This window comes from Streptococcus sp. 23.2, assembly GCF_016648665.1.
Taxonomy (GTDB): domain Bacteria; phylum Bacillota; class Bacilli; order Lactobacillales; family Streptococcaceae; genus Streptococcus; species Streptococcus salivarius_E.
On sequence record NZ_JACLQJ010000009.1, the window covers coordinates 1 to 95856 of the forward strand.

Consider the following 95856-nt stretch of genomic DNA (forward strand, 5'->3'; position numbering starts at 1 on the left):
ACTTTTAGAATTGTCATTAAAAAGAAACTTATGATTTCATTTTTTTCAAAAATCGATTTTCAGAATTAATAATTCATTAGAACTTTTAAATTAGTAAGTCATTATTGAAATAAAAATGGTTGGTTATCAACTCAGTCCTTCTAAAAAAGATAGCTTATAACCATCTTAACTATAGTTTAGAAGCCTATTTAACGACATTTTTTATCCTGTTGTTTTCAAGAAAAGCAAAATTTCTTTGAAAAGATAATTTCCCACTTCGCTAAATACTTTCTAAGTCATATGACACTTAGAACTAAATCTGTTGAAAATACAAACCAAATCAGCCATCTTGCTTTAAACCATTTGGAATAAGTATGATATTCTTCACTTTTTCACTTGTTATTATTATCCAATTGATTTAGCTACCTACGAAAAAAGCTCTATAATCTCTTCAATAGTTTAACCTACTAAATCGATTATAGAGCCAAAAAAAGAAGATCCAAAGACCTTCTTTCTATTTAAGTACTACTTAAATTATTTTACTGTGCGGATACGCATAGTGTTTGTACCACCTGTACCTACTGGAACACCAGCAACGATAACAATGTTGTCACCAGATTCTACAAGACCTGATTCCAATGCAACTTTTTCAGCAACATCAAACATATCATCAGTTGAGCTTGGTTTTTCAGTAACTACTGGAATAACACCCCAGTTAAGCATCAATGATTTTTGAGTAATTTCATCGAATGTTACAGCCAAGATATCAGCTTCTGGACGGTATTTAGAAATCAAACGAGCAGTGTTACCTGATTCAGTAAGAGCAACAATAAGTTTGATATCCATTGAGTTAGTAGCATCTTTAACTGCAGATGCAACTACTTCAGTCTTAGTTGAACGGTCAAATGTTGATGAATCAAGACGACCATACTCTTTAAGAAGAGTTTGAGCGTTTTTATCAATTGTAGCCATTGTACGAACTGATTCAACTGGGTATTTACCATTTGCAGACTCACCAGAAAGCATTGTAGCATCTGTACCATCGATAACTGCGTTAAATACGTCAGATACTTCAGAACGAGTTGCACGTGGTTTTTCTGTCATTGTTTCAAGCATGTTAGTAGCTGTAACAACAACTTTACCAGCAGCGTTTACTTTAGTGATGATCATTTTTTGGTAAACTGGAACCATTTCGAATGGTACTTCGATACCCATGTCACCACGAGCGATCATGATACCGTCAGCAGCTTCGATGATTTCATCGATGTTATCGATACCTTGTTGGTTTTCGATTTTAGCCAACAATTGAACATGACCGTTACCAGTTTCTTCACAGATAGCACGAACTTCTTGTACGTCTTTTGCAGTACGTACGAATGAGATAGCGATAAAGTTAAGACCTTGTTCAAGACCAAAACGGATATCAGCGTTATCACGTTCAGCAAGTGCTGGGAAAGGAATTTTAGTGTAAGGGATGTTTACACCTTTTTGTTTAGCGATGATACCATCATTTTCAACTTCAACGATGAATTCACGTTTTTCAGCATCTTTGTCTACAACACGAAGACCAAGTTTACCATCATCGATAAGAACTTGTTTACCAACTTCTACATCGTCAAAAACGTCAAGTGCACCTGCAACGTTCAAAGCGATAACGTCGCGAGTTGATTTGATACCTTGTTTAGTAGCAACACGAATTTGTTCACCAGTTTTGTATGCATACTCTTTAGCATCACCTTCGAACAATTCAGTACGCATTTCAGGTCCTTTTGTATCAAGAAGGAAACCTACTTTTTGACCAGCAAGGTCTTCTGCCATACGAACGACATCCATACGTTCACCTTGTTCAGCGTGGTCACCATGTGAGAAGTTGAAACGGAAAACGTTGGCACCTTCCTTGATCAATTGAGCAATGTTTTTAGCAGATGCTTCACGGTCAAGTTTTTCACCCCAGTAACCATCTTCACCAAATTTTTTGCCGCCACGGATTTCAACCGCAGGACCAAGTGTTGCAACGATTTTTACGCGTTTATTCATGATAAATAAAAACTCCCTTATATTTTTTGTCGCCCTAGCGACGGATTAACAATAATTTAAATAACCGAGATTAGCTCAAGTTAGCCAATGAACGGTTAAGGTCTGCAAAGTCAAGACGAGCTTTGTGTGGATTGTTAACGATAATTTTACCGTCTTCAGTAAGACTGAACAAAGCGCCTTCTTCTGCTGTACCAAGGATTGGGCTTTCAACAAGCTCTTCATTGTGGATACCAACAGCTACACCACCAATACCTTGTTTAAGGAGGTCAACCGCATGAGCACCCATCCATGAAGCAAGAACACGGTCACGCGGAGTTGGCGAACCACCACGAACCACGTGTCCAATGTTTGTTGCACGAAGATCTGAAGTATCTCCAGCTTCTTTCATTTTAGCTGCAAATTCTTCAGCACCCATAACACCTTCAGCAAGTACGATTACGTGGTGAGTTTTAACACCTGATTCGTAACCTTCTTTAACTTTACGGACAACTTCGTTGATGTCGTACTCTTCTTCAGGTACGATAATTTGGTCTGCACCAGAAGCGATACCAGCCCAAAGAGCGATATCACCAGCGTGACGTCCCATAACTTCAACGACAAAAGTACGTCCGTGACTGAAAGCAGTGTCTTGAATTTTATCGATAGCTTCTGTTGCAGTTGCAACAGCAGTATCAAAACCAATTGTATAGTCTGTACCAACGATATCGTTATCGATAGTTCCTGGAAGACCAACAGCTGGGAAACCATGTTCAGTCAAACGCATAGCACCATGGTAAGAACCATCTCCACCAATAACTACTACACCTTCGATTCCATGTTTTTTAAGTTGCTCAATACCTTTAAGTTGACCCTCAAGTTGGGCAAACTCAGGATAGCGAGCAGACTGAAGGAAAGTACCACCACGGCTGAGGATGTTGTCTACGCCTTTGGCATCAAGTTGGAAGATATCTCCTTCAACCATACCAGCGTATCCACGGTTAATGCCGAATACTTCAATTCCTTCAGAAATTGCTTTGAGAACAACTGCGCGAGCGGCAGCGTTCATACCAGGGGCATCTCCACCACTAGTCAAAACAGCAATACGTTTCATTATTCCTGATACTCCTTTTATATATTTAACATTTTCATTATAACATAAAGAATTCTAAATGGCTTTAAATTTGAAAAGATTTATTGTTTTTTTTTATCGTAAAACCGTTTTCAACACATAAGGTGCTAATTCCTGATTAAGTTCCTCGTTCTTAGCTACTTTATATCTTTGACTAACAATAGTTTCCTTACTTCCTTGATAACGAATAATGACAGGAATGTTTCCGGGATACTTAGCTAAGATTTGAGAAACTTCTAAGTCCTTATCATGATTCTCAAGTAGAATCCAGAAACGCTCCGTACTAGCTTCCTCCATATTGGACAAAATTAATTGAATGCGTCCATCACGCTCCTGGGTCCGTCCATCAAGATAGAAGAGACCACCTTCACTCAACTTATCCTTATGATAGAAATAAGTTTCTGGGAATAGGGTAACATCAAGTTTATTGATCCCATCAGTTACGTTCAGAAAGGCCATCTGATCACCTTTTTTAGTTCTGATAATTCGAACGGACTCTAGCTGAACCAAAACCGTCGCCTTAGTATTAACCGTCAAATCAGAAATTGGTTGATAGGGACGAGAGGCCATTTTTTGAGCTAGGTGTAAAGGATGAGGACTAAGCCCAACTCCTAGTAACTCCTGTTCTAAATTATAACGATCCGTCTGGCTATAGTCTTCATAATCAACCCAAGAATAAGAGGACTCTGCAAACAAACTTCCTAACTCATTGACAAAAGTAAAGAGGTTGTTTAAATTGCCAATGATTTTCTGACGGTTTGGTTCAAAAATATCAAACAAACCAATCTGGATGAGAGGTGTCAAAATATCGACTTTCTGATATTTGCTAGGAATACGTGTCAAAAAGTCTTCTATAGAAATGTACTTGCCATTTTGTTTGCGATCCTCAATAATCCAAAGGGCAAAATCTCTTGGCAAGCCTTTGATAGTCTTAAGACCTAATACGATCTTGCCATCTGAAATCTTGTCCAGATAGGGAATCCTATTAATATCGAGACTAGCTAGGGAGAAGCCATTTTCAATTGCATCCTTAATGTAATCACTAGACGAATAATTCAACATGACGTCATAAAATATCTGTGGGTAGTGCGTTTTGAAATAGGCTAACTGAAAGGCTAAAGCTGAGTAGGCATAGGCATGACTTCTATTAAAGCCATAACCTGCAAACTTAGCCATCATACTAAAGAGGCGTTCAGCAATCTGTGGGTCACGTCCTAACTGACGACTTCCTTCCATGAATTGTTCGGACATCTTAGACATTTCATTGGCATCTTTTTTAGACATCGCTCGACGAAGCAAATCGGCTTTTCCGAGTGTAAAGCCCGCAAATACTTGGGCAATCTGCATAACCTGCTCCTGATAGAGCATGATGCCATAAGTAGGCTCAAGGATTGGTGCAACTACTGGATCAATGAGATCTACTTTTTCCTTACCGTATTTACGAGCAATGAAATTATCTGTATAATCGCTAGCTCCGGGACGGTTAAGAGAGGTTGTCGCTACGACTTCTTCGAACTTAGCCGGTTTAATCCGTTTAAGGAGGTTTATGGCACCTGCCTGCTCAAACTGAAAAATTCCCTTTGTCTTACCACTGGCAAAAAGTGCTAGGGTCTGTGGATCTTCCAAGTCAATGGATTTGATATCAATAGTGATGCCCTGCTCTTCTTCTAGCTTCTCCTTCATTTTTTGAACAAAAGTCAAATTACGGAGGCCCAAGAAATCCATCTTAAGCAAGCCATTGGCCTCAACCGCGGAGGCATCGTACTGAGTAACCATCATATCCTCACCAGCTTTTAGTGGAATATGGTTGGTCAGATCGTCATCACTCATCACTATACCAGCAGCATGGATTGAGGTCTGTCTTGGCTGGCCTTCAATAGCCTTAGCAATCTCAAAAGCCCTCTGAAATTCCTGTCTCTGATTAATCAACTGTCTGAATGACATATTCTTCTCATAGACAGAGGTCAAGTTATCACGAAAAGAAATCTTTTTACTTAGTTGGGACAGTTCAAATTCCTTAGCACCAAAACGTTTAAAAACATCTCGAATAGCCTGCTTGGCTCCAAAGGTTGAAAAGGTAACAATCTGAGCAGAGTGCTTACTACCATAACGGTCCCTAACATAATGAAGAAACTCGCTTCGATAGATATCAGGCAAGTCGATATCAATATCAGGCATGCTATAACGCTCTTCATTTAGGAAACGCTCGAAAAGCAAGTCATTTTTAACGGGATCAATTCCAGTAATGTCAAGAACATAGGCCACCAAGCTTCCTGCAGCAGATCCACGTCCCATTCCCATATAATAACCACGGCTACGCCCAAAGCGTAACAAATCCCAGACAATCAAGAAATAATCATCAAAGCCCATCTGATGAATGATAGACAATTCTTTGTCTAAACGTTCCTGATAAACTGCTGAGGTTAACTTTTTAGACTCCAATCCAGATTGAGCTAATTGACTTAATTGGTCAACTGCTGGCATATCTCGATTAAAACGGGGAAGCTTCAAATCCGTATCAAATTGATAAGTAATGTCTGAAACAAGTTGCTCCAAATTGTTCAAAGCCTCTGGGATATCACTATAAGCACTTTCCATTTCTTGAGGCGAGAAAAGAAGCTGATTCATAGGACAAATAGAGGCCTCTGACAAGGAAACGTTTTGCGAGATGGCATGCAACATCTGAATCGTCGAGCGGTCTGCATTCTCAAAGTAACGCACTGTATGTAAGGGAACTACAGGATAATCAAACTCTTTACCCGCATCTTCTGGCCTTACCCCAATGAAAACCTCTGAACCAAGTGTCATCCCTGACTCCCAGTCTTCACTCGGAAGGATGAGGGCAATAGCATTCAGATAGTCCGAAAAAGCTGTAAGTTCACGTTGTCCTGAGGAAAGCTCTGTTGCCAACTTCATCAAATTTTTATAGCCCTGATTATTTTTTGCTAATAGACGAAAAGGAATTTTTCTTCCCTCGTAAAATAGATTAGCTTCCATACCAATCAAAGGACGTAAACCGTTTCTACTTGCAAGCTGGGCAAAATGATAAGCAGCATAGAGATTGTCACGATCCATCAAACCAAGGGCTTGATAGCCAAGCTCTTTGGCACGCGCAACGTAGCTGTTCAAATCTACGACACTATCCATGAAACTATAGACGGATTTTGTATCCAATTGTGCAAACATGAAGGCCTCCTTTCTATCTTTCTATTATAGCATACGCTACTAGTAAAAACGCCTCTACCATATTAACTGTTTCAAACAAAAAGAATGAGATAGAACAACATTTTAGACATTGTCCTTATCCCATTCTTTTAAGTGATCATTATTTTTTTACTAACACATCATTGCTTTTGATAGCAAGATTGAATATCAAAGTTTAGAAAAACAACTTAGTCCCTTATTGCCAATATGATGGGCGTTGTTTTTCATAGGCAGCAATCAAATCTTCATATTGAAGAGTGATTCCAATATCATCAAGCCCTTCAACCAATTTACGTTTCCACTCATGATCGATATCAAATGGAAACTCTCCTGCTGAAGATTTAATGACTTGGTTTGGAAGGTCAATCGTGATTTCCTCACCTGCAGGAAGAGCAGCCAATTTTTGACGTACTTCCAAGGGTTGAACGATTGGCAACATACCATTCTTCAATTCGTTGTTATAGTGGATATCTGAAAATGATCCAGCGATAACACAGCGGAAACCATAGTCTTCCAATGCCCACGCAGCGTGTTCACGAGATGATCCTGAACCAAAGTTATCACCAGTAACCAAAATAGTCGCATCGCGATACTCAGGTTTATTGAAGACGAAATCAGGATTTTCTTCGTAGTCATCATTAAGATAACGCCATTCAAACATCAAATTCTTACCGAAGCCTTTTTTATCAACAGCTTTCAAGAATTGTTTGGGAATGAGTTGGTCCGTATCGATGTTATCATTCATCAAAGGTACTGATTTCCCTGTATAGACGGTAAATTTTTCCATTATCTTCTCCCTTATGCTTGAACTTCTGGCATATAGCGTACATCTACAAATTTACCAGCGATTGCCGCAGCTGCTGCCATTGCTGGACTACAAAGGTGAGTACGAGCTCCATATCCTTGACGTCCCTCAAAGTTACGGTTACTTGTAGATGCACAGTGAACGCCTTCTGGAACATGGTCTGGGTTCATACCAAGACACATTGAGCAACCTGGATCACGCCATTCAAATCCTGCATCCAAGAAAATTTTATCCAAACCAAGACGTTCAGCTTCTTTCTTAACTGGACGTGAACCTGGAACAACAATAGCTGTCAATGTTGGTGCGATATGTTTTCCTTTAACGAATTTAGCAGCTAACTCAAGGTCGCTAAGACGTGCGTTAGTACAAGAACCAATAAAGACATAGCCAAGATCGATATCTTTAGCATATTCGCCAGGCTTAACATCCATATACTCGTAAGCACGTTCATCATTAAAGTCTTTGATTTCTGGGAATGGTTGATCAAACTCAACACCCATTTCAGGGTTAGTTCCCCATGTAACCATAGGTGCCAATTCTGAAACATCAATAGTGATTACTTTATCGTATTCAGCATCTGGATCTGAGACCAAGGTTTTCCAGTCAGCTACTGCTTCTTCAAACTTCTCACCCTTAGGTGCGCAAGGACGCCCTTCAACATAATCATAAGTTTTTTGGTCTGGATTCATAAGACCCATCTTAGCACCAAATTCAATAGACATGTTACAGATAGTCATGCGTTCATCCATTGAAAGAGCATCGATAGCTTCACCACAATATTCAACTGCGTATCCTACACCAGCATCAACGCCATAGCGTGCAATGAGTGCAAGAATAAAGTCTTTTGAATAAACACCTGGCTGTGGTTTACCAACAAATTCAACCTTCATTTTCTTCGGTTTCACTTGCCACAAACATTGTGTCGCAAAGACATGTTCTACCTCAGATGTACCAATACCAAAGGCAATAGCACCAAAGGCACCATGAGTAGCCGTATGACTATCTCCACAAACGACAAATTTTCCGGGTTGACTACGACCTGTTTCAGGACCAACCATGTGGACAATCCCCTGACGAGCAGTACCGTGGGTAGCCGCATCAATACCAAATTCCTCAACGTTTTTCGCCAAAGTATCAATTTGGTTTTTAGAAATAAGGTCACGAATGTTAAAAATATCAACCGTAGGAACGTTGTGGTCTGTCGTACCAAAAGTTAAATCTGGGCGACGAACTTTACGTCCAGCATCACGAAGTCCTTGAAAGGCCTGTGGACTTGTAACCTCGTGAATATAATGCTGATCCACATACATCAATTGTGGTTCGCCCTCATTTCCAGTAACGACGTGGCGTTCCCAAAGTTTATCAAAAATTGATTTTCCGCTCATAAAATACTCCAATTATAATCTAAGGATTAGCTAATCCGAAAGTCTTGTTAGAATAAGGTATAAAAGAAAGACATCTATAACAATTCCTATAAGCCAGCAAAGCTTAAAGTACCATTTGTTAATTTTATGTCTAAAAAGTCTTCCACCTAGAAAGGCACCAATACCACCAAAGATCAGTGTCTGTAATAATAATGCCTTCTCAGAAATCCGTCTCTTATGTCGGATAGCCTTATGTTTATCAAGGCCATAAACCAATAAGACGACAATATTCCATACCAACAAAACACTTAGTAACACTAGTTTTAGTGTCATGAGTTTAGAGATTGCCAATAATAGCTGCTGTCATTTCAGCAGTCGAAGCCTGACCACCCAAATCACGTGTCAAGATGCCTTGATTCAAGGTCTTATCAACAGCATTTTCAATCAATTCTGCCCCTTCAGTTTCATTGAAACTTTCACGTAACATCATAGCTACTGACAAAATCATTGAAATTGGATTGGCAATACCTTGACCAGCGATATCTGGTGCTGAACCATGAATAGGTTCATAAAGACTTGGACCATTTTCAGAATGACTGGCAGATGGCATAACACCTAAAGTTCCTGGAAGGACACTTGATTCATCAGACAAGATATCACCAAAAAGGTTTTCTGTCACAACCACATCAAAACGAGCTGGGTTGGTAATCATAATCATTGCAGCACTATCAACGAGCTGATGTTCAAGAGTTACATCTGGAAACTCCAAAGAAACTTCATCGGCAATCTTACGCCACAATTTAGAAGTTGCCAAAACATTTTGTTTATCAATGCTAGTGACCTTTTTGCCACGACCTTGGGCAATCTTGAAAGCACGACGAATGATACGACGAATCTCATCTGCTGAATAATCATTGATATCACGAGCCTTATCTTCTTCGAGAATATGCTCACCAAAGTAAATCCCGCCTGTAAGCTCACGAACAACGACAAAATCTACGCCCTCGATACGCTCTGGTTTAAGAGGTGACAAGTGTTTCAAAGCATCAAAGATGCGGACAGGACGGATATTAGCAAAGAGATTTAGCTCTTTACGAATGGCCAAAAGCCCTTGTTCAGGACGAACTGGCGCATTGTCATATTTTGGTCCACCAATTGCAGCCAAGAGGATAGCATCTGCTGATTTAGCAGCATCCAAAGTTGACTTAGGAAGTGGATGACCTTCAGCATCAATACCAGCACCACCAAATGGTTTAGCATCGATGTCATAATCAAATCCAATTTTTGAAGCTACTTTTTCAAGAACTTCAAGACCCGCTGCCATAATCTCAGGTCCAATTCCATCACCTGAAAGTGTTACGATTTTCTTTGTCATGTTTAACTCCTCTTTGGCTTATGGAAGGTCACGATAAGAAACCTTACGTGCCATCTCACCAGCATTTTCTTTTTGAACCAATGTATTAGCATTGATATAGGCAATTGCTGATGCTTTCAAAACATCAAAGTCCAAACCAGATGCATTGAAAATAGTATCTGTATCTACATTTTCGACAGTTACAAGTACACGTGCTTGCGCATCAATACCATCAGTTACAGCGTCAATATTATAAGAAGTCAAGCGAACTGTTTGGTTGAAGAATTTGTCAATAGCATTGAAAATAGCTTCAACTGACCCTTGGCCATTGGCCAAAAATTCTACAGATTCACCGTCTTCATTAGCCAAGCTTACTGTAGCAGTGATTGTTTCATCAGCATTAGTAGTCAAGCGAAGATCTTCGAAGTGGAAACCTTCTGGATTATCTACACTAGTACCAGCAACAAGTGCACGAATGTCTGCATCGGTAATATCATGTTTTTTCCCAGCCAAGACTTTAAATTTGGCAAAGAGTGGTTTGATATCTTCTTCAACAAAGTCAAGCTCAAGTTCTTTCAATTTTTCAACAAAGGCATGGCGTCCTGACAATTTACCAAGAGGAAGACTGTTACTCTTGACACCTACCAATTCTGGTGTGAAGATTTCATAAGTTTGAGGGTTCTTAAGAACACCATCTTGGTGGATACCTGATTCATGAGAGAAAGCATTTCCACCAACAACAGCTTTATTTTTAGGAACTGGAATACCTGAGAAGCGAGAAACAAGCTCTGATGTATTCATAGTTTCATTCAAAACAATATCACAACTTGCTTGGAAGAAGTCTTCACGAATTTTCAAAGCAACAGCTACTTCTTCAAGAGCAACATTACCCGCACGCTCACCAATACCATTGACTGTTCCCTGAACACGTCCAGCACCATGTTTAATTGCTGTCAAAGTATTTGCAGTTGCCATACCAAGGTCGTCGTGGCAGTGAACACCAAAGACAACTTTATGATCTGATTTAATATTTTCAGTCAAGTGATCAAAAATACGTGCAAACTCTTCTGGAGTCGTAAAGCCAACTGTATCAGGAATATTAATATATGAGGCACCAGCATCAACTGCTGTTTGAACAACTTCAGTCAAGAAATCAAGCTCAGTACGAGTAGCATCTTCAGGAGAAAACTCAACAACTTCAAATTTTGAACGTGCATATGACACATGTTCTTTTACAGCTTCAAGAATTTCTTCTTTTGATTTCTTCAATTTAAACTCACGATGAATCGGACTTGTTGCGATAAAGACATGAATTTGTGGATACTTAGCATCTTTCAAAGCCTCATAACAAGCATCAATATCAGATTTTACTGAACGAGCCAAACCAGTAACAGAAGTTGTTGTCATAGCTTCTGCAATTTGTTTTACTGCTTCAAATGAATCTGGGCTAGCTGCAGGGAAACCAGCTTCAATTACAGAAATTCCCCATTTTTCAAGTTGCTTAGCAATGGCAACTTTTTCTTTGATTGAAAAGTTAACACCTGGTGTTTGTTCCCCATCACGAAGACTTGTATCAAAAAATTCAACTTTACGCATAGACAATCCTCTTTCTAAAAGTAAAAACGATAGTAGTAAAAAAACATCTCACTCGGAAACCCAAGCGAGATGTTTTTACCTCCCGCTTGGTAAGCCAAACAGGACTAATGCTTTTGCACTAGCCCTCATTACGCAATAGCAAAACAGTTGTAGTTGCGAATGTCATTTGACTCATTTCCTTTCGATGTATCTTGGTTAATATGATACATCTTTCCAACTTGAAAGTCAAGGAAAAATTACTGAATTGACTGACTTTTCTGACCATAATTTACATTTATTTTCAGTAAAAAAAAAAGCTGACCGAAGTCAACTTTTTTTATTGTTAATGATAACTACTTATCTCAGCTTATTTTCCGAGGTAGTATTCGTTAACAACGTTCAATTTTTCGTCAAATTCGAATACCAATGGTGGGAAGTTTGGAATTTCAACATCCATGATTTCGTCGTCTGACAATTGTTTGATGTGTTTAACAAGGGCACGGATTGAGTTACCGTGTGCACCTACGAATACGTTTTTACCATCTTTAAGAGCTAGAGCGATTTTATCTTCCCAGAATGGAAGGACACGTTCCAAAGTAACTTTCAAGTTTTCAGCATCTGGAATTACTGAGTCAACAAGTGAAGCGTAACGACGGTCGGTGTGTGCTGAGTGCTCATCATCACGATCCATAAATCAAATTTCATTTCAGATTATAGATTAATTTACTGTCTAACCCCAGAAAGCATCTTCTACTGCTTGATCTGATGAAAAGAGCCAAACTTCCTTGATCTTTCCATCATCCATGCGAAAAAGATCAATACCATTCATGTTGAGTTCCTCGCCGTCTGGGCGAGTTCCAACAAAGGTCACATTGGCTGCTACAAGGTCAATATTTTCAGACACCCAGTTAGTCAATACTTTGAAGGTACCGTTTGTTTTTTCTGAAAATTGAGCCAAGTGTGCTCCAAGTGCTTCTTTTCCAACAACTGTACCGGAATTACTATGCTGACCTGGCTGGTGCCAGATGATATCATCTGCCATAGTCTCAAAAACAGCTGGAAGATCACCTGTTACAAGACCATTGTTATATGCATTGAAAATTTCTAAATTTACTGACATGAGTTACTCCTCGTTTCTTTTATTTATGATATAATTTTATCACTTACTAACAAAAAGAAAAGTAGGCACTTTATTGTTATATAGTATCAAATACGATACTATTATTGTCAAATAAGAGAATAATTTTAAAAAATTTGGAGGAATTATGGTAACCAAAGTCAGTGAATACGGAATTTGTCCTTTTGCCACGACGCAGCGTGTACTAACAGGCAAATGGGCTCTAGTCATCATCTATCAACTCAGTACGGGGACTAAGCGTTTTAATGAACTACAACGTCTAATTCCTGGCATTACCCAAACCATTCTAACACGACACCTCAGACAGCTCGAGAATGATAAAATCGTGGAGCGTAAAGTCTATGCTGAAGTTCCCCCACGGGTCGAATACAGTCTAACTGAAATGGGTAGAAAATTTCAAGGTGTCCTAGATGCCATTGAAAGTTGGGGACTGGAGTATATCGAAACTCTAGACTAATTATCTCCTTGGTTCATCTCACCTTACAAAGTGAGACGAACCGAGAGTCACTTCTCAAAAAAAAGGTGGAATAAATCCCGCCTTTTATCTTTTATAATTATTTTCCGAGGTAGTATTCAGAAACAACGTTCAATTTTTCGTCAAATTCGAATACCAATGGTGGGAAGTTTGGAATTTCAACATCCATGATTTCGTCATCTGACAATTGTTTGATGTGTTTTACAAGGGCACGAATTGAGTTACCGTGTGCACCTACGAATACGTTTTTACCATCTTTAAGAGCTGGAGCGATTTTATCTTCCCAGAATGGAAGGGCACGTTCCAAAGTCACTTTCAAGTTTTCAGCATCTGGAATTACTGAGTCATCAAGTGAAGCGTAACGACGGTCAGTGTGTGCTGAGTGCTCATCATCACGATCCATTGCTGGAGGCAATACATCGTATGAACGACGCCAGATGTGAACTTGCTCATCACCAAATTGCTCAGCAGCTTCTGCTTTGTTTTTACCAGTCAAACCACCGTAGTGACGTTCGTTCAAGCGCCATGATTTTTCAACTGGAACCCAAAGTTGGTCAGATGCTTCAAGAGCCAAGTTAGTTGTTTTGATCGCACGTTTCAATACTGAAGTGTATGCTTGGTCAAATTCGATACCAGCTTCTTTAATCAATTTACCAGCGTCGATAGCTTGTTGAGTACCTTTTTCAGAAAGATCTACGTCAGCCCAACCTGTGAAAAGGTTAGCTTTGTTCCATTCAGACTCACCGTGGCGAGCGAAAACCAATTTTACCATTAGTTATGTCTCCTTTTTATTTTGGGTTAAACCCATTTACTGTATCTATTCTACCCAAAAAACCTTGAAAAAGCTAGCAAAATCCAAAAAATTCTGTAAAATTCTATTGCCTCTTGTCTTGGCAAAAAGAGACGATATCAGAATTTCGTTTTAGAGGCTTTAGCCCGTCCAATATTTCCTTGTTTTAGGCCCCTTTTCATGCTAAAATGAGATGAAATAGTAACATTTTACTTTGTGATCTTTAAGGAGGATCTTATGGTTTCTACTGCTACAAAAGTTGGTCAGTTTACATTTGATAACTGTCTTATGAATGCCGCTGGTGTTCATTGTATGACTAAGGAAGAATTGGCAGAGGTTGAGGCTTCAGCTGCAGGTTCATTTGTCACAAAAACCGGAACACTTGAGGCCCGTCCCGGTAATCCTGAACCACGTTATGTGAATGTTCCTCTTGGGTCAATCAACTCAATGGGATTGCCAAATAACGGTTTCGAATACTACCTTGACTATGTCATTGAATTACAAAAGCAACCCAATACAAAAAATCATTTTCTTTCTCTCGTTGGTCTTTCACCTGAGGAAACACACACCATTCTTAAAAAAGTTCAAGAAAGTGACTATGAAGGGCTGGTTGAACTCAACCTTTCATGTCCTAACGTTCCGGGTAAACCTCAAATCGCTTACGATTTTGAAACAACAACAGAGATCCTAACTGAAGTCTTTTCTTACTTTACGAAACCTCTTGGTGTGAAATTACCACCATACTTTGATATTGTGCACTTTGATCAAGCTGCTGCCGTTTTCAACCAATTCCCACTTGTCTTTGTTAACTGTGTGAACTCAATTGGTAATGGCCTTTACATTGAAGATGAGTCTGTTGTCATCAAACCTAAGAATGGTTTTGGTGGTATAGGTGGTGACTACATCAAACCTACTGCCTTGGCAAACGTTCATGCTTTCTACCAACGTTTGAAACCTGAAATCCAAATTATTGGTACTGGTGGTGTAAAATCTGGTCGTGATGCTTTTGAACACATCCTTTGTGGCGCAAGTATGGTACAAGTTGGTACTGCCCTTCAAAAAGAAGGTGTCGCTATTTTTGACCGTATTACTAAAGAACTTAAAGAAATCATGGAAGAAAAAGGTTACGAAACTCTTGAAGACTTCCGAGGAAAACTTCACTACATCGACTAGTCTATAAAAAAAGTTTGGAAAATCTTCCAAACTTTTTTTGTTATTTGATGAGGATTCTCTTATTAGACAAGACCATCATCATCGCGTTCATCCCAGTCTTCAAAAGGGTCCTTGCCCTCTTTTTCAGCTTGAAGACGTTTCTGACGCGCTTCTTCAATTTGTTCTTCACTTGGCTTCATCAGTTTGCTAATAGCAACAATACCTGATAGTTTAATAACAGTAAAAACCAAAAGAAAAATCAATACCACTGTTATGGTTTTCATAGATTCCCTTAACTTATTTCGTATAAATCAAAACCCCTAAAATCTTAGGGGTTTTTACATTATTTAACTGCGTCTTTAAGAGCTTTACCAGCTTTAAATGCAGGAACTTTAGAAGCTGCGATTGAGATAGCTTCACCAGTTTGTGGGTTACGACCTTGACGAGCAGCACGTTCGCGTACTTCAAAGTTACCGAAACCAATCAATTGTACTTTTTCACCTGCAGCAAGAAATTCTTCGATAGAAGCGAAAACTGCATCTACAGCTGCTGCTGAATCTTTTTTAGTAAGCTCAGTTGCTTCTGCAACTTTAGCGATCAAATCTTGTTTGTTAGCCATTGTAACAATCCTCCAATTTATTTCTAAGCGAATAGTTTTTTTAGCGCTTGAACAAGTATTATCTTATCCTAAAAGACCTATGAGGTCAAGTAATAAACGCTAATTTAATCGCTTTTTTGCAAAAAGTAAAGGCTTTTTAATTTATTGTCTTATAGATGTCAAATTCGATACGGTCATTAACCAAATCTAGGCTTTGAGCACGTGCTGTTATCCCCTTCTCATTCTTCATAGACTGAATATTTAGGGTAACCTTTCCCTTCTTACTATCGATTGCGATGTAATCAGGAAGGTTAGTCGAACGTTTAATCATCTTAAGGACATCCGAAACAGGCAGTTTCAAGGTTCCAGCTGAAAGCTCAGAAACATGCAGTACAATTGCTCCTGATTCACTAACAACCGGCGTAAAATAGACATATAGAGGAACAGGATGACCTAAAACCTTATAGCTACTTTCAAAAACAATTTTAGAATTGGTAACCTTGACCTTGAAACGCATCTTATCAGTCGAATAATCCTGGGCAAAGCCTGTAAGAGCAGCGTCAAGCTCATCCTTAGTCATACTATATTTTCCAATTTTAGTTGCTCCCTTGGATAGAGATACAGAACTTGTCGTCTCCACTGGAGTCATGATTCTATAGGTCACAACACTTACTAAGGCTAGATTTAAGGCCAAGAGTCCTAAAAATAGCCATTTCCATATCTTACTCACCTGACCACTCCTTTTTTGTTTGGTTAATACGTTTCAAAATGGCATCTGACATAATTTGATAACCTGTATTATTTGGATGAAAATGATCATCCTCAAAAAGAGCATCGTTCAGACTATCTTGAGAAGATTTACTAGACTGAGAGGTATCATCAGAACTTGTAACACCGCCCTTACCATCAATTCCCTTATAAAGCAAATCATTTACAGGAACAAAATACACATTATCGTACTCTTTGCACACCTCTTCAGTAGACTGGTTCCAATTATCTACAATCGTTTGCATTTCTGTCATCTCTGGAAAATTAAGATAAAAAGGATTGTAAATACCAACAATATAAATTGGCAATGTTTTATTTTCCTTGCGGGCTAGCTCAATAATCTGTTCTAATCTCTTTTGATAGGCCTGAGCAGGCTTAGTGAAGGTAGCTACATTAAGATTCGTGATATTGTCCTTAATGACATGGATTACATCATTACCACCAACTGTCAGAGTCATCACTTTAGCCTTTTTGAGATCTCTTTGAATATCCTTCTTTTCTTGCATTCTTTTGAGAATTTGATTACTCGTATTCCCCGCAATACCGTAGTTACGAGAAGTCACTTGCCAGTCAAAATCTGACTCTAATGCCTGTGATAGCACAGGAACGAATCCTCCTTGATTACTACTATCACCTACCCCTTGAGTAAGGGAATCACCAATAGCAACATAGGTCACATTTTCATTTTTGATAGATTTAATCTTTTCTGCAATTTTTGATGACTGATGCGTACTAGGAACGATAAAAATGAAGAGGCCTACAAATAAGAGAAAAAGCAAGAAGAAGCCTACGAGGCTTCTAACTAATTCTGATTCTTTCCACTTATTCATAACGAACCATTACGGCAAAGGCGCCTTCACCAGTGTGCGTTTGAATGATGGAACCAGTCTCAAGGATTGAAATTGGAGCACCCAAAACCTCAAGTTTTTCAGCCAGTTCATGTGCTAAATCAGGTGTCCCTGCATAAGAAATACCAATCTCTGCCACTTTTAGGTCCTTATCCTTGATACCATTAATATAAGAATCTAACCATTTCGTGAAAGTCTTAGCTCCTCGCCCCTTAGCAACCGTATTCAACTGATAGTCTTTCAACTCCATGATGACACGGATATTGAGTAATGAAGACAGAAGACCTGTTACACGTCCAATACGACCACCTTTGACCAGATTCTCAAGGGTAGAAACACCAATATGAAGTTCTGATTTATTTTTCACTTCTTCAACATGGGCTACAATCTCATCAAGACTAGCTCCTGCTTCAGCTAATTTAGCTGCCTCAACAACTTGAAACTTGAGGCATTGATCCGTAAAGCCTGAATCGATGACAGTTACATCTGCTCCTGAAAGACTAGCTCCTTGACGTGAGGCTTCACATGTCCCAGAGAGTGTGTGCATAATGTGGATTGCCACAATTTGTTCTGCACCTTCTTTGACAAGATTTTCATATGTCTCAGCAAACAAACCTACAGGTGGTTGGCTTGTCTTTGGTAACTCTTTACTATGCTTCATCATTTCCAAGAAACGGCCTTCTTCTCGAAGGTCACTATCTGAATAGATGACACCGTCCACCATTACCGACAATGGGACAACAGTGATATTATATTTTTTAACCAATTCTGGTTCAATCGTGATTGACGAATCGGTTACAATTCTGATTTTACTCATAATTTTCTCGCTTAACACAAATTTTTATTCTATTATAGCATGACTGGAAAGTTTTTCCCAAGTCTTTTCCTAAAGAGAGTCATCCACCTTTAACAAAGCTCTTGCTTGGCTCAAGGCAGCCTCCGTCACGTTATCACCTGCTAACATCTTAGCGATTTCTTGCACCCTTTCCTCAGGTGTCAAAAGACGAACACGAGAGACAGTTGTCTCATTATCGCTTTCCTTAGAAATAAAGAACTGATAATCAGCAATAGCAATAACTTGCGGAAGGTGACTGATGGCCAAGACCTGACCATGACTCCCAATCTTATGAATCTTCTGAGCGATGGCTTGGGCAACACGTCCTGAAACGCCAGTGTCAACCTCATCAAAGACGATACTTGTTTTATCTTCTTTGCGGGCAAAGGCTGACTTAATTGCTAACATGAGTCGAGATAATTCACCACCTGAAGCTACCTTAACAAGCGGTTTAAAGCCTTCACCTGGATTGGTTGAGATGTAAAACTCAACCTGCTCATTACCATCACGATTAAATTTCCCCTTAGTAAAGGTGACTTTAAAATCAGCCTTATCCATATAGAGGTCGCATAACTCGTTCTTAATCTCAGCTTCAAGAGCCGTAGCAATTTGATGGCGTGCTGTTTGTAGGGTCTCCGCAGACGCAAGCAGGTCCTTTTCAAGTTGCTTAAGCTCTTGTTCCATAGCATCTGACGAGCTAGAGTTTCCTGTCAGAAGATTGTATTCTTTACTTGAATTTTCCAGATAATCCAAGACGTCATCGACAGTCCCACCATATTTACGAGTAATGGCATTAATGGTATCTAAGCGGTGTTCAATCTCTTGTAAACGCCCAGCATCAAAGTCCAGATTATCCAAAAAATCACCTAGTTGCTTAGTGACATCTTCCAGAACATAATAGGCTTCTGATAGATTTCCAGAGAGTTCTTTGTAATCAGAGTCATACTCTTCAAGAGACTGGAGGTCATTCATGGCAGAACGAACATTTGAAAGGCTTGAAAAATCCTCATTATCCAGCATGACATAGGCATTTGTTAAGGTATCAGCAATCTGCTTATGATTAAGAAGCTTGTCTCGCTCCTGCATTAAAGCCAAATCTTCTCCTGATTTTAGAGAGACTGCTTCAATTTCTGCAATCTGAAAAGCTAGCATTTCAATTCGAGCCTTATGCTCCTGCTCATTTTTCTGCTTTTCAAGAACAGCTTTTCTTAACTCACGATAGCGGTCAAAATACTCCTGGTACTCTTTCTTAGTCTGGAAAAATTCCTTGTCACCAAAGGCATCAAGCATGGTAATATGCAGAGCAGGTTTCATAAGCTCTTCCTGGTCATGTTGTCCATGGATATCTACCAAGAAGTGCCCAACAGCTTTAAGTGTCGTTAAATTGACCATCTGCCCATTGATGCGACTAACACTTCTACCATTTTGGAAGATTTCACGACGGATAATCAATTCATCCTCAACAGGAATCCCATTATCTTCCAAGATACTAACCAAGGCAGGATTTTGTTCGATTGAAAAGAAGCCCTGAATTTCAGCCTTAGATGCTGAATGACGGACGACCTCACTAGAAGCCCTAGCACCCAACATAAGATTCATAGCATCTATAATAATGGACTTACCAGCACCTGTTTCACCAGTAAGGACGGTCATACCATTCTCAAAGTTTAGAGAAATCTCTTCAATAATTGCGAAATTCTTTATCGTAATTTCGAGAAGCATAGGCCCTCCTATTCTTCAACCCACTTAATGATTTGCCCCTGTAGTTCAATAGCTGCTAACTCTGACTGAGCCACTAAAAAGAGGGTATCATCATCAGCAATAACACTAAAAATCAAATGCCTGTACTCATCTAAAAGAATCTTCTTGATGAGGCGGCTTGTCCCAGGTTGAACAACGATATTCATAAAGGCATGTTGACGATCAACGCGCAACAAGCGACGAGTCGCAACAGAGGTTCCACCTACTCGTCTAGGAGCAGTTGAGAGCCCATAGATGTAAGAACCGTCTTCAGTCGGTACTTTGGTAATACCAATTTCATTGATATCACGCGATACAGTCGCTTGAGTAGCCTTTAATCCCTCATTTTGGAGTAATTTTACCAATTCTCCTTGAGTCGTAATTTTATTTTCTTGGACAATCTTTCGGATTAACTCCAAACGATCATTCTTCTTCATTCTTTTTAAACTCCTTGTGTGCTTGTGCTACAACTTCCTTAATAGAGGTTTGAGCATCATTTTGAGGAGAATTTGTCTTCTCCAAGTGTGCGAGAAACTCAATGTTACCATGACCACCTTGGATAGGTGAAAAGTCCAGCCCCTTAACTGAAAAGCCATAGTCAACCGCAAAAGCAGTCACTGTTTCTAACACTTTTTCATGGACACTGCTCTCACGGACAATCCCGTTTTTCCCAATTTGTTCACGGCCCGCCTCAAATTGTGGTTTCACAAGAGCAACAACTTGCCCCCCATCAACCAATATCTTAGCCAAAGCCGGTAGAATCAGATTAAGAGAGATGAAGCTGACATCGATTGATGCAAAAGACGGTAGTCCTTCTGTAAAATCAACAGGTTCAGCATAACGGAAATTATATTGCTCCATGGAACGAACACGCTCATCTTGACGCAATTTCCAAACCAACTGATTGGTACCGACATCAACAGCATAAACCAGTTTGGCCCCATTTTGAAGCATAACATCAGTAAACCCACCTGTTGAGGCTCCGATATCAATGGTCGTCATACCTTCAACTGACAGATTGAAAACTTCCAAAGCTTTTTCAAGTTTGAGTCCTCCACGACTCACATACTTAAGTTTTTCACCTTTAAGCTTCAACTCTGTACCGTCGTCGATTTTTTCACCAGGTTTATCGTAACGCTCACCATTGATAACATTAACAACTAAACCTGCCATTACGCCACGTTTTGCTTGTTCTCGTGTTTCAAAAAGGCCTTGTTTATAAGCCAAGACGTCTACTCTTTCCTTAGGCATGGAGTCGTAACCTTTCTATGATTTCTATAATACTGTCTTTCTTGAAACCTTGAGTCTCAGCTAGATTTTGGAAAATAGCCTCCGCTTTATTGAGTGATTCCTCGAGGATAGCATGTGATTTTTCCAGACCAAGAAGAGCCGGATAGGTTGATTTCCCAGCTACTACATCTTTTCCAGGTGTCTTTCCAAGTTCTTCGAAATCAGCAGTCACATCCAAAATATCATCACGTACTTGAAAGGCAAGACCAATCAGGCGACCAGCTTCTTTCAGATTTTCCAAAACCTCTAGATTTTTTTGAGCAACAATACCAGCCGCCACAAAAGGAAAGGTTAAAAGCTTACCTGTCTTATGCTCATGAATTTTAGACAGTTGCGATAAATCAAGTTCCTGACCTTCCCCCTTCATATCCAACATCTGGCCACCAACCATACCGAAGGTGCCTGAGGAATGAGACAATGCTTGAATCAATTGAACTCGAATTTCTGCTGATAGCTCTGTTTGGGACAGGAGATCAAAGGGATCCAAAAAGAGAGAATCGCCAGCCAATATCGCCGTTGCTTCATCAAATTTCTTATGGTTGGTTAAACGTCCTCGACGGTAATCATCATCATCCATAGCCGGCAGATCATCGTGAATCAGACTTCCAGTATGAATCATTTCAAGACTCGCTGCAACATCGAAATGACTAGGAGTTAGCTCTAAACCAAATCCTTCAAGTAAATCTAAGAAAATCAGTGGACGAATACGCTTACCGCCACTATCAACTGAATAAAGAATAGCAGTGATTAAATCACTTGATACAGGAAGATTATTTTTTTGGTAGTAATCACGGATAGCCGCATCAATTTTATTTAGCTTGCTCATTAGGCATCCATTTCCGTTTCTGTACCATCTGCTTGCATAACCTTAACTAGTGTTTTTTCAGCATCTTCCAAGGTCTTCTGCAAATCCTTAGACAAGGCCATACCTTTTTGGAACTCAGCAATAGCATCCTCAAGAGCAACATCTCCTGTTTCGAGCTTAGTGACAATGGCTTCTAAGTCCTGTAAATTTTCCTCAAATGTTTTTTTAGTTGACATTTTTTACCTCTACTTCTAGTTCTCCATCTCTCATTTGGACGGTTAATTGATCACCTTCGGTAATATTCTTGGTACTGGTTAAAGGTTTATCATCTTTTTTGACAATGGCATAGCCCCTTGCAACAATACGGCTAGTATCTAGAGACAATAAAGCATCCTGTGCCTTTTCTAATCTCACACGGTTACCATTAATGGTGTTCTTGGTTGTGGTCACCAATAAACGTTGCAAAGACTCTCGACGGTCTTGATAGTTCTGAACACTGCTCAGAAGATTTAAGCCTTGTAACCGTTGTTTCAAAAGTTCCGCTTTTTTTTGCTTTCGCTCGAAATCTTGACTCACGAAGGTTTCAAGCCTTGTTGTTAGTCGATCCAACTTTTGTAAATAACCATCATATAGGCGCTCAGGTTGCCTAAAGACAACAGATTGTGACAGTTTAGCTAAACGTTCTTGATTGTACTGTATACGTCTCAAACAGGCTTGATAAGCTCTATTTTGTCTTTCACGAATCCAAACCAAGGTATCGGCCTTTGATACTGGAGTAGCAAGTTCTGCCGCTGCTGTAGGTGTAGCAGCCCTACGATCTGCAACAAAGTCAGCCAAAGTCGTATCTGTTTCGTGACCAACACTTGAAATCACAGGTAGACGACTCTCAAAAATGGACTGAACAACAATTTCCTCGTTAAAAGCCCAAAGGTCTTCAATAGAACCTCCACCACGACCAACGATAAGTAAATCTAAGTCATCCCTTTGATTGGCTTTTTGAATATTTTCAGCAATTTCCTGTGCAGCTCCTTCACCCTGAACCTTGGTAGGGAAAAGTAAGATTTCTACCCCTGGAAAACGACGACTAACGGTCGTAATAATATCTCGAATAACCGCACCACTAGGACTTGTGACAACCCCGATTTTTTTGACAAAATTAGGCAGCGCTTGCTTATGACGATCATCAAAGTAGCCTTCTGCAGTCAATTTTTTACGAAGCTGTTCAAACTGGATAGCCAAAGCTCCAATACCATCCGGCTCAGCCTTCTCGATAATAATGGAATAAGAGCCACTAGGCTCATAAATCTGGACACGACCTACGACATTGATCTTCATACCTTCTTCGAGTTCAAAACCAAGTTTTTTGAAAACTCCAGCCCAAATCGTCGCCTGAATAACAGCTCCTTCATCCTTAAGCGAAAAATATTGGTGACTCGGGCGGCGACGAAAATTGGAAACCTGTCCCGTCAAATATACCCTCTCTAAATAAGGATCACGGTCAAATTTCATTTTCAAATATTTTGTTAAGGATGTGACCGATAAATAGTCTGACACGACAACTCTCCTTTATTTAACCTATCCTCGAAAACCTGAAGACATTAAAAAAGTTCTGTAGAACCATCATCCCCAAATCTTCTCAGTCAGCTTTTTAATTGTATACACGATTACCTTAAATTATACCAAAAAAGACTGTCAAAAGACAGTCTCAACCACCATAGTCAGGTGTTTTATATAGTTTCATTAATCGGTTGTATAAGTTTTTGAAACGACGTCCCAAGAATCGCTTGAACCGTCAATACCACCATAGGCTTCGAGTTGTCCCTTCTTATCTACACGGAAAAGAAGAACATCATTACCATAGGCATCATAAAGTTGAGCATAAACTATGTTATCATCATCATCCGTCCATGAATAAACATTCCAACCTAGATTTTTATAATTTTCTCCAGTTGAACCTTGTTCTTTAGCATAGGTAGAAACAACCCAGTCTTCTAACTGTTGATCAGACAAAGATGAGGTATCAACTTGAGAGGATTGATTATCAGATGATGCTGCAGCTGCTTCCTTACTTTTTGCCAACTGACCATTTTTCCATGGATTTGTTTCACTCTCTTTTTGGTTATTACTATACCACATCAAGGTAACAACAGGAATAACCACTGCAAGTACTGCAACAACTCCAATTACCCATCTAATGTTTTTAGGATCTTTGAGTTTGTCAAAACTCGAAACTTTTCTTCCCTTTGTAGTTTCATTTTTACGATGTCTAAATTCGCTCACAGCTTTTTCCTCTTTTTCTTGAAAGTAGTCCCTTTTTTTCTTTTCCTCTTGTTCCAAGAGCTTTTGCACTTCCCTACGACCCTGTGGATCACTCGTTTGAGCCAATGAAATCTGCAACTGAAAAATACGATTATCCAAAGCTTGCTCATATTCTTTGGCTGCTTCTCTATCACCATTATCAGCTAAGGCTCTCAGATACTCTTCATTACTGAATTCAGCCATTCACTAAAACGCTCCTGCTTCTAAATCGTTTCTTCTATTTTCTTAAAGCCTGAGACTTTTGTCAAGTTACTAGTTTGTAACAAATTCTTACAGTTGTAAAAAGCCGAAGAAAATCACATTCTTCAGCTTATTTCTTAGTTGTTTCTTTATAATACTTACAATAACTTTGAAGAGGACAGGTCTGGCATTTAGGATTCTTAGCTAAGCAATGATAGCGTCCAAAGAAAATCATACGGTGATGGCTGATAATCCAATCCTTCTTTGGGATTTTCTTCATCAATTCTGCTTCGATTTCCTCTACACTAGCATCCTCTGGGGCGATATTTAGCCTTTTGGAAACACGTGAGACGTGCGTATCTACTGCAATCGAAGGAATGCCATAAACCTCAGCTAAAACCACATTAGCCGTTTTTCGTCCCACACCAGGTAGACTTTCCAATTCCTTATGCGTTTTCGGAACCTGTCCATCAAAATTCATTAAAACAGCTCTAGCAGTCTTAATGATGTTCTTTGCTTTATTCTTGTAAAGACCAATCGTTCGCAAACACATCTCAACATCATCGAGGTTGGCAGAAGCCAAATCCTCAATTTCTGGATAACGCGCCCACAAGCCTGGTGTAATCTTATTAACAGCCTTGTCTGTTGTCTGGGCTGATAAAATAACAGCAACTAATAGTTGGAAAGGCGTTTCCCACTCCAACTCTCCATGAGCATTGGGAAACATCTCTCCCATGAGAGCTAAAGCCTCATTAAAACGTTTTCTTCCTAACATTATTGGGCACCCCATAATTGACGGGCGGCATCCATTCCTGTTTTGAAGTCATCGGAAACCTGATGATGGTGCTTCTTACCTTGATGCTCCAAACGACGCTCTTCAACTTGAATTTTAGTTGTAATACCACTTAATTTCCAGTTACGAAGAACTCCTTTTATATAATTCCAATTTGTCTTGCGGTTAAATACTGCTTCTTTCAAAGCCTCACGGATAAGTTCGGGATCAGTATGTTCTTCTTGGATTTCCTTGTTTAAATCTTCGACAACCATTGGATTCAAGATTCCCAAAGCTTGTTCCAATTCATCTGTTAATTGCTTGATGAGCTGGGTATTGGTTGGCTGACCAACGACAGGCCTTGCCGTTGTCTTTTCATTGCTCACTAACTTGTCCAACACTGCCAAGGCAGGTGAGGCATCTACAACCATCTCAATTTCATTGTTAATCTTAATAGTCGTGAAATCAAGAAGTCCAGCCTCAGTCAATGTCGTAATACTTTTATTAACTTCAGTTGGCGTCTTCCCAGTTACTTGCGCGATCTGACTAGAAGCCACTTCTCCAATCTGAGTTGTCGTTTGTAGATAGAGAAACTGCCAAACCAGAAAGTCATCCGCAGATGGGAAAATATCCTTAAAGTGGAAAAATAAAGCATTAGGAAGGACCAGATTACCTGATCGATACTGTTCAAAAAAACTCATATTTACCTTTCAAAGTAGCTAGACACCCCAAAAAGTCAAATGCTCTCACATAAGTCCTTTGAGACTGTCTACTACAAATAACCGTAGAATGAAAAATCGTCTTCCAACTCTTCTAAACGATAAGGTGTTTCTTGATATACCGCATAGTTAATCCAATTACTAAAGAAGGCAGATGCCGCAAGATTCCAACGTAGTTTAGGCTCCTGACTTGGATCATCCTCTGGGAAATAGTTTGCCGGTACATCTGGATTAATGCCTGCATCCAAATCTCTTCGGTATTCTCTTGCCAGAGTATCACGGTCATATTCAAAATGACCAAAACTATATACTTCACGAAGATTCTTACTTGCTAGAATGGATAAGCCAACCTCTGGTCCTGACACAACAATATCTAAATCCGTCTTGTTTTTAATATCCTCGAGCCTAACCTCTGTATAGCGTGAGTGCGGTGACATAAAGCTATCATCAAAGCCATTCATAAGGAAGTTTTCAGGCATGTCAACAGTTTGTTTATAGATTCCAGATAATTTCTCTGACAATGGAACCTTGTCGACTCCATGCTTATAATAGAGACCTGCTTGAGCTCCCCAACACAGATGAAGGGTTGAATAAACATGCTTTTTAGACCAATCAAAAACTTGTGTTAATTCTTGCCAATAATCCACTTCCTCAAATGGCATTTGCTCAACAGGTGCACCTGTTACAATGAGACCATCATAATACTTATGCTTAATTTCATCAAAAGTCTTATAGAAAGTTTCCATATGTTCGGCATGTGTATTTTTTGACTTATGACTAGCCATATAAAGAAACTCGACGTTAATTTGAAGTGGCGTATTAGCTAAAAGACGCAGTAACTGAGTTTCTGTAACTTCTTTAGTTGGCATAAGATTTAGGATTAAGACCTCCATTGGTCGAATATCCTGACTACTAGCTCTGTTCTCATCCATGATGAAGACATTTTCCGAACGCAATACATCAAGAGCTGGTAACTTATTATCAAGTTTTATAGGCATAACAATATCTCCATCCTTATTTATTCTATCTTCATATTATAAACCGGGGAGGTATTGTTATCAAATATATATTTTCTCTAGTTAGCTATAGCTTTAAACTATACTTAGAGAACACTTATATTTTAAAAGAGTTAAAAAGGCCCTAAGGCCTTTTGTTAATTCATAGATAGATTTATCCTGGGAAGTTCATCAATACTTTAGTATCGTAACCTTCGATAGCATCACGTCCATTAAGACCATCAAGCTCAATCAAGAAGGCACAACCAGCAACGACACCACCTAGGCGCTCAATCATTTCAATTGTAGCTTTAACGGTACCACCAGTTGCCAAAAGGTCATCTACGATAAGTACACGTTGGCCTGGCTTGATTGCATCGGCATGCATACAAAGTGTATCGACACCATACTCTTTTTCGTAATCGGCTGAAATCACTTCACGTGGCAATTTACCAGGTTTACGAACTGGAGCAAAACCAATACCAAGTTCAAAAGCAACTGGACAACCAACGATGAAACCACGCGCTTCAGGACCAACAATCATGTCAATCTTCTTATCAGTCGCATACTGAACGATTTCACGGATAGCATAGCTATAAGCATTTCCATCAGCCATCAAAGGACTAATATCACGGAAAGTAACCCCTTCTTTAGGGTAGTCTTCAATAGATGCAATATAATCTTCTAATTTCATTTGTTCTTCCTATAGGCTTTTCGCCAAAAAAATATTTACATATCATTATAGCATGAAATAGTAAATTTAGAAAATGCTAACCCTCATTTCGAGACGAATCCTTTGGATTCAGACTCCCCTACTTATACAGCCAATCATAAATTTCCTGTGGCGTTCCTAAAGCCATGAGTTCTTGGAACTTAACGAGTCGTTTCAGATTTTGGAAAATCTGACTGTCCTCAATCTCACGTTTTTCAGCTTCTTTATTAACTGTCATAACACCATTATCAATGGTCACAAAGTCCAATTCATCAAAGATTTGAATCATCTTAATCAGAAGAATCTTGTCAATTTTAAGGTAATGGCTGAGTTCATCCAATTTATAACGGACATCGAACTCTGGGAATTGGTAAATGGTTTTATAGAGCCTTGCAAATTGCTCTCTTGTTCCATAACCTGTCAGATAATAGGCTTCCTTAATGCTATTTTTAAAATAGATAGCCTGAAAATCTTTACCTTCAAACCACTCTTTTAATTCTGTCACTGATTCAGGTAGGGTGTTGAGGACAACCGCAGGCTCTGTGTCTGCTGCTTCTTCTACCGTTGGTACGCCTTCAGGCAGTGCCATATTTTTTGAGCGGAAATCAAATAATTGAACACCATCCACACGTGCATCTTCTAGCATGAGCTGTAGCGTTGTCTGACCATTCCAAACATTGACAGACAAGGTCACTGCTAATTCCAAACCTTGAGCTTGTTGAAATTCTTGAAGCAGATTACCTTTATTAAAAGCGACAACGTCAAAGCTATCCTTGCCTTGCTTCACCTTAAACTTAAGATGGGCTCCATTTTGTCCCATTGTCCTAGCTTGAGTAACGGTAATATCATGTAGCCAAAAGACTGGCTTTTTATTATCCATACCAAAAGGTGCTAATTTTTCTAGGCTCTTAATGGTATCCAAGCTAAGCTCGCTGAGTTGGAGCTCCTCGTCTAAATTAAGCGTATTTTTGGCACTTGTATCAATGTCATTATCGTAGACATAATGACACAAAATATCTGAGAGTTGACCAAGATTTTCCTCCGGAAGGGTCATTCCAGCCGCTCCAGCATGTCCTCCAAAAGCAGTAAAGATGTCTCTGTGATCATCAAGGGCATGGAAGATATTGATTGATTCCAAACTACGGGCTGATCCCTTAGCCAAGCCATCTTCAATATTCAAAACCACTACTGTCTGGCTGATTTGTTCCATGATGCGCCCCGCTACAATACCTAGAACACCAGGATGCCAACCTTCCTTGGCCAAAACCTGAACTGGTTTTTCCAAGTCTACCATAGTCATGGCTTCATCAAAGATTTTTTGAACAACTTCCTTACGTTCTTCATTTTTAGCATTGATTTCCAAGGCAATGGCTTGAGCTTCCTCATCGTCAAATCCGGTCAGCAATTCAATGGCTGGATTTGGATCATCTAAGCGTCCCAAGGCATTGAGTTGAGGAGCCAGTTTGAAACCTACCGTTTCTTCGGAAATCGTTGTTGGGTCCACATCTGAAATGCGGAGCAATTCTTGAAGCCCAATTCGCTCAGTAGTCTTGAGAATTTCCAGCCCGACCTTGACCATAATACGATTTTCATCCGTAAGGCTAACCATATCGGCAATGGTACCAATGGCTACCAAGTCCAACATCTCTGTAGGAATAGTTTCAAGGAGGGCAGTTGCTAATTTGAAAGCTACACCACATCCTGCCAAATACTTAAAAGGATAATCGGCATCTGGATGCTCTGGATGGACAATGGCGTAGGCATCTGGAAGCTGTGATGGCATGCTATGATGATCTGTAACGATAACGTCCACACCTTGCTCTTGCGCATACGCAATAGCCTCATTACCCGCTACCCCATTATCCACTGTAACAATGAGTGAAATGCCTTCCTGCTCAATGAAATACTTGTAGACACTTTCGTTTGGTCCATAACCATCTGTGAAACGGTTAGGCAAATAGACTCGAGCTTCAGCGCCCATCATTTCAAGAGCTTCCTTGACAATCGATGCTGACGTCATCCCATCCGCATCATAATCTCCATAGACTAAGATTTGCTCGTAATTTTCAATGGCCTGACGAATTCTAGCCACTGCCTTGTCCATATCATGAAGAAGATAAGGATCATGAAGGTGTGATAGATCAGCCTTAAGAAAGTCTTCAAGAGCCTCTTCTGTCGTAATGCCACGTTCATAAGCAATCTTGGCTGCTGTTTCTGCCAGCCCATGTTCTTTGGCAAGTTTAAAAAAGCCAGCATCTGGCTCTTTTGTGTTTATTTTCCAATCATACGTTGATGTAATCATGTTTTTATATTTTCTCCCTGTCATCTAGTCTACCTATTATAACATGAAAAAATTTATCATAGTGGATAGAAACCTAAGTTTCCTAAAAAGAGAATGGAAAACATCGGAAGGTGCTTCAACTCGTGCTATATTTTCAATAAAGCCCTGCTTTTCTAGACAAAATAAAAAACTGGGTATTGCTCCTTATTTGACTTGTGTTTTCTCAAATATTCCCTTCTCCTCTTTACGTTAACTAACTCTATTCTACTATCATTTTCAAGTAATATTAGGAAAAACAAGAAAAAGATTCCCTATTTGGAAATCCTATACATCAATATTTATAAATCATCCCTGTACAAGCTTGCTCTGAAAGTTCGACAAAGCCCAAGGACTGGTAAAAGGCTAAATTTTTCTCGCTACGTTCAGTGACAAGGAGCCGTTGATAGACATGGGGGAACGTCTCTAAAGCCTTTTCTAAGAGTTTTTTTTCCGATGCCTTGGCGCTGGTAATCTGGTCGCACCAAGAGGTCCTGCACCAAAAGGACAGAGTGCCCATCTCCTACCAAGCGAATGTAGGCTACTAACTCTTCCTTATCATAGACCGCCAACTGCCATAGACTGGCTTTGACAGCTTCTTCTAGCATGGTTGGATTGTTAGTATAATTGGTCCAGCCGACTGAACTGTACAGTGCGAGTAGGTCTGTTATCGCTGGAATCCCTTTTTTATAATTTAACATCTTAACTCCTTTTTAAGGTATAGTGCTGGAAGAAGGCGATATCTCTGTAAGGGGACTCTTGGTAAACGGCCAGCTCCATCTTGAGCATAGACTCTCGCCAGCCTTCTTGTCCTTTAAAGTGATTGTCCTGCAAGGCGTAAAAGACACGAATTCCTTGGTAGTCCTGAACTTCGAGGGCTAGGTCTTCTACTGCTCTATCTAGATCATAGGCCTGGGCCAAGCCCATGGAGTGGAGTGGGTTTCCAGATTCTGACCTGCTAGGAGATCAAGCGCTTTCTGAGTATCATTTTCAAAGACGACGGTCTGCAGGACGCGTCCGACTTCATTGTGCTTGACGATAGAGAGCAGGCCACCTGGTTTCAAGAGGCGGGTGAATTCCTTGAGAACCACCTTGCGATCCTCTACATACTCTAAGACATTGTGGCAGAGAATGACATCAAAGCTAGCATCCTCAAAGCTTTCTAACTGATCCAGACTTCCGACTAGTTGTTGGTAGGTGTAATCTTGGGTACGCAAGGCCACCATTTCTTCATTAGGCTCCACAACAAGGACTTTATTTTCTTGCGCTAGGTGCTTGGCTACAAGGCCAAAGCCACTACCAAAATCAAGAACTCGCTTACCCTTGATGTCCTGTAATTGGTCAAAAAGAATATCATAATAGATTTGACCCCAGGGTTGCTGGAGATTTTCTAAATAGGCTTGGATATTAGCTGCCATCTGGCATCCCCTTATTTGTAGTTAAACATATTGGTAGCTAGTTTGTCCGAGATGTGTGGAAATAGCGTATAGCCTTTATGGGCAACTGCTAAGAGTCGTGGTAGATTGACTTCACGTTTATTTTTGCCCAGAATACGGACAATCTTTTTAGCCACGTATTTAGGACTGAGGACAAATTTCTTAACACTCTCAAGATAAGCTCCAGAGGGATCAGCTTGATTGAAGAAAGATGTCTCAATTGGACCTGGATTGACCGTAGTCACATAGACTCCCTTATCAGCCAACTCTAAACGCAGGGCATCTGAAAAGCCAATTACCGCAAACTTTGTCGCTGCATAAACACTTGAATTAGCTGTCGCAATTTTTCCCGCCATACTAGCAATATTAACGATATGCCCATTGCCCTGCTCCACCATTTTCTCAGCCATCAGACGTGAAAAGGTCAACGTTGCAAAGGTATTGATGTCAAACATGTCACGGACTTCTTGGCTAGTGTAGTTATCATAAGACTTGAATTCACCGTAACCAGCATTATTGATAAAGACGTCAATACGTCCAAATCGTTGATAGAGATAATCTACCATCTCTTTAATGGCCTTGTCGTCTCTTAGGTCAATGGCAAGGCAAGTTTTATTTTCCACATGGCGATAACATTTCTCAAGTTTGTCCTTGTCTCGTCCTAAGAGGATAATACCATCACTGGGTGAGAGCTGCTTGACAATTTCTTGAGCAAGGCCTCCTGAGGCACCAGTAATAGCAATAATACGTTGTTTAGCCATTAGATTTCTACCTCTTCCAAGTCACGAACGATGTGGGTGTTTTCGAAAATTGTTTTAGCATCTGCTGCCATCTTACCGATATCACGCCCCATGAAACGTGCTGATACGTGATTTAGAAGAAGGCGTTTTGCTGACGCATCCTTAGCTACCTGTGCTGCTTGCATATTGGTTGAATGTCCATGGCTCTTGGCAATTTTTTCATCGCCCTTCCCATAAGTAGACTCATGAACCAAGACATCTGCACCCAATCCAAGACGAACACTGGCATTTGTCTTACGGGTATCACCTAAGATAGTGATAACTTTACCTTTCTTAGGCGCGGAAATGAAGTCCTTGGCAATGATTTTCGTTCCATCTTCAAGAACCACATCTTGACCATTCTTAATTTGACCAAAAAGTGGTCCAAATGGCACACCTGCTGCTTTAAGAGCCTCAGCATCCAAGGTTCCTTCGAGATCCTTTTGAACCACACGGTAACCAATACAAAAAATGGTGTGATCCAACTTATCTGCATAAACAGCGAACTTGTCATTTTCCATAACCAAGCCTAGCTTATGCTCATCAATTTCCTTAAAATGCACATGATAAGGTAAACGTGTCCCCGAGGTACGAAGGCTAGTCATGACGTATTGCTTAATACCGACTGGACCATAAACTTCAAGGTCAGTTTGTTCTTCACTAGATTGGAAAGAACGAGTAGCCAAGAAACCAGGTAGACCGAAGATATGGTCCCCGTGCATATGTGTGATAAAGATTTTTTTAACTTTACGAGGTTTGATTGTTGTTTCTAAAATCTGACGTTGAGTACCTTCCCCACAGTCAAACATCCAGACCTCATTGATTTCATCGAGTAACTTCAGAACCAGACTCGACACGTTACGGGCCTTGGAGGGCTGCCCGGCACCCGTCCCTAAAAATTGTAATTCCATGACTTCCTATACTTTCTATCTATCGTTCTTTTTATTTCTGGACAATATAAGCCAGGCATTCACGCTGAGCAAAGCCATAATAAACAGTTTGCCCTTTATATTGAGCTAAAAGTTCCACTAATTCATCTTGATTAAAGCTAGCCAACTTAATGACATTTCCCTTCAGTTTAGTTACACGACTTAGTAACTGAGTCTCTGGTGTCAACTCTTCCAACACTTCTTCATCAAAGTAAACCTTGGCCATTTTAATTTGAGTTCCTTCAAGATAAACCTTATACTGTGGGAAAACTTGAGCAAGCTCAAACAAAATACTAGCCGTTGGAACCTCTGAATGCTCTGCAAAGACTAGGGCCACTTCATCGGCATTTTCATAGCAAAAACCGTAAGATTTTCCTGAAAGATTGAGACGAATAAAAGGCTTGTGCTCATCAAAAGATGGTGCAGGGTTAAAGAGGTTCAACTCTTTTGAAAGTTCCAAGTAGTAACCCGTCGCTGCTTCAGGAGATTGTTTCTGGTAGATCTCTGCAAAATAAGCATTAATCACGCTTGGTGGTGGTGTAATGAAGGCCAATTTTTGACTGTCCGAAAGGTCTGATAAGGTATTTTCCAGATAGACCTTATCTAAACTTGTAAAACCACCATATTTTAAAGCTAAATCCATATAATCAGTCATAAAATTCTTCCAATTTCCATTTATTTTTCGGTGAAATATAGCCTGTAATTTCTTCCACTTCTGTCTCAAAAGTGTAGCTATCTAGCAAGGCCAATTGACTCAACTGATAAAGTTTATAAGCTTGATCCTGATGTACCTTAATACTAAAGGGTTCAAAAATCTGTTGAATTTCATCAATCAAGAGTCTTCTGAGGGCCTCACGACTTCCCTTGTCACGTGCTGAGAGGCGAACATTAGGAAAGACTGTTGCTACTAGATTATCAGCTACATCCATCTTATTGTAGATTGCTAGTCGAGGAATATCAGTCATGTCTAAGTCTTTGAGAATGTCTAAGACCACCTTTTCATGCTCTTCGTGATTAGGATCACTCGCATCAATGACATGCAAAAGGAGGTCCACATTACGACTTTCTTCAAGCGTTGACTTAAAGGCAGCAACCAATTCTGTTGGCAAATCCTGGATAAAACCAACCGTATCTGTCAAGGTCACTTGAAACTGATCTTTTAAGTAAATTTTCTTAGTCGTTGCATCCAAGGTCGCGAAAAGTTCATTGGCCTCATACTGCTTATCATCCGTCATAAGGTTCATGATTGTTGACTTCCCAGCATTGGTGTAACCTATCAAGCCAATTTTAAAGGTAGTTGAGTCGACACGCTTTTCACGAATGGTTTCTCGGTTCTTCTCAACAATCTTTAACTGGCGTTCAATATCGGCTATCTGGTTACGAATCGAACGACGATTGAGCTCCAACTGACTTTCACCAGGTCCACGGCTACCAATGCCCCCTGCTTGACGGCTGAGCATAATCCCTTGACCAGCCAAACGAGGTAACATGTACTTAAGCTGAGCTAGGTGAACCTGAAGTTTCCCTTCATGGCTTCTAGCCCTCATGGCAAAGATATCCAAAATTAATTGCATACGATCAATAACTTTTACGCCAAATGCTGCTTCAAGATTGGTATTTTGACGAGGCGTTAAACGGTTATTGACAATGACAGTAGTAATCTCATCCGCATCCACCATGGCCTTGATTTCTTCTAATTTTCCTGAACCTACGAAAGACTTACTATCATAGCGTTCACGTTTTTGGGTATAGCTAGCTACAACCTCTGCTCCTGCAGTTTTGGCAAGACTGGCAAGTTCCTCCATTGACATGTCAAAATGCTCTGTTTCTTGCAATTCAACACCTACTAAAATAGCACGTTCTTGCTGTTTGGCTGTCTCTATCATAGCAAACCCCTTTTCAAAATAGTCAACTTTTATTATACCACAGGCAGGGGCAAAGAGAAGGTCACAGACCTTAATTTTTTTTCAAAGAAAAACAAGTTGGATTAACCAACTTGCTTCTTCTTAATGTTTACGTGTCGGTTTCTTTTTCGAACCCTTACGACGCTTCCCTTGATGAATGCTTGGCGTATTTTGAGAAATGGTTTGACGCATTTTCTCAGTGGCCTTATCAACCTTATCTTTAGCCTTGCCCAATTCTTGAGTGGCCATAGTAACACTCTTCGAAGGCTTGTTTTTCTTAGACTTACTCTTAGAAATAGGTTTCACTTGACTAGTTCCAGACGTACGCATACGACGAGACATAGCCAGGAGAATTTTATTTTCCTCGTTGAGGTTAGTCTGATAAGCCATTGAAAGCACCAAACCAACACCAATCAAGTTAGAGATGAGCGATGATCCCCCTTGTGAAATAAAGGGCAAAGGAATACCTGTCAAAGGAAGAATTCCCACTGCTGCCCCAATATTTTCAAAAATATGGAAGACAATCATCATGATAAAACCTGTCGAAATAAAGGTATAGAAACGATTGTTAGACTTAAACGTCACTCGCAACATGCGGTAAATGAGGAAGAGATAGGTTAAAAGAACCAATCCACCACCTACCAAACCAAAATCTTCCGCAATGACTGTGAAAATCATGTCACTCTCACGAACCGGTACGTTCAACTCCAGATGATTAAAGCCTTTACCATAGATTCCTCCAGTACCAATCGAAATCATCCCTTGTGTCTGTTGAAAGGCGATACCATCTGCATAAGTGAAGGGATCCAACCAAGCTGAGATACGGTTAATCTGGTAGGTTTGAACCCCCATCTTGAGCATGGCTTCCTTACCCCAATCTGTAGTAAATACCATTACAAACAAGGCTAATCCTGTTGCAAAAGCTAGAACTACCGGTAAGATAATACGCCAGGATATCCCCGAAACCACTACGATACCGGCTAAAATAGCCAGAAAGACTAAGGCGGTCCCCATATCTCCTTGAAGAACTAATAACCCCAAGACAGGAAGCGTAACAGCTACATATTGGAAAAGTAGCAACCAGTCATCCTTAAGGTCAGTCACTTCCTTTCCTTGCTTAGCCCAAACACCTATTCTCGATAGAAAAAGGATGTAGGATATCTTCATAAATTCAGATGGTTGAAAAAGGGTGACTGATCCAATGCTTACCCAGTTTTTTGCTCCCGTCGAAGCTACCAAAGCAGGGGAATAGAAAACGAGAGGTAGAACCATAAGCCCCAGACCGAAAATATAGAGCCAGGGGGTTACCTTCCAAAGAAACTCTGTATTAAATAACATGACAACAAAAGCAAGTACTGAACCTAGAAAAATCCATAGTACTTGCTGAGACATGACTTGCACAAGATTCTTTGGGTAATCAAAATTTGTCGCGATAAATATCGAAACCAGGCCAACCAGTAGCAATATGAGAACTGGCAGGAGAATCGAGTAATCTATCCGACTTTCAATAGTATTTTTTGACTTAGCCATGTGTACTCCAAAATAAAGATTTAGCAAGAGTTATTATACCACTTTTTTGGCCAGACAAATGACCTGAATGTATAAAAGTTAGACAATTTTTTACGAAAAAAGCCACCACAAAAGTGATTGACTTCTTTCATTCATTAATCTTAATTTGACACGTAGCCTTTTCCTTGAGCATTGAAGTATACCCATTGCCCTGAAGGAATTTTAACCCAACGATTAATAGCCTTTTCCCCTGTATGAACATCATAGTAAGAGATTGAGCCATCAGGATTCGCAGCTGTTGCACCTTTCACTTGCTTACCAGTTTGGTCAAAGTAAAGGTTTTGGCCGTTGATCGTCTGTTCGCCAACAACAAGTTCACCTTTGGCATCAGCATAATACCAGTTGTTGTCTCCAGTAGTGAAGAAGGTTGATACTAACTTATTACCAGTAGCTCCATGGTAGTATGAACGGCTGCCATTCGCATTTGTTGCAAAGTCACCTTTAACCTGTTTACCATCAGTAGCAAAGAAGAGTTTTTGACCGTTAATCACTTGAGCTCCTGTAACGACATTTCCCTTATCATCAGCATAATACCATCTATCATGACCGGTAGTGAAGAAGGTTGATACCAATTTATCACCAGTATTCCAATGGTAGAATGAACGACTACCGTCAGTGTTCATTACGAAGCCACCCTTAACTTGACGACCATTTGCATCAAAGTAGAGATGTTGACCATTGATAATCTGAGCACCTGTGACATTACGTCCATGTGAATCTGCATAGAACCAGTTGTTGTCCCCTGTAGTATAGAAGCCTGGTGTATGTGCCTTAGTCACAACACCCTTAGCATCGATATTAAAGGTTTGACCATTAACTACTAGTGATGTATCCACAAGTTTCACACCTGTAATGGCATCGTAGTATGAAGTCGTTCCATCAGGATTGTTCACGAACTCACCTTTAACTTGTTTACCTGACTCATCAAAGTAGAGCTCGTCACCATTGATGGTTTGCGCACCACGAAGAACATCACCTTCGTTATTTGCATAGTATGTAGCATCACCAACTTGGAAGAAGCGGTTCTTAACTTGAACACCTTTTTCATTGAAGTAAAGGTTTTGTTTGCCTACCTTAGTAAATCCAGTGGCAACATAGCCCTTATCATTAGCGTAGTACCAGTTACCATCTTGTTCAAAGAAGCCTGAGTACTTACGTTCACCTGAATCGCCACAGAAGAACATCAAATGTCCATCTTTTGTAGGAATGAAGATGCCTTTAGCTTGGTAACCATTGTCATAGAAGTATTTTTCCTTACCTTCTACTTCAGTCAAACCAGTAGCCATGATGCCACCTTTGAAGAAGTATTGGTAGAATTTCTCTTCCTTACCACTATCATCTTTAACAGTAACTTCTTTCCAACCAGTTTGAGTCGTCAATTTACCTGACTTACCATAAACCAATGATTGACCTTTGGCATTTTTAATAACACCATCAGTAAACATAACACCATTTGGCAAGAAGAAATAGTTTGAACCGTCGATAGCTTGTTCACCAGTTACAAGGTAACCCTTATCGTTAAAGTAGTACTGTTTGCCATTATATGTCACAAATTGACTCTTAGCTTGAGTACCAGATGTTGTATAATAAGTTACCCCTGTACCATCATAAGCAAATCCAGTTTTAGCTTTTGTATCACCAGTCAAGGCAGCTGGAAGGAAGGTATCTTTATCGTTAACGGTGAAGTACAATTTACCATCGCTGAGAACGTAGTCTGAACCACGTTTTTGGATGTTTGTACCGTTAAAGTACTTAGCTTCCCATTGTTTAATCTTCACAGATGGATCAATTGTCTTACCTGACGCTTCCATAACTTCTTTGAAGATTTCTGGATAAAGTTTTTGAAGTTTGTCGAGGAAGGCCCCACCATACTGTGCTTGGAAATCATTTCCTGATGACTTGGTATTTGTCACATAGAGCTTATTAACCAAGCTAGTATCATCAAGCACCTTACCATGCGTATCTGTACGAGTAGCTGTCACTACTTCTTTACCTGGGAGAGTATACAATTGGTCTGGAACCCAGTCAGCAATGACTTGAATACCTTGTTTGTGAAGAGCCTTGAGGGCATCACGAAGATCTTCTTTTGAACCATATTTATTGTTTTTGCTCATGGCAAAGTCGTAACGGTCTGTGAAGGCATAACCATTTTCAATAATAGAATCAAGGAAAGTGCCATCCTTAGATGAGACATATTGAGGTGCAATCTCAAATGACGTAATACCCCATGACTTGAAGAGGTCTGCGTTAGCTGCAATCAATTTGTTAGTATATTGACTATCCTCTTTGACAAAGTCTTGGAAGTTTGAGAAACCTTCGTAAATCACTTGTGCTTCAAGTGCTGCAGAAGAGCTATAAACCTTATCCCCTTCTTTGTAGGCTTTTGTTGATGGTTTGGCAAGAACGTTTTGATCGTCAGTCGCACCTACTGGTACCCAAACTGAAAGGTAACCACTCATATCAACAGTCTTAAAGCCTTTGATTTCATCAGCTGTGAAGACAAGATTTCCTTGTGCATCTGTGTATTTAACAATCTTAGTATCTGAATCATTCAATGAGGACACGATACCTTTATCCGTACCAAGCAAGAGTGGACGGTAGGCTTGGTTCTTGTGGGCTGCACCCATATTTACAGTAATTGTTTCACCATCTGCTAATTTCAAATCTGGGTTATTAGCAATGAGGGTCAACATACCAGAATTACGACCGTATTTTCCACCTTCTGTATCAGTCTTAGACATCAAATCTTGACCATAACGGACAGAAACCAAAACTTCTTTATTGTCTTTAGCAGACGATACGCCATCTCCAGCAAGATTGTGGATATAAGATGTTTGTCCACCAGCTACATATTTAGGACGCGCTTTAAGAAGAGTTGTGATTTGATCAAAGTATGGTGATTTCTTAGCCATGTACTGACCATTATCAGTATACAAGTCTCCATAATAAACACGTGTTGCTGCACCCATTGTTTGAAGCATCAAAGCATAAGCTCCAGGAATATTTGAATGCGTATATTCCTTATCCACTTTCAACATATCAGCATTATAAATGTCAAAAGCTTGTTTCAATTGATCTAATGTAAAAGTAAATCCATCTGTTGTAGGATCAATTTTTTTGCTGATAATGTCTGCGATAACCGTTTGAACTTCTGAGTCGTGTGCACGAACAAAGAGATAGGTTGCAAAACCAAGTTGATCATATGAGGTAACTTCCGCACGGTTTGAAAGACCGAAATAACCACCGTTAATAAGGTCCTTCATTGATGCATTACGAGCACCTGTACCTTTATTAGTTACTGGACGAGTCAATCCATGAACAATAGACAAACGGAGACCATTATCCATAGAAAGGGCAGCTGTATTATGTTCGTCCACATAATATGGGTCGTTTTGAGACCAAGCTTCAAGAATTGAGATATTAGCAAGGGCACGTGCTTCAGACTCATTGACCTTGTAAGCAGCCTTCATGTATGAAGACACTAATTGAAGCATATCGATGCTGACATTGTCCACAGCATCAACACGGATACCATCAAAGTGAGCATCTTTGTCCTTGTCACCAAAGACGATTTGTCCCCAGTTCATGAAGTAATACAATTGGTTAAGCATTTCAGCTTGCACAATTGGGTTTGAGTTGTCGATATCGCTTGATAGCAAGAACTCATAACCAGCATCACTACCACTCTTGATCTTATCGTTTGCCAAACGACTTGTTGCCGTTTGGTCAAGTTTACGGTAGTCTGAGTTAGCCCACTTCGTTAAATCACTATTAACAAAGAGGAGAGCCCCTTTTTGGAAGTGTTCTTTACCTGGAGATTCAGAGTTAATGTCCCATTTATCTTGGTCTTTAACAAAGGCCTCGATTGACTGACGCAACCAGTCTGTTGACTTATTAGCAGCAATCTTAACCTCAATCTTACGTTGAATGATTTGAGCAGCGGCATTCAAGCTAGCTTGAGAATTTTCAATCGTAAAGACATCTTTTGTTTCTTCACCATTGCTAAGAGCCTTAGTCATGTAGTTCAAGTAAGCTACTTGAGTATCCTTATCAGGCCACCAAGACATCAAAAGTGGGCGAAAATCTTTTTCAGTTGACGCTTTCCAAGTTGTTCCTGCTTCAAGGATTTCTTTTGGACGGTACCAACTATCAGCTGTCAAATAACCATCAACAAGTTCAAAGCTTGCTTTTGTTGAATCGTAAGCAGCATTGTTTTTAGTAAAATCAGTGACAAGATTTGTTGTTTCTTGTGTGAATGAATAAGTTGATGTGCTTGAAAGGACACCATTCTCATCAAAATAAAGGACCTGACCATTTACAGTAATGGCAAAGTTTTTCTTATGTGATCCATCTTCTAAAAGATAGTAATATTTACCATCTTTTTCTTTTTTAATATTATCGAGTGAGACTGCAGCTTTAATTTCAGCTTCAGAAAGCTCTTTAGACTTCTCAGTCGTTGGAGCGGCTACTCCAGCATTTGCAGCTACTTCAGATGTTGTAGCTGTTTCTGGTTTAGCGGCTACTTCTGGCTTAGCAGTCGTTTCAGGTTTGGCTTCAACCTCTACTGCTACAGCTCTATCACTAGTTGCTCCTGAATTTGGTTGAACTGTCGTTTCAGCTGGTTTATCAGCAGTAACTGCTGCTCGGTCTGTTGTTGTGGCATTTGAAGTATTTGCCACCTCTGTTGTTGTGCCTACCTCTTTTTCAACCACAGGATTTGTATTTTCCCCGACTGTAGTTGTTGAAGGTGATCCATTAGTATTATTTATTTCTTCTGCCGAAACAAGTGAAGACGTGGTAACACTAGCACCAACAATGGTAGCCAAGGCTACTGAAGCAACCGCTAAAGTAACCCATTGCTTCTTCACTTTGTGCAGTTTATAGCGTACTTTATTTTCCATATTCAATTTTTCCCCAATATATTTTTTGTCTTAAAATCTACACCTTAAAGACTTACTTATTATATCATTTTTCACTATCAAAAAAACTTAATACAACTTATTTTAATGACTTTTTTACCATCTTAATATTAAATTAAAAATCCGTCATGTAAGCGACTTGAAAGGGTATTTTTCAAAAAGAACCTTTTCCTAGAAAATATAAAAAAGAGAACCGAAGTTCTCCTTTTTAAATCAATTAGTTTAGCACTCTAGGTGGGTAAGCAAGACCATTCTTATCAAAGTAAACGTAAACTCCTGGTTGAATTTCTACCCATGTGCTAACAGCTCTCTTACCACTATCACCATAGTAATAGCTGATTCGACCATTGCCAGCACTTACTGTTTGCCCTTTTACTTGTTTACCATCTTTAGCAAAGTAATAAGTATCGTCACCAATTTTAACTTCACCAGTCACTGACTTACCATTAGCACCGATATAGTACCAATTGTTGTCTCCTGTTGTGAAGAACTCATTAGTCAAGCGTTCACCTGTTGCAGCATCATACTTGCTATAAGTACCATCTGCATTCTTAACAATACCACCCTTAACTTGGCTTCCGTCTGCATTAAAGTAGAGGTGTTGTCCATTGATAACTTGAGCACCTGTAACAGTCTTACCATTAGCGCCTGCATAGTACCAAACATTGCCATCAGTTGTGAAGAATTCGTTAGTCACTAGCTCTCCAGAACCTTCTTTGTACTTACTATAAGTACCATCTGCATTCTTAACAACGCCACCTTTAACTTGACTTCCATCTTCATTAAAGTAAAGTTTTTGACCATTGATAACTTGAGCACCTGTAGCGGCAACACCATTTTCATCGAAGTGGTACCATTTACCATCGATGTTCCTCCAAGTGTTCTTGATAGCATTACCAGTATGAGCTTCGAAGTAATAAGTCTTACCTTTATAGGTTGCTAACTTATCTTTAGTTTGGAAACCATCTTCACCAAAGTATTGTGTGGAACCATCGATAACAGTAAGACCTTTAGCCATGACACCTTCATTAGTGAAGTAACGGAATTTCACAACCTTAGATTCATTACCATCTTTATCAGTTTCAGTTACATCAAATTTAGTGTAACCACCCTTGTACATTTGACCTTTATAGTTATAAAGGTAAGTATTACCGTTAGCATCAACATAGAAGGCATTGCTCAACATGATACCATTTGGCAAGAAACGATAAACATCTTTACCATTTGGTGAGTATTCACCATTTGTAACCATGTGACCACGTGCATCAAAGTAATAGGTATTTCCATTGAAAGTAACAAAGGCAGATTTAGCTTGATTACCACTTGTACCGAAGTAAGTGATTCCCTTACCATCATTTGAGAACCCAGTAACAGCCTTTTCATTTCCTGTCAATTGAAGAGGAATGAAGTTACCTTCTTTAGTGACAGTGAAATATTTACCAGTTGCTTCATCGCTAAGTACATAGCCAACACCGCGGTCAAGAACGTTTGTTCCGTTGAAGTATTTAGCCTTCCATTGTTTCAATTTAACAGAATCATCAATTGGTTTACCAGTTGAGATCATGTTTTCCGTGAACATTTTAGGGTACTTAGCTTTAAGTTCAGCTAAGAATTCGCCACCATATTGAGCTTGGTAATCCCTACCTGATGACTTAGAGTTAGCTACATAAAGTGAGTGATCAATGATAGCATCTGCAATCTTACGTCCTGCACCGTCAGTACGAGTCGCTGTTACGACTTCTTTACCTGGCAATTGGTAAATTTGGTCTGGAACCCAGTCAGCGATTGCTTGGATACCCGCTTTGTGAAGGGCTTTAAGAGCATCACGAAGATCTTCTTTAGAACCATATTTATTGTTCTTACTCATGGCAAGATCATAACGATCTGCAAAGGCATAACCATTTTGGATAACTGAGTCAAGGAAGGTACCGTCATCGGCAGATACAAATTGTGGTGCCATTTCAAATGATGTTACGCCCCATGATTTGAACAAATCAACATTTTCAGCAATCTTACGGTTAGTATAGACTGAAGGATCTGAACCATCCGGGATAGTTTGGAAGTTTGAGAATCCTTCGTAGATCAATTGTGAATCATAAGCCTCAGTCGCTTTAAGGGTCAATTCGCCTTCTTTTTTAGCTTCTGTTGAAGGTGCTACACGGATATCTTGATCATCTGAAGCTCCGACTGGAACCCAAACTGCTACGAAACCTGACATATCAAATGTTTCATAACCCTTGATGTCATTAGCGCCGAAAGTCAAGACACCATTGCTGTCTGTTTCTTTCACGTAACCTGCTGCGATTGCCTCTGCATCAGATGTAAAGTTCTTGATACCATCAGCTGTACCAACAATCAAAGCACGGTATTTCTGGTTGGCATGGATTTTACCCATTTCAACATTAAGTTTAGCTGACTGATCCAAAGTCAATTTTGGATTATTCACTACAAGAGTTACCTGACCAGAGGTACGGCTGTATTTAGAACCTTCTGTATCGTCAGCTGTCATGATGTCTTTACCATAACGTACTGAAGTGTAGACTTCACTTGTGCGGTAAAGTTCAACATCTGAATTGTCCATCTTACCATCAGTTGGCAACCAGTAAGAACGTTGCGCTTGTCCACCAGATACATACTTGATACGGTTCTTCATCAAGTTAACGATGGTGTCGTGATATGGTGATTTAGTTTCCATATAGTGACCGTCATCTGTATAAAGGTCTCCATAGTAGACACGAGTGATCGTTTCCATGTTCTGCAACATTACAGCATAAGCTGCAGGGATGTTATTCAAGGTATATTTCTTATTGCTGCTGAGCATGTCTTTGTTGTAAATTTCAAATGCTTGCTTCATTTCAGAATCAGAGATAGTGAAACCATCTGATTTTTTATTGATTTCTTTCTTAATGATTTCAGCAATAATATCTTGAACGTTGTTATCATGGGCACGGATAAAGACGTAGTTTCCTGACGCGTCTCCGTATTTCTCATTGTATTTACCAATTGTAGACTGTTTAGCTGTACCGTCTTCGTTGTAGGCAGTGCTTCCATCTTTGTTAATCCAGTCAGTCTTAAAATCGCGTTGAGTCGTATTGAAAGTATTGTTATACAAAGGACTTACAGCTGGTGTACGATCCTTAATTGGTTTAGCCAATGAGAAAAGGAGGGCCAAACGTTGTTTATTTTCCATGGCAAGCGCAGCACCATCAGTCTTGTCATTGTAATGGTTGTCGTTAAGACTCCACGCTTCAAGAACTGAGATATGAGCAAGAGCTTGCGCCTCAGATTTATTTACACCATAGTACTCACGGAAATAGTTTGTGTAGAGTTGAAGCATGTCAGCATTGACATTATCTACCGCATCGACACGGATACCATCGAAGTTAGCATCCTTGTCACCCATAACAATTGAACCCCAGTTCATAAGGTAGTGAATTTGGTTCAATTGTTCCGCTTGAACAACTGGGTTAGATAAGTCTACGTCATTAGCAAGCAAGAAGTCGAAGCCACCCATGTGGTTTGGGTCAGACTGCTCATCAAGAACTGACTTATTAATCGTACCAGTCTGGTTAGTAGCCGTACGGTTCAAAAGACGATAGTTAGAATTTGCCCATGGTGTACGTGAGTCATTCACATAAAGAAGGGCTCCACCTTGAAGGTGATCCTCTCCTCCACCTTTTGAATAGTTTTCAGTTTCTTTGTTCCACTGTGGTTGTGTCTTAACAAAGGCAGAGATAGTTTCACGCAACCATTGTGTTGATTTTTCAGCCTGAATCTTTTGTTCAATCTTAACTTGGATATCCTTAGCAGCACGATTTAAGTCTGCTTGCTTATCTGTGCTTGTGTACTTAGCCTCCAAGTTGAAGACTTTAGACATGTAGTTCAAGTAATTAACTTGCGTATCTACATTTGGCCACCAAGCCATCAAAAGTGGACGGAAATCTTCTGCAGTTGATGCTTGCCAAGTCACACCATCTTTGATGATAGAAACTGGACGGTACCAGCTATCAGCAGTCAAATAACCATTAATCAATTCAAAACTTGCTTCAGATGAATCGTAGGCACGGTTATTGATTGAGAAACCATCAACAATATTTGTTGTTCCAGGTGTGAAAGAGTGTGTTGATGAACTTGTAAGGGCGCCATCTTTGCCGAAGTAAAGCAATTGACCATTTACAGTAATGGCAAAGTTTTCTTTGTGTGAACCATCTTCATTAACATAGTAATATTTACCATCAGTGTATTTGATGTTTTTCAAGGAAAGCGCAGCTTCTACTTCTGAATCTTTCAAAGCAGCTTCTGGCGCTTTAACTTCTGTGTTTACAACTTCAGCCTTCACTGTTGCTGGTTGTTCTTCTGCTTTTTCAGTTGTAACAGCTGGTGCATCTGTTGTTCCAACTGCTTCTTTATTTGGAACAGCTGCCACCGCTACATCAGAAGTTGTTGCTGTTGTAGCTGCTTCAGCTGTTGCTTGTGTGTTCGTTGTAGTTGCTGTTTCGACGGCATTTGTTTCTTTAGCAGGCGTTAAAACATCTGCTTCTTTTGTATTTGTACGTTTATCGACTTCTTTGGTTGCTTCTGTAGAAGTAACTAAATCGGCTGTTGTATCTAAATTTGGTTGAGTTACTATCTTATCTTGAGTTTCATCCGCTGAAACTGAAGATGTTGTTGCAGACAATCCTCCTACGACAGTAGCAAGTGCTGCAGAGGCAACTGCAATTGTGACCCATTGCTTCTTAACTTTATGAAGCTTATAGTGTACCTTATTTTCCATTATAATTTTCCCCGTGATTTTATTTGTCAAAATCAGACTGAAATCTATCCGATTTCAAACAATTACATTATATCATTATTTTCTAACTATTTCTCGAATTAATTGTTTTTTTATAAATTATATGTAACATAACAGCAACATTAGAAAAGTTTTGTAACACACCTATTTCATAGGCTTTCAATTCTCATTTTCATATCATTTGATAAGTAAAACTATTTTCTATAAAAACCACTAAAACCCTTGATACAATGGCTTTTACAACGATTCTGACTCAAAATTGATATTTGTCAGATTTTTTTCTTTAAGGAGCAAAAAAAGGCAAAATTTCTTTAAACGATTCTCGTTTTCAAGAAATTTCACCTATAAATTCATGTCAAATCATATCGTTTTTCACTTAATCTCTCAGATTAAGATTAGATTGATTGATTATTTATCAAAATCAGCATAACCATTTTCATCGAAGAAGACAGTCTTACCGTCTTGGAAAGTGATCCATGTGTTTGTCACACGTTCTCCAAGAACTGATTCGTAGTATTCCACTCCTTTTGGTGTGCTGATTGGGCTACCTTTAACTTGACGTCCCAAATGATCAAAGTAATACTCTTTACCATCGATATTTTGGCGTCCTGTTACAGCCTTACCATCTTTGAAGTAGTACCAAACATTGTTACCAGTTGTCAAGAAACGGTTATTGAGACGCTCCCCTGAATCTTTATCATAGTAAGAAAGTGAACCATCAGCATTCTTAACAAAGTCACCTTTAACTTGGCTACCATCTTCTTTGAAGTAATAGTTTTTACCGCCAATGCTATAGGCACCTGTCACGATTTCACCATTATCTTTGGCATAGTACCATGTCTTACCACCATCAAGAGTGAAGAAATCAGATTTGACTTGGCTTCCATCAGCATTGAAGTAATAGTTAAGGTGGTCAATTGTTTGACGACCTGTGGCGAGGTTACCATCCTTATCAGCATGGTACCATTTGCCGTTTACTTCGAAGAACTTGTCTTTAACCTTGTAACCATTATCTACAGTGTAGTAGCTAATCTTGCCATTTTCAGTAACAAATTCACCTTTAACTTGGGCACCATTTGCACGGAAGTAGTATTCGTGACCATCCAAAGTAAGAGCACCTGTCACATTTTTACCAGCTGCATCACGGTAGAACCATGTTGAGCCATCTGTTGTGTAGAATTCACCCTTCTTAGCTTGTGCATAGCCTTGATCATTGAATTCATACCAGATACCATCGATTTCAGCCCAACGATTTGTGTAGGCATTACCTGAATTTTTATCGAAGAAGTAGAGTTTTCCGTCTGGAGTAACATACTTAGTACCTTTAGCTTGGAAGCCATTTTCATCAAAGTATTGCAATCCTCCACCAGCATGAGTCAAGCCAACAGCCATTTCTCCAGTTGGTGAGAAATAACGGAATTTAGCTTCTGTTTCTGAAGTACCTTCTTTCGGTACATCGAATACAAAGTAACCATCTTTGTACTGCTCACCAAAGCTACCAAAGTAATAATATTTACCATCCTGTTGATAAATAGAATCACGAAGCTGGATACCGTTTGGCAAGAAGAAATAAGTCTTACCATCGATATCTTGACGACCAGTTAACATATAACCTTCTTTATCGAAGTAATAGTAATTTCCAGCATATTTAATGAAGGCATTCTTAGCTTGGAAACCACTATTATCAAAGTAGGCCATACCCTTACCATCATAGTAGAAACCTGTCTTACCACCTTGATCTGTCAAAGGTTTTGGCAAGAAGATGCCATTATCAGTAACTTGATAGTAGCGACCAGTAGCATCGTTACTGAGAACATAACGACTACCACGACCAAGGATATTAGTACCATTCATGTACTTAGCAGACCATTGCTTGATTTTAACAGATGGATCAATCTTCTTACCAGTTGATATCATCACATCTTCAAACAACTGTGGATATTTCTTTTGGAGCTCATCAAGGAACTCACCACCATATTGAGCTTGGAAGTCCTTACCTGATGATTTAGAATTTGCAACATATAAAGTGTTATTGATATAAGCATTGGCCTTTGGAGTACCATAACTATTAGCACGTGTTGCTGTTACAACTTCTTGTCCTGGTAATTGGTAAAGTTGATCTGGTACCCAGTCAGCAATTGCTTGAATACCTTGCTTGTGAAGGGCTTTAAGTGCATCACGAAGATCTTCTTTAGAACCGTATTTGTTATTCTTGCTCATGGCAAGGTCATATCGGTCAGTAAAGGCATAACCATTTTGGATAACAGAATCAAGGAAGGTACGGTCATCAGCCGATACAAATTGAGGAGCCATCTCGAATGATGTGATTCCCCATGACTTGAAGAGTTCTGCATTTTCTGCAATCAATTTATTAGTATATTGGCTATCTTTTTCAACAAAATCTTGGAAGTTTGAGAAACCTTCATAGATAACTTGTGAGTCCAATGCTTCAGTAGCAGAAAATGTCTTGTCAAGTTTCTTATCTGAACCTTTAACACGGATATCTTGGTTATCAGGTGCACCTACTGGTACCCAAACACCAAGATAACCTCTCATGTCAACAGTTCGATACCCCTTGATTTCATCTCCACTGAAAGTCAAGTTCCCTTCAGCATCAGTGTATTTAATTTTTCCAGCTGCTGCTGCATCATTTTCGTAAGTGACAATTCCCTTATCAGTACCAAGAAGTAATGGACGGTAGGCTTGGTTAGCATGAAGTTTACCCATGTTAACTTTCAAAGTACCATCACCCAGTGAGAAATCCTGATTATTGGCAATAAGGGTCAACATACCAGAATGTTTACTTGTTTCTGCTACACCCGTAGTTTGGTCAGCAGTCATAATATCTTTACCGTAACGAACAGATGACAAGATTTCTTTTCCATTGAACGTGTCGACTTTCATCGATTGTCCACCTGAAACATATTTCATACGGTTCTTCAAGAGCGTTGTGATAGCATCGTAGTAAGGAGACTTGGTAGCCATATATTGGCCGTTATCCGTATAAAGATCTCCATAATAAACACGAGTTACCTGCTCCATATTTTGAAGAATCAAAGCATAGGCAGCTGGAATATTGTTAATAGTATAACGTTTTTCTGCCTTCTTCATATCTTCATTATAGATTTCAAAGGCACGTTTCAATTCAGCATCAGTCATGGTATAACCATCTGATTTTGGATTGATCTCTTTTTGAACAATATCACGAATGATATCTTGAACAAGGTTATCATGAGCACGCGCAAAGATATAGTTAGCTTGTGTATCTCCATACTTACTATTATTTGTACGGTCTGTCAAACTGCTAGTAATCAAATCTTTCAATGAAGAGCCCGATCCATAAAGTGCACCCATAATTGCATAACGAAGGTTATTATCCATGGCAAGGGCTGCACCATCATGTTTTTGATTATAAGCATTATCATTTAAATCCCAAGCTTCAAGGATAGAAATGTGAGCGAGTGCATTAGCTTCAGATTTATCCACACCAAAGGCTGCTCGGAAGTAGTTTGTATAAACTTGGAGAAGGTCTGCATCAACATTATCAACTGCATCAACACGGATACCATCAAAGTTAGCATCCTTATCACCCATAACAATTGATCCCCAGTTCACAAGATAGTGAATTTGGTTCAACTGCTCAGCTTGCACAACTGGATTTGAGTTATCAACGTCATTGGCAAGTAGGAATTCATAACCACCCAAGTATCTTCCTGTACCATTTAGAGAACCATCTTGGTTACTTGGTGTACGGTTAAGCAAACGGTAATCAGAATTTGCCCAAGGGGTCTTGTCATTATTGACATAAAGAAGAGCTCCCCCTTGAAGGTGGTCAGCAAGGGTATAGTTTTCAGTTGTAGTATTCCACTGGTCTTGTTCTTTTACAAAAGACTCAATTGCTTGACGAAGCCATTCTGTTGATTGTTTAGCAGAGATTTCTTGCTCAATCTTAATTTGAATAGTCTTAGCAGCTGCATTCAATTCTGATTGACTTTGGCTGGTTGAATAAGTTGCGTTAAGGTTAAAATGTTTAGAGAAAGTATTGAGGTAGGCCACTTGTGTATCTACATCAGGCCACCATGCCATCAAAAGTGGACGGAAGTCTTTCTCAGTTGATACACGCCATTTTTCACCATTTTCCAAAATAGTGACTGGACGGTACCAGCTATTAGGTGTCAAATAACCATCTACCAACTCAAAGCTTTCTTTCTTAGAATCGTAAGCACGGTTATGTGAAGAGAAAGCATCAACTAGATTAGTTGTACCTGGTGTGAACGAGTGTGTTGATGTGCTTGTCAAAGCACCATCTTTACCAAAGTAAAGCAACTGGCCATTAACTGAAACAGCAAAGTTTGTTTTGTATGAACCATCTTCTTTGACATAATAGTATTTACCATCAACTTGTTTGATGTTGTCCAAAGAGAGTGCTGCTGTTTCTTCTTTTTCAGTAACGCCAGATTTTGGTTTTTCAGCTACTGTAAGCGTTGTATCTGTCGCAGTCGCAGTTGTAGCTGGTGCTTCTGTTGTTGCATCATTTACTACTGTTGCACGATCAGTTGTTGCTGGTGCCACCGTATTAGCACTTGTATCTGCTGCAGTGGTTGCTGCCGCAGGAGTTTCGACTGTTGTAGTATCAGCTGCCTTGTCATTTGTTACTGCTGTAACATCTGTCGTAGCAGTTGCTGCTGGAGTCGCTACTTCATGCGTTTCGACCACAACATCGCTTTCAGCTGTCGTAGTAGCAACTGGTTCTGTTGTTTCATCGGCTGAAACCTTTTGATTAGCTACTGTAGCACCACCTACAATAGAGGCAAGTGCTGCCGAAGTGACGGCAATCGTCACCCACTGCTTCTTAACTTTGTGAAGCTTATAATGTACCTTTTTTCCCATTTTAGGTCCTCTTTTCATTTTCCTAGTTTGAATGAAATCTACATAATTCAAACAATTTCATTATAGCATATTTTTTTCAGCCATTTCGAGTCTTTATCAAGTCATTTCAATTTTTAATCATAATGTAAATTGAAAAACATTTCGATAATCATTAAAAACTACCGAATGTCGAAAACGGTAGTTCTTTCTATATTTTTAGAAGTAATCGAGAGGTAAATAAGCTATCTCTATTCAATCAGTTAGCGATTTTCAAGTCAGCTATTAAGCAAAAACGACGTTATGTTGGACCCTGTAGCTGACTAAAAAGAGCAAGGTTTCTGTAACCAATTTTGCCAGAACCAGGCCTAAACCAATGGCAACTAGACTACTAAGTAAGAAATAGTTACAAGCCAAGAGGACTAGGACCAACATAAAGTAACGAACACTCGATCTAAAGAGAGAGCTTGTCGGATTGAAGACCACATTGGCGTTCAGCAAACACTGGCTGGAAGCCGAAATGACACGGGCTAGCACGACCGAAAGAAGCAGATTTTTCGTCAAGGCAAAGAGCACAAATAAGGCTGTTGCATCAATGACTGAGGCCAGGACGGCCGTGCCAGAGAACTTTAAAAAAGGGCTGTAAATACGGATGGAATCACGAATGGGGCGAAAGTGCGAACTTTTATTTTCCTCCAGATAAACGGTCTCGATAGGGACTTCAGAGATTTGGTGGCCTGACTTTTTGGCTTTAAGCAACATATTAAACTCGTACTCAAAACGATTGCCATCCAGATTAAGAAGCCATGGAATCAGATCGGTGGACATGCCTCGAAGACCCGTCTGAGTATCTGTTACCTTTTGGCCGGTTACTAGACGGAAAAGTCCAGCAGTTACCTTATTTCCAAAGCGGCTACGTGCTGGCACCTTACCAACAAAGGCACGCGCACCCAAGACAAGATGACTTGGATTTTCCTCGATTGCCTTGGCCACACGGACAATATCTTTAATCAGATGTTGACCGTCACTGTCAACTGTGACAATAGGTTGAGCCGAAAGGTGCTGACTGACTACTTCTTCTTGAATGTGAGCAAAGGCAGTTTTGAGAGCAGCTCCTTTTCCTTTATTGATAGGATGGGTAAGGACAGTCGCTCCAATAAAAGCCGTTTCGTCGTAATAGTCGTTATAGCCTGGGCCACTCCCATCATTAACAACAATAATACGGGCTTTAGGGAGTTTTATGGTAATATCTTGAACCACCTGAATCAGGCGTTTGTCTGGTTCATAAGCTGGAATAATAATATACATAGGCACTTCCTTTCTGTTTCATCCTATGACTCTTTAGTGACCTCCTCCAAAGCCACCTGGTTGTCCACCACCTTGGGGACCACCGCCACCTTGAGGGCCTCCGCCACCAGGCATTGAGTTCTCAATCTTAGTTTGTTTCTCACCATTGATAGTAATGTCACCACCGGTATAGGTCGCTGAACCATCAAAGTCAAAGCCAGACTGACCAGTCAAATTGATTGTTCCACCCGATACAATAATATCGCCGTTAGAATCGATTGGGTCGGTATCGCCCTCGCCAACCTCAACATTTAGGGTTCCACCGGTCATCTTGAAGAAAATCTCACTTTGACTGGCATTAGCATTGGCCGCATTGACACCATCATCCGTTGCATAGACATCGATGTTTCCACCATTGATGGTCACAGATTTACCTTCGATACCTTCAGTTGATTTTTCAACCTTGTAAGTACCACTATCAATAATCAGGTCACCAGAGGCATGAATACCGTCATCACCGGCCTTAATGGTCATGGTATTGTCAGACAGATACATGGTACCTGCTGAGGTGTCGTCATCATTGTTGACCTTAACAGCATCTTCTTCAGCCTCAATGGTCATAGTTGTTCCTGTGATGTTGAGTTCATCGTTGACATTGAAGGCATCACCGACTGAGGAAATCTTATAGGTACCGCCAGTCATATGAAGGCTGTCATTGGCTTTAATACCGTTGTTTTTCTTGGCATCAATGTTTAGAGTACCTGAACCGTTTATGGTCAAATCTCCTTTAGAGAAAATCACAGCATCCGCATCTTCATCACTATTAGAACTTGAATCAGATAGGCTACTTGTAGTGCCATCTTTAAGTGTCAGATAGACATGACCAGCACTTGTGGCATTAATGGCTGCATTTGTATTTGTCATGGTAACGCCATCTAGAACAATATGGACATCGTCTGAATCTCCAGCGTCTACCTTGATTTGCACACCGTCGGATTTTCCTGAAATGACGTAGGTCCCAGCTTTGGAGATGGTTACAGTTGAACCTGATAGGGCTGCACCATCACCTGAAACATCCGCAGATGAGCCTGATAACTTAATCTTAGTAGCTGAGCTTTCATTATAAGAGGTATCAGAATCTTTAGAAGTAAAATAGTTGCTGTTGTTCTTATTTGTTTTCTTGCTGGTCGTTGCTGTTACAGCACTTGTTTTGGAACTTGTAGTTGTCCCAGTTGCTTGACTGCTTGATTGGCTACAAGCTGTCATGACTGTTAGGGCAGTCGCACAGGTCAATAAAGTCGTCCATTTTTTTAGTTTTTTTGATTTCATATTTTTTCCTCTCGGGTTCGTTTGGATGATTACAGTTTACGGGACTTACCTAAAACATTTCTAAAGGTTAACTAAAATTTATCTTAAGTTAAGTTTGGTGAAAGTTTAGCTTAGGACTTCTTTCAGAAAAGTCCCATAGACTAATAGACGAGCAAGTAAGTGCTATATAGAAATAGTACATTTTCGCTCAACTTTTCTACTATAAAAAAGAATTAAAACAATAAGTCGACTGTTTGAAAACAGATGGTCCTGCAACAAATTCCCTATTTTCCTGGGAGTTGCTTTACGGCTTTGTATCTTATCTATAAAAGGAGTTTTTTCATGGTTAAACAATTGGAAACACGTTTTAAACGTATTGAAACGAAATATGTGGTCTCAAAGAACAATCTTGAAGACCTGCTCACTGATCTTAAGGAGTATTTGGTAGAGGATGATTATCCGACATCTACCATTTCAAATATTTACTTTGATACGGATAATTTTGACGTCATCCAAGATGCCTTAGATGGTAATCACCGTCAAGAGAAAATCCGCATGCGTACCTACCTAGCCAATCCCAAAATTGATAGTAAGGTCTTTTTAGAGGTAAAAGCCAAAGATGATGAAGGAATCGGTCATAAGTTTCGTCTTGTTTCAACTCCACTTGCCATCACTAACTTGATGACAGATGGTAAGAATCATGGTCAAATCACTGACCGTCAGCTCTTACAGGATATTCACCACTTACGTCAACGCTACGATGAGGGGCTTAAACCTCGTATGTATATCTACTACGACCGTTTTTCGATGAAAGAAAAAGAGACTATCGAAGGCTATGCCTACAATAAAGTACGTGTTACCCTTGACCAAAATTTGACTTACCGTGATGAAGACGTCAGTCTCTTTAAGGGAAATCATGGTTTTCCCCTTCTTGATGAAGATACGATAATCATGGAAATCAAGGCACCTGGCAAAAAGCCTGACTGGCTTCAAGCTATCTTAGACAAACATGGTTTGGAAGAGCAGAAATTCTCAAAATACAGCTGTGCCTATCATAAGTCTCAAGGTCTAGACTACAGACCACGTCCAGCACAAGAAAAAGGAGCTGCCGCCTATGTCTAATCTCTTCAATTCTATCTTTAATGATGCGACCGCAACCGCTAGTCCCCTTCAACTCATGCTGGCCTTACTGGTCAGTCTTGTTTTAGGATTGGCCCTAACCTGGACTTACAAATACCGAACCCTCTACACCAGAGAATTTGTTATTAGTTTGACCCTGCTTCCATGTTTGATGACCCTAGTTATCTTCCTTGTTAATGGTAGTTTGGGGACCTCTATCGCCGTGGCAGGGACCTTTAGCCTCATTCGCTTTCGTTCAGCGACTAGTGGTTCTAGAGAGCTAATCGCCGTCTTTATGGCCATGATTATTGGTCTGGCATCTGGGACAGGCTATCTCTTACTAGCCGTCCTCTTTACCGTCTTCCTTTTAGCTGTTTGGCTTCTTTTGGAAAATCGTCAAAGTCGTACCGACAACCAACGTCGTAGACTTCTAACCATTAACGTCCCCTACCAAGACTTGATTGATCAAAAAATCACTAAAGCCCTGCTCAATTTCACCAGTGAATGCGACCTGATTTCCCTTAATACCACAGGTGGAGGCGAGACCATGCAACTGGTCTACGAAGTGGACTTGAATCCCCAAGTGGACGACTTCCAATTGACGAATCATCTTATCTCAAGCATTGAAAATTGTGACCTTGCCCTAACCAAAAAAGCTAAAAAGAAAAAGAATTTGTAAGACAAAAAGACATCTCCGACTTATTTCGGAGATGTTTTTGTATGTTTTGAGGTTAACATTTTCACTTAGCTATAGCCTATACTTCTATGCCGCCAGTATGGAGTGCGAGATTATCGCAGGAATTAAAGTATCATCTAATCATCTTCATCTTGGACAACCTTACCATCTTGTATGTTAAAGGTATAGCTAATATATCCGGAATTGTCATAGTTAGCGGAATTTTCTTTATCAGTTGTGAAATAATAAAATTCGTACTCTCCATCTGGCAGCTTTCTAGCATCCAGTTTAGTTGCTGCCTTTTTTAAATCTTTCTTACTGGTATTTTCTGTATCACTTACTCTTATTGACATAGTAACAATATGTTCATCAATCATTGTTTGATAAGGAATTTGATAATACCCATAAAAATCATGCTTGCCATTTTTACGGTTTTCTTCGGCTAAATGTTTTCGACGATTACCAGCCTCTTGATCTATCAGTGTATTATCTTTGAAAGAGAAATCTTCGATATCAAAGCCTAAAGATTGCTTTTTTAGCTCTTTAAAGAGTTTTTGCTCTTCTTTTTTTACAGATTTTTGTTGTAAATAGGTTTGCGAGTAAAGGCCAGGAGTCTCATATTCTTCACGAACAACTGTCCAGTCCAGTTGAAATGTAATTTTATCATCTAATGATATGGTTTGATTATCGTAGGTGTCCTCTGAATAGGTATAATCGACATAAATACCATCTGAATCTAGAAACACCTTTTTGATAAGCTTAACTTGGACCTTTCCCTTAAAACCATTATGAGCCAAGATCTTTTGCGTTTTTTCCCTAGCCTTGAAGTAAGAATTTGGCAGTACAACTTTACAACCAACTAAAAGAATAGAACAGAGGAGGAGAATGGCTAAGCCAGAAAGCTTTAAAATATTAGGAGTATTTTTCTTCATAGAACATCCTTCCTTTCCTCAATGATTTGTATAAATAAGCACACCAAATCCTTCAAATAAAACGAGCTTTCTTTACTCCTATTATAGCATTTTAAAGCGCTTTCCTATTCTTTTTAGAAGAACAAAAGATTAGGATTTCTCTAGCAAAAAAAACAAACGCCAAAAATGAAGTTTGTCTTTGTTCTGAAGGACAACTGGCTTTTGCTTGTTGTCCTTTTCTTTATAAACCACTTAGGGATTTATATTAATGAGAATTTCGGTATTTCTTATATCCCCACAAACTGACTCCACCAATTAAAATTACAATGACAATATAAGTTATATTTTTCCATATAAAACCACGAATATTTAGAAATAGGTTGTATAATGCGTTATTTAGAGTATTAGAATCTATTATTTCAAGTTCCCTAGTTTCATACTTTTCTAAACTGCGATTGTATTCTTCTGGTTTCACCTTATTATTTATATATTTTTCTAGTCTTTCATTATTTTCTTTTTCCCACTTTTTATACTCATCTGATTCAGTATCTCCTGTAGGTGGTTCAGTAAATTGTAAAAATGCATCTGTATTATTTTTAAGTTTTGTAGCGTTACTCTTTACTTTACCTAAATAACTATTTGAACTATCACCATAGATATTTAGAATAGATAAATTTTGTTCGTAGTCCTGTTTCAATCCTATTTCAGTTAATTTATCACTAAAACTTTTTGGCCACTCTGGATAGTGAGCAATATAATCATATTTTGCTTTAGAGTAGTATACCTTTCTCCCTGCCTCAACAAACTTTTTTAACTTCTCTGTGTCATCATTCTGTTTCTTTTGATAAAAAGAATCTGTAAATTGATATAGAGTTGTTATTGAGACGAGAAAAGCGATTACTATTCCTATATATTTACCTATATTGATTACTTTTTTGAACCAGGTACCTTTACTAGTCGTATTATTTGTTACTCTTTTTAAGCGGATAACTATTTTAGACGTATTATTTGTTGACATAGCTTTCTCCTTTTTAAATTTCAAGATTAACTATATAAGCCTTTTTAGTCAAGGTCCATACCTTCAGAAGACTCCAAGTATTTCTTTAATTTATCAATTTTTATAAATTCAAATCGGTAAGTACAAAACATCAAAGTAGTAAAGGCAAAAGCAGGAATAAAATAAATAGCAGTAAAATATTTCCACCCGTCTGGATATGGATGAGCTATAGCCAATAATAAAATTAGGAAACATACGGCTGCTAATACGTTATAGGTAGAACATAGAACCAACAAGAAATATTCTGAAAGCTTTCTTTTTTTGCTATTTAACATATCACTGATGAAATAGAAAGACAATCCATAAAGAAAAGTTGTGATGATAAAAAAAGATAAACACGAGGCGAGTTTAGATGAGGGTTCTTTAGAGTCTGTTAAAACTATGATAGTAGTGAGTGTTATTAGGCAAGTATAAAGCTTTTCTGATAACATTTTGAGACCGTTATCAAGCAATATATCTACATTTTTGGTATAATTAACACCTTTTTGAACAGCTTTATATGCTGTTAAACCATAGATATGTTTTAACTTTCTTGGTACTACTATGATAGTCTCGTCATGTTCCATTAAGTATTGAGTGTTTAAATTAAAGAGTTCATATAAAGCTTTTACGATAACAGCGAACAAAATAAAAGAAATTAGTAACTTAGGAGATAACCAGCTAAATAATTGAGATAACCAGCTAGATATAGTTGAATGAATACATTCTCCGAATAGTTGTGTAATTATCTCTATTAGCAGGAGTACCGCAGGCCCCCAGAGTGATATGAGACTAACCTTTAAATTCCATTTCTTTAACCTGCTTTCTATGTTCTTAATTCTTTCTGTACTTTCCATAATTAACCTCCATAATAAAAGTAAATCTATTATTAATTAGCTATCTTAACATGGAATAGTGCTACAAACAACCTGATTCTCATATATGAACAAATCTTTTTATTGCTTCATCTTTAATTTCATTCGTTGGCGAAACCCTAAGAGTTTTCATGTTTGTTTTTACACTATTTGCCATTTTAATCTTCTTTTTCATCTTAGTTCAAATCGGTTGAGATAATCCTTAATAATCCGTTACTTCTTTTCGGTCATGGACATTGCTTTGTTTGCCTTGACGTGCTTTAAGTACGGCTTCAACGTCTTCAGGGCTGACCCCTGTTTCAACGAGCATGACTGCTAGGTGATAGAGGACGTCTGCTGTCTCGTTGGCAATTTCTTCTTTATCAGCATTTTTGGCCCCAATTACAACTTCTGTCGCTTCTTCGCCAACCTTTTTAAGAATCTTGTCTAGTCCCTTGTCAAAAAGGTAATTGGTATAAGACCCTTCTTTGGGATTTTTTTTACGATCTAAGGCTTCCTTATAAAGTGTTTCTAACATAGCTACTCCTATCTGTCTTGATTGTCATCATATATATCCGTAAAGAAACAGCTGTAGGCTCCTGTATGACAGGCTGCTCCTTCTTGTTCCACGGCGATAAGCAGGGTGTCCTGATCGCAATCTGTCTTGATGCTTTTGACATGTTGGAAATGACCAGATGTGGCTCCCTTATGCCAAAGCTCATTTCTAGAACGGCTCCAGTAATGCATTTGTTTGGTCTCAAGGGTCAACTGATAGGACAGCTCATTCATATAGGCCAACATGAGCACCTGCCCCGTCTTGTAATCTGTCACAATGACTGGTACCAATCCGCCTTGTTTGTCAAAATCAAGTTTAACCTCTGTCATTGTCTCACCTCAATTCCTGCATTTGCCAAGACTTGTTTGGTTTCGCCTATATTCACCTCACCAAAGTGGAAGATAGAGGCTGCCAGAGCACCCGTTGCTGTTGTCTTTTCAAAGACCTCTACAATGTCCTCAATATTTCCTGCACCACCAGAGGCAATGATCGGAACATCGACGACTTCCGCTACACGATTGAGCATTTCCAAATCAAAACCAGACTTAGTGCCGTCCTTGTCCATGCTGGTTAAGAGAATTTCTCCAGCCCCCAAGGCGACGACTTCTTGAGCCCATTGGATGAGGTCTCTACCTGTATCCTTACGGCCTCCCGCCACAAAGACATGCCAGCTCCCATCAGCCATCTTTTTGGCATCAATCGCAGCCACTACACACTGATTCCCAAATTTTTGAGCACAATCAGCGATTAGTTGTGGATTGGCAAGGGCTGAGGAATTGACGGCAACCTTGTCAGCGCCGGCTTTGAGCATCTTGTTCATGTCTTCAACTGAACGGATACCACCACCAACTGTGAAGGGGATATAGACCTGATCGGCAACACGACGCACCATGTCAACCGTTGTTTCACGATTGTCTGAAGTCGCTGTGATATCCAAGAAAACAAGTTCATCACAACCAGCTTCATAATAGGCACGCGCAGAATCAACAGGGTCTCCAACGTCTGTCAAATTCACAAAATTAACTCCCTTGACAACACGACCATCCTTGACATCCAAACAAGGAATAATACGTTTTTTAAGCATCTTAACCTCCGAAAGACTTGAGTTGGTCTAATGTGATATTGCCGTTATAGTAGGCTTTACCGACAATGGTTCCTGACACACCAATCTCTTCTAGGTGATCTAAGTCGGCTACTTCTGCAATCCCACCGGAAGCGATGACTTTGGCGGTTGTGAGTTCAGATACCAAACGTTTGTAGTGATCAAGATTGGGTCCTGTCAGTGTGCCATCTCGATCAACATCAGTATAGACAAAGAGGGTTACGCCCATCTTTTCCATTTCCTTGGCCAAGGTAATATAGTCCACATTGCTGGTTTCCAACCAGCCTTCAGTAGCGACAAACCCTGCCTTGGCATCAATACCTACGACAATTTTATCAGCACCAAATTCCTCTAAAGCTGCTCTAACGAAGTCAGGATTTTTAACGGCCATTGAACCGATAATGATACGGTCGATGCCAACTGCCAAATAATCACGAATCTGCTCCAAGGTACGGATACCACCACCAACTTCGATGCCAAGTCCAGAAACCTTCTTGACCTCTGCAATCAAGTCACGGTTAGTGGCACGACCATCAAGGGCACCATCCAAGTCGACAACGTGAATAAATTGAATGCCCGCATTCTTAAAGGTCTTTGCCTGCTCAATAACATCTGGATTAACAACGGTTTGTTGGTTGAAGTCTCCTTTAAAGAGGCGAACAGCCTGTCCATCCTTAATATCAATTGCTGGTAGAATTTGCATCTCCCCTACCATCCTTTCTAAGTGAAAAACTTTGCTCTCAAGAGCTTTTAGGCTTTGCATAAACCTACAAATTGTTCAATAATACCTAAACCAATATCACCTGATTTTTCGGGATGAAATTGAGCTCCATAAACATTGTCTTTATGAATCATGGCTGGCACCTCGATACTATAATCTGCGGTAACATCAATATATTGGCTAGGAACATCCGTGAAATAACTGTGAACGAAGTAGACAGCTTGGCCGTCTAAACCATCTGTCAAAGGGCTGGCTTGCTTAACAGCCAAATCATTCCACCCCATATGTGGGACAGGTTGCTCCTTGCTGGCTGGAATAGCACGGCAAACACCTGGAATAAAGCCGAGACCATTTGTTTCCTCATGTTCCAGTCCTTTTTCCGTTAAAATTTGCATGCCTAAGCAGATTCCTAAAAGTGGAACTCCCTTTGCTACGGCCTCTTTGATAACAGCTACCAAGCCTCTTCGCTCAAGCTCTGCCATGGCTGTTGGATAAGCACCCACACCAGGTAAAATCAAACCATCTGCAGCTAGGATTTTTTCTTTATCAGCAGACAATTCTGCAGTCACACCAATCTTTTCAAGGGCACGCAGAACATTTGCAGTATTCCCCGCATCGTAATCAATGACGATAATCATAGCATCCCCTTTGTCGAGTTTACACCGTGAATGTCAGGATTGATTGTGATGGCTTCACGCAAGGCACGTCCTGTAGCCTTGAAAAGACTTTCTGACTTGTGGTGATTATTTTTTCCGTGGAGAATCTTGAGGTGGAGATTCATCTGAACATTGAAGGCCAAGGCTTGGAAAAATTCTTCTACCAGTTCTGTGTCAAAATTACCCAATTTGGGATTATCAAAACTAGCATCAAAGACCAAGAAGCTACGTCCAGACAAGTCTAAACTTGCCATTCCGAGGGTTTCATCCATAGGTACAAAAGCCATTCCATAACGGTTGATTCCTGCTTTATCGCCCAAGGCCTCTTTAAGAGCTTGACCAAGGACAATACCGACATCTTCAACAGTGTGGTGACTATCAACCCAAAGGTCGCCATCAGCCTTAACCACCAAAGACATACGACCGTGGCGGGCAAACAAGGTCAACATGTGGTCAAAAAATCCGACACCTGTTTGAATGTCTACTGGTTCTTGAGCATCTAAATTGAGGCTTAACTTAATTTTGGTTTCAAAGGTATTACGTTCAATTTCTGCTTGTCTCATAACTTCTTCCTCTACTCTCTCAATTATTGTCGTTTCTGACTTCAATTGCCTTGGCGTGGGCCTGCAAGCCTTCCGCATAAGCCAAGGTTGTAATATCGTGTTGAGCCTTATTGACTGCTGCTTTGTCATACTGCGTATATTGGATACGTTTGACAAAATCATGTACACCTAAAGCTGATGAAAATCGGCTGGTTGCTGTCGTTGGAAGAACGTGATTGGCACCTGCATAGTAGTCGCCAATTGGTTCGCTGGTAAAGTGACCAAGAAAGACGGAACCAGCATTTTCCACTTTTTCCAAGTAATCATAAGCATTGTCCATAGCAATTTCCAAATGTTCTGGCGCAACCAAGTTCATGAGTTCGAACATGGCATCTGTATCATTGGCAATAATAATACGGCCGTTATTTTCGACAGATGGACGAGCAATCGCCTCACGTGGCAAAAGCTTGAGTTGACGTTCAATCTCACTTTCAACCGCATCTGCCAAGGCTTCAGAATCTGTGACCAAAATGGCGCGTGCGCGTGTGTCGTGCTCTGCTTGAGACAAGAGGTCAGCTGCCACATAGGTTGGATTGGCACTACTATCAGCGATAACACCAATTTCTGATGGTCCTGCAATCATATCAATACCGACAATACCGTAAACTTGTTTCTTGGCAGTCGCCACGAAAATATTACCAGGACCTGTAATCTTGTCCACTTTTGGAATTGTTTCTGTACCAAAAGCCAAAGCCGCAACCCCTTGAGCCCCACCAACTTGGTAAATGCTATCCACACCAGCCAATTTGGCGGCTACCAGAATCGCAGGAACAAAGTGCTCTTGAGGCGGCGTAATCATAATAATCTCTTTAACCCCAGCAATTTTGGCAGGAATAACATTCATAAGAACTGATGACGGATAAGCCGCAGTTCCTCCAGGAACATAAACACCCACACGATTGATGGGACGAATCAATTGACCACGAATAACACCCTCACTTGGTTGGTCCTCAAAACCAGTCTCCAACTGATGCTTGTGATAAGATTCAATGTTTTCTTTAGCATTAACTAGGGCTTGGTAAACCTCTGGATCAATCTCTTTAAAGGCTTGATCAATCAAGTCCTGTCCAACTTCAAAATCAGTCAAGTCAACCTTATCAAATTTAGCTGAATAGTCACGAAGGGCCTCGTCTCCACGTTTTTTAACGTCTTCAATAATGGCTTGAACCGTGCTTTCAACGTCTCTATTTTCTTTTGACAGTTCCAATTGCTCCTGATAAAGAAGCTCCGCAATTTCTTTATTTGTTCCAGTTAATCGTTTCATTCGAACGGTACCTCCTCGTTCCCTACAAGTGATTCAATCTTACAAATGAATGGTAGAACTTCCTTGTTATTTTTCAAAGAAGCCTTATTAACAATCATTCGTGCTGAAATCCTGCAAATATCTTCATAAACTTTTAAGCCATTAGCAACAAGGGTATTCCCTGTTTCCACAATATCGACAATGGCATCCGCTAGACCAATAACAGGGGCAATCTCAACGCTCCCTTGAATCGAAATAATCTCGACATCCTCACCCTTTTGATTAAAATAATCAGTTGCAATGGTTGGATACTTGGTCGCAATACGTTTACGTTTATGGTCATCAGGATTATAGTCTTCTGTTGAGGCTACGGAGAATTTACAAAGGCCAAAATTAAGGTCTAACATTTCCAAATAGCCTGTCGGATGTTCAACCAGAACATCCTTCCCGACAATCCCAATATCTGCGACACCATGTCGAACATAGGTGGTCACATCTGGAGCTTTGACCAAGAGAAAACGGAAACGTTTATCAGGACTCTCAAAAATCAAATTACGGCCCTTATCAGCCATGAAAGACATATCAAAGCCAGCTTTTTCCAGTAATTTAACCGTATCTTTCTCAATACGCCCCTTAGTCAAGGCAATTGTGATTTGAGTGCTAGTCATCCAAGTCACCTCCAAATTCCACATCATCATGTACTGCTTGATAGATCGAATCGACATCAATGGCCCAGCCGACCGCTGTTAACTCAGTAGCTCCAAAGCGTTCAAATAGTTTATCGTAACGCCCACCTGACACAAAGGCATCTGGCACCTTGTCACCGAAGACCTTAAACATCATGCCCGTGTAGTAAGGCACTGCTGGCAACTGAGCCAAATCAAGCGTCGTCTCTGGGAGACTATCTGCTAGACGATTGGTTAAGACCTCCAAACTATCTAGAGCCGTCAAAAAGGCTTCACTATCTGTTAACTGTCTAGCCTTGGTCAAGACAGCCTTGGTCTCACCAAAGAGGAAGGGCAACTGTTCCAAGACCTTGTCATATTGACTTGGATTTTCTTTGGTGAATTCCTTGAGGCCTGTGATTGATTTGTCACGGATATAGGCCGCCAACTCTGCTTCTTTTACAGCTGGAAGGTCTAATTCTTCAAAAATGAGTTGCAAGAGGCGAGCATGTGAAAACTCAAACTTGTAATTTTTGACACCAGCAGCATCCAGAGCCTCTTTAGCAGATATCACAGCTTCTTCCATGGCCTGGTGAACAGGGAATCCTATAATCTCAATACCAGCCTGCGTATGCTCATTGGATAGGCCACGCATCTCCTCATTGTAGTTAAAGACTTTTCCAGAGTAAGAAAATTTTATGGGTGTATGAACTTGTGTCGAAGCAATCACGCGCCCAATTTGGCTGGTAATATCAGGACGTAAACTAACAAGATCTCCATTTTTATCAAAGAAATTGTAGTTACCATTGTCCACAACGTCGCTAAAGACTTCGAAATGCTCCAAGGTTGGTGTCTCAATTCGAAGGAAACCCTTTGTCATCAACAAGTCACAGATACGATGCTCAATCTGATACATGGTACGGGCACGTTTGAAAAGTTTATCGTGCATTCCTAAGGCTAATGTCGTTTTTTTCATGCTTGTAACTCCTGTATTGTCATTAGTACGCGCTCCATCTCATCCTGAGTTCCAATCGAGATGCGTAGTCTGTCTGAAATACGCTCCACTTTTGGAAAATAACGGACATAAATTTTCTTACTTTGGAGATAGTCAAACAATTGCCCTGCTGTCACTCCGTGCGGTTTGACCAAAACAAAATTGGTTTTTGAAGGAAGCACATCAAAACCAATAGCTTGCAATTCTTGACTAAACCAGTCACGTGTGGCCATAATCTTAGCGCAGCTATCTTCATAATAATCCCATGACTGAACGGCTGCAGTCGCCAAGACTTCCGCAATGCTATCCACATTATAGGGATTGACCGAATTCTTGACGGCATTGATCACAGCCATTAGCTTTGGACTTCCGATGCCATAACCGACACGCAAGCCTGCAAGTGAGGCGTCCTTAGAAAAGGTCCTTGTGATAAACACATTGTCATACTTTTCTAGAAGAGGTAAGGCAGTCTCCCCACCAAAGTTAATATAGGCTTCATCAATAATCACAACTACTGACTGATTGGCCTTTACGATTTCTTCAATTTGATCGAGAGGTTTATAAATACCTGTTGGCGCATTTGGGTTAGTAAGGACAATCCCACCATTTTCAACCAGATAATCTTGAGTATCAATCTCAAATGAAGAGTTCAAGGGCACTTCTCTAAATGGGATGCGATACAAATCTGCCCATACCTTGTAAAAACCATAGGTCAAATCTGGAAACAAGACTTCTTCCTCGCTATTAAAGAAAGCAAGAAAAGCCATTGACAAAATATCGTCTGACCCATTTCCAATAATCACTTGATCGGCAGAAACACCTAACTGTTCAGATAAGGCTTGACGCAAAGCCGCTTGATTCAAAGTCGAATACTTGCGTAACTGATGGGCATCAAAGGAGGCTAAAGCTTGATGGACTGCTGGACTTGGTCCATAGGCATTTTCATTAGTATTCAACTTAATGATATTTTTCTCAGCAGGCTGACTACCCGCCACATAGGGTTCAATCTTTCGTAATCCTTTGATTTCCATAGTTTATCCTTTCTGTTCAACTCCGACCAAGTGTACTGCTAGCTACATCTCCTTAAAGCAAGGGTAACAAAAAAACGCCCTCGCAAAAACAACTTTTGCAAGGACGTTGGCACGTGGTTCCACCTTAATTCGAACAGGGGTCACCCCCTCTTCCTCATGAAGTCACAAAGACTCACTTGTAACTCCTAGTCTCTAACGGAACCACCCGTCGTACACTACTGTCATCCAGAGTTCGCATACGCTCTCAAGAATGTGTCGTCTTTGATCTCATGCGTTTTCAGCTTCCCGCATTCTCTGTCAAGCGATCAGACTTTTTCTCTCAACGATTTAGATTTGAAATTATTCTACATGAAAATTCAGAACAATGCAAGTCTTTTTTGTATATTTTTATAAAAACTTGAATTCCTTGTATATTTAATAGCCAAAACAAACTGCTGTGAAATTGAGTTCAAATAAATAAAAAGTTGATGCGGTATCTTTTTACAAACCAAGTGGATCCCTAAAGAGACTTCTGACTGTGATAGCTTAACTGGAAACCACTATTTTTTCAAGTACTTTCATCACTACAGAAGATCTCGTTCTATCTAAATTCCTATCACAAAAAATCTTGCTCAGTTATTTTTTATGACAATTTCTTTGGACTATTTCCCAAATTGAAATCATTTCTTCATATTATAATTTGTATATTTATCCTAAATAATTTTTCAAAGCAAGACAAAAAGCCTGAAGCACAGCTCCAAGCTCTCATTGTTAAGCCAGTCTTTTAGGTCTGATAAATCCCGTTAGGAGACTCAAACAAAGTAGTCCAGCTGCCACATACCAATAGGGCATATCCACGCTAGTCGTACGGCCTGAGACTTCAACAATACCTTTAACTAAACAAGCACTAGCGACAACAGCAATGGCTGAATTAAAGAGAAGTTTTGAGGCACGATTCTTCACCCAAGACATTCCCAGTCCAGTAAGTAGATAAATAAATGCTCCAGCCAATGGTGCAAAGAACATCATGCGCATAAACATGGATGATTCACCATAAGAAAAGCGCTCATAAACAAAGGTAAAGACTAGACTAAAAATGGTTAGTCCGATGTAGGTGAAAAAGTGTTTGCTGGCTGATTTTTTAGTAACCGATGTAAACAATATCGCTCACCGCCCTTTCTGAAATTTTGTTTCCGTTTGTGGTTGGCTTATTAATGACCTGACCATTGAAGTACATGGTAGATGAGCCACCACCGTCAAGGTTGTAGGCTGTCGTCACGCCATAAGATTTCATCAACTCTGCCATTTCATAAAGAGTCAATCCTGACGACTCACTGGTACGACCATCAGAGACAATGACAATATAGTGCACACTGCCGTCACTTTCTTCGATAACTCCGATGGCTGTACGTGGATTGTCAGCCATGGCTTGACCAACCTCTTCATTTTCTGATACAGCTACCTTGCCATTTTCAACCAAGGTTGGACCAAAGGCAAAGGTATTAACCACACCTGAATCAACCAATTTTTGAGCCGTTGTATCGCCCTCCTTAAAGGTCTTGAAGCTACCATCTGAGTAAACCGCTAGGTCCTCATAGTCACTATTTCGATCAGTATCACGATAGACCTGACCATTTTTAATCACATAACCTGACTGGTTAGCCCCATAATAGTCACCATTTATGGCAAAGATAGCATTATTTTGCTGAGCAATACTTGAAGTAGTCTCGGTGATGTTGGTCCCATAGGTATTTTGTGCCAAAGCCGTTTTAAGGTAATCTGCACTTGAAAGCTTGATATCGGCAACATAGTAAGTGGTATCACTAGTTTTACCTGTCGTGATTTTGATATCCATATTGTCATCTTTATAAGTCGTATCCGTCTTAGTGACTTTACCAGTGCTGGTAGACGCTGTCGACGAAGCTGTGCTTGAACTAGTCGTATTTGCTGAAACCGTTGAGACCGCTGAGGGAATGACAAAGACCTTTAAGAGAGAGTAGACATTTGCCCCCATCAGAAAAAGGGTGAAGAGTAAGGCATAGGCATGCCTTTTGAGAAATTTCATAGAAGACCTCCAATTTTAAAAGATAAGATTGAAACCATAAGTTCCTTTTGCTTGACATTAGCATAACAAGTAAATCTTAAAATCTTCTATAAATCCTACAACCACGCTTTTCCTTTAAGTTTTCCTTAAGAAAAAGACAGCTTCAGTTGAAGCCATCTTCGCTATATAATCATATCTTCTGTAATGTCGAATTCTCTCAAGAGCTCCTGAATCTTATCAAAGTTCAGACGGAAATGCTCTAATTTATGACCATCAGAGCCAATAGAATACTTGCAACATCCCAGATCCTTAACAAGCCCCAAGGCATAACGATAAAGATCTTCGTGATGATAGAGATACATACTCTTTGCATTCAGCTCAAAAGCCAAATCATTAGCAAGCATTTTCTGGAAAATGCGTTTGAGTTGCTCCTCATAGGCTTTTAGCTCATCAACAGTCACGTCAAAAAGTCGGAAACCATAGTCAAAATGGGCCAGAACATCTGCCTCTACACGACCAATAGCATACTCCAACTTGTCCAGATACTCTTGAATAATGCTTGCCTTGTCCATATCAGCTACCTCATCATCAAGATAATCATTGACGCCATTATGATGAACAGAAAGAAGCTTGAGATCATAGTCCTTACCATCCAAAAAGGCCAAAATATCCTTTTCCCTAGGCTGATAATAACCAATCTCGATGCCACGTTTAATACGATTGCCATACTTGAGGTTAAGACTTTCGATTTCGTGACTATAAGCCTCGTACTCGGGCACATCATCCTGTTTGGTATAAGGATTAGAGAGATCGTAATGCTCAGTCGTTACAATTTCACCTTCAAAATGTGTCAAATAGTCAGTAAAGTTCGCATCCGAATCATAGGAATGATGGGTATGCAAATGGTTATCACGAATAGACATAACTACTCCTTATTTTTCAAATACATTGTAAGCTGCTTATGGGCCAACCAGGTCAAACTCACCACCAACCCCTCATAAATAATAAAGAAAATCACAAAACATTGAAGGAAATACTCTTCTGGTAAAACGTTGATAATCGGATCCAAGATTGGATTAAAGAGCCAACTGCTATCTCCAGGAAAGAGGGCTTCATGAAAGAGCGTAAAAAACTCATCAAATCCGAGAAAAACTCCCACAACCCCAATAAGGATTGGTAAAACAGCTAAACTCATATAAAGCCTACGATAAAGACCAAAGGTGCCCTTCTTCACATTTCGCCAAAGAAAGGTCACAGCTGGATAAGCCAGTAGAATAACAAGCCCCTGTACCAAATGAAAGAGCCACTTCACATCATGAAAATGCTTTAGCCCACTCTCCGACGATGGAAAATCAGCCATAGTCAGATGACCAACCCAAGGAAAGGTCAAGTACTGCATGAGGACATTGAAATTATGCCAAAGCTCCGTCTTTCCGATAATGACATAGTCCATAAGATGCATCCAGTCAATATCAAAATAATAGAATCCCCATGCCAGATAAATTGTCACCAGAATAGACAAGGCCAAGAGCCAAATCGGAGTCAGAACAGCATTAATCCTAGTTCGCATCAAAATCCCACTCCGCTAGACTAGAAAGTACATGGTCGGGTTTTACTGGTAAATTCGCAACCTCTTCCGCCTTGGTAAATCCAGTTGTCACAAGAAGTGTTGGAAAGTCATTTTTAATACCAGCTGTAATATCAGTCAAGTAATTGTCACCAACCACGATAGTTTGGCTACGTTCTGTCCCAAGGATTTCAAGAGCCTTGTTCATGATAATAGCTTTAGGCTTACCAATAATGATTGGTTTCACACGGGTAGCCGCCTCAATAAGGGCCAAGAGGGAACCAGCACCTGGAAGAAGACCACGTTCAGTTGGGATATTCAAATCTGGGTTAGTTCCAATAAATATGGCCCCTTTGTGGATGGCAAGCGTTGCTTTAACCAACATTTCATAAGTGACTTCACGGTCCAAGCCCACCACAACATAGGCAGGATTTTCCTCATCTACCGTATATCCCGCTTCCGCAATTGCAGATTTAAGCCCAGTCTCACCGATAACATAAACCGTCTTGCCACGATTCATATCGTTCATGTAGTCAACTGTCGCCAAAGTAGCTGTATAGATGGTCTCAAGGGGCGTTTCCAACTCACACTGATTACGCAAAAGCTCTTGCACCATCTCTGGTGTACGCATACTGTTATTAGTCACAAAAAGATAGGGAATCTGACGCTTCTGCAACTCCTTAACGAAGGCTTCTCCCTCAGGAATACGATCCTTCCCCTTGTAGATAGTTCCATCTAAATCAATCAAATAACCTTTATATGTCATCTTACTCGTCTCCTATTTCTTTCCATTGGATAATGGCCTGAGCATGAATATTGCCATCAACACAAATCTGATGTTGACTGCTCAAACTTTCTTGGTCAAACTCATAGCCTGAATAAATCTCTGACCCATGATGAATTTCCTTAACATACTTGAGGTCAATATGGGCTGGTGTGTACTTGGTCAAAAAGTCCAAATCGAAAACATCCAACATCCACTCCAAGTACTTGCTATTATTAACGTGGCCATTCATGTCTAGGTCAAAATAACGCACACGATATAGCGTCTCAATTGGATTTTCCAAACCCTTATAACGAGGTCCTCTAAGCAACTTTTTAGTCTTATCAGCCCCATAAGGTGCTACCACCTCATCTGGCACTTCGGCTACCTTACGCGTTTCATAATCCATAAGAGCAAAAGTAGTCTTAAAGAGCATGATTTGTTGATCAGTTTCATCCGTGATGTAAAAATTACGGTAACAGAAAATCTTATTATAGGAAATAGCTTCCGTTGTAATGGTCACCTTTTCATTGTAACGAGGCAAACGGTCAATCTCAATCGCATAGTCTGTCACAATCCAAACCAGACCGTATTTATCAAAAACGTCCTTATCCGTATTTTCCAGAGATTCTGACTGCATACCAGATACTTGCAATGAAAAAGCCAATAAGTGCGGTAATTTTACCTGATGCGTGATATCCGTCTCATAAAACGGAATTTGATAAGGAATACTAAATTTTAATCCCATCTAATCCTCCAAGATAAATTGTTCAGCGACACTATCACCCAAAAAGAGGCCTCGTTTGGTCATACGAACGACTTCTGGATCCTTGACCAAAAGCCCATCTTCCTGTAGTTTTTTTACAATGTCCCCATAAGTATCCGCGAATGACAAGCCAAACTTCTCTTCAAAACGTTTAATAGACACACCCGACTTTTTACGCAAACCAAGGAAGAACTCCTCTTCCATCATCTCCGCCTTAGTCAGATGTTCTTCGTGAAGTCTAGCATGGCCATCCTCAGCTATAGCCTTTAGGTAATGCTGGATAGGGCCTCTGTTGCGATAACGAACACCATTGACATAACCAGAGGCTCCAGCACCCACACCATAATACTCATCATTATTCCAATACATGAGATTGTGACGACTCTCCATCCCAGGTTTGGTAAAGTTTGAAATCTCGTAGTGCTCAAAACCATTGTTTTCCAACTCTTGGATAATATAGTCAAACATCTCTGCTTCCAAGTCCTCCGTTGGGAGATTGAGCTTACCTCGACGCATCTTATTCATAAAGACCGTGTGATGTTCCAATATCAAACTATAGAGACTTAGGTGTGGAATATCCAGTTCCAGTGCCTTTCTCACATTTTCCTTGACCTGATCCATGGTTTGACCAGGTAGTGCATAAATGAGGTCAATAGAAATATTATGAAAACCAGCAGCCTTTAAGCTATCAATACTTTCATAAATCTGTGCCTGATTGTGACTGCGACCAATTTGACGCAAGTGCTTGTCATCAAAGGTCTGAACCCCTAAAGATACGCGATTAACAGCTGATTTTTTGAGCACTTCAATCTTATCAACCGTCAAATCACCGGGATTAGCCTCAATGGTAAACTCCTCCAACTTAGACAAATCCAAGTTCTTCTGAAGATTGCTTAAAAGGTAGTCCAATTGCTCCGCAGAAATAGCTGTCGGTGTCCCACCACCAATATAAAGGGTGCGAAGCTCCTTGATATCTAAAAGCTCCCACTCACGAATCAAAGCCCGTAGGTAGTCATCAACGGGCTGATTTTTAATAAAGACCTTAGAAAAGTCACAATAATAACAAATTTGTGTGCAAAATGGAATGTGCACATAGGCTGACGTTGGTTTTGTTTGCATGTAACTATTCTACCATTTTTTAAGTAGAAATGAGACCTTGAAAAATAAGAGTTTAAAGCCAAAAAAGAAGCCATCTCTCCAGATAGCTTCTTTACTTTATTTTGTTAATGAGAATGGGAAAGCATTATAGTTGCTATAATCAAAGGTTGGTCCCAAGTCAGAGATAAATTGAACTGGCGTGTAAGTTCCATTTTCAAGAATAAAGCCAGGCTTAGCTTGAAAACCAGCTCCCCCTATTCCTGTAATACCAGGAAGCAAGGTAGAAAAATCGCCACCCTCCCAAACGTAGAGATTTCCAGAAATTTGAACGGCTTTTGCTGTTGTTGAGCTTTGACGATAGGGTTCGTAATCGACATTGAAATTTGCCTTTGAAGTAATGTTGCCATCAGCATCAACTGTAAAACTAATGTCTGTTGCTTGAGGACTAGTACCTGTCCAAGTTCCAACCAAAGCTGCTGGGACAGGAGCATCACTTTGAGTATCAGCTGTTGCTTGACTAGACTTGTTTGACTCAGAAGCAGCACTACCACTTGTTCCTACTTGACCATCAGTTCCTTCTGTAGCTTGATTTTTTGAAGAGCTAGCTTCAGGAGCACTCGCTTCTTCTTGACCTTGAGAATCCTTTGAAGCTGAAGCTTCTGTCTTAGCCTTTTTAGCAGACTTCTTCTCAGATGTTTTTGTTTTAGCAGATGACTTCACTACTTTAGAAGTTGACGTTGTAGATGATGCTGTAGTGTCTTTTTCTGACTTAGAGCCACATCCGACAAGTGCTGTAGAAACAGCTACAGACAACAAAACAAGTGAGCAAACACGAATAACTTTTCTTTTCATTTTCATAAACCTCTTTTCTATATGTCTATTATATCTATTTTGTTACGGAAATCAAGTATTTTTTGTAACTTTTGTAACATTTATGTAATTAATTGTATTGCTGTCATAAGTTAATGTCGTATTTACAAGTAAAAAAAGTCTATCACTCCCAAAGGAATGATAGGCTTCTGCATCTTATCTAGGTACTTCTTACCTGCTAGAGGTATCCTAATTACTATTTGTCTTCTCTTTCAATATAACCCCATATGGAGGGAAGGTTGGAACTATCCTTCAAGATAATAATGCGATTACCACCATCTACAAGGACATAATAGTATGACTTTCTCGCATCGTGGTAGATGTCATTAACACTCTTAGCATGATAACCATGTGACTTAAGAGACTTCTGTATTTTAGCAAACTCTTTTTGCACCTTACCATTATCTACACTGCCTGATTGATCCACCAGATATTCTTTTAAAGGCTTAGCAATTAAGATATCTAAAGGCTTAACATTTAAGATATCTATATCATCAGAATCTGTAGTCATAACACCATTTTCAGAGATAGTCAATTCTCCTTCTGATTCATCTTCATCATCATATGTCTTCCATTTTCCAACAAAGGCTTTTGGAACCTCTGCCTTATGAAAAAGACATTTCTTTTTTAAATCTTTGGTACTTCTTGATCCGTAGTAGAGGTCTGATAAGAATAAATCTAGAACTAAGTTTGTCCCATCTTTCTGAATCAGATTATAGTATCCAAACCATTCCCATTTCGTCTTAACCAGTATGATCTCTTTGGTCTGTAATTGATATTTCTTGTCAAAATCAGCAATCGTTTTTAGTTTTGAATTACTGACATCTTCTAAACGTGCTTCAAACTCCTGTCTAACTTTATTACCAATAGAGATTTCTTTGATTTCTTCTTCCCTATAGCCTGCAACAAGTTTTGACTTCTTCCCACTTAAATCATAAACCAAACCAACATTATCATTAGTTACCCACAAACCTCCCAAGTTTGTTCCTTTGGAAGAAAACAAAAAGAGTCCAAGACTTGTTGCTACAACAAGAAATATAGCAATCCCAAGACCAATAAAAGTCTTCTTGCCAAACTTTTTCTTCTTAACAAAGACCATTTGCTGTGAATAAGCTGGGTTAACCATTTGACCAGTCATTTGATTTGGTAAAGGCATGGCTCCTTCAGTCACGGAATTTCCATTGTTGGAAAAAGTAGCTTGTTTTCCTTCCATAACAAATTCACCATTTAGAAGGGCCTGCTGACACTCCTGAATAGTGGGCTTTCGATTATTAATCGCTTCAAAATATTCAATCCATTCTTTTCTATTCATCATCTCTCCTAATATTTCTTAATAGAAAAATCTATCACTAGCTTGGAAGTGATAGATTTTCCAATTATTTAAGCACTTCTTGTGTCTTAGCGTAGTTAGCTTCAACAGCTTCTTTTTCGGCTTTCCACCAGTCTTGGTGATCTGTGTACCACTTGATTGTTTCTTCCAAACCTGATTCAAAGTTTGTGAATTGTGGTTCCCAACCAAGTTCTTCACGCAATTTTGTTGAGTCAATAGCGTAACGCAAATCATGACCAGCACGGTCTGTCACACGGTCGTAAGCGTCTTTTGGTTGACCCATTTTTTCAAGGATGAGCTCAAGAACTTCCTTGTTGTTCTTTTCACCATCGGCACCAATCAAGTAAGTTTCACCGATACGACCTTTCGTGAGGATAGCCCAAACACCAGTTGAATGGTCGTTAGTGTGAATCCAGTCACGGACATTTTTACCTTCACCATAAAGTTTTGGTTTAATACCTGACAAGATGTTGGTGATTTGACGTGGAATGAATTTTTCGATGTGTTGGTATGGTCCATAGTTGTTTGAGCAGTTTGAAATAGTTGCCTTAACACCAAATGAACGCACCCATGCTTTAACGATAAGGTCTGAAGCAGCCTTAGTTGATGAGTATGGTGATGATGGGTTGTATTTTGTTTCTGCTGTGAATTTTTCACCAGGACCTTCACCGTGTCCAGGAAGATCTTCGCGCAATGGAAGGTCACCATACACTTCGTCTGTTGATACGTGGTGGAAACGAATATCGTATTTACGAGCAGCTTCCAAGAGTGTGTAAGTACCAATGAAGTTTGTGTGGATAAATGGTGATGGGTCGTTCAATGAATTATCGTTGTGGCTTTCAGCCGCATAGTGAACGATAGCATCAGCCTTAGCAGCCAATTTATCAACCAATTCAGCATCAGCAATATCACCAACAACCAATTCAACACGGTCACCAAGGATTTCTTCAATGTTGGCACGGTTACCAGCGTAAGTGAGTTTGTCAAGGACAGTCACATGTACGTCTGGATGATTGTTGTAGACATAGTGTACGAAGTTTGAACCGATGAAACCTGCGCCACCAGTTACGATGATGTTTTTGTATTCAGTCATTTTATCTCCAAAAAATATTGTTTTTTTCTTAATCGTTCCTTAAATCAATCTTTTTTAGCTTTCCTTAGGTGAGCACGGACGTCAGCGAACTTCGAAGAAGTTCCATGACTAAGTTTTGAGCCTATTGTCTCAAAACCTCCGAGCACCTGAAACACAATGGTTCAGGTGCTTTTCTCACGGCGGAAAGCTATTCATATAGCTCGCTTCGCTCGTTTATAACAAAGCTAAAAACTATATAATGATTTTCTTAATTGTTTTAAGAGCTATATTCTTACAAATCCTCTGGTTTGAGGGGTTTAACGTCTTTGAGCAATGGGTGATTTTTATCTGCTTCTGAGACTTCTGCTTCTTCCAAGTTTTCCCACTTAATATCAAGGCTTGGGTCAGCATAATTGACAAAGGCGTATTTAGGTTTAAGTTCAAGTGCCCAGTAATCGTTTACGAGGTAGCTATATGACACTTTGTCAGACAAAACTTGGAAACCATTGGCAACACCACGAGGAACAAAGATTCCTTTTGAGGCATCAATAACAGTTTGATAAGTATTCCCAAACGTTTCACCTTCACGGAGGTCAACCCAAGTTCCAAGAACCTTTCCTTCATCTGCTACTGAGATGTATTTATCCCAAGGCTCAGCGTGCAAGCCACGCAAAACATTTTTACGTGAGAAAGAAACGTTATTTTGCAATTTTCCTTCTGCAAAGAATGACTCTGGAAAACCGAGTGGCAACATCTTTTCCTTTTGGAAGTTTTCCTTGAACCATCCACGGTTATCTCCATGAACAGGAATATCAAATTCAAGCAGACCTGGGATAGCATCAATCTTGCGTGCTGCTAGTTCTTTACCAAAAAATTGTTCAGTCATTATGCTTCTCCAATCAAACGGAGCAAATATTGTCCGTATTCGTTTTTCTTAAGTGGTTGTGCCAATTCAAGAACCTGTTCTTTAGTGATATAACCCATGCGATAGGCAATCTCTTCAAGGTTAGCTACTTGGACATTTTGCAAACGTTGAACTGTTTCGATGTACTGAGCAGCTTGCAAGAGACTTTCGTGAGTGCCTGTATCCAACCAAGCAAAGCCACGTCCCATAAGCTCAACAGAGAGATCTCCACGTTCTAAGTAAGCCTTGTTAACATCCGTGATTTCAAGTTCGCCACGAGGGCTTGGCTTGATGTTTTTGGCAATTTCCACAACATCATTGTCATAGAAATAAAGACCAGTTACAGCAAAGTTTGATTTTGGATGCTCAGGTTTTTCCTCAATTGAGATGGCATTCATATTGTCGTCAAACTCAACAACTCCAAAACGTTCTGGGTCCTTAACTTGATAACCAAAGACTGTGGCACCTTTTTCCTTAGCTTCAGCACGTTGAAGCATGGCAGAAAGACCATTGCCATGGAAAATGTTGTCCCCGAGGACAAGGGCAACACTATCGTCACCAATGAAGTCTTCACCAATGATAAAGGCTTGAGCCAATCCATCTGGACTTGGTTGTACTGCATAAGAAAGTGAAATTCCGAACTCAGAACCATCACCAAGGAGCTCTTCAAAACGTGGAAGGTCCTGTGGCGTTGAGATGATGAGGATTTCCTTAATACCAGCCAACATAAGCGTTGAGAGTGGATAGTAAATCATTGGTTTATCGTAAATCGGCATCAGTTGTTTTGATGCAGCACGTGTCAATGGATACAAACGTGTCCCTGAACCGCCTGCAAGAATAATACCTTTCATAAGAAGGCTCCTTTTTTCTCTAATATATTACCTATATTTTAGCATTTTTCAGCCCTCTTGTCACGGTAAACCTTATGTTCTTAAGCTTTCATTAAGAAAATCACAAGTGTCCATTTTCTTAATCCAATCAAAAAAGGATTTCGATTGAAACCCTTTTCGATTGAAGATAATATCTTGCAATATTCCCTTTGGGAAGTGTGCTTATCATCCTCTTAGTGTCTTTGTGCACTCATCCAGTCAAAGATACTGTTATAAGTTTGTCCATTGACACTGGCACGAGAGCCACCTCCATTGGTTGGATCAGTGGCTACCATACCACTATATCCGTCCCAATTTTTCGTATTTTCAGGATGCTGAACGCCAATCACTTGGTCATGGAAGAAATAAATCCAAGCCCAATGTCCATCATACTCTGTCCCAGGAAGATCAGTCCCAGTAGCTGTTTCAAAGTATGAGAACCACTTGTTAGTAGCTCCAGAGGTAATCAAGCTCTTATATAAAGGCAATACACTATTTTCTGGTTGTACTGTTGTATCTGCTTTCGTGTGAATCAACCACATAGGCTGACTCTTAAGTTTATCAATTCCAGATTGGTCAACAGTTAGTGGCGCTGCAATTGGAATCAGAGCTGCAAAATAATCTGGATAAGTTGCTCCCATGGTCAAGACCATACCACCACCATTTGAAACTCCCGCAAGATAGATTCGTCCCTTATCTACCTCAGGGTGATTAGCTAGGTAGGTATCAATGGTCTCTTTGAGTTGTGCTGCATTATCTGACCCCCAAGGTGTCTGTGTTTGAACAGCCAGAACATTAACCCCACGCGCCTGATCACCAGTTGTTAAGAAATGGCCTTGAATCTCAGGCTGGGTAAGCGCATAGACGTCATTTGAAAGAAGCGGAATATTCATATCTGTCCCTCTTTCACCAATGCCATGTAACCAGACTATCAATGGTTTGGTGCTATTCCCCGTACCAGTCTGGGCACTATAAGCCGCATACTGCATGTTACCTACCTGTCCTCGCTCGTCGAAAACCTCCGTCGTTGGCATCAAACGATTGTTGATGGCATCTTGCTCAGATGAAACCATCTGTGACTGACTACTACCCCCTGCCACTACTGACAAGTCTTTCATTGATACCATATAACTTTCCAGCCATTGATTGGTCCAAGTAGAAAGGTTAAAATACATAGGTTCAGCATTCCCACCCATGTTGTAGCGATTATAAGATGGTAGGCTCAATTCAAGCGTCACGTACTTGCTATTGTCATAATAGACCACATGCCCCTGATCATCAGACACATAAGAGTTCGTTACCTGACGACTGACCCCTGCTGTTGTAACCTGAGTTGAGCTGTGGACAACCTCTGGTGTGACCTTCTGATTAAATTCAAAAATGACTTTGGTTACAGCTGGTCCAAACTCATAACTTTCTAGAACAATACTTGTCTTTGTCACAGCCAAGTCTTCTGCTGCCCCTGCTTTGACAGATAGGCCTAAACTTATGGCTAGCAAAGTAACAATGACTGTCACATATACTTTAACTTTTTGGAACATAGTCCCTCCCCTTTTTTATTAGTATTCACCTACAATCGATGAACAGTTACTATTTTATCATCTTCTAATTAAATAAGAAATAGATATGAGGAACTCTAATAAAAAAAGAATCAGCTAGCATCCCTCAATAAGGAGAAATAGCTAACTGATTCATAAATTTCAATATATTGGAGGGCTTTAATACTATTAGTCTTTTTTCTTAACGTACTGAGCCACTGGATAGTCTGCACTGTCCAAACTACCAGGTCGGTTCATGGCCAAATCAACCAGATTTTTTCCAATCAGTGGCCCCGTCGTGAGCCCTGAAGATCCTAAACCAGAAGCAACAAAGACACTCTCAAGTTCTGGAACTTCTCCAAAGAAAGGAGAGAAATCACTCGTGTAGGCTCTCGTTCCCACACGTTCTGAGAAGGACTTAGCCGTACTTAAGTCAGGGAAATAGGTCTTAGCCTCTTCCTCCAGACTTGCAAGTACAGTCTCATCAACTGTCAAATCAAAGCCTTGGTCATTTTCGTGGCTGGCTCCTACCGAAATCTTTCCACCAGCAAAGGGGATGACATCTAGTTCGCCCTCTGGCATCAAAACAGGCAACTTACCAGTATCTAACCCCTCAAAGAAATAGTCACGTAATTGACCTTTTTGGGGGCGAACATCTACTTCAAAACCAAGGGGTTCAAGCGTTTGACCTAGCCAGGCACCACAAGCGAGAATGACCTTATCAAAAGTTTGAGCATTAATCTCGTAAGTGCCATTGTCAAGAGGAGAGAGTGTAACTGGTCCTTCCACCTTTACAAAACCAGAGGCCTCAATCAAGGTAGCTATCAACTCTGCCCCTTCCACTCTGGCTCCTCCAGAAGCATAGAGATAATGGTCAAATCCAGTGAATTCAGGGAGATCCTCAGCATTTTTTATAGAGAGTTCACCAATAATGGGTGATTCTTCTAGTCTCGTTTCTGCATGCTGGTACAAAGCGTCCAATTTACTATCGTCTTTCTTGAGAAGGGCTACACCAGACTGATCATAGAAGCTCGTGTCATAACCATCTTTTTCAAGATCTGAAACTAAATCTTGGTAAAAATCGGCTCCCAAACGGGCCATGCGATACCAGGCCTTATTACGACGCTTGGAAAACCAGGGGCTGATAATCCCTGCTGCTGCCTTGGTTGCTTGTCCAAGACCATGATCAAATACTGTAACTTCTACGCCTTTTTCTTTTGATAAGTAGTAGGCAGCCGTTGAACCGACGATACCTGCACCAACGATTGCAATTTTCATTTTTTACTCCATCTATTTGAAAAGAGCTGAGTCCTATATCAATAGGCACAGCTTTTTATTATTCTTTTACCCCAAGGCCACGTCCATGACCATCATGACGACAAAGCCAACCATAAGGCCCAAGGTTGCTACGTCAGTATTACCATTGGTTTGTGATTCAGGAATCAATTCCTCCGTTACCACAAAAATCATGGCACCAGCCGCAAAGGCCAAAGCATAAGGAATGATTGCCATCATCAACATGACAAGGGCAGCTCCCATAACAGCCCCTATAGGCTCCACGATGGCTGACATAGATCCCCAATAAAAGGCCTTGATACGAGATTTTCCATCTGCTCGAATAGGAACTGAGAGGGCTGCACCTTCGGGGACATTCTGCAAACCAATACCTATAGCTAGACCAATGGCTCCCATAAGACCCGCGAATGTCATATTGCCACCAGCCAAGGCTCCGAAAGTCACACCGACTGCTAATCCCTCTGGAAAATTATGAATGGTGATAGCCAAAAAGAGCAGGGCTGTCTTGGACAACTTTTTCTTACGAGGTTGAATACCTTCTGCTTTAGAGATGTCATTCCCCAAATGCAAATGGGGAACAACGGCATCAATCAAACGAAGGGCAACACCTCCAAGCAAGAAACCAGCTGCCGCAGGGAACCATGACCACTTCCCATAGCCATTTTGAGTCGCATAAGTTAAAGAGGGGTCCAAAAGCGACCAAAAAGAGGCCGCAATCATGACACCAGCTGCAAAGCCCATCATGATATCTAGCAATTTACGGCTAATATTCTTGAAGAAGAAAACAATGGCCGATCCGACAATGGTACAGCCCCAAGTAAAAAGACCAGCAAGCAAGGCCAAAAAGACCACATTTTGATGTAAAAGCCAAGTCACAGACACATCCTCCTACAAATGGTCAAAAGGATTGGTTGAGGACTGACTTTCAAGTATCGTCACATTCCAATCATGCTCAAGTTTCCAAGCTTCAAGTTTCTCAGCAATCTTTGAGATAAAAAGGGCTTCGATATGGTGCCCAGGATCAATTGCCAAGAGACCATTAGTAATCATTTCCTGTCCTGTATGGTAGTAAACATCACCAGTGATGAAGACTTGTGCGCCCTTTTTCAAAGCATCCTGGTAAAATCCTTGACCACTACCCCCACAAATAGCCACACGGCTAACTAGAGGATTGTCATGATTATAACGAACCAAGCGAACACTATCTAAGCCAAAAACAGACTTGACTTTAAGAGCAAGTTCTTCAATAGTCTGAGGCACGATATCACCTACTCGACCGATTCCATGATTTTCAGAAATCTGCGTTAAATAAGTGGTGTCTTTAATATCAAGTAAGTCACAGAACCAATCATTAAGCCCATTATTAACGACATCAATATTAGTATGACTCACATAGACTGCAATATCATGCTTAACCAGGTCAAGTAAAATATCTCGGTCAGGCGAAGACACCAAATCCTTAACTGGACGAAAAATTGGAGCATGTTTAGCAATAATGAGGTCCACACCTTTTTCAATGGCTTCGGCTACCGTATTTTCACGAACATCCAAAGTAACCATGACCTTCTGAATCTCTTTGTCCAGACTACCAATCTGCAAGCCAACCACATCACCTTCCATAGAAAGCTCCGGTGGACAAAATTCTTCATAAGTCTTAATAAGTTCACTAGCTAACATGATTCAAAACCTCCTTAATGGTTTGAATTTTATCTTCAATAGCTGTACGATCAGCCTGATTGGCCAGTGGAATGGATCCTAAAGCAATCTCTAATTTATTGATTTCGCGTTGCCATTTGAGCTGGAAAACCTGAGATTGGTCTTTCATGAGATGAGGACCAAAACGCACTTCCTTGTCCGAAAGGCTCATGTGTCCAGCTTCTGCCACCATGATTTCGTAGTATTTGCCATTTTCAGTCATGATAGACTCTGCAATAATCTCAAAACCATTTTCCATCAACCAGATACGGAGATCATCTTCACGATTATTTGGTTGTAAAATCAGACGGTCTACGCCCTTAAGTTTGTCCTTTCCAGCATCAAGGATGTCCGCAATAAGACGTCCCCCCATGCCACAGATTGTGATGGTTGTGACAGCATCAGCAGGTTCGAAGGCAGCCAAGCCATTAGCCAAGCGCACCTCGATTTTATCTTGGAAACCAGAAGCTGAGACATTAGCAAGAGCAGACTCATAAGGGCCTTTTACCACTTCTCCAGCAATAGCTGAAGTAATCAAACCTTTTTCAAGTAAATAAATCGGAAGATAGGCATGATCACTGCCTACATCCAAGAGTTTTGCGCCTTCGGGAACATAAGTTGCTACGTCCTTAAGGCGTTGAGATAATTGTACGTACATGTTTCATCTTTCTATTTTTTTAAGTCTCTTCAATTATATCAAAAAAGGAGGTTGGTAAGAAATGCTTTTAACACATTTCCTAACAACTTCCTTTTTGTTTATACTTTCTCGCCTGTAAAGACGAAGAATTTAGAAATAATATAGTTCAATACAATGATAAGGACCTGAGAGAAGAGGCTCTCGATACCGTTTACCCAAGCATGACTATAACCAACAAATTGACCAATAATTTCTGGATAGGTATCGACCAAGAAATAGGCCAGAGCCAAATCCAAGACCAAGGTCAATAGGCGAGCACCCACGAACTTAACAAAGCGCGTAACCATACCTGTCTTTTCCTGATTAAAGACAAACATGTCATTTGTAAAAAAGGCAAAGATTATGGCAATCGCATTCGCTAAGACTGCTGAAAGTGTTCCTTGTTGGGTAAACTGGAAAATCAAAGTACGACTGACCATATAGACCAAAGTTGCCAAGACACCAAAGAAAAGGTACTTGAAAACTTCGGTGGCCATGAAGGCTCTGAGCTTAGCTATCATACTTAGTCCAATCCAATTTCTGCACGAACAACATCAGCAATCGTATCAACATAGTAGTTCACTTCATCATCTGTTGGGGCTTCTGCCATAACACGAAGAAGAGGTTCAGTACCACTTGGACGAACCAAGATACGTCCATTTCCAGCCATCTCAGCTTCCATTTTTTCAATGATAGCGGCAATTGCAGGAACTTCCATAGCCTTATCTTTCATGCTATTTTCCACACGGATATTAACCAATTTTTGTGGATAGATGGTCACTTCTGAAGCCAATTCAGACAAGCTCTTACCTGTTTCAACCATGACTTTAGTCAATTGGATAGCTGTCAATTGACCATCACCAGTTGTGTTGTAATCCATGATAATAACGTGTCCAGACTGTTCACCACCAAGGTTGTAGCCGTTTTTACGCATTTCTTCGACAACATAACGGTCACCAACAGCAGTCACTGCCTTGTTAATGCCTTCACGGTCAAGTGCCTTGTGGAAACCAAGGTTTGACATAACTGTTGTTACAATAGTATTTTTAGCCAACTCGCCTTTTTGAGACAAATGTTTACCAATGATATACATCACCTTATCACCATCAACAATATCGCCATTTTCATCAACAGCGATGAGACGGTCACTGTCACCATCAAAGGCAAGACCAATAGCTGAGCCAGTTTCTTTAACCAAGGCTTGCAACTGCTCTGGGTGTGTCGAACCAACACCAGCATTGATGTTAAGGCCATCAGGTTGGTCACCAATAACAGCGATTTCTGCGTTCAAGTCAAGGAAAATGTTACGTGCAGATACCGCAGCTGCTCCATTAGCCGCATCCAAGGCAACTTTCATGCCACCGAGGTCAACACCTGTAGCCACCAAGAATTTTTCGTATTTACGAAGACCCTCTGGATAATCCACAAGTGTTCCAAGTCCTTCAGCCGAAGGGCGTGGAAGCGTATCTTCTGCAGCATCGAGAAGGGCTTCAATTTCCGCCTCACGCGCATCATCCAATTTAAAGCCATCGCCACCAAAGAACTTGATACCATTATCAAGAGCTGGATTATGGCTGGCTGAAATCATAACACCAGCACTTGCATTTTCCGTACGGACCAAGTATGAGACGCCAGGTGTCGCAAGCACTCCAAGTTTGTAGACTTCAATACCCACTGAGAGCAAACCTGCTACTAAGGCAGATTCCAACATCTCACCAGAGATACGTGTATCACGTGCCACAAAAACTTTAGGACGGCCAGTCTCATGTTGGCTAAGCACATAACCACCAAAACGACCTAATTTAAAGGCCAATTCAGGCGTAAGTTCAACGTTTGCTTCTCCACGAACACCGTCTGTTCCAAAATATTTACCCATAATTTTATTATTAGTGCTTGAGCACTAAATCCTCCTTAAACTGTGATGCTGTTTAGCAAGAGTCAATCTAGTGAAATCTATCTAGACAATCTAACTTTATAAGATTTCGCCAATATTTTCAACCCTTGATTTTAAACATTTTTAATTGGTTACATTTTTATGAGATTAGTCCCTCTCAATCCCATTCATTATACATGAATTTAGGAAAAATGTAACTCCCCTATTTTTGCGTAACTTTTAAGTTAACCTTAACAGTGCCAGGCTGAACCGTAACACCTTCTGCCTTAAGGTCTATTGTTTTTGAAGTGTCCTTAGTCACTTGGCTAATGTCCACAGGGACTGTAATGCTATCAATCTTATCCATAGCTTCTTGGCTACCAACAATAGTCACATGTCCACGATTAAAGCTATAGCTGATACTAGACACATTGCTAGCCTTATCTCCAGTCAGTTCGACCTTAACAGGAACAGATTTGCTTAATTTTCGCAAACTAATCTTGGCATGCACCTTAGCTGGTGAGATTGAACTTGCTAGGACTGTTCCATTTGTCGAAACTGCTTGAAGGACCAAGTTCCCATCATAATCTTCAGACAGGTTGGAATCGCCTTCCAATACTGCTTGAACATGATCAATCTGGTTAATGATATCTTCACTCGATGTCACCTCTACCTTGGTTGCATCCAGGCTAACTTTTTTAACTTCATAGCCATTTGCCAACTTATCTGATGTGATGTTAGCTACGACGTCAAAGGTCTTGCTGGCTTTTTTACCAATAGTCGCCGTCAAGGTTGATGGCGATACTTGCGCAGACATTCCAGCTGGAAGATCCTTAACCTGAATAGGTACTCGACTGGTTCCTTGGCCTAAATTTGACAAATCAGCAACTAATTTAAAGTGACGTGTATCACTACTTGTCTCAGTCGTTAAAGCCAGCTGTGTTGTCGCTGTCAAATAGACTTCGGCATCATAGGAATAACCACTGATAAAGTACTTATCACTATCATATTTAATATCCACAGGGACCGACTCAACGGTTTGTGTAAAGGTATTAGATGCACTTGAACTATTGCTTTTATTTTGCGAGTTCCCCGACCAGGCTGTGAAAAAGAGTACCACAGCAAAGAAGAGTGCAACTAGTATCTGCCATAAACGATCGTTTTTAAAGAAATTTACCAAACGCTTCATTTTTTGCTACCTCCCATCCAACGTTGGAAGAATGACTGACGTGGTTCTTGTTCTTTCAACAAGATAAGACTCAACTCTTCTTCAAATTCTTGAATAGAAAGATCATGGATGAAATTTCCCTTGTAAGCAATGGAAATCGCACCAGTCTCCTCTGACACAACAAAGGTAAGCGCATCTGTTTGTTCTGAAAGACCAATGGCAGCCCTATGCCTAGTTCCAAATTCTTTGGAAATCTTATTAGATTCCGTCAATGGCAGATAAGAACAAGCCGTCGCAACTCTGTTATCTCTGATGATAACTGCCCCATCATGAAGCGGTGTATTTGGAATGAAAATATTAATTAAAAGTTCCCCAGTCACCACCGCATCAAGTGGAATTCCAGTCGCAATCTGCTCTTGTAAGGTCTGAGTCTGTTCAATAGAAACCAAGGCCCCAATCTTACGAGGACTCATGTACTTAACAGCTTTAACGTAGGCTTGAACCAACTTCTCATCTGAACTAACCTCTTTATTTTGCAAAAAATGCTGAGGCGTACGTCCAAAGGTTTCAAGTGCAGAACGAAGCTCTGGCGCAAAGATTACAACTGCCGCAATGGCTCCATAGTTGATAACCTGATTCATCAAATAAGAAATCGTCGTGAAGCCTATAAAATCAGAAATCAGTTTGACTAAAATAAATAAGACAACCCCTTGAACAAGGGTCATAATTTTTGTCCCTCGTAGGGCCCTAATAAAGCGATAAATTAAAAAAGCAACAATCAATATGTCCAAACTATTGACGATAACTTTCAGCGGACTATTAAAGAGTGACCGCCAAAAATCAATATCAATGGACGAAAGTATTCCCATACATATCACACTTTCTTTTAATTTTTAAACAGTTTCTATTATACCACGAATTCTAACTATTTTGAGACTACAATCACTACTTTTTGTGATAAAATAAATTCATGACTATGAAAACTACCATGGGAATTCTAGCGGGAAAAGCTAGCCATTTCGTCCTTTCAAAATTGGGACGTGGCTCAACCCTGCCTGGAAAAATCGCCCTTAAATTTGACAAAGATATTTTAGACACTTTAGCCAAGGATTACGAGATTGTCGTTGTCACTGGAACCAATGGTAAGACTCTGACAACAGCTTTAACAGTAGGAATTCTTAAAGAAGCTTTTGGTGAGATTGTGACCAACCCTAGTGGTGCCAACATGATCACAGGAATCACTTCTACTTTCCTAACAGCTAAAAAAGCCAAGTCTGGTAAGAAAATCGCTGTCTTGGAAATTGACGAGGCTAGTCTTCCTAAAATCACTGAATACATCACTCCAAGTCTTTTTGTCTTCACAAATATTTTCCGTGACCAAATGGACCGCTATGGTGAAATCTATACCACTTATCAGATGATTTTAGATGGTGCTGCTAAGGCACCTGAGGCCACTATTTTGGCCAATGGGGACAGTCCTCTCTTTAATTCTAAAGATGTGGTCAATCCTGTACGCTTCTATGGTTTTGACACTGAAAAACACGCTCCAGAGCTGGCACATTATAATACCGAAGGAATTGTCTGCCCTAAATGTGAGAGCATTCTTCAGTATCACCTCAATACTTATGCTAATCTGGGTGACTATGTATGCCTCAACTGTGACTTCCACCGTCCAGAATTAGACTATAAGCTAACAGAGTTGACTAAAATCACTAACACTACTTCTGAATTTGTCATTGATGGACAAGATTACAAGATTAATGTCGGTGGTCTTTATAACATCTACAATGCCCTTGCTGCCGTTTCTGTCGCTGAATTTTTCGGAGTGGCTCCAGAGCAAATCAAGGCTGGTTTTGATAAGAGTCGTGCTGTCTTTGGACGCCAAGAAACCTTTAAGATTGGTGACAAATCATGTACTCTCGTTCTAATTAAGAATCCTGTGGGAGCTAGCCAAGCTCTCGATATGATTAAACTTGCAGATTATCCATTTAGCTTGTCAGTCCTTCTTAATGCCAATTATGCTGATGGTATTGATACTAGCTGGATTTGGGATGCCAACTTCGAAAGCATTATCGAGATGGATATCCCTGAAATTAACGCTGGTGGTGTTCGCCATTCTGAAATTGCCCGCCGTCTTCGTGTAACTGGCTATCCAGAAGAAAAGATTACGCAAGCAGAAAAACTTGAAGATATCATGGCCTTGATTGAAAAACAAGATTGCGATCATGCCTACATCTTAGCGACCTATACTGCCATGCTTGAATTCCGTGATATTCTTGCTCAACGTCATGCTGTCGGAAAGGAGATGAACTAATGACTTATACTTCACTCAAATCTCCAGATAATCGTGACTACACCTATGACCTAAATGTTGCCCACCTTTATGGTAATCTACTCAATACCTACGGTGACAACGGAAATGTCCTTATGATCAAATACGTGGGTGAAAAACTTGGTGCTAAGATGACCTTCGACATCGTTTCAGTTAGTGATGACTTCGACAAGGACCACTACGACATGGTCTTCTTTGGAGGTGGTCAAGACTACGAACAATCCATCGTTGCTAAAGATCTCCCAACTAAGCGTGAGGCTATTGGTCAATTCATCCAAGATAATAAAGTGATCCTAGCCATCTGTGGTGGTTTCCAACTTCTTGGACAATATTACATCCAGGCTAACGGTGTCCGTATTGATGGTATCGGCGTCATGGGTCACTACACCCTTAATCAAGAAAATAACCGTTACATTGGTGATATCAAAATCCATAACGAAGAGTTTGATGAAACTTACTATGGTTTTGAAAATCACCAAGGACGCACCTTCCTTTCTGATGATGAAAAACCACTTGGTAAAGTAGTCTACGGTAACGGTAATAACAAGGAAGATGGTACTGAAGGCGTCCACTATAAAAATGTTTATGGTAGCTACTTCCATGGACCAATTCTTTCTCGTAACGCCAACCTTGCCTACCGTTTGGTCACAACTGCCCTTCGTAACAAATATGGCCAAGACATTCAATTGCCAAGCTATAATGATATCCTTTCAAGCGAAGTTGCCGAAGAATACGCAGATACTAAATCAAAAGCAGAATTTGAGAAATAATTCTATAACATAGTAAATAGCGAAACCTCAGGGTTTCGCTATTTTTTATATCTATTTCCAAAGACGTCTTTTCTTCAATCTGTCTTCAATTTTACGATTATCAATCCTTAAAATGGCAATCATATCAAACAAGAGCCAAGTTCGTTTAGGATAAACAATGTATTTTGGAGACCATATTGGAGAGAACTTTTCCTTATAACGTTGGAGCCCACTAAAAGAGTAAAAACGCTGGGCAAAGACATAGACCAAATTGGCAACCTTCTCTTCCAAGAAGCTATCTTCTTCAGTACCCACATTCGCGAGTGGAGCCATTCCCATATCAAAGTATTGCTTTCCTTCCGCTTGGAAGTACTGGAAGAGTTTGACAAAGAGGTAATCCATGATGCCTTCAGGTGCCTTTTCAAAATCATAACGCATAAGGTCAATCGTCGCCACCCGTTTGTTTTTGGTTGGCATGATATTAGCAAAGGCTACAATTTCTCCTTCCTCACTCTCCACAATAGCAATCGGTGCCTGCTGCAGATAGGCTTCATCAAAGAAACCAAGAGAGAAGCCCTTCTCCTTACGACCGTTAAGCCAAATATCTGAGACAGCCTTCATTTCTTGCATCTGAGTCTCTGAAAATGGAGGATCAAGCAATTTAAACTGGAAACCTGCTTTTTCGACACGATTGGTTGGTTTACGGAACTTCTTACCATGCTTACCATCGACAGAGAACGTCGTCAAATCAACCATGGCGTTTTCCCCAAATTTCATAAAATCAAAGCCATAATCATGAAGCATCAGGGTAATACTCTCGTCTGCCTCATAAAACAAGGCTTGTAAATTCCAATCTGATAGTGTCTTCAAGAAAGATTCCCAAGCTGCTCGGTAATAGTTTTCATTACCTATCGGATTTCCCATAACCACACACTTGTTACTGGTTTGTGCAAATTGGAAAACTACCTGGTCTTGTCCATCGACACGATACCAAAAGAGGCGTTTATCATGTAAATAAGCCAGGGCACTTTCTGATGCACCTCCATATTTCTCAAGGAGAGCTGTGAAGCGCTCATTATCCATGCTTTGACCAAAAAGCCTGCGGGGTGCCAAAATTCTCAAGACTCCCCAAACTATGGTTGCAATGATAACTGATGCCAGTAAAATATCAAACCAAATATGAACAAAATGTCCAAGAACATCCCGGTTCTTAGGTGGCAACAAATGAGACCAAAAACCACTGCCACCCAAAACGAGAAGAACCAGAATCGTAAAGGCTAGGAAAAGAAAATCCTTGGTTTTGTCTTCCCAACTATAAACAAAGTAACGATGATACAACCTTTTTCTGATGATCAACATAAGCACCAAAGAGAGTAAAATTAGGAAAGACATGGCCCATGAAATACCATTGAGATTGACATAAATTAAGGCCAAGACAAAGGTTATCAAGGAGGCAACAAAAGCACCCTTAACCCGACGTCTAATGAGACGAGCCATGAAAATGAATAGGGTACCAAATAGGATACTTGGAAATTGCCAAATCAACTGTTCCTGAATAGGATCAAAACGGCTAATAAAGTAGACATTAGCCAAGCGTTCAGGGATTAGGGCAGACAAAATCAAGAAAATCCCTAAAAAACGTAGCAAATATACGAGAAAACGGTGGAGACTTCCACCAAATACTCGTGAAGAAAGTTTGAAGTATTTCTCGTTGATACGTCCTCCCATGTGTTTGAAAAAGAAGACAACACCAAGCATGAAGGGAATAACGTAGTAGGTTAAACGAAAGAGCAAGAGCAGACTAACCGCAAGAGCATTGCTAACCCCCATAGAGGTCAGACCGGTAATCACAATCAAATCGAAACTACCAATCCCACCCGGAATCATAGAGAAGATACCAATAATAACCGCTAGGAAATAAAGAGGAATCAGATTATAAAGTGGAACATGTAAGCCCATTAAATAAGCCACACTGACAAAGCTCCCCAGGGCCGTTCCCCATTCAGCTGTCGAAGCTAAAAGAAGACTTAGCCTCGTTTTCAACGGTACTTGACCAAAATAGGTTAACTTTTCACGACTAGAAACAAAGAAAATAAAAGGCAGATAAAGGAAAATACCCAATAAGAGTAACCAATATTTTCTTAAGTCTGGACTTAGAGGGAAGAACCAAAAAACAGCGAATACCAAACCACTTAAAAGGGATAGGCCCGACATAAAGTAAGGCAATAAACGAGAAAGTGCCTTGACACCTGTCTTTTCCTGCCCATCCTCAGAATAAAAGGAATATCGCAGACCCACATCGACCAAACCAGCAAAACCAGCCAAGTTATTAATGGTATTGACAGCCCAACTTGTTTCTAAGATATAGGATTTGGAATAATCCGTTTCTAGCTCCTTATTCAGTATGATGTCATAAAAGAGCATGGGGGAGACAGCGACTAGTCCGATGACAGCCATCAAAACAAGATGCCAAATAGACAAACCGGACAGAGCTGACTCCAGTGACTCTAAAGTGATGGTCCGTTTTAGACGAACCAATTCTATGACGACAAGAACCGTAATCGAGATAAAGAAGATGGATTTAACGGCTGCTTTTAAAGGTTGAAGTCTCTCTAAAAGACGCTTCATGCCACCACCTCTTTTCGACTAATTCTCACAAGCTCACGAATCATTTGATTAAAGACCTTATATTTACGTTGAGCTAGACGATGCCCTTCACGACGTTGGACATAGAGCTTATGAACCGGAAAGAGCTCTGAAATCTCTCTAGAATGCCTAATACTGATAACATCCCTTTGCCCCATAACTACCCAAACAGGATAGGCAGCCTGATGTAGACGTTCCCTATCTAACGGCAAGTCATGAAGCATCAGACCCGTTACCTGAGCCATGATATCCATTTTAGATGAAAATGGTGACAAGGCTTTTAAGCAAAGATATTGTATATAGACCGCGAATCTTGAGCGTCTCGTCAACCCATTAAAGGTCATATTCCCTGCATTAAGTAAGAGTCCCGCAATCCGGTCAGGATAACGACTAGCATAAACCATAGCCAAATTAGCACCGTCACTATGACCGACAAATAAGGCCTTCTTGATATTCAAATATTGCAAAATTTCCTCCAAATCGGCAGCCATCTGTTCAAAGGTCATCTTAACACTCTGACGACTGGACCTGCCGTGATTACGACTATCAATGAAAATTAAACGATAGTCTCGATACAGAATTCCTTGCTTACCAAAGTAATTTCCTGACAAATTATTGCCATGCAAAAAAACAATTGGAAAGCCTTTACCGAGATCACGATAATAGATGATTTGACCATCTTTCACTTTGAATTCCATAATATTACCTACCTTTTCACTAACGCATTCTTATACGATAATTAGTCTTATAAGGCATTAGGGCTGATGAGTTGAACTTATCACATTCCAAAACCATCTTACCCCTTCACTCCATTATAACACTTCCACTAGGCAAGAGTCAGAATATTTGTGCATTTTCTGCAAAAAGAAAAAGCCTTTTCAGGCTTCTTTAAATGAAATCTTTTTGAGACTTTCCTTAAGTGAGTACGGATGTCAGCGACCTTCTTCGAAATTCCATGACTAATTTTTGAGCCTAAAGTCTCAAAAATTCCGAGTGGCTGGTTCTAAAATGGTTCAGCCACTTTTCTCACAACAGTAAGTCTCCATATACAACAACATGACTGATAGAATACAAGCTTTATTCAATATGAACTTAAATTTTTTAATAATCTTCATCCCTAACAAAACTCTGCATTAAGGATAATTCACGAATATAGTCTATATATTTATAAACACTCTCGATATCGTGCCCTTCTCGAAGCAAGGCTGCCACCACATAGGCATATTCTTGTGATAAATCAGTCTGAAAAATCGCACTATCATCAGTATTAATAGAAACTGATAAATTATATTTCGATTCTGGTTTGATGTAACTACTATTCAGTTCTAATAAAGGAAGATCAATATATTTATTGATAAAAGATATTTTTCGATTAGATGTTGGATTACCCTCTATTCCAATCTCCATGCGATATATTTTTAGTCTTAAAATAAATTGTACCAACTTCACAGCATCAATATAAATAGAACTTGCTTCTCCTGTAAACGTTTTAAAATGGTTAGCTTTGTATTTATCACAGTAATGATATTTTATATACAATTCCCTTGCCTTAGGATTGTTGGCAGCTGATTGATGTTTCGAATCGTGCCAATTAATTCTAGTTTGACAACAAAATTTCACTTTATCATAGTTCCACCTATCACCATACTCTAAATAAACCTCAGGATCATCTCCTCGAAGCTTGTATGCCTCATAAAAGTCATAGAGTGTATATAACTTATCAAAATTATAATTTCCCTTTACTCGGTCAAATTCTCTTTCCAACATACTTAAAATATCATATTCTTTATAAGATAAATTTGAAATAAAATCCTTAACTTCAAACCTATCTATATGAGCTCTAATGAAATGATACATCCAAACAATATCATCAAAATACTCCTCAACATTCGATACAATCGTATAACGTTTCTTTTTAAAATAAGCATTAACATTTAAACCTAAGGCAAGTCCATGTCCAAAACGATCTCCCGAACCATAATCTAAAAATTCAATAACCTCATCCATAGCACGTAAGCCATTTGCAAGAGTCGTAAAGTCTTCACCCGCATGGTAGGTAATTCCAAAACTATGAGATTCTTTGATTTCCTTACGCAACAATCTAAAACTTGGTCCAAAAACCTCTGGTCTAACATTAAGTTCATAATTAGCTGTATCGACACCAACAATCTTGTCATACTGACTCTTTTCGTTATCATCAGCATATTGAATACTTTCAAAATAAGCAAGTAAAGGATTGATTTGATTTTTCAAGTTGATGTATGACTTTTCTTTACGAGATACCCCACACTCTATATTAAAATCGTTTTTATCTTTAATAAAATGAACAATAATACCATACTTGAGTAGTTCATTCTCTCTATTAACCCTCATTGCAATCTTCTTATTCGCCCTATTTAAAGAACTAATCAGAGAATTATAAGACTTTATATTTTTCTTTGGTGCAATCCTAAATTCAACTTTCTTAACATTCTTTTCGGAGTAATATTTATCAAAGACTGAATCCAAGATTCTAGAATTGTCATCGCAAATGAGAAGATTTTCCTTAATATTTTCGCTACGTTTGAACTTCTCAAAACCCATTCCAACATTATCTTGACTAAAGAATTTCTTAAATCTATTAGTAGCTAATAAATAACAGTTTAACAAATAGAGATCAAAGTGAGACATTTTACCACTAAGATAAGCACTAAATAACTCTTTAAGAAACATTCTTTCTACTAAGAAAGGGTATTTGGGATTTCCAGAAATAAAACGATACTTTTCTTCCCAACAACTAGAAAGTGAACTCAGGTCATCATCAATTCTAGACTGGATTAACTCTAACTCTTCTTTGTTTACTGTGTGAAGTAAAAGTCTAACATTTTTCTTAAACTCTTGATATTTTTCACTTTCGTCATAGTGAACTAAGTACTTCCCAAAAAGATAATATTTAACGACTTTGATTTTTAAAAACGCCAGTTCTTCCTGTTCATAATCCATATCAAAGGTTTTCAAAATCTCAAAAAAAATCTTAGATTTTGCTTGTAAGTAATCGCCGTGAATTTCTGTTGAAAAATCATACCAGTTCATGTCACTAGTATAGCCAGACCCCTTTAGATGCATATGGTTATCACTTATTCCCTTAGAAAGTATAGAATTCAACCTAGCATTATCATGGCTAACCTTATGGGAATCGTCAGACAAAATATTTCGTCCCTCTAAAGCAGATTTCATTGCAAACAGAATGTTTGCATCAATCTTATTAATAATACCATTCCACTCTAAGAGGTGGTCAAAATGAATCGTTACTTTTCCATTTCGATAAAACATTAAGTTATCCGCTATATAAACAAAAAAGTTTATTGTATTCCCCTCAAATCCAGTTGGCGAAACCTTCTTTGATAGTTCGACATATTTATCTAGTAAACAATTAATTTCATCATCATTATAGTCATAATAAATCTCCCGATATATTTTTTCTACTTCATTAAGATAATCTAATCCAAATTCATATTTATTATGGGTTAGCCAGAAAAACGAATGCCAGTTTTGAGAATAAGATTCGTCACGCAAGTGACCATCCATCTCTATTCTTAGAGCTCTTTGAAGTGGAAAATCCTTATAAAATACACGTAAAAAGCGATCTATCTGTTTCATTGACAATTTACCTTACTTTAAGTATTTATTATAAAACTCTGCTAACTTATCAAAGTCGGCTCTAAGATATGTCTTTTCATCATTTATATGTTTCAGTATAATATCAAATTGTTGCTTCTCTTCGCCTTTTAAAAATACAAGATCTTTTTTCAATCTACGAACTAATTTTTCACGTCTATCCCCTATTGTATCTATTTTCACGTTTAATTTACTCTTAAAATAATTAACCGCTTCATAAAAATATCTGAACTTACTTCTATACAGCTTTTCACTATTTTCATTATTCTTTTCTGAATCACCTACTAAATGTTCATAGTAACTAGAATAAGACTCTATATCGTCTAGTGGATATAAGGGAGGATAGTTAATAGGAAACTCTTTTTTTTCATTTTTATTGTTAAACATATAAGTCCTCATGGTATTAGCATCGTAATCGAAGTTCAAAAGAGCCTTCTTTCCAGATATAGTACCATTAATATTCTTAAGCACAGTCTCAAAAGGTTTTGTGGGTGTACTTGATATATAATTTTGTCTCACAAAGATATCTACCTGAAAAGCATTTTTGAAGAAATAAGGTGCTTGTTGTTCCTCTTTCTCGACTAGATTAATAATACTATTGATTACATAATCCCCCTTATTACATGAGATATAAAATGACAAGTAATATTTAGCTGCTCGTTCAAAATAAATAGGGTTAAAAGTATAAAGTTTTCTATATACAAATTGACTAAACCCTCTTTGGATATTCTGTCTGATATCCCCAAAGGCACTAATCTCAGAGTTAATAAAATTATTTACAAAGTCATTAAATGTTGTATTAGTACAATTCACCTGTTTATTCAAATCAAGAGTATATTCACCATTATCTCTCTCAGGATTTCTGTAATCAAAATAATTGAAGTCTTCCGGCATAAAGCTGCAATTTATGAGTTGCAAAAATTCATCTAGTTCAGGAATCCTTTTATAGATTTCTGTGATTACTTCTTTAAAATATTTTTTCTGTTCATCTTTCTGTATAATAGAACCGTTATTGTTAAAGTAATTAATTCTTTTTTCCTTGTAAGACTTAATAACCGAATCCCCACTTTTTACTAAATCTTTGAGTTTATTATAACTCCAAAAAAAATTAATCGAGAGCTCTATTGAAT

The 95856-nt window shown here is 39.7% G+C and carries 80 protein-coding genes and 4 pseudogenes; 6 read left to right on the forward strand and 78 right to left on the reverse strand.

Annotated elements, in window-relative coordinates; genetic code table 11:
• Positions 1 to 513: 513 nt before the first annotated feature.
• From pyk to H7T98_RS05990, 10 genes and pseudogenes are all read right to left on the reverse strand, one after another.
• A complete protein-coding gene (gene pyk / locus H7T98_RS05945) occupies positions 514 to 2016 on the reverse strand; it encodes a pyruvate kinase (RefSeq protein WP_002884118.1) in 1503 nt (500 codons plus the stop codon).
• 70 nt (positions 2017 to 2086) lie between these two features.
• Positions 2087 to 3106: a 6-phosphofructokinase gene (gene pfkA / locus H7T98_RS05950; RefSeq protein ID WP_002884051.1), complete on the reverse strand. Its 1020-nt coding sequence runs from the start codon at positions 3104 to 3106 to the stop codon at positions 2087 to 2089.
• Between the two features lie 93 nt (positions 3107 to 3199).
• A complete protein-coding gene (locus H7T98_RS05955) occupies positions 3200 to 6310 on the reverse strand; it encodes a DNA polymerase III subunit alpha (protein ID WP_201061478.1) in 3111 nt (1036 codons plus the stop codon).
• A gap of 214 nt (positions 6311 to 6524) precedes the next feature.
• The gene (leuD, locus tag H7T98_RS05960) at positions 6525 to 7115 is read right to left on the reverse strand and encodes a 3-isopropylmalate dehydratase small subunit (RefSeq protein ID WP_002884116.1); all 591 of its coding nucleotides are present in this window, start codon (positions 7113 to 7115) and stop codon (positions 6525 to 6527) included.
• An 11-nt stretch (positions 7116 to 7126) separates the two neighbouring features.
• On the reverse strand, positions 7127 to 8518 hold the full coding sequence (leuC, locus tag H7T98_RS05965; RefSeq protein WP_022496499.1) for a 3-isopropylmalate dehydratase large subunit: 1392 nt from the start codon (positions 8516 to 8518) through the stop codon (positions 7127 to 7129).
• Positions 8519 to 8548: 30 nt separating this feature from the next.
• Positions 8549 to 8830, reverse strand: coding sequence for a DUF1294 domain-containing protein (locus tag H7T98_RS05970; RefSeq protein WP_037598114.1), 282 nt, complete (start codon positions 8828 to 8830; stop codon positions 8549 to 8551).
• Between the two features lie 4 nt (positions 8831 to 8834).
• Positions 8835 to 9872, reverse strand: coding sequence for a 3-isopropylmalate dehydrogenase (gene leuB, locus H7T98_RS05975; RefSeq protein WP_201061479.1), 1038 nt, complete (start codon positions 9870 to 9872; stop codon positions 8835 to 8837).
• 18 nt (positions 9873 to 9890) lie between these two features.
• Positions 9891 to 11447 carry a 2-isopropylmalate synthase gene (locus H7T98_RS05980; protein ID WP_002884004.1) on the reverse strand — a complete coding sequence of 519 codons (1557 nt, stop codon included), beginning with the start codon at positions 11445 to 11447 and terminating at the stop codon, positions 9891 to 9893.
• 346 nt (positions 11448 to 11793) lie between these two features.
• A pseudogene (locus H7T98_RS05985) lies at positions 11794 to 12117 on the reverse strand (2,3-bisphosphoglycerate-dependent phosphoglycerate mutase); the annotation flags it as partial.
• A gap of 39 nt (positions 12118 to 12156) precedes the next feature.
• On the reverse strand, positions 12157 to 12546 hold the full coding sequence (locus H7T98_RS05990) for a nuclear transport factor 2 family protein (RefSeq protein ID WP_201061481.1): 390 nt from the start codon (positions 12544 to 12546) through the stop codon (positions 12157 to 12159).
• Between the two features lie 145 nt (positions 12547 to 12691).
• On the opposite strand from H7T98_RS05990, the gene H7T98_RS05995 reads away from it, so the two are divergent.
• Complete coding sequence (locus H7T98_RS05995; protein WP_201061484.1) at positions 12692 to 13021, forward strand: winged helix-turn-helix transcriptional regulator; 330 nt, start codon at positions 12692 to 12694, stop codon at positions 13019 to 13021.
• A gap of 97 nt (positions 13022 to 13118) precedes the next feature.
• On the opposite strand, the gene H7T98_RS06000 is transcribed toward H7T98_RS05995, so the two are convergent.
• On the reverse strand, positions 13119 to 13811 hold the full coding sequence (locus H7T98_RS06000) for a phosphoglycerate mutase (RefSeq protein ID WP_000240128.1): 693 nt from the start codon (positions 13809 to 13811) through the stop codon (positions 13119 to 13121).
• 255 nt (positions 13812 to 14066) lie between these two features.
• On the opposite strand from H7T98_RS06000, the gene H7T98_RS06005 reads away from it, so the two are divergent.
• Complete coding sequence (locus H7T98_RS06005) at positions 14067 to 15002, forward strand: dihydroorotate oxidase (protein ID WP_060971492.1); 936 nt, start codon at positions 14067 to 14069, stop codon at positions 15000 to 15002.
• A gap of 62 nt (positions 15003 to 15064) precedes the next feature.
• Here H7T98_RS06005 and H7T98_RS06010 read toward each other — a convergent pair whose 3' ends face one another.
• From H7T98_RS06010 to H7T98_RS06150, 29 genes and pseudogenes are all read right to left on the reverse strand, one after another.
• Positions 15065 to 15265: a hypothetical protein gene (locus tag H7T98_RS06010; RefSeq protein ID WP_002890779.1), complete on the reverse strand. Its 201-nt coding sequence runs from the start codon at positions 15263 to 15265 to the stop codon at positions 15065 to 15067.
• Between the two features lie 59 nt (positions 15266 to 15324).
• Positions 15325 to 15600: an HU family DNA-binding protein gene (locus H7T98_RS06015; protein WP_002884048.1), complete on the reverse strand. Its 276-nt coding sequence runs from the start codon at positions 15598 to 15600 to the stop codon at positions 15325 to 15327.
• Positions 15601 to 15736: 136 nt separating this feature from the next.
• Positions 15737 to 16309, reverse strand: coding sequence for a YpmS family protein (locus tag H7T98_RS06020; protein WP_037601109.1), 573 nt, complete (start codon positions 16307 to 16309; stop codon positions 15737 to 15739).
• A complete protein-coding gene (locus H7T98_RS06025) occupies positions 16302 to 17177 on the reverse strand; it encodes an SGNH/GDSL hydrolase family protein (protein ID WP_037601106.1) in 876 nt (291 codons plus the stop codon). Before H7T98_RS06025 ends, H7T98_RS06020 begins: the two co-directional genes overlap by 8 nt.
• Positions 17170 to 18012, reverse strand: a complete 843-nt coding sequence (locus tag H7T98_RS06030) for a DegV family protein (protein WP_037601103.1) — start codon at positions 18010 to 18012, stop codon at positions 17170 to 17172. Before H7T98_RS06030 ends, H7T98_RS06025 begins: the two co-directional genes overlap by 8 nt.
• Before the next feature lie 69 nt (positions 18013 to 18081).
• Positions 18082 to 19752: a DNA repair protein RecN gene (recN, locus tag H7T98_RS06035; protein WP_037601101.1), complete on the reverse strand. Its 1671-nt coding sequence runs from the start codon at positions 19750 to 19752 to the stop codon at positions 18082 to 18084.
• Positions 19753 to 19760: 8 nt separating this feature from the next.
• Positions 19761 to 20207 carry an arginine repressor gene (locus H7T98_RS06040; protein ID WP_037601099.1) on the reverse strand — a complete coding sequence of 149 codons (447 nt, stop codon included), beginning with the start codon at positions 20205 to 20207 and terminating at the stop codon, positions 19761 to 19763.
• Entirely contained in the window at positions 20194 to 21021 is an 828-nt protein-coding gene (locus tag H7T98_RS06045) for a TlyA family RNA methyltransferase (protein ID WP_002884054.1), read from the reverse strand. The genes H7T98_RS06040 and H7T98_RS06045 overlap by 14 nt, the downstream gene beginning before the upstream one ends.
• The gene (locus tag H7T98_RS06050; protein ID WP_156246650.1) at positions 21014 to 21886 is read right to left on the reverse strand and encodes a polyprenyl synthetase family protein; all 873 of its coding nucleotides are present in this window, start codon (positions 21884 to 21886) and stop codon (positions 21014 to 21016) included. The genes H7T98_RS06045 and H7T98_RS06050 overlap by 8 nt, the downstream gene beginning before the upstream one ends.
• Positions 21886 to 22101, reverse strand: coding sequence for an exodeoxyribonuclease VII small subunit (locus tag H7T98_RS06055; RefSeq protein ID WP_002884058.1), 216 nt, complete (start codon positions 22099 to 22101; stop codon positions 21886 to 21888). Before H7T98_RS06055 ends, H7T98_RS06050 begins: the two co-directional genes overlap by 1 nt.
• Entirely contained in the window at positions 22091 to 23419 is a 1329-nt protein-coding gene (gene xseA, locus H7T98_RS06060) for an exodeoxyribonuclease VII large subunit (protein WP_129852316.1), read from the reverse strand. The genes H7T98_RS06055 and xseA overlap by 11 nt, the downstream gene beginning before the upstream one ends.
• A 186-nt stretch (positions 23420 to 23605) precedes the next feature.
• Positions 23606 to 24367: a hypothetical protein gene (locus H7T98_RS06065; protein WP_073685425.1), complete on the reverse strand. Its 762-nt coding sequence runs from the start codon at positions 24365 to 24367 to the stop codon at positions 23606 to 23608.
• 127 nt (positions 24368 to 24494) lie between these two features.
• On the reverse strand, positions 24495 to 25139 hold the full coding sequence (gene nth, locus H7T98_RS06070) for an endonuclease III (protein ID WP_201061486.1): 645 nt from the start codon (positions 25137 to 25139) through the stop codon (positions 24495 to 24497).
• The gene (locus tag H7T98_RS06075) at positions 25139 to 25837 is read right to left on the reverse strand and encodes a DnaD domain-containing protein (protein ID WP_201061488.1); all 699 of its coding nucleotides are present in this window, start codon (positions 25835 to 25837) and stop codon (positions 25139 to 25141) included. Before H7T98_RS06075 ends, nth begins: the two co-directional genes overlap by 1 nt.
• Before the next feature lie 71 nt (positions 25838 to 25908).
• A complete protein-coding gene (metA, locus tag H7T98_RS06080) occupies positions 25909 to 26853 on the reverse strand; it encodes a homoserine O-acetyltransferase MetA (protein ID WP_060971484.1) in 945 nt (314 codons plus the stop codon).
• Positions 26854 to 27025: 172 nt separating this feature from the next.
• Positions 27026 to 27544, reverse strand: a complete 519-nt coding sequence (locus H7T98_RS06085) for an adenine phosphoribosyltransferase (RefSeq protein ID WP_201061490.1) — start codon at positions 27542 to 27544, stop codon at positions 27026 to 27028.
• A 118-nt stretch (positions 27545 to 27662) separates the two neighbouring features.
• The gene (gene recJ / locus H7T98_RS06090; protein WP_201061506.1) at positions 27663 to 29864 is read right to left on the reverse strand and encodes a single-stranded-DNA-specific exonuclease RecJ; all 2202 of its coding nucleotides are present in this window, start codon (positions 29862 to 29864) and stop codon (positions 27663 to 27665) included.
• 310 nt (positions 29865 to 30174) lie between these two features.
• A pseudogene (locus tag H7T98_RS06095) lies at positions 30175 to 30580 on the reverse strand (GNAT family N-acetyltransferase).
• 1 nt (position 30581) lies between these two features.
• Positions 30582 to 31297: pseudogene (locus tag H7T98_RS06100) on the reverse strand (class I SAM-dependent methyltransferase).
• Positions 31298 to 31308: 11 nt separating this feature from the next.
• Positions 31309 to 32076, reverse strand: coding sequence for an SDR family NAD(P)-dependent oxidoreductase (locus H7T98_RS06105; RefSeq protein WP_175057545.1), 768 nt, complete (start codon positions 32074 to 32076; stop codon positions 31309 to 31311).
• Positions 32076 to 33005, reverse strand: a complete 930-nt coding sequence (gene rnz / locus H7T98_RS06110; RefSeq protein WP_201061492.1) for a ribonuclease Z — start codon at positions 33003 to 33005, stop codon at positions 32076 to 32078. The genes H7T98_RS06105 and rnz overlap by 1 nt, the downstream gene beginning before the upstream one ends.
• Before the next feature lie 31 nt (positions 33006 to 33036).
• On the reverse strand, positions 33037 to 33678 hold the full coding sequence (locus H7T98_RS06115; protein ID WP_175057543.1) for a cystathionine beta-lyase: 642 nt from the start codon (positions 33676 to 33678) through the stop codon (positions 33037 to 33039).
• Positions 33671 to 34909 carry a GTPase HflX gene (hflX, locus tag H7T98_RS06120; RefSeq protein WP_048790276.1) on the reverse strand — a complete coding sequence of 413 codons (1239 nt, stop codon included), beginning with the start codon at positions 34907 to 34909 and terminating at the stop codon, positions 33671 to 33673. Before hflX ends, H7T98_RS06115 begins: the two co-directional genes overlap by 8 nt.
• Positions 34910 to 35287: 378 nt before the next feature.
• Positions 35288 to 36457 (reverse strand): annotated as a pseudogene (locus H7T98_RS06125) (FtsW/RodA/SpoVE family cell cycle protein); the annotation flags it as partial.
• A 140-nt stretch (positions 36458 to 36597) separates the two neighbouring features.
• Positions 36598 to 41397 (reverse strand): glycoside hydrolase family 70 protein, encoded by a 4800-nt coding sequence (locus H7T98_RS06130; protein ID WP_195917788.1) that lies wholly within the window; start codon positions 41395 to 41397, stop codon positions 36598 to 36600.
• Between the two features lie 235 nt (positions 41398 to 41632).
• Entirely contained in the window at positions 41633 to 46189 is a 4557-nt protein-coding gene (locus H7T98_RS06135; RefSeq protein ID WP_195917789.1) for a glycoside hydrolase family 70 protein, read from the reverse strand.
• A gap of 426 nt (positions 46190 to 46615) precedes the next feature.
• On the reverse strand, positions 46616 to 51097 hold the full coding sequence (locus H7T98_RS06140; protein ID WP_195519923.1) for a glycoside hydrolase family 70 protein: 4482 nt from the start codon (positions 51095 to 51097) through the stop codon (positions 46616 to 46618).
• Positions 51098 to 51358: 261 nt separating this feature from the next.
• The gene (locus H7T98_RS06145; RefSeq protein WP_049545178.1) at positions 51359 to 52381 is read right to left on the reverse strand and encodes a glycosyltransferase; all 1023 of its coding nucleotides are present in this window, start codon (positions 52379 to 52381) and stop codon (positions 51359 to 51361) included.
• A gap of 33 nt (positions 52382 to 52414) precedes the next feature.
• Complete coding sequence (locus tag H7T98_RS06150) at positions 52415 to 53689, reverse strand: carbohydrate-binding domain-containing protein (RefSeq protein ID WP_195917790.1); 1275 nt, start codon at positions 53687 to 53689, stop codon at positions 52415 to 52417.
• Between the two features lie 321 nt (positions 53690 to 54010).
• Between H7T98_RS06150 and H7T98_RS06155 the strand changes: the two genes are divergently transcribed.
• Together H7T98_RS06155 and H7T98_RS06160 are read left to right on the forward strand one after the other, a co-directional pair.
• Positions 54011 to 54790: a polyphosphate polymerase domain-containing protein gene (locus H7T98_RS06155; RefSeq protein ID WP_195917791.1), complete on the forward strand. Its 780-nt coding sequence runs from the start codon at positions 54011 to 54013 to the stop codon at positions 54788 to 54790.
• Positions 54783 to 55466, forward strand: a complete 684-nt coding sequence (locus H7T98_RS06160) for a DUF4956 domain-containing protein (RefSeq protein WP_195917792.1) — start codon at positions 54783 to 54785, stop codon at positions 55464 to 55466. The genes H7T98_RS06155 and H7T98_RS06160 overlap by 8 nt, the downstream gene beginning before the upstream one ends.
• Before the next feature lie 134 nt (positions 55467 to 55600).
• Here H7T98_RS06160 and H7T98_RS06165 read toward each other — a convergent pair whose 3' ends face one another.
• The 34 genes from H7T98_RS06165 to cdaA form a co-directional block, all read right to left on the reverse strand.
• A complete protein-coding gene (locus H7T98_RS06165) occupies positions 55601 to 56395 on the reverse strand; it encodes a hypothetical protein (RefSeq protein ID WP_195917793.1) in 795 nt (264 codons plus the stop codon).
• Between the two features lie 244 nt (positions 56396 to 56639).
• Positions 56640 to 57392, reverse strand: a complete 753-nt coding sequence (locus H7T98_RS06170; RefSeq protein ID WP_155124170.1) for a hypothetical protein — start codon at positions 57390 to 57392, stop codon at positions 56640 to 56642.
• Positions 57393 to 57436: 44 nt separating this feature from the next.
• The gene (locus H7T98_RS06175; RefSeq protein WP_195917794.1) at positions 57437 to 58267 is read right to left on the reverse strand and encodes a hypothetical protein; all 831 of its coding nucleotides are present in this window, start codon (positions 58265 to 58267) and stop codon (positions 57437 to 57439) included.
• A gap of 220 nt (positions 58268 to 58487) precedes the next feature.
• Positions 58488 to 58802 carry a phosphoribosyl-ATP diphosphatase gene (hisE, locus tag H7T98_RS06180; protein ID WP_002884043.1) on the reverse strand — a complete coding sequence of 105 codons (315 nt, stop codon included), beginning with the start codon at positions 58800 to 58802 and terminating at the stop codon, positions 58488 to 58490.
• A gap of 8 nt (positions 58803 to 58810) precedes the next feature.
• Positions 58811 to 59149, reverse strand: a complete 339-nt coding sequence (gene hisI, locus H7T98_RS06185; RefSeq protein ID WP_004182677.1) for a phosphoribosyl-AMP cyclohydrolase — start codon at positions 59147 to 59149, stop codon at positions 58811 to 58813.
• Positions 59146 to 59904, reverse strand: coding sequence for an imidazole glycerol phosphate synthase subunit HisF (hisF, locus tag H7T98_RS06190; RefSeq protein ID WP_064524677.1), 759 nt, complete (start codon positions 59902 to 59904; stop codon positions 59146 to 59148). Before hisF ends, hisI begins: the two co-directional genes overlap by 4 nt.
• Before the next feature lies 1 nt (position 59905).
• Entirely contained in the window at positions 59906 to 60625 is a 720-nt protein-coding gene (gene hisA / locus H7T98_RS06195; protein ID WP_201041566.1) for a 1-(5-phosphoribosyl)-5-[(5-phosphoribosylamino)methylideneamino]imidazole-4-carboxamide isomerase, read from the reverse strand.
• A gap of 47 nt (positions 60626 to 60672) precedes the next feature.
• Positions 60673 to 61281 (reverse strand): imidazole glycerol phosphate synthase subunit HisH, encoded by a 609-nt coding sequence (gene hisH, locus H7T98_RS06200; protein WP_021144331.1) that lies wholly within the window; start codon positions 61279 to 61281, stop codon positions 60673 to 60675.
• Positions 61278 to 61862, reverse strand: coding sequence for an imidazoleglycerol-phosphate dehydratase HisB (gene hisB / locus H7T98_RS06205; protein WP_201041567.1), 585 nt, complete (start codon positions 61860 to 61862; stop codon positions 61278 to 61280). Before hisB ends, hisH begins: the two co-directional genes overlap by 4 nt.
• A gap of 19 nt (positions 61863 to 61881) precedes the next feature.
• The gene (gene hisD / locus H7T98_RS06210) at positions 61882 to 63165 is read right to left on the reverse strand and encodes a histidinol dehydrogenase (RefSeq protein ID WP_004182681.1); all 1284 of its coding nucleotides are present in this window, start codon (positions 63163 to 63165) and stop codon (positions 61882 to 61884) included.
• Complete coding sequence (hisG, locus tag H7T98_RS06215) at positions 63162 to 63812, reverse strand: ATP phosphoribosyltransferase (RefSeq protein WP_118057988.1); 651 nt, start codon at positions 63810 to 63812, stop codon at positions 63162 to 63164. The genes hisD and hisG overlap by 4 nt, the downstream gene beginning before the upstream one ends.
• Positions 63805 to 64785, reverse strand: a complete 981-nt coding sequence (locus H7T98_RS06220) for an ATP phosphoribosyltransferase regulatory subunit (protein ID WP_118057989.1) — start codon at positions 64783 to 64785, stop codon at positions 63805 to 63807. The genes hisG and H7T98_RS06220 overlap by 8 nt, the downstream gene beginning before the upstream one ends.
• Positions 64782 to 65834, reverse strand: coding sequence for a histidinol-phosphate transaminase (gene hisC / locus H7T98_RS06225; protein WP_048674518.1), 1053 nt, complete (start codon positions 65832 to 65834; stop codon positions 64782 to 64784). The genes H7T98_RS06220 and hisC overlap by 4 nt, the downstream gene beginning before the upstream one ends.
• Positions 65835 to 66584: 750 nt before the next feature.
• The gene (locus H7T98_RS06230) at positions 66585 to 66974 is read right to left on the reverse strand and encodes a hypothetical protein (RefSeq protein ID WP_037610984.1); all 390 of its coding nucleotides are present in this window, start codon (positions 66972 to 66974) and stop codon (positions 66585 to 66587) included.
• Positions 66955 to 67878: a phosphodiester glycosidase family protein gene (locus tag H7T98_RS06235; protein ID WP_049545187.1), complete on the reverse strand. Its 924-nt coding sequence runs from the start codon at positions 67876 to 67878 to the stop codon at positions 66955 to 66957. The genes H7T98_RS06230 and H7T98_RS06235 overlap by 20 nt, the downstream gene beginning before the upstream one ends.
• Before the next feature lie 161 nt (positions 67879 to 68039).
• Complete coding sequence (locus tag H7T98_RS06240) at positions 68040 to 68774, reverse strand: PHP domain-containing protein (protein WP_175057887.1); 735 nt, start codon at positions 68772 to 68774, stop codon at positions 68040 to 68042.
• 8 nt (positions 68775 to 68782) lie between these two features.
• Positions 68783 to 69427 carry a TIGR01906 family membrane protein gene (locus H7T98_RS06245; RefSeq protein WP_070476367.1) on the reverse strand — a complete coding sequence of 215 codons (645 nt, stop codon included), beginning with the start codon at positions 69425 to 69427 and terminating at the stop codon, positions 68783 to 68785.
• Complete coding sequence (locus H7T98_RS06250) at positions 69417 to 70190, reverse strand: TIGR01457 family HAD-type hydrolase (RefSeq protein WP_021145568.1); 774 nt, start codon at positions 70188 to 70190, stop codon at positions 69417 to 69419. The genes H7T98_RS06245 and H7T98_RS06250 overlap by 11 nt, the downstream gene beginning before the upstream one ends.
• Position 70191: 1 nt before the next feature.
• Positions 70192 to 70935 carry an acyl-ACP thioesterase domain-containing protein gene (locus tag H7T98_RS06255; protein ID WP_175057529.1) on the reverse strand — a complete coding sequence of 248 codons (744 nt, stop codon included), beginning with the start codon at positions 70933 to 70935 and terminating at the stop codon, positions 70192 to 70194.
• The gene (hemW, locus tag H7T98_RS06260) at positions 70936 to 72072 is read right to left on the reverse strand and encodes a radical SAM family heme chaperone HemW (RefSeq protein WP_013990758.1); all 1137 of its coding nucleotides are present in this window, start codon (positions 72070 to 72072) and stop codon (positions 70936 to 70938) included.
• A gap of 96 nt (positions 72073 to 72168) precedes the next feature.
• Positions 72169 to 72909, reverse strand: coding sequence for a hypothetical protein (locus H7T98_RS06265; RefSeq protein WP_201061494.1), 741 nt, complete (start codon positions 72907 to 72909; stop codon positions 72169 to 72171).
• 208 nt (positions 72910 to 73117) lie between these two features.
• A complete protein-coding gene (locus H7T98_RS06270; RefSeq protein ID WP_201061496.1) occupies positions 73118 to 74233 on the reverse strand; it encodes a hypothetical protein in 1116 nt (371 codons plus the stop codon).
• Between the two features lie 64 nt (positions 74234 to 74297).
• Positions 74298 to 75344 carry a dTDP-glucose 4,6-dehydratase gene (gene rfbB, locus H7T98_RS06275; protein WP_002884100.1) on the reverse strand — a complete coding sequence of 349 codons (1047 nt, stop codon included), beginning with the start codon at positions 75342 to 75344 and terminating at the stop codon, positions 74298 to 74300.
• A 271-nt stretch (positions 75345 to 75615) separates the two neighbouring features.
• Positions 75616 to 76209, reverse strand: a complete 594-nt coding sequence (locus H7T98_RS06280; protein WP_022495791.1) for a dTDP-4-dehydrorhamnose 3,5-epimerase family protein — start codon at positions 76207 to 76209, stop codon at positions 75616 to 75618.
• Entirely contained in the window at positions 76209 to 77078 is an 870-nt protein-coding gene (gene rfbA, locus H7T98_RS06285) for a glucose-1-phosphate thymidylyltransferase RfbA (RefSeq protein WP_002883992.1), read from the reverse strand. The genes H7T98_RS06280 and rfbA overlap by 1 nt, the downstream gene beginning before the upstream one ends.
• A gap of 212 nt (positions 77079 to 77290) precedes the next feature.
• The gene (locus tag H7T98_RS06290) at positions 77291 to 78637 is read right to left on the reverse strand and encodes an acyl-CoA thioester hydrolase/BAAT C-terminal domain-containing protein (RefSeq protein ID WP_175057526.1); all 1347 of its coding nucleotides are present in this window, start codon (positions 78635 to 78637) and stop codon (positions 77291 to 77293) included.
• A 186-nt stretch (positions 78638 to 78823) separates the two neighbouring features.
• A complete protein-coding gene (locus H7T98_RS06295) occupies positions 78824 to 79912 on the reverse strand; it encodes an NAD(P)/FAD-dependent oxidoreductase (RefSeq protein ID WP_175057525.1) in 1089 nt (362 codons plus the stop codon).
• Positions 79913 to 79978: 66 nt separating this feature from the next.
• Positions 79979 to 80806, reverse strand: a complete 828-nt coding sequence (locus tag H7T98_RS06300; RefSeq protein WP_037600988.1) for a ZIP family metal transporter — start codon at positions 80804 to 80806, stop codon at positions 79979 to 79981.
• 12 nt (positions 80807 to 80818) lie between these two features.
• On the reverse strand, positions 80819 to 81607 hold the full coding sequence (locus H7T98_RS06305; RefSeq protein WP_175057524.1) for a Nif3-like dinuclear metal center hexameric protein: 789 nt from the start codon (positions 81605 to 81607) through the stop codon (positions 80819 to 80821).
• Positions 81597 to 82283, reverse strand: coding sequence for a tRNA (adenine(22)-N(1))-methyltransferase (locus H7T98_RS06310; protein ID WP_201041570.1), 687 nt, complete (start codon positions 82281 to 82283; stop codon positions 81597 to 81599). The genes H7T98_RS06305 and H7T98_RS06310 overlap by 11 nt, the downstream gene beginning before the upstream one ends.
• 98 nt (positions 82284 to 82381) lie before the next feature.
• Positions 82382 to 82822, reverse strand: coding sequence for a GtrA family protein (locus H7T98_RS06315; RefSeq protein WP_175057522.1), 441 nt, complete (start codon positions 82820 to 82822; stop codon positions 82382 to 82384).
• Between the two features lie 2 nt (positions 82823 to 82824).
• Positions 82825 to 84177 carry a phosphoglucosamine mutase gene (gene glmM / locus H7T98_RS06320; protein ID WP_013990769.1) on the reverse strand — a complete coding sequence of 451 codons (1353 nt, stop codon included), beginning with the start codon at positions 84175 to 84177 and terminating at the stop codon, positions 82825 to 82827.
• Between the two features lie 220 nt (positions 84178 to 84397).
• The gene (locus tag H7T98_RS06325; protein ID WP_201041571.1) at positions 84398 to 85363 is read right to left on the reverse strand and encodes a YbbR-like domain-containing protein; all 966 of its coding nucleotides are present in this window, start codon (positions 85361 to 85363) and stop codon (positions 84398 to 84400) included.
• Positions 85360 to 86211, reverse strand: coding sequence for a diadenylate cyclase CdaA (gene cdaA / locus H7T98_RS06330; protein ID WP_201061498.1), 852 nt, complete (start codon positions 86209 to 86211; stop codon positions 85360 to 85362). The genes H7T98_RS06325 and cdaA overlap by 4 nt, the downstream gene beginning before the upstream one ends.
• A gap of 101 nt (positions 86212 to 86312) precedes the next feature.
• On the opposite strand from cdaA, the gene murT reads away from it, so the two are divergent.
• The gene (gene murT, locus H7T98_RS06335) at positions 86313 to 87656 is read left to right on the forward strand and encodes a lipid II isoglutaminyl synthase subunit MurT (RefSeq protein ID WP_049545202.1); all 1344 of its coding nucleotides are present in this window, start codon (positions 86313 to 86315) and stop codon (positions 87654 to 87656) included.
• Complete coding sequence (gatD, locus tag H7T98_RS06340; protein ID WP_201061500.1) at positions 87656 to 88444, forward strand: lipid II isoglutaminyl synthase subunit GatD; 789 nt, start codon at positions 87656 to 87658, stop codon at positions 88442 to 88444. The genes murT and gatD overlap by 1 nt, the downstream gene beginning before the upstream one ends.
• Positions 88445 to 88495: 51 nt before the next feature.
• Here the strand turns inward: gatD and mprF are convergent, their stop codons facing one another.
• The 4 genes from mprF to H7T98_RS06360 all read right to left on the reverse strand — a co-directional run.
• A complete protein-coding gene (mprF, locus tag H7T98_RS06345) occupies positions 88496 to 91051 on the reverse strand; it encodes a bifunctional lysylphosphatidylglycerol flippase/synthetase MprF (protein ID WP_201061502.1) in 2556 nt (851 codons plus the stop codon).
• On the reverse strand, positions 91048 to 91767 hold the full coding sequence (locus tag H7T98_RS06350) for an alpha/beta fold hydrolase (RefSeq protein ID WP_175057519.1): 720 nt from the start codon (positions 91765 to 91767) through the stop codon (positions 91048 to 91050). Before H7T98_RS06350 ends, mprF begins: the two co-directional genes overlap by 4 nt.
• Before the next feature lie 403 nt (positions 91768 to 92170).
• Positions 92171 to 94708: a hypothetical protein gene (locus H7T98_RS06355; RefSeq protein WP_175057518.1), complete on the reverse strand. Its 2538-nt coding sequence runs from the start codon at positions 94706 to 94708 to the stop codon at positions 92171 to 92173.
• 12 nt (positions 94709 to 94720) lie between these two features.
• A partial coding sequence (locus H7T98_RS06360; protein ID WP_201061504.1) for a hypothetical protein occupies positions 94721 to 95856 on the reverse strand: 1136 nt, incomplete at its 5' end.

Bases quoted from the DNA above. Each gene is read 5' to 3' on its own strand.
- recN (WP_037601101.1), bottom strand. From the start codon at position 19,752: ATGCTTCTCGAAATTACGATAAAGAATTTCGCAATTATTGAAGAGATT.
- H7T98_RS06245 (WP_070476367.1), bottom strand. From the start codon at position 69,427: ATGCGAACTAGGATTAATGCTGTTCTGACTCCGATTTGGCTCTTGGCC.
- H7T98_RS06150 (WP_195917790.1), bottom strand. From the start codon at position 53,689: ATGAAATCAAAAAAACTAAAAAAATGGACGACTTTATTGACCTGTGCG.
- H7T98_RS06025 (WP_037601106.1), bottom strand. From the start codon at position 17,177: ATGAATAAGTGGAAAGAATCAGAATTAGTTAGAAGCCTCGTAGGCTTC.
- hisF (WP_064524677.1), bottom strand. From the start codon at position 59,904: ATGCTTAAAAAACGTATTATTCCTTGTTTGGATGTCAAGGATGGTCGT.
- hisG (WP_118057988.1), bottom strand. From the start codon at position 63,812: ATGACTAGCACTCAAATCACAATTGCCTTGACTAAGGGGCGTATTGAG.
- H7T98_RS05955 (WP_201061478.1), bottom strand. From the start codon at position 6,310: ATGTTTGCACAATTGGATACAAAATCCGTCTATAGTTTCATGGATAGT.
- mprF (WP_201061502.1), bottom strand. From the start codon at position 91,051: ATGAAGCGTCTTTTAGAGAGACTTCAACCTTTAAAAGCAGCCGTTAAA.
- H7T98_RS06050 (WP_156246650.1), bottom strand. From the start codon at position 21,886: ATGAGCAAGCTAAATAAAATTGATGCGGCTATCCGTGATTACTACCAA.
- recJ (WP_201061506.1), bottom strand. From the start codon at position 29,864: ATGATTACATCAACGTATGATTGGAAAATAAACACAAAAGAGCCAGAT.
- H7T98_RS06015 (WP_002884048.1), bottom strand. From the start codon at position 15,600: ATGGCTAACAAACAAGATTTGATCGCTAAAGTTGCAGAAGCAACTGAG.
- glmM (WP_013990769.1), bottom strand. From the start codon at position 84,177: ATGGGTAAATATTTTGGAACAGACGGTGTTCGTGGAGAAGCAAACGTT.
- hisB (WP_201041567.1), bottom strand. From the start codon at position 61,862: ATGAGACAAGCAGAAATTGAACGTAATACCTTTGAAACCAAAATTAAG.
- nth (WP_201061486.1), bottom strand. From the start codon at position 25,139: ATGTTAGGAAGAAAACGTTTTAATGAGGCTTTAGCTCTCATGGGAGAG.
- hisA (WP_201041566.1), bottom strand. From the start codon at position 60,625: ATGCAAATTCTACCAGCAATTGATATTAAGGATGGACAGGCTGTTCGC.
- H7T98_RS06325 (WP_201041571.1), bottom strand. From the start codon at position 85,363: ATGAAGCGTTTGGTAAATTTCTTTAAAAACGATCGTTTATGGCAGATA.
- H7T98_RS06135 (WP_195917789.1), bottom strand. From the start codon at position 46,189: ATGGAAAATAAGGTACACTATAAGCTTCATAAAGTTAAGAAGCAATGG.
- H7T98_RS06295 (WP_175057525.1), bottom strand. From the start codon at position 79,912: ATGAAAATTGCAATCGTTGGTGCAGGTATCGTCGGTTCAACGGCTGCC.
- metA (WP_060971484.1), bottom strand. From the start codon at position 26,853: ATGCCTATAAAACTTGATAATAAGTTACCAGCTCTTGATGTATTGCGT.
- hisC (WP_048674518.1), bottom strand. From the start codon at position 65,834: ATGGAAATCAAAGGATTACGAAAGATTGAACCCTATGTGGCGGGTAGT.
- H7T98_RS06045 (WP_002884054.1), bottom strand. From the start codon at position 21,021: ATGCCTAAGGAAAGAGTAGACGTCTTGGCTTATAAACAAGGCCTTTTT.
- H7T98_RS06140 (WP_195519923.1), bottom strand. From the start codon at position 51,097: ATGGGAAAAAAGGTACATTATAAGCTTCACAAAGTTAAGAAGCAGTGG.
- H7T98_RS05990 (WP_201061481.1), bottom strand. From the start codon at position 12,546: ATGTCAGTAAATTTAGAAATTTTCAATGCATATAACAATGGTCTTGTA.
- H7T98_RS06350 (WP_175057519.1), bottom strand. From the start codon at position 91,767: ATGGAATTCAAAGTGAAAGATGGTCAAATCATCTATTATCGTGATCTC.
- H7T98_RS06145 (WP_049545178.1), bottom strand. From the start codon at position 52,381: ATGTATATTATTATTCCAGCTTATGAACCAGACAAACGCCTGATTCAG.
- H7T98_RS05995 (WP_201061484.1), top strand. From the start codon at position 12,692: ATGGTAACCAAAGTCAGTGAATACGGAATTTGTCCTTTTGCCACGACG.
- H7T98_RS06160 (WP_195917792.1), top strand. From the start codon at position 54,783: ATGTCTAATCTCTTCAATTCTATCTTTAATGATGCGACCGCAACCGCT.
- H7T98_RS06305 (WP_175057524.1), bottom strand. From the start codon at position 81,607: ATGTTAGCTAGTGAACTTATTAAGACTTATGAAGAATTTTGTCCACCG.
- rfbB (WP_002884100.1), bottom strand. From the start codon at position 75,344: ATGACTGAATACAAAAACATCATCGTAACTGGTGGCGCAGGTTTCATC.
- H7T98_RS06310 (WP_201041570.1), bottom strand. From the start codon at position 82,283: ATGTACGTACAATTATCTCAACGCCTTAAGGACGTAGCAACTTATGTT.
- H7T98_RS05970 (WP_037598114.1), bottom strand. From the start codon at position 8,830: ATGACACTAAAACTAGTGTTACTAAGTGTTTTGTTGGTATGGAATATT.
- H7T98_RS06040 (WP_037601099.1), bottom strand. From the start codon at position 20,207: ATGAAGAAGAATGATCGTTTGGAGTTAATCCGAAAGATTGTCCAAGAA.
- H7T98_RS06030 (WP_037601103.1), bottom strand. From the start codon at position 18,012: ATGAGTAAAATCAGAATTGTAACCGATTCGTCAATCACGATTGAACCA.
- hflX (WP_048790276.1), bottom strand. From the start codon at position 34,909: ATGATAGAGACAGCCAAACAGCAAGAACGTGCTATTTTAGTAGGTGTT.
- gatD (WP_201061500.1), top strand. From the start codon at position 87,656: ATGACTTATACTTCACTCAAATCTCCAGATAATCGTGACTACACCTAT.
- H7T98_RS06165 (WP_195917793.1), bottom strand. From the start codon at position 56,395: ATGAAGAAAAATACTCCTAATATTTTAAAGCTTTCTGGCTTAGCCATT.
- leuD (WP_002884116.1), bottom strand. From the start codon at position 7,115: ATGGAAAAATTTACCGTCTATACAGGGAAATCAGTACCTTTGATGAAT.
- leuC (WP_022496499.1), bottom strand. From the start codon at position 8,518: ATGAGCGGAAAATCAATTTTTGATAAACTTTGGGAACGCCACGTCGTT.
- H7T98_RS06010 (WP_002890779.1), bottom strand. From the start codon at position 15,265: ATGAAAACCATAACAGTGGTATTGATTTTTCTTTTGGTTTTTACTGTT.
- H7T98_RS06055 (WP_002884058.1), bottom strand. From the start codon at position 22,101: ATGTCAACTAAAAAAACATTTGAGGAAAATTTACAGGACTTAGAAGCC.
- hemW (WP_013990758.1), bottom strand. From the start codon at position 72,072: ATGCAAACAAAACCAACGTCAGCCTATGTGCACATTCCATTTTGCACA.
- H7T98_RS06000 (WP_000240128.1), bottom strand. From the start codon at position 13,811: ATGGTAAAATTGGTTTTCGCTCGCCACGGTGAGTCTGAATGGAACAAA.
- rnz (WP_201061492.1), bottom strand. From the start codon at position 33,005: ATGGAATTACAATTTTTAGGGACGGGTGCCGGGCAGCCCTCCAAGGCC.
- pfkA (WP_002884051.1), bottom strand. From the start codon at position 3,106: ATGAAACGTATTGCTGTTTTGACTAGTGGTGGAGATGCCCCTGGTATG.
- H7T98_RS06085 (WP_201061490.1), bottom strand. From the start codon at position 27,544: ATGAAATTAGAAGATTATATTGCATCTATTGAAGACTACCCTAAAGAA.
- hisE (WP_002884043.1), bottom strand. From the start codon at position 58,802: ATGTTAGAAACACTTTATAAGGAAGCCTTAGATCGTAAAAAAAATCCC.
- H7T98_RS06075 (WP_201061488.1), bottom strand. From the start codon at position 25,837: ATGAGTTTTTTTGAACAGTATCGATCAGGTAATCTGGTCCTTCCTAAT.
- H7T98_RS06355 (WP_175057518.1), bottom strand. From the start codon at position 94,708: ATGAAACAGATAGATCGCTTTTTACGTGTATTTTATAAGGATTTTCCA.
- H7T98_RS06270 (WP_201061496.1), bottom strand. From the start codon at position 74,233: ATGAATAGAAAAGAATGGATTGAATATTTTGAAGCGATTAATAATCGA.
- H7T98_RS06170 (WP_155124170.1), bottom strand. From the start codon at position 57,392: ATGTCAACAAATAATACGTCTAAAATAGTTATCCGCTTAAAAAGAGTA.
- H7T98_RS06130 (WP_195917788.1), bottom strand. From the start codon at position 41,397: ATGGAAAATAAAGTACGCTATAAACTGCACAAAGTGAAGAAGCAATGG.
- H7T98_RS06220 (WP_118057989.1), bottom strand. From the start codon at position 64,785: ATGAAAAAAACGACATTAGCCTTAGGAATGCACGATAAACTTTTCAAA.
- cdaA (WP_201061498.1), bottom strand. From the start codon at position 86,211: ATGGGAATACTTTCGTCCATTGATATTGATTTTTGGCGGTCACTCTTT.
- leuB (WP_201061479.1), bottom strand. From the start codon at position 9,872: ATGACAAAGAAAATCGTAACACTTTCAGGTGATGGAATTGGACCTGAG.
- H7T98_RS06235 (WP_049545187.1), bottom strand. From the start codon at position 67,878: ATGAAATTTCTCAAAAGGCATGCCTATGCCTTACTCTTCACCCTTTTT.
- H7T98_RS06115 (WP_175057543.1), bottom strand. From the start codon at position 33,678: ATGACTGATTATATGGATTTAGCTTTAAAATATGGTGGTTTTACAAGT.
- H7T98_RS05980 (WP_002884004.1), bottom strand. From the start codon at position 11,447: ATGCGTAAAGTTGAATTTTTTGATACAAGTCTTCGTGATGGGGAACAA.
- H7T98_RS06065 (WP_073685425.1), bottom strand. From the start codon at position 24,367: ATGGCTGAATTCAGTAATGAAGAGTATCTGAGAGCCTTAGCTGATAAT.
- H7T98_RS06250 (WP_021145568.1), bottom strand. From the start codon at position 70,190: ATGACATATAAAGGTTATTTGATTGATTTAGATGGAACTATCTACAAG.
- murT (WP_049545202.1), top strand. From the start codon at position 86,313: ATGACTATGAAAACTACCATGGGAATTCTAGCGGGAAAAGCTAGCCAT.
- H7T98_RS06105 (WP_175057545.1), bottom strand. From the start codon at position 32,076: ATGGCTAAACAACGTATTATTGCTATTACTGGTGCCTCAGGAGGCCTT.
- H7T98_RS06255 (WP_175057529.1), bottom strand. From the start codon at position 70,935: ATGGGATTAAAATTTAGTATTCCTTATCAAATTCCGTTTTATGAGACG.
- H7T98_RS06290 (WP_175057526.1), bottom strand. From the start codon at position 78,637: ATGTTCCAAAAAGTTAAAGTATATGTGACAGTCATTGTTACTTTGCTA.
- H7T98_RS06005 (WP_060971492.1), top strand. From the start codon at position 14,067: ATGGTTTCTACTGCTACAAAAGTTGGTCAGTTTACATTTGATAACTGT.
- H7T98_RS06315 (WP_175057522.1), bottom strand. From the start codon at position 82,822: ATGATAGCTAAGCTCAGAGCCTTCATGGCCACCGAAGTTTTCAAGTAC.
- pyk (WP_002884118.1), bottom strand. From the start codon at position 2,016: ATGAATAAACGCGTAAAAATCGTTGCAACACTTGGTCCTGCGGTTGAA.
- rfbA (WP_002883992.1), bottom strand. From the start codon at position 77,078: ATGAAAGGTATTATTCTTGCAGGCGGTTCAGGGACACGTTTGTATCCA.
- hisD (WP_004182681.1), bottom strand. From the start codon at position 63,165: ATGAAACGATTAACTGGAACAAATAAAGAAATTGCGGAGCTTCTTTAT.
- H7T98_RS06175 (WP_195917794.1), bottom strand. From the start codon at position 58,267: ATGGAAAGTACAGAAAGAATTAAGAACATAGAAAGCAGGTTAAAGAAA.
- H7T98_RS06155 (WP_195917791.1), top strand. From the start codon at position 54,011: ATGGTTAAACAATTGGAAACACGTTTTAAACGTATTGAAACGAAATAT.
- H7T98_RS06280 (WP_022495791.1), bottom strand. From the start codon at position 76,209: ATGACTGAACAATTTTTTGGTAAAGAACTAGCAGCACGCAAGATTGAT.
- H7T98_RS06265 (WP_201061494.1), bottom strand. From the start codon at position 72,909: ATGAAAATGAAAAGAAAAGTTATTCGTGTTTGCTCACTTGTTTTGTTG.
- hisH (WP_021144331.1), bottom strand. From the start codon at position 61,281: ATGATTATCGTCATTGATTACGATGCGGGGAATACTGCAAATGTTCTG.
- hisI (WP_004182677.1), bottom strand. From the start codon at position 59,149: ATGACAGAGGTTAAACTTGATTTTGACAAACAAGGCGGATTGGTACCA.